The sequence below is a fragment of the Bradyrhizobium sp. UFLA05-89 genome (assembly GCF_059803475.1).
Genome location: NZ_JBANBA010000001.1, coordinates 57,672 through 173,014, shown reverse-complemented (window position 1 = coordinate 173,014; position 115,343 = coordinate 57,672). Strand labels below are relative to the sequence as shown.

Below are 115,343 nucleotides of genomic sequence, written 5' to 3'. Positions count from 1 at the left end.
CGAGCGCGAGCCGCTGCGCGGCTGGTCGCTGGCGATTTTGGGCGCGCTCGAGCCAGTCATCTCGCCGGAAGCTTTTGCACGCGGCAATCAAGCGGTGAAGGATTTCCTTGCCTATCTCACAACGCTTGTCGCGCGCCGGCGCCAAAAACCCGGCAATCCCGAGCGCGACGTGCTGACGCGCCTGATCCAGGGAGAAGATAGCGGCGAGGACAATGGCGAACGGCTGACCGAGACCGAGCTGCTGCACAATTGCATCTTCCTGCTCAATGCCGGCCATGAGACCACCACCAACCTCATCGGCAACGGCCTCGTGGCACTCGACCGCCATCCCGACCAGAAGCAGCGGCTGATCCAGAACCCCGAACTGATCAAGACGGCGGTCGAGGAGATGCTGCGCTACGAGAGCTCAAACCAGCTCGGCAACCGCATGACCACCGAGCCGGTCGAGCTCGGCGGCGTGGCGTTGGAGGCCGGCACCTCGATTACGCTGTGCATTGGCGCTGCGAACCGCGATCCCGCGCAATTTCCTGATCCCGAAGTCTTCGACATCGCGCGCGCACCTAACCGCCATCTCGCCTTCGCCACCGGCGCGCATCAATGCGCCGGCATGGCGCTGGCGCGGCTGGAAGGCGCCATCGCGATTTCGCACTTCCTGGCGCGCTTCCCGAACTATGCCTTGAGCGGGAAGCCCGTGCGTGGCGGCCGCGTCCGGTTCCGCGGCTTCCTCAGCGTGCCGTGCTCGATCGGCTGATGGGTGGCGAGGAAACACATGAGCATCGAGAGCTTGCGTAAGCGCTGGGCCGATCCGCTCTTGACGGCGCTGACCGGACTCCTCGTCGTCATGATGTTCGTCGTTGCGCCGCTCCAGGCCCTCGGAATCTTCGCCTTCCAGGTATCCGAGCTCGTACTCGCGCTGCTGCTCGTTTGCGGCATCTTCATCATCTCGGGGAGTCCGATCGCGGTCGCGGCGATGCTGCTCGCACTCGTCATGATCGTCATCGGCGCCGTCCTGCGCTTCCACTCGCCCTCGCTGCTCGACCTCAACCTCTTCGCCGGCTCATGGTTCATCCTCGGCGTCGCGATGGCGTGGGCTGTGGCGCGCGCGACCTTTGCACCCGGGCGCATCAATTTTCATCGCGTCATCGGCGCCGTCCTGCTCTACTTCACCGTCGCCGTGATCTTCGCAGCTCTTTTCACCTTCGTCGGATCGCTCGTGCCGGAAGCCTTTTCCGGCATGAAGGTGCAAGATAGTCCGGCGCTGGCAAGCCAAGTGATCTATTTCAGCTTCGCAACCATGACGACGACCGGCTACGGCGACGTTGCACCCGTGCATCCCATCGTTCGCAGCCTCTGCAATCTCGAAGCCATATTCGGACAGCTCTATCCGGCGACCCTGCTGGCGAGGCTGGTGACGCTGGAGCTCGAGCACCGCGACAAGGAGTGAGTTTCGAAACGTGTCTCGCATTTTCGGCCAAGGCCCGAATGCCTACGGCAGACAAGCTGGAGTGACGGCTGCCTGCGTCGGAAGATCCCAAGGCCGGTGGCCATCAACAACGAACGATTTCGCCAATCGGGTGCAGCCGGCGTTGGACGAGTTCTATGCGACGCTGAGCAGCGAGCAGAAGGCGCTTCAACGCGCTGCCCCGGACGGCAAGCCAGTGATTGCAAGCCAGTGATTTTCGCATCGCTGCCTGAGTACCGATCCTACACCACGCTCCGGTGCCGTTCGATGCAGGTGCGCAACACCTCATCCATCGGCTCGTCCCACCAGTCATTGGAGAAGATCTCGATCTCGGAATAGCCGGCATAGCCTTGGGCCTCGACCGCGGAGCGCACCGATTTGATATCGATCACCCCGTCGCCCATCATGCCGCGGTCGTTGAGGATGTCCTTCGTCGGCACCAGCCAGTCGCAGACATGGAACGCCAGCAGGCGATCCTGGCCCGCGCGCGCGATCTGGCTCATCAGCTCCGGATCCCACCAGATGTGATAGACGTCGAGCGCGACGCCCAACGTACCGCTGCGACCGGGATCGAGCCGGTCGCAGATATCGAGCGCCTGCTTCGTCGTGTTCACGCAGGCGCGGTCCGCGGCATAAGCCGGATGCAACGGCTCGATCGCAAGCGGCAGTCTTGCTTGACTGGCGTAGTCGAGCATTTCACCGAGAGCATCCTCGACCTGCGCACGCGCTGAGACGATATCTTTCGAGGCGCCACTGCCCGGCCGCGAATATTGCGGCAGGCCGCCGACGACCAGCACGATGCAGGAGGCGCCGAGCGCCTTGGCTTCGTCCACGCAGCGGCGATTGTCGTCGCGCACCTCCGTGCGGCGCGCAGCGTCGGACGTGAACATGCCGCCACGGCAATAGCCCGAGAGCTCCAGCCCGGCGTCGCGCACCGCGCGCACGGCACGGTCGAGCCCCACATTGGCGACCTGATCGCGCCAGGGATCGATGGCGCGAATGCCGTGGCGCGCGCAGGCGTCGATGATGGCGACGAGGTCGCCCTGCCTGCGGACCGTCGCCGTGTTCAGCGACAGCCAGCGATGATCGGAAGAGAAGTCGCGCATCAGGCTTCGATTCCGCGTGAGGCCATCACGGTCTTCATCCGCTGTGTCGCGGCTTCCGGATTGGCGAGCAGCCCGGCCTGATCAGCGAGCCGGAACAGCTCGGCCAGATGGAGCGTCGAGCGCGCGCTCTCCTGTCCGCCCACCATGGTGAAGTGATCCTGGTGGCCGTTCAGATAGGCCATGAACACAACGCCGGTCTTGTAGAACCGCGTCGGCGCCTTGAAGACGTGACGCGACAGCGGCACGGTCGGCCCCAGCACGTCGTGGAAGCCGGCCTCGTCGCCGGCCGCGAGCCGCGACAGCGCATAGGAGGCCGCCGGCGCGATCGCGTCGAAAATACCGAGCAATGCGTGCGAAAAGCCCTCTTCGTCGCCGGCGATCAGCTCCGCATAGTTGAAGTCATCGCCGGTGTACATCTTGATGCGCTGGTCGAGGCGACGGCGCATGTCGATCTCGCGCTGCTTGTCGAGCAGCGAGACTTTGACGCCATCGACTTTGGCGGCATTGCCGTTGATGATGGCGACGGCGGTATCCATCGCCTTGTCCAGATCCGTGGTGCCCCAATAGCCCGTCAGGGCCGGATCGAACATGTCTCCGAGCCAGTGGATGATCACGGGCTCGCGGACTTGCGACAACACACGGTCATAGACCTTGGCGTAGTCGTCGGCATTGCGGCCGAGTCTTGCCAGCGCCCGCGACGCCATCAGGATGATGCGGCCGCCGACCTTCTCGACCGCCGCAATCTGCTCCTCATAGGCGCGGATCACGTCGTCGAGGCCTTTGGCATCCTCGACCGCGAGGTGATCGGTACCCGCCCCCGAGAACACCAGCGCGTTGCGCCGCTTTGCGGCTGCGACCGATCGCGTGATCAATTCCAGCGAGGTCGGCCAGTCCAGCCCCATGCCGCGCTGCGCGGTGTCCATGGCTTCGGCAACACCAAGACCGAGATCCCAGACATGCTCGCGGAAGGCAATGGTCTTGTCCCAGTCGATAGCGGCGGAGAGCCAGGGATCGTTGTCGGCGAGCGGATCAGCCACCATGTGCGCGGCCGAGAACGCAACGCGGTTCAGCGTGCCCTCGAGCTTTGCAGGGAAGCTGCGCGAGGCAGCAAGCCGATAGATCTCGATCGAACGATCCGCCTTCGGCAGTTTCAGCGACAAGGACGATGTCGGCATGACCGGCTTGTTCATGGCTTCCTCCTCAGACCTTGATCGGGGCAACGTCGATCCAGCGCCGCTCCTTCCAGCTCTTCAGCGCACATTCGGCGAGCTGTACTCCCTTGGCGCCTTCGAGCAGCGTGAACTTGTACGGCGCATCCTCGCAGACGTGCCGGATGTACATCTCCCACTGCTCCTTGAAGCCGTTGTCGTAGGAGACATTGTCCGGCAACTTCTGCCAGTCGCCGTAGAAATCATGCAGCCGCTTCTCGTCGGGATTCCACACCGGCCGGGGCGTCGCCTGGCGCGCCTGGATCATGCAGTCGGAGAGGCCCGCCACGGCCGAGCCGAGCGTACCGTCGACCTGGAAGGTGACGAGATCATCGCGATAGACGCGCGTGACCCAGGACATGTTGATATGGGCGATGATGCCGCCCTTGAGCTGGAAGGTGGCGTAGGCGGAGTCATCGGCCGTCGCCTTGTACGTCTGGCCCTGCTCGTCATAGCGTTCGGGAATGTCGGTGTTGCCGATGCAGACCACGCTCTCGACGTCGCCAAAGAGATTGTCGAGCACGTATCGCCAGTGGCAGACCATGTCCAGGATGATGCCGCCGCCATCCTCATTGCGATAGTTCCAGGATGGCCGCTGCGCCTCCTGCCAGCCGCCTTCGAATACCCAATAGCCGAACTCGCCGCGCACCGAGAGGATGCGGCCGAAGAATCCGGAATCGCGCAGGAACGCGAGCTTCTTCAATCCCGGAAGGAACAGCTTGTCCTGCACCGTGCCGTGCTTGACGCCCTTCGCGTTGGCGAGCCGCACCACTTCGACAGCTTCCTCGAAATTGGTCGCAATCGGCTTCTCGCAATAGACGTGCTTGCCGGCGTTGATCGCGCGGGTCAGCAGGTTCGGTCGCGCCTGCGTGGTCGCGGCGTCGAAGAACACGCTATCGTTCTCGTCGGCCAGCGCCGCATCGAGATCGGTGGTCCAGCGCGTGATGTTGAACTGCTTTGCCAGCCGCTCGATCTTGTCGGCGCTGCGGCCGACCAGGATCGGATCGGGCATCACGCGGTCGCCGTTCTTCAGCTTGACGCCGCCCTGGTCGCGGATCGCGACGATCGAGCGGATCAGATGCTGGTTGAGCCCCATGCGGCCGGTGACGCCGTTCATGATGAGGCCGAGGCGTTGCGTGGTCATGCCGATTGCTCCTGGAGTGATCTTGGCTGCTCGAGCGGCGCCAGTGCCGACCAGTCCGGATGGACCGACGTCGCAAAGCCCGGTATGGCGAGCGATCCCGTCAGGAGATCGCCGTCGTGAATGGAAAGGCGGATGCCCCGGCCGGTATCGGCATAGAGATCGGGGTGCGCGACCGCGAACGCCCTTGCTTCGCCTGCGGGCGCATCGCCAAAGCCGTCGGCATAGTGGTGGCCGTTGCGCTCGGCGTGGGTGATGCCGATGAGGGCGCCGAGCGCGAGATCCTGCTGGACTGCAAGGCCGGCCTGGCAGGTCAGGTCCTCGCTGGTGACGAAGAACTTTTCGCCGCCGGCACTCCATTTCGCGGCGCGGGTAGCGTTGATGATCGACTTGTAAAGGCCCTTGCAGGATTTCGACGAAATGCCGCGATAACCGAGCGCCCGCGCTGCCGGGAAGGCATCATAGGAATCGTCGGCCTCGTCGATGATGAAGCTGCGTGCCGCGAGCGAGCCAAGCGGCGTCTGCCGGGTAATATCGCGGGGCATCGGCTGCTCGATGTAGAGCAGTCGCGTCGCGATCGACCGTAGCGCCGCGTCCCGGTCAAGCCGATCGATCAGCGCGTGCAGCGCGGCGAGATCGGCGTATTGTTCGTTGGCGTCGAGCGAAACCTTGTAGCCATGTCCGAGCGTCCCAAGCTCGGTGCCGATGCGCGCCAGCCGCTTCGCATCATCTTGCGGATTGCCGGAAAGCTTGAGCTTGAAATAACGCGCCCCGCGGTTTTCCTGCGCATCAGCGACGCCGCCCTTCCCTTCGATGTTGTCGTCGAGACCAACCGTGTGCCTGACCGCGACCCGCAGCAGCGGCTTACGGTCGCCCAGGAATTTTGCGATGTCGGCGCGGACCAGATCGGGCGCAAGCCGGGCATCGACACCGGCGATGTTCTCGGTCATGCCATCGAAGAAACTTGTCCCGGCTGCCCGCAGCAGCGCATCCAGGACGGCCTTGTCGATCTCGGCGGGGCCGTAGGCAGCCGTGAGCGCTGGGATGTCCCTTTTTGCGCAGGCGGCAACATGCGCGCCGGTACAGACGGCGTGCAGGCCGAATGCGGTATGGAATCCCGATTGCGCCAGATAGAGCTCGCGCGCGATCTCGAGCGAGCGGCGCAACTCATCGACCGTCTGCTCCGGCGAGAGCTCTGGCCGCTTGTCGAACCATTTTGGCACCAGCAGCTCGGCGCTGGCGCCGACTGCGGTTCCCCTACCCGTCCCCTTGCCCTCGACCTCGATCTCGACCCGCACGAAGATCTGGGGCGTTGCGCTGATGGTGACAGCGCCGAAACGGAACGGCCGCGTGAAGCGCACGGGCCGTTCGAAAAATGCGATGTCTCGCAGCTTCAGGCGCGGGGACATGTTACGGCCTGACGAGGTTGGTGAGCGAGGTTTGGCCGCGGCCGCGGTGCAGCTCTCCCGCTTGCGGGAGAGCTCGGCACGAAGTGCCGGGTGAGGGTTTTCTCCTCTGGAGGGTTTTCGCGAGCGGAAACACCCTCTCCCCAACCCTCCCCCGCAGGCGGGGGAGGAAGCGCACCGTCTTCTTGGCTACGGCCAGAACCAATCGCATTGCCTTAATCCAATGCACCTTGCGTGAAGAAGTGCGTGCGGATGCGTTGCACGAGCTCGGTGAAGACGGGGTCGGCCATCACGTCGAGCGAACGCGGACGCGGCAGCGGCACGTCGTAGATCGCCGCGATCGCGCCCGGCCGCTCGGTCATGACCAGGACTCGGTCAGCGAGGAACACGGCTTCTGAAATGGAATGCGTGATCAGCAGCACCGTCTTGCCGGTCTCGCGCTGGATTCGCATCAGCTCCACGTTCATGCGCTCGCGCGTCAGCGCATCGAGCGCGCCGAACGGCTCGTCCATCAGCATGATCTTGGGATCGTGCACCAGCGCACGGCAGATCGAGGCGCGCTGCTGCATGCCTCCGGAAAGCTGCCAGGGCAGCTTCTTCTCGAACCCTTCGAGGCCGACCAGCTTCAGCAATTGCTTCGCGCGTTCGAGATATTTCGCCCGCGGCAGCCGTTTCATGTCGATCGGCAGCATCACGTTGGTCAAGATGTTGCGCCACGGTAGCAGCAGCGCGTTCTGGAAGACGATGCCGACATTGCCGTGCGGCTTCGTCACCTTCTCGCCGTCGACCAGGATTTCACCGCTCGACGGCGGCAAGAGCCCGGAGATCAGTTTCAGCAACGTGGACTTGCCGCAGCCGGAGGGGCCGACCACGACAAAGAACTCGCCCTCATTGATGTGGAAGTCGAGCGGCCGCAGCGACGGCACGCCGCCGTCGCGCGAACGATAGGTTTTCGACACGCCGGACAGCTTGATGCCCGACGTGTCGCTGCCGGCCCGGTCGCTCACCAGTCGAAGATGAGCGGCCGGCTGCACGTCGCTTGGTTTGGCCGCCGATTTCACGAGTCGCCCTTCGGCAGATAGTCGTTGGTGTAGAACGCCTTCGGGTTCTCCTTGGCCTTGGCATCGAGACCGCCATATTCGACCAAGAGGTTGACCGTATCGGTCATGTTCTGGTCGGTGACCTGGAACGGCCGCTTGTTCTTGGTCTCGGCGGTCCGGTAGAGCGGAATGGTCAGCTCAAAGCCCTGCGTCAGCGTGTCGATCTTGCCGCCCTTCGGATTGGCGTCGAGGATCGACTGCGCGGCGGCCGTCGGGTCCTTCTCAGCGGCTTCCACCGCCTTGGTCGTCGCCGACATGAAGCGGCGGACGAGATCGGCATTGGCCTTCACGTAGTCCGCGTTGGCGATGATGCCCGAGGAGACCATGTTGATGCCGTAGTCGGCAAACTTGATCGGATAAACATCCTTGCCGGTCGCATCCTTGATCTTCATCGACTGGTCCATGACATAGCCGAGGAGGAGGTCGGCCTGGCCGTTGATGACCGCGTTGAGCTTGGTCTGGCCGTCACCGGCAACGGTCTGGAAGTCGCTCTCCTTCAGGCCAGTCTTCTTCAGGAACAACGGCCAGATCTGCGTCATCGAGTCCGCGGGGGTGATCGCTACCGTCTTGCCCTTGATGTCCTCGGGCTTCCTGATGTTCTTGTCGACAAAACCCATCGCCGACATCGGGCTGGTCTGGAGCAGCACGCCGGTCGCGATCACGGGCGCACCCTTGATTGCGGCGCGCATCATGGTGGGAACGTCGACATAGCCGAAGTCGGCGGTCTTGGCCGCAACGGCCTGCGTCGTTGCCGCCGAGCCGCGGCCTTCCTGGATCTCGAGGTCGATGCCTTCAGCGGCGTAAATGCCCTTGGCCTTGCCGTAATAGAACGGCGCGTGCTCGCCATAGACATACCAGTTGAGCATCAGCACGACCTTGTCGGCGGCCTGTGCCGGCGCGACGAAGAGCGCCATCAGCGTCACCGAGACAACTCCTATCCACCGCCTCATCACGTCTCTCCCTTGTCGTTTTGTTTCGGCCGTTGCTGGCCATTCGTTGTTTTAGCTTTTGTTTGAGCATCGGAAAACCGCTGCACACTTTTCCGGATCATGCTCTAAGAGGCAAAAATGACGTCCTCGCGCTGGCTGACATGCCAGGGAATGACGAGGCGCTCGATCCGGTCGACGATCCAGAACAGCACCACGCCGAGCAGCGCCAGGATCACCAGCGCCGCGAACATCGTCGGCAGGTCGAAGGTTCCGATCGAGCGCTGCATGACGTAGCCGATACCGGAATTGGAACCGACGAACTCGCCGACAACTGCGCCAACGACGGCGAGCGTCACGGAGACTTTCAGGCCGGAGAAGATCGCCGGTAGCGCATGCGGCAGGTTCACCGCGCGGAACACCTGGAAGCGACTGCCCTGCATAGCGCGAGCGAGATCGACCATATCAGGATCGACCGACTTGAAGCCCTGCACGGCGGAAACCACCACGGGGAAGAATCCGAGCAGGAATGCGGAAATCACTTTTGGAATGATGCCGAAGCCGAACCAGACCACGAACAGTGGCGCGATCGCGATCTTCGGCACGGACTGCGAGAACACCAGAAGCGGATAGACGTAGCTCTCGACCGTCTTCGAGCCTGCGATCAGCATCGCCACGGGAATGCCGAACAGCGCGGACAGGAGGAAACCGCAGACCGTTGCATAGGTCGTCGGCCAGCACTGTCGCAACAGTTCCGGCCAGTCGGTGCGCAGCACCGCGACGACGTCGGCCGGCGCCGGAATCTGGTAGGCGGGAATCCTGAACAGCCGGATCGCGAGATCCCAGGCAATGACGACGAATACCAGGAACAGGAACGGCCGCACCCAGACCGCGTTCAGCATTTTCGACAGCGCACTCTGCGGTTTGGCCTCCGCCACATCTCACTCCCGGTCTTCTTTTTGGTTCTTGGGTTCGATCTTGGGAGAAATTAACTCGTTGGATAAATACTGTCCAGTGCTTTCCCTGTGGCGTTTTGCGGCTGTTCCCGTTTCTTCGTTTAGATAGCGGAACAGTCGCGCCACGCTTCCAGCGTCATTCCCCGCGAAAGCGGGGAATCCAGTACGCCGCAGCTTCTACGTATCCTCGCACTGCTCTGGAATACTGGATCGCCCGCTTTCGGCTTTCGCGGGCGATGACAGCTGGGGCTATCGAAGCAGTGCGCAGGATGGGTCGAACGGCATGCCGATGACGGCCTCGCGCCGCTGATTTACCCGACGCGTCAAAGGCTTCGCGGAATGCGCAAGGCATCAGACCGGCGGCTACCGGCTACTTTGCATGGGGTTGTTTTCGAGATTTTGGTTTGCCGTCGGCCCCGGCTAGACCGGCTGGTGCTGCGCCACGCGCGGCTTCGGCGCCTTGACCATGTCGAACAATTCCGCCGAGCGCCCGGTCAGTGCCGCCAGCACGAGGCCGACCATGTGCGCGAGCCGCTCCTCCTTGGCGTCTTTCGCGAGCAGGTCGCGGCCGAAAATCACGCTCAGCGTGGCGCTGTTGGAGAGATAGAAGAAGGTGAGCGCCGCGATCGAGATGTAGAGCTGCACCGGATCGACCGCGACCTGGAAGTCGCCGCTCTCGACGCCACGGCGGACCACGGCACGGATCATCTCGACGAAGGGCGAGTGCATCGACTTGACCTTGGTCGAGCGTTTCAGATGTCTTGCGCGCGCGAGGTTCTCGGTCTGGAGCAGCGACAGGAATTCGGGGTTTCGCAGAAAGTAATTCCAGGTGAACTCGATCAGCCGCTTGATGGCCTCGGGCGGATCGAGATGCTCCAGATCGAGCCCCCGCTCCTCGTTGCGTATCTTCTCATAGGCGCCCTCCAGCACCGCGAGATAAAGCTCGTCCTTCTTGCCGACGTGGTAGTAGAGCATGCGCTTGTTGGCGCCGGCCTTGGCCGCGATGCGATCGACGCGGGCACCCGCAAGGCCATGGGCCGAAAACTCCTGCTTGGCGGCTTCGAGGATGCGAAGCCGCATCCCTTCCGGGTCGCGCTGCCATTTGAGAGTTCGTTTTGCCTTCGCCAAACCGCTTGCCCGCCAATACTTGTCCCGATTGCATGTATCACGCGCGCGTGGGTTTGAGAATGCGAGCGATCACGCTGCCGGCTTTGGTGCGCGCTCGAGGAGGATCGTCTGGATGCCGCAGGTGCCGGTGCGCACCGTCATCACCCTCGTGCCCGGCTTTCGGCCGTTGCGCACCTCGCTGACGTCGACGCCCGCGGCGATCAGGCGGGCGCGGGTCGCTTCGATGTCGGCGACGCGCCAGCTCAGGCCCCAGAGCCGGTCATGGGTGAGGTCACCGCCCGCAACCGGCCGCCGCACCACCTCGACGATGAGATCGCCGCAGCGGAAGAACATGAGCTGGCCCCAGTCGTGATGCGAGCGGTCGAGCGCCAGGTCGAGCCCGAGCCGGGCGCCATAGAGCGCCGCGGCACGCTCGGAATCCTCGGTCGCGACCACGACGTGGTCGAGCCCTTCGATCGGGCCGACGTCGGTTGCCGCCGAGATCGGGCGCTGCTCGGCGAGCTCGAGAAAGAACATGCGCACGCCGCGCGTGAGCTCGGTGGGCGTGCGGGTGCGCCTCCAGTGCAGCACCGCGCCGCTCTCGTCGTCGCGACTCTCGACCTCGGTGACCGGCTCCGGCTTCAGCGCCACCCGGTCGAGCCGCCGGTGCACCTTGCCAATGTCTGCAACGCGGAAGCACAGGCTTGCGAGCATGCCCTCGTGGTCGTCCAGCAGCGCGCGCATCCGGTCGGCGGTGACGCTGAAGCCGCTCGGCGCCATCAATTCCAGCGTCATGTTGTCGAGGGTGAACAGTACGCGGTTGGCACCGTCGCCGGAGTTTTGCCAGGCCGGTGCCCGTGCCAGCAGGGTCTGATAGGCAGCCCTGGCGGCGGCGATATCGCTGACCAGGGCGACCACGTGATCGAGGCCGGTGATCATGTTCCCCCCTTAGTTGATCGACCCGGAACAACGGCTCGAAATACGGCATTTGTCCGGGCTTGGCATTGCCCAGTGATGGTCGTATTCCGGCCCTATGCTCACCTCAAGCGCTGAGGGCGGTGCCTTTGCGAATAATTTCCGCGTTCCATCCGCGGAAGCGGTGCTAATGTAATGCCGCCGGCCGGGACCACCCAGCGCATCACGGACAACCAATGCAGGCTCTCTTTATCGGACAGACCTATATCGACGTCACCTTCATTACCGACCACATGCCGACCGGCGACGAGAAGCACGTGGCGGACGCCTACGCGGTCTCCTTCGGTGGCAATGCGGTCACGGCGGCTTTCTGCTGCGCCAAACTGGGAATCGTGCCCGACCTGATCGCGACCGTCGCGAACGACTGGCTTGGCCGCATGTTCCAGGACATGTGCGCCAAATACGCGATCTCGCTGCACAACCGGAAGGTCAACCAGTCCTCGCTGTCCTTCATCATGCCCAAGGACGGCAAGCGGGCGATCGTCCGCTGCCGCGACGATCACCACATCCATCCCTTCCCGATCCTCAATCTCGGCAGTTGTCGCGCGCTGCATATCGACGGCCACCAGCCGGATGCTGCGATCCACTACGCGAAGGTGTGCCGCGAGGCCGGCATTCTGACCTCGCTCGACGGCGGCGGCCTGCGCACCAACACGCATGAGCTCCTTGAATTCATCGATGTTGCAATCGTCGCGGAGCGGCTGTGCGAGCAGATGGATCTGACGCCGGACAAGATGCTCGATTATCTCAAGAGCCGCGGCTGCAAGATCGGCGGCGTCACCATGGGCGAGAAGGGCCTGCTCTGGTACAACGAGACCGGAGCGGTTGACATCATGCCCGCGATGCCGATCCCGCGCGAGCGCGTGATCGACACCAACGGCGCCGGCGACGTGTTCCACGGCGCTTACATCTATTCCTACCTCGCCCATCCCGGTAAAAGCTGGCGCGAGCATTTCGACTTCGCCCGCGCCGCCTCGACCCACAAGATCCAGCGCCTCGGTAACGAGGCCGGACTGCCGACCCTTGTCGACATCGCCAAAGTCAGGCAGGAATTCGAGGTGAGGGTCTAGGCTTCGCTGGGGTTTCACATGGGGCGTGTCTTCGTGGCCGGTAGCATCAACATGGATGTGGTGGCGACCGCCAATCGCCATCCCAGGGTCGGCGAGACCGTCGCCGGCAAAGAGGTGCTGTATTTCCCGGGCGGTAAGGGTGCGAACCAGGCGGTCGCGGCTTCAAGGCTTGGCGCGGGGACGACACTGATCGGCCGGCTCGGCAAGGACTCCTTCGGCACAGAGCTGAAGGCGTTCCTCGAAGGTCAAGGCATCGATCTTGGCTATGTCCAGGAGACGGCGGAGGCCCACACCGGCACCGCCATCATCACGGTCGCCGAGGCCGACAACACCATCGTCGTCATTCCCGGCACCAATGCGCTGGTCAGCGCCGAGGACGTCGGCGTTGTACCCCTGGTGATGGGCGATGTCGCCGTCAGCCAGTTCGAGATTCCGCTGCCCACGATTGCTGCCTTTTTCCGGCGTGCCCGCGCCGCGCAGGCGAAGACGATGCTCAATCCGGCTCCGGCACAGATATTCGGCCGCGACCTGCTCGAACTGGTCGACGTGCTGGTGCTGAACGAGACCGAGCTTGGCCTGCTCGCCGACGTGGCGTTGTCCGACAGCGACGACGTTGCGCGGATCCTAGATGCAGCGCGGCGGCTTCAGGCGAGCCCGGATCAGACCATCTGCGTCACGCTCGGCAAGCGCGGCGTCGTCGCGCTCGCGGGCCGCGAGGAGCTGATCGTGCCGGGCCGCGTTGTGAAGGCCGTCGACACCACCGGCGCCGGCGATTGCTTCGTCGGCGCGCTGGCCGCTCAGCTTGCAGGTGGCGCGGCCCTGCGCGACGCGCTCGCCTTTGCCAACGCCGCCGCCTCGATCTCCGTGCAGCGTATGGGTGCCGGCCCTTCGATGCCGACGGCGGAAGAAGTTTCGGCTGTCCTCAACGAACGCTGATCAAGCCAGCGCGCTCTTCAGATCGAAGGTCTCGTCCGCGGCGTTCTCGGGAGCGAGCGAGCGGTCCATGCCGAGCAGCCGACGGCCGAACATGTGATCGCCGGCGCGATTGATGGATTCGATGCCGAGCAGCTTGTCGCCCTTGTAGCAGAAAGCCGAGAACGCCTTCTTCGTGGGACCGCCGCGCAGCACGACGCGGTCGTAGCCTGTCGTCAGCCCCGCAATCTGCAGCTTGTCATCGCCCTGGTCGCTCCAGAACCAGGGCTGGCCGTCATAGACCTTTTTGTCACCGGTCAGCCGCGCCGCCACGCAGCGGGCGTGGTCGGTCGCGTTCTGCACCGACTCCAGCCGCAGCGAGCCTCCGAAGCGCGGGCTCGCGAACAGCGCACAATCGCCGACTGCCGAGATGTTCGGATCGGCCGTCAGGAGATATTCGTCGACGATGATGCCCGAGGCGACCGGCAGCCCCGCCTCTGCCGCGAGCTCGATATTGGGCAACACACCGACGCCGACCACGACAAGATCCGCCGGCAGATGCCGGCCGTCGCTCAAGGAGACACCGGTGACCTCGCCGCCCTCGGCCTCGATGCTGGTCGCCTGCACGCCGAGATGGATGCGGATGCCTGCCTCGCGATGGCGCTCCTGGAAATACTCCGAGACCTCCGCCGTCACCGCCCGCGCCATCACGCGCGGTGCGAGCTCGAGCACGTCAACCTCCAGCCCTTTGATCCGGGCGGTAGATGCGAATTCGAGGCCGATGAAGCCGGCACCGATCACCACGACCCGTGTCTTTGACGGGATGATCTTCCGCAACGCCTCGCTTTCATCGAGGATACGCAGGTATTTGACGTCAGGCAGATTGGCGTTGGGCAGATCAAGCAACCGGTTGCGCGCTCCCGTCGCCAGCACGAGGTGGCCGTAGTCGAACGTCTCGCCGGAGGCGAGATGAACCTTGCCCGCGGCGCGGTCGATCGAGGTCGCGCGTCCCGCAATCAGCTCGATCTTCTGGTCGGTATAAAATTTCTCCGGCCGGAACATCAGGCTTTCAGGGCCAGCCGAGCCCTTGATATAGGCCTTGGACAAAGGCGGCCGCTGATAGGGTGGATGCGCCTCGTCATTGATCAGGCAGATGCGACCGGCAAAGCCGGACTGACGGAGCGACGCGGCAACCTGGTAGCCGCCATGGCCCGCGCCGACGATGATCACCGAACCGTCCGTCATCGGAACGGCCCAACTTTCTGGACACGAGCGTTACCCATGTCGTCTCCTCTCTCTCGCTGATTTTGGCTTGCTGGCCTTGTCGGTCGAGGAGCCGGCGCTCGTGTCCGTCCCTAAACGATGGCACCGCCATTTGACCCTATCGTTCCCGGTAACGCAAGAGCGACTGACGGTAGGGATTGTCTCCCCTCGCCTTCTGCGATTTAGTTGCGGCAAAGACCTCTTGCCGGGGATTTGCCATGTCCGCGTCCACCGCCTCCCACCCCGACGATGCCGCCCTGCTGCGCATCGACGGCCCCGTCGCCACCATCACGCTCCACCGCCCCGCAGCGTTCAACTCGATCAATCTCGCGATCGCGCAGAGGCTCGAGCAGCTCGCCGTCGAGATCGAGGCCTCCGATGCGATCAGGGTCATCGTCATCGAAGGCGAAGGCCGCGCCTTTTGCGCCGGCGGCGATCTGCAGACCATCGGTGCTGCGGCCGAAGCTAACACGGTGACACCGGTCGTCGGCGAGCTTTTGAAGCATTATCACGCGTTCATCGAGACGCTCAGGCGCATGCCAAAATTGTCGCTCTCGAGCGTGCACGGCTCGGCCGCCGGTGCCGGCATGGGACTGGCCTTCGTCACCGATCTCTGCATCGCCGCGGAAGATGCCAAGTTCACGCCGGCCTATGCCAAGATCGGCGTCTCGCCCGACGGCGGCAGCACGGTCGGGATTGTAGGAACCGTCGGCACAAGGCGCGCGCTGCAGATCTTCCTTGCGGAGGACAGCTTTACCGCGCAGCAGGCCCACGAATGGGGTCTCGTCGCCAAGGTCGTTCCCGCGGCTGAGCTCAAGGCGGCCACACGGCAGCTCGCAGAGCGCCTCGCGCAAACCCCGCCAGCGGCGATTGCGGGAACAAAGTCGCTCGTCTATCAGGCCACGACGACGCCGGTGAGGCAGCAGCTCGACGCAGAAGAGCACAAGATCATTATGGCGATGCACACGGACGATTTTCGGGTGGCCGTGAAGAAATTCACCAGCAAGGGCAAATAGCCGCCAACCTACTGAGGGCAGAGATAGCCTGTGCCCGCCGGCGATTTGAAGCAACCGACCGACTCGGGAAGCACGTGCCGCGGCAGCCACAAAACCACGCTCGGGAAATAGATCGCAAACGCGATGGTGGCGAAGAACACGACGTAGATCGGCAACGCGGCGCGCAGCGCCTTCGCAAAGCTGATGCCGACGAATTTCGATGCCATCAGCAGCACGAGGCCATAGGGCGGCGTGATCAGGCCGAAGGCGAGCGTTGCGATCAGCACCACGCCCATATGCACGCCGTTGATGTCGCCCGCCTCCGTCAGCGCGTTGACCAGAGGCATGAAAATGATGATGGTCGGCACCGGCTCGATGAAGTCGCCGACGACGGTGAACAGCAGCACCATCAGGAGCATGATCAGGTGCGGATCGTTACCGGCGATGGAGGTGATCCATTCCGCGATGTAGTTCGCGCCGCGCAAATAGGCGAGCATCCAGCCGAACGCGTTGGCGGCGCCGATCGTGATCAGCGGCAGCGCGAAGATCAGCCCGGCAAGGCAGAAATCGTACGGAATCTTCTTGAAGTGGCCGCGGTTCAGTGCGGGGATCACGACCAGGATGATCCAGGCCACGGCGACGACGCCGGCTTCCGTCGGCGTGAACCAGCCGGTCAAGATGCCGCCGAGCAGGATCACCGGGATCATCAGCGGCAAGGCCGCATCGCCGGCAGCGAACACCACCTGCCGCAGCGGCGCGCGCGGCTTGCGCAGGCCCGAGGGGCCAAAGAAATAGCAGTAGATCATCAGGCCGAAGCCGATCATCAGGCCCGGCACCACGCCCGCCATGAACAGGCCGGCGATCGAGACGTTGCCGACGGCGCCATAGACCACCGCGGTGATGCTCGGCGGCACCAGCGCCGCAATGGTCGAGGCCGACGCAATGATCGCAGCGATGAATGCGGGCTCGTAGCCTTCGCGCTTCATCGGGCCTCCCAGCGCACGGCTCATCACGGCGACGTCGGCCGTGGTCGAGCCTGACATTTCCGAGAAGAACATGCTGAAGACGACGACGACCTGGGACAGCCCTCCCCTGATATGCCCGACCAGCGATACCGAGAGGTTCGCGATACGCACCACCACGTTCGCCGAGCTCATGAGTTCGCCGACCAGCAGGAAGAACGGGATCGCCAGCAGTGCCTCGGAATCGACGCCGTCAAAGATCTTCTGAATGATGGCGGCGAGCGAGACGTCGGACAGGATTGCGCCAATGAAGACGCCCGCCATCAGCGAGAACGGCACGGGCACACCGAGATAGCCGAAGAAAAGGAAGCAGAACGACATCAACGCCAGGACGACGGGTGCGCTCACGGCTGCACCCTTCTCTCGCCGGCCGCGGGAGGCGCAGCAACTTCGTCTGGCGGCTCGGGATGATCAAAACCGTTGCGCAGGCCGTTGACGAGCTGCTCGATGGTGAACAGGCCGATCAGGACGCCCGACACCGGAATGATGGCATAGAGCGAGGCGATCGGCGTGCCCGACGGGAGACGAAAACTGCCGAAGCCACGGAGATAGTTGAGATAGCCGTACCAGATCAGGCAGGCGGCGACGCCGAGCACAACGATGCGGATGACGACCTCGACGATCAGCCGCGGCGTGCCATGCATCGCCTCGGAGATCGCGGTGAGATAGAGATGGTCGTTGCGCCGCGTCGCGGCCGCCGTGCCAATGAAGATCGCGTAGATGAACAGCGTCGAGGTGACCTCCTGCAGCCACAGCCAGGGATGACCGATGGTGCGCGTGACGATGTCGGCGGTCACCGAGAGCGAGAAACCGAAGCACAGCACGCCACAAAGCATCATCAGCGCAAGCTCGAGCCAGTCGAGCGAGCGCCATTTCAGATGACGCTGGCGTTGCAATACGAGCTTGTCGGCGATCGCCATTTTGGTCCCCGTCGTCCCGGCGAAAGCCGGGACCCATAGCCCCGAAAGGGAGTTGTTGCGCGAGCTGGCGACTCCAAGTCTTCGCCAAACTCAATCCTGTGGTTTATGGGTCCCGGCCTTCGCCGGGACGACGCAGAGAAAAGCCTGCACGCGGCCTAGTTGATCGACCGGATCAGGTTCTTGATCTTCTCGGCGTGCGGGCCGAGATCCTTGGCGAGCTTGTCGAGATAGGGATCGGCGATCGCCGTAAAGCTCTTCTTGTCGACGTTGTCTACGATCTTGACGCCCATCTTCTTCAGCTTCTCGGCCGCGCTGCGCTCGAGATCGAACGCCTTCTGTGGCTCCTTCGAGCTGATCTCGTTCGCCGCAGTCTGCACCCACTGCTTCTGCTCGGCCGAGAGGCTTTGCCAGAGCTTGTCGGAGACGAACACCAGCGCGTTGTTGGCTTCGTGCTCGGTGATGTTGAGCACCGGTGCCACCTCGTAATGCTTGTTGACGAGATAGACGTTGATGCTGTTTTCGGCGACGTCGACCACGCCGGTTTGCAGCGAAGTGTAGACGCTGCCGAAGGGCATGTGCACGGTCTGGGCGCCATAGGCCGGGAACATTGTGTCCTCCGTCGCAGTCGCCTGCACGCGGACCTTCAGCCCCTTGATGTCACCGACGTTGTGAATCTCCCGCTTGGAGTACATGTGGCGCACGCCCTGCGAGCCCGTCGCAATGACGTGCAGGCCCTGCGTGGTCTCGTCGATCAACGTCTTGAGCGCCTCGAACACTTTCGGGTCGGCCAATCCCTTGATCACGTGATTTTCGTCGCGGAACAGAAAGTGCAGCGACATCACGCCGGCCTGCGGCGAGATCGTCGCGGTGTTGGCGGAGGAGATGATTGCGAATTCGACGTCGCCCGCCTTCACGAGCTGGAGCACCTGCGGCTCCTGGCCGAGCTGCGCGCCGGGATATTGATCGATGATCATGGTGCCCTTGCTCAATTCCTTGAGCTTGTCGGCAAAGAGATCGCCGGCGATCGAATAGCCGGTGTTGCGCGGCTGGTCGTAGGCGAAGCGATAGTGCTTTACCTCCTGTGCGGATGCGCTAGTTGCGAACAGGATCGCGGCCGTTGCCGCCAGCCCAAGCATGGATCGTGCAATCATCGTCTCCCCCTGTTTTATGGTTCGCCGCTTTTGCGGCTGAACGGTTTTGCGGGTGGTCGCTCACCCCTTCTCGGTCTTTTGCTCGGTCTTTGGTCCGGTCCTCTGCATGAAATCGAAGTCACAGCCTTCGTCGGCCTGCAAGATGGTCTCGTTGAACAGCCAAGCATAGCCACGTCTGCTATTGTCCGGCGCGGCCGCTGGCTTCAACGCCGCCCGCCGTCGCGCTAGCTCCGCATCGTCAACCAGAAGCTCGATGCTGCGCTTGGCAACGTCCAGCCGGATCATGTCGCCATTCTTCACCAGAGCAAGCGGCCCGCCGACGGCGGATTCCGGCGTGATGTGGAGCACGATGGTGCCGAAGGCCGTGCCGCTCATGCGCGCGTCGGAGATGCGCACCATGTCCTTGGTGCCACCACGCGCGAGCTTCTTCGGGATCGGCAGGTAACCCGCTTCCGGCATGCCGGGCGCCCCCTTCGGTCCCGCATTGCGCAGCACCAGCACGTCATCGGCGGTGACGTCGAGATCGGGATCGTCGACCCGCAGGGTCATGTCCTCGACGGATTCGAACACCACGGCACGCCCGGTGTGCTGCAACAGCTTGGGGCTTGCCGCGGATTGCTTGATGACCGCGCCGCGCGGCGCGAGATTGCCGTGCAGGACGGCAAGCCCGCCCTCGGGCTTGATCGGATTGTCGCGCGGACGGATAGCTTCCTGTCCGGGCACGTCTTCTGCATCGGCAACCACATCGCGCAGCGTCTGTCCAGAAATCGTCTTGGTGTCGAGATCGATGAGATCGCCAAGCTGCGCGAGCAGCTTCGGCACGCCGCCGGCGTGGTGGAAATGCTCCATATAGTGCTCGCCGGACGGTTTGAGATCGACCAGCACCGGCACTTCACGGCCGAGCTTGTCGAAGGCGTCGAGATCGAGCCGGTGCGGCGAGCGATGCGCCATCGCGGTCAGATGGATCAGGCCGTTGGTCGAGCCGCCGATCGCTTGCAGCACGACCTGGGCATTCCTGAAGGATGCCGGCGTCAGCAGTTCGCTCGGCTTCGGTCCCTTGGTCTTGGCCATCTCCGCGGCGACCTTGCCGCTCGCCTCCGCCAGGCGGAAGCGCTCGGCGTGCGGCGCCGGGATCGTCGCGCTCATCGGCAGTGAAAGCCCCAGCGCCTCGATCATGCAGGCCATGGTCGAGGCCGTACCCATCACCATGCAGGTGCCGACCGAAGGCGCGAGCCGGCCGTTGACCGCCTCGATCTCGACGTCATCGATATCGCCCGCGCGATATTTCCCCCACAGCCGCCGACAGTCCGTGCAGGCGCCCAGCACCTCGCCCTTGTGGTGGCCGACGACCATTGGCCCCACGGGAATGACGACGGTCGGCAGGTCGGCGCTGATCGCCGCCATCACTTGCGCGGGCAGAGTCTTGTCGCAGCCACCGATTACGATCACCGCGTCCATCGGCTGGGCGCGGATCATCTCCTCGGTGTCCATCGCCATCAGATTGCGTAGGTACATCGATGTCGGATGCGCAAAACTCTCCGCGATCGAGATGGTCGGGAACACGAAGGGCATCGCGCCCGACAGCATCACGCCGCGCTTGGCGGCCTCGATGATCTGAGGCACGTTGCCGTGGCACGGATTGTAATCACTGTAGGTGTTGGTGATGCCGACGATCGGGCGCTCGAGCGCGTCGTCGGAATAGCCCATGGCCTTGATGAAGGCCTTGCGCAGGAACAGCGAGAAGCCGGCATCGCCGTAGCTCGTCAGCCCCTTGCGCAAGCCACTCGTCATGACGCCACTCCGTTCGCCTCGCCATTGCCCCATTGTCGTACAGGCCGGCCCCCGATTGTCAACAACAGAGCACAAGTCGGATTATCTGAACCGGATCGCGGACGAGGAGACCAAGCGCTAAAGCGCGCGCTCTGCGCGTTCCACGAGCCGATCCAGAGCGTCGGCAGGCATGACCCACCGCCGCCACTCAGGATCCTCAGTTGCACCGAGACCGCGATAAAATGACCGCGCCAGCACGTTGTCGTTCAGCACGAACCAGCAGAAGCGCTTGTGTCCTGTCGCACGGGCATGCAGCGCCATTTGCCGCATGAGTCTTTGGCCGACACGCCCGCCTCGGCACTCCGGATCAACATAGAGCCATTTCAGCATCAAGAGTGGCCGCAGCGTATGCATAAAAGGGATTTCGTAATGAACGGCCATTCCGGCAAGCGACCCAGGACCTGCATCTGCGACGTAAGCGCCAAACTCGGGCCGCTCACCGAAGCCACGACGTAGCAGCTCCGCTTCATTAAGGCTGAAATTCTGACCACGCTCAAAGCTGACAATCGCACGCATGAGCCGAAGCAGTTCCGGTACGTCGCTCTCATGCATTGGCCGTATTGTGATTGCGGTGGTCGTTCCAGGGCGAGATGTTGCCGATTTCTCCATGTAACGCGCCTTTTTGGCGTCTCCTAGCGCTTGGTCCAGTCGATGATCCGGCTCTTGTCCGCATCGAATTCGATGCTGCAGAACGCGCCGCCCTGGTAGTAGTCGCCGACCGGATCCGGCTTGAGCTTGGCCTGCTCGGCCATTGCGTGCTGCACATGATCCTCGGCGCGGCCGGTCGGACGATAGCCGAATTCGTAGGCCCGATGGTTGTCCCACCAGGCGCGTTCGTTGAGCGAGGCGCCGTAGAAGATCTCGAAATGGATGTCGGGATGCTCGAGGCCAATGCGGCAGAGCTGCACGAGGTCCTCAGGCTTCAGCCAGATCGCGAGCCGGCGCTGGTCGAGCGGCTTCTCGCCGAAATTGCCGATGCGCAGGCAGGTGACCTTCAGGCCATGCTTGTCGGCATAGAGCGCGCCGACCGCTTCACCGAATACCTTGCTGACGCCGTAACGGCTGTCGGGACGCGGGGTGACGTCGGTGCCGATCTTGTGATGGCGGGGGTAGAAGCCGACCGCATGGTTGGATGACGCGAAGACCACGCGCTTGACGCCCTTCTTCCGCGCCGCCTCGAACAGGTTGTAGCCGCCGATGATATTGGCCTGGAGGATATCGTCCCAGGATCCCTCGACCGAATAGCCGCCGAAATGCAGGATGCCATCGACGCCATCGCAGATCGCCTCGCATTGCGCGAGATCGGCAAGGTCCGCCGCCTTGAACGTCTCGTTGGCGCCGAGATCGGCAGGCGGCTTGATGTCGGAGAGCAGGAGATCCGGATAGATCGGCGGCAGCAATTTGCGCATTGCGCTGCCGATTCCACCCGAAGCTCCCGTCATCAAAATACGCGGCATTTCTTCCCTCGTTGGTAGCGACCGGTTTGCGGTCTTGGGTCACTGATGATAGCAGACTTGGCCTGAGGGGACGCAACAACGAGAACTGCAAATGTCCGATGCATCGGTGCAATCCCAAGGTTGGCGGCCGGCGACCTATTACCCCGACCCGGCGATAACTGCACTAGACCCAAGGTTTGAGAAATACTGGCTGAAACCCGCGGCCGTGGAACGCCTCGCCACCGGCCTGCGCTGGGCCGAGGGACCGGTGTGGTTCGGCGACGGGCGATATCTCTTATGCAGCGACATCCCCAACCAGCGCATCATCAAATGGGAGGAGGAAACCGGAGCGGTCTCCATTTTCCGAAAACCCTCCAATTTCGCGAACGGCAATACGCGCGATCGGCAGGGTCGGCTGATCACCTGCGAGCACGGTGGGCGCCGGGTGGTGCGCACCGAATATGACGGCTCGATCACGGTGCTGATGGATTCGTTTGGCGGCAAGCGGCTGAACTCGCCAAACGACGTCGTCGTGAAGTCCGACGGCGCGATCTGGTTCACCGATCCGGTGTTCGGCCTGCTCGGCAATTACGAGGGCCACAAGGCGGAGTCGGAGATCGAGCCGAACGTCTACCGGCTCGATCCCGTGAGCGGCAAGGCAACAATCGTGGCCGAGGGCGTGCTCGGCCCGAACGGGCTGTGCTTCTCGCCGGATGAGAAGATCCTCTACGTGGTGGAATCGCGCGGGCAACCGAACCGCAAAATCCTCGCCTATGACGTCTCGCCCGATGGCACCACGATTTCCAAGAAGCGCGTGCTCATCGATGCAGGGCCGGGCACGCCGGACGGAATGCGCTGCGACATCGACGGCAATCTCTGGTGCGGCTGGGGCATGGGCGATCCCGAGCTCGACGGCGTCGTGGTGTTCGCGCCCGACGGCGTGATGATCGGTCGCATCGCCCTGCCCGAACGCTGCGCCAATCTCTGCTTCGGCGGCGTCAAGCGCAACCGACTGTTCATGGCGGCGAGCCAGTCGATCTACGCGCTGTACGTGAACACGCAGGGGGCACTGGGGGGATAGTCTCTCCGCCGTTGCCGGAATCGTAGGGTGGGCAAAGTGACTTGTCCGCCGTAGCGCGAAGAGCGAAGGCGGAAGCGTGCCCACCACTTCTCGTTCATTACGCGACGGTGGGCACGTCGCTACGCTCCTTTGCCCACCCTAAGAATTCTCTCGTTGTCGAAACACCGTCAGCAAAACGAAAAACGCCGGAGCGGTGTCCCGCTCCGGCGTCATGTTTGTTCAGACTACGAGGCTTACGCCGCGTTGAAGCCGGCGACAGCCTTCACCTCGAGGAAGTCTTCGAGACCGTACTTGCCCCACTCGCGGCCGTTGCCCGACTGCTTGTAGCCGCCGAACGGCGCGGAGCGATCGTTGGGCACGCCCTGGAGGTTGACGTTGCCGGCGCGGATCTGGCGGGCAACGCGCTTCGCGCTCTCGACCGTATCGGCCGAGACGTAGCCCGCAAGGCCATAGGGCGTGTCGTTGGCGATCTGCACGGCCTCGGCTTCGTCCTTGGCGCCGATGATGGTCAGCACCGGTCCAAAAATCTCCTCCTTCGCGATCGTCATATCGCTGGTGACGTCGGCGAAGATGGTCGGGCGAACGTAGAAGCCCTTGTTGACGCCCTCGGGCAGGCCCGGGCCACCGGCGACGAGCGTTGCGCCCTCGTCGATGCCCTTCTTGATCAGCGCCTGGATCTTGTCCCACTGGCCGCGGTTGACGACGGGGCCGATGGTGGTGCCTTCGCCGCGCGGATCGCCAGCCTTGGTCTTGTCGGCGACCGCCTTCGCGATCGCGGCCACTTCCTTCATCTTGGACAGCGGCACGATCATGCGCGAGGGCGCGTTGCAGGACTGGCCGGAGTTGTTGAACATGTGCATCACGCCGCCGGTCACCGCCTTCGTGAGGTCGGCGCCCTCGAGGATGACGTTCGGCGACTTGCCGCCGAGTTCCTGGCTGACGCGCTTCACGGTCGGAGCTGCGCGCTTGGCCACATCGATGCCGGCGCGGGTCGAACCGGTGAACGAGATCATGTCGATATCGGGATGCTCGCTCATGGCGGCGCCGACCTCGGGGCCGAGGCCGTTGACGAGGTTGAACACGCCCTTCGGCACGCCGGCTTCATGGAGGATTTCCGCGAAGATCAGCGCCGAGGTCGGCGTAAACTCCGACGGCTTCAGGATCATGGTGCAGCCGGCGGCGAGCGCGGGCGCCACCTTGCAGGCGATCTGGTTGAGCGGCCAGTTCCAGGGCGTGATCATGCCGACCACGCCGACCGGCTCACGCAGCACCATGGCGGTGCCAACCGGCTCCTCGAAATGATAGTTCTTGAGCACGTCGAGCGTGGTCATGAGATGGCCAAGGCCCGCGCCGGCCTGGAGTTTTTCCGCCATCGGCAGCGGCGCGCCCATCTCGTCGGACACGGCGGCGCCAATCTCCTTGAGACGGCCCTTGTAGATCTCGATGACCTTGGAGAGCAGCGCGACGCGCTCCTCGCGGCTGGTCTGGGAATAGGTGACGAAGGCGCGCTTGGCGGCAGCGACAGCCTTGTCCACGTCGGCCTTGGAGCCGAGCGCAACCTCATACATCGCCTCTTCCGTCGCCGGATTGACGACCGGAGTGGACTTCTTGACGGCGGGATCGACCCAGGCGCCATCGATGTAGAATTGCAAGCGATTGACCATTGTGAACCTCTTCTTGGGGAGCATTGGAGGGGCGTTTCGGCAGCTATCCTTGCACGAAAACCCGGGTTGTTGAACCCGCCCTCAGCTTGACCTGCGTTGCGGCGGACGCGCGGGAATATGATCGCGCGACCGGGAACTGGCAAGGTCTCGGTTGAATGTCGTCCTGGCGAAAGCCAGGATCCCCGCGCGAGCGCCCGCGCTCGTCGCGATTACCCCAGGGAGCAGTTTGGCGAAGGCTCGTTGCCGTGGGACGACCACCATCGGCGATCGATGGACCTCGCGGTATGGGCCCTGGCTTTCGCCAGGGCGAGGACACACTTCACACCGCCATCTTCCGATGCAGCACCGGCGCGCCGGTGGTGAGGCTTTCGGCCGCATCGATGATGGCGTTCGCGTCCAGGCCATAATGGCGGTAGAGGTCGGCGATGGTGCCGGTCTGGCCGAACTGTTCGACGCCGAGCGCCTCGACGCGATGGCCGCGGACGCTGCCGAGCCAGCCGAGCGTGGCCGGGTGGCCGTCGATCACGGTCACGAGACCGCAATCGCGCGGCAATGGCGCAAGCAGCTTTTCGATATGGCTCAAATGCTGCACGCCGCGGCGGTCGCGCCGCAATTTCCGCGCGGCGGTCCAGCCAGCGTGAAGACGGTCGGCCGAGGTGATCGCAAGCAGGCCTATGTCGCGCCGGCTTTCGCCGACGAAGCCGGTCGCCTCGATCGCCTCCGGCGCCACCGTGCCGGTGTAGGCGATTACGATTTCGGCATTGGGGCCCGGCTTGCGCAACCAATAGGCGCCGTCGGTGATGCCCTGAGCGAGCTCCGGAGTCATGATTCGCTGCGCTTGCTCGATGGTGCGCGTCGACAGACGCAAGTAGACCGAGCCACCCTCGCCCGCCTCGCGCTGCATGTGGTCAAAACCCCAGCCCATGATCACGGCGAGCTCGTCGACGAAGGCCGGCTCGAACGATGCGAGCCCATCCTGCGCCATGCCGATCAGCGGCGTTGCGATCGACTGATGCGCGCCGCCTTCGGGTGCGAGCGTGACACCGGAGGGCGTTGCCGCCACCATGAAGCGAGCATCCTGATAGCAGGCGTAGTTCAGCGCATCGAGGCCGCGCTCGATGAAGGGATCGTAGAGCGTGCCGACCGGCAGCAAGCGCTCGCCATTGATCTGGTGCGAGAGCCCCAGGGCCGACATCATGATGAACAGGTTCATCTCTGCGATGCCAAGCTCGAGATGCTGCCCCTTGGGCGATGCGTCCCAGTTGAACGTGGATGGAATTTTCTCGCTGCGGAATAAATCCGCCTTCTCGGCGCGCGCAAACAGGCCGCGCCGGTTCACCCAGGGACCGAGATTGGTCGAGACAGTGACGTCGGGCGACGTCGTGACGATGCGCTTCGCAAGCTCGCTGTCGGTGCGCGCGATCTCGTTCAGCACAAGCCCAAAACCCTGCTGGGTCGACATCTGCGCCGACGGCTTGAAGGTGAGCTGAGAGGGCACTTCGACGGCGGGCGCGGTCAGCCGGCGGCCATCCTGGTTGAAGGGCACGCGCGCGAGGAAGGCTTCGAGCCCGGCAGCGCCCTGCGCCATGCCCTCGAACTTGTCCCACTCGTGACCGGGGCGAATGTTCTGGCTCTCGCGAAACTTCTCCATCTGCGCAACCGTCATCAGGCCGGCATGGTTGTCCTTGTGGCCCTGGAACGGCAGACCGACGCCCTTGATGGTGTAGGCAATGAAGCAGACCGGGCGATCGTGATCGATCTTTTCGAACGCCTCCAGCATGCTCGCCATGTCGTGTCCGCCAAGGTTCGACATCAACGCCAGCAGTTCATCATCGCTGCGCCGGTCGATCAGCTTGGTGATCGGCCCCTGGTCACCGATCTCGTCATGCAGGTGCTTGCGGAAGGCCGCGCCGCCCTGGAAGCACAGCGCCGCGTAGAGCGCGTTCGGGCAGTTGTCGATCCACGCTTTAAGCGCTTCGCCACCGGGCTCGGCAAAAGCCTCGCGCATCAGCCGGCCGTATTTCACGATGACCACGTCCCAGCCGAAATTGCGGAACATGGTCTCGAACTTTTCCCAGAGCCCCTCGCGCACGACGGCGTCGAGCGACTGCCTGTTGTAATCGACCACCCACCAGGTGTTGCGCAGGCCGTGCTTCCACCCCTCGGCGAGCGCCTCGAAAATGTTGCCCTCGTCCATCTCGGCGTCGCCGACCAGCGCGATCATCCGCCCTTCGCGGCGATCCTTCATCCAGCCATGCGCCTTGACGTAGTCCTGCACCAGCGACGAGAACAGCGTCTGCGCGACACCGAGACCCACCGAGCCGGTCGAGAAATCGACGTCGTCGATGTCCTTGGTGCGCGAGGGATAGGACTGCGCGCCCTTGAAGCCGCGGAAATTCTCCAGCTTCTCGCGGGTCTGCCGGCCGAACAGATACTGGATGGCGTGGAACACCGGGCTCGCATGCGGCTTCACCGCGACGCGATCCTCAGGTCTGAGCACGTGGAAATACAGCGCCGACATGATGGTCGCGAGCGAGGCGGACGAGGCCTGATGGCCGCCGACCTTCAGGCCATCCGCATTGGCGCGGATGTGGTTTGCATGATGGATGGTCCATGACGACAGCCACAGCACCTTGCGGGCGAGCGCGGACAATGTGTCGAGGCCGGCGGAATCGACGGGCATGGCGATGCTCCGGAAAATGATGGACTATGATACGCCTGCGGCAGCCGGCAAAATTCTCAATTTTTTGCGCCATACCAACTATAATTGGGATACTTTACCAATAAATAGCCACTCCGCACAGGTTTTATCCCAATGCCCGACCTCGACACCATCGACCGCAGGATCCTCGCCCTGCTCCAGACCGACAGCCGGCTGACCATGCAGGAGCTCGCCGACAAGGTCGGGCTGTCGGTCTCGCCCTGCCATCGCCGGGTCAAGCTCCTGGAGGAGCGCGGCGTCATCTCGCGCTACATCGCGACCGTCGACCAGAAGGCGCTGGGGCTGCACGTCAGCGTCTTCATCTCGATCAAGCTCGCTCGGCAGAAGGAGGAGGACCTCAATCGCTTTGCGCGCGCGATCTCGAAATGGGACGAGGTTTTGGAATGCTACCTGATGACCGGCAACCGCGACTACCTGTTGCGCGTCGTCGCCGCCGACCTGTCGTCCTATGAGGCGTTCCTGAAGAACAAGCTGACCCGGCTCGACGGCATCGCCTCGATCGAGTCGAGCTTTGCGCTAAGCCAGGTGAAATATTCGATCGCACTACCCGTGTGACGGCAGCCTCGCTGACCCAATCCGCCCGGGGCAAACGCCTGCCCGATCCCCGGTGTCACATTGGCGCAACAAAGCCCGCCGATGGTCAGCCCCTGGCACTCTAGCCGAGAGTAAGGATCCATGACTGCAGCCGACCGCACCTCCGAAGCCGCCAAGCGCGACCGCATTATCCAGGAAATGGCCGACGACCTCGACGAGGAGCTTGAACTCGAGCTTGACGACAGCCGCCTCGACAAGCTCCTGAGCGAGACCGATACCCCCGGTCCGACCATGGACCGCAGGGCTTATTTCAGGGAGCTGCTCCGCCTCCAGGGCGAGCTCATCAAGCTGCAGGACTGGGTGCAGAGCGAGAAGAAGAAGGTCGTCATTCTGTTCGAGGGCCGCGACTCCGCCGGCAAGGGCGGCGTCATCAAGCGCATCACCCAGCGCCTCAATCCTCGCGTCTGCCGGGTCGCCGCGCTTCCAGCCCCCAGTGAGCGCGAGCGCACGCAATGGTACTTCCAGCGCTACGTGTCGCATTTGCCCGCAGGCGGAGAGATCGTACTGTTCGACCGGAGCTGGTACAACCGCGCGGGCGTGGAGCGCGTGATGGGCTTCTGCAGCGAGGAACAGTACGAGGAGTTCTTCCAGTCGGTACCGGAATTCGAGCGGCTGCTAATCCGCTCCGGCATCATCCTGCTCAAATACTGGTTCTCCATCACCGACGACGAGCAGCAGTTCCGCTTCTCCATGCGCATCCAGGATCCGCTGAAGCAGTGGAAGCTGAGCCCGATGGACGTCGAGGCACGCAGCCGCTGGGAGCTGTACACCAAGGCCAAGGAGACGATGCTGGAGCGCACCCACCTGCCGGATTCGCCATGGTGGATCGTCGACGCCGTGGACAAGAAGCGCGCGCGGCTCAACTGCATCTCGCATCTGCTGAGCCAGATCCCCTACCAGGATGTCGCGCGCGTGCCGGTGACGCTGCCGCCGCGCGTCCGCAACCCCGACTATCACCGCGGGCCAATTCCGGACGAGATGTACGTGCCCGCGAAATATTGACGGCGCCGGCAGCAGCCACCGGCAACCGGCCTTCGGGATGAGGACCACGAGATGCCCGTGCCGAGCGATTTGAGCGTGACTAGTGAGACCTTGCTTCGTCGCCGCAATCGCTCCGGCCCGTGGCTGCTGCTCGCGAGCATCCTTTCGGCGGTGACGGTGGTTCTCGCCGTTGCCTATTGGGCTTGGCAGCCGGCGAGCTTGCGCATCGCCGTCGGGCCGCCCGGCAGCGACGACCAGACGGTGATACAGGCACTCGCGAGGGCCTTCGATGCGAAGGGTGGCGCCGTGCGGCTGGCGCCGATCGAGACGGACGGCGCGTTGCAAAGCCTCAACCTGCTTGGCGGCGGCAAGAGCGATCTTGCGGTAGCGCGCGGCGACCTCGACATGCCGCCCGACACCAACTCGGTGGCGATCCTGCGCCGAAACTTCGTGGTGCTGTGGGCGCCGACGGGCCGCAAGGGCGCGGCGAAATCAAAGGTGACCGAGATCGCAGGCCTTAGCGGTCGTCGCATCGGTGTCGTGGGCCTCGGCGATGCCAACATCATCCTGCTGCGCGTGATCCTGGCAGAATCCGGCGTCAATCCGCAGAAGGTGACGGTGGTACAGTTCGGTACCGACCACATCTCCGAAATGACGCAGGACACCACGCTCGACGCATTCATGATGGTCGGCGCGCTCGATGCGAAAGTGATCGCGGACACGATCGCCGCAACGGCGCGGGCGCGCGGCGAGCCAAAATTCCTCGGCGTCGACGTTTCCGACGCGATCGCCGAACGGCATCCGCTCTATGAATCCGAGGAAATACCGGCTGGCGCGTTCGCTTCGTCACCGCAACGGCCCGACGACAAGATTGACACCATCGCCGTCAACCACCTGATCGTGGCGCCGAGCTCGCTCTCCGAGGACACCGTTGCAACCTTCACCCGCGAGCTGTTCACGATCCGGCCGTCGCTCGCGAAGGAGTTGCCCAGCGTCAGCCACATCCAGAAGCCGGACACCGATAAGGACGCCGCGCTGCCAGCCCATCCCGGTGCAGCCGCCTATATCGACGGCAACGAGCGCAGCTTCATGGACAAGTACAGCGACTACATCTGGGGCGCGGTGCTGATCCTCTCCGGCCTCGGCTCGGTGGCCGCGTGGCTGCGTCATTACCTGCGGCGCGATGAGCGCAAGCTGAACACGCTGCACCGTGACCGCTTGCTCGGCGCGATCGTGAGCGTGCGCGAGGCTTCGTCCCTCGATGAACTTGCGGCCATGCAACGCGCCGCGGACGACATTCTGCGCGAGACGCTGATCTGCCACGAGGACGGCGCCATTGAAGACGGCGATCTCGCCGCCTTCGGGCTCGTGCTGGCGCAATTCCATCAGGCGATCATCGATCGCCGAGCCCTAATCAGCGATAGGGCCGAGGGACCTGCAAAGCTCGATGGCCCCGCGCTTCAGCTCGCCGCTACCTCCACGGCTCCACGATGATCTTGGTTTGCGCCTCGGGATTGGCGAGATCGGCGAAGGCTTTGGCCACGCCGTCGATGCCGACCTTGGCCGTCACCATCGCGGCCGCCTCCACCTCGCCCTCCGCGATCAGGCGTAGCGAATAGGCGAACTCCTCTGGCGTGTAGCCGAGGACTTATTGGACGTTGAGCTCTCTCATGATGCCGAGCATCGGCTCGCTCTTGTCGCTCTCCATGCAGCCCGTACCCGGCTCCTCCCATTCTTGTCGGAGCCGTTGATAGCACAAAGCCAGCCCTTCAGATTGCGTCAGGCGTTCGGCGAACGCTCCTCGCGCATCAAGAGCTGGGCCCGGCGGACACGCTCGCGATGGGCGATATAGAGGCCGCTCGCGACGATGAACGCCGCGCCCGTGATGGTCCAGACGTCCGGCAACTCGCCGAAGATGAAGAAGCCCAAAATGCTGACCCACAGCAATTGCGTGTAGGAGAACGGCGCCAGCACCGAAGCATCGCCATAGCGATAGGCGAGCACGATGATCCACTGGCCAACCGTGGAGGCGATGCCGATGAAGATACCGAGCCCGATGGCAGTCCAGCTCGGCGTGACCCAGACGAACGGCACCATCGCGGTCAGGAGGGCAACGCCCGTGAGCGCGGAATAGGCCATCGTGGTGAGGACAGCTTCCCGCCCGCTGATCATGCGCGTCAGGATCAGCGCAGCCGCCCAGCAAAACGCCGAGACGATCGGGAAGAACGCGGCGACGTGAAATGCGCTTGAGCCGGGCCGCAAAATGATCGTAACGCCGACGAGGCCGAGCGCAGTTGCGAGCCAGCGGCGCAGGCCGACCTTCTCACTCAGGAAGATGATCGAGAGCGCCGTGACGAACAGTGGCGAGACGAAGCCGGTGGCGGAGGCCTCCGCGATCGGGAGGAAACGCAGGCCGGTAATGAAGAACAGTGACGAGCCGAGCAGCGCCGCACCGCGCATCAACTGAAGGCCGAGCCGCTCGGTACGCATCGCATAGAGCGGCGAGGCCGGCAGCATCACCGGCGTGAACATCAGTGCGAAGGTCAGGAAGCGGATCCAGGTGATCTCGATCGACGGCAGGCTCGTCGAAAGATATTTCGCGGTGACGTCTGAGCAGCCGAGAAATACGGTCGACAACAGGACCAGCGCAATGCCCTTGAAGGGATGGTCGACGCGCGCGGGTGCGCGGCGTGCGGCCTGCTTCCTTTCTGGCACAGGCACGGAAATACTGTCGAGCCTTGCGGCTGCGGCTGGCGGCGGGGTCACGGCTGGAACTCGGGAAATGCGAATCGTATGAACCTATAAAAACGCCAATTGCGCGTGGTTCACAACGCCCGAAAACAGGATGCCGATATGCACTGGTGGGCACGTGCGTAAACGCTCCATTAACAAGGGGCGCTTTCTTGCATTACAGCATCGGCAGGCTGCGTGGCTTGCTGCCGCGCGGAAACGCCGCATCCAGCGCGGTAACATCGTCCATGGTCAACACGAGATCGCCGCTCGCCGCATTTTCGCCAGCATGCTCGGCGGATGACGCCTTCGGGATCGCGAACACCGTAGTTGCACGGGTGAGAAAGCTGAGCGCCACCTGACGCGGCGTCGCGCTGTGCGCCTCTGCGATGCGCGCGAGCACCGCACCTCCCTTGCTCGTCGCTGCGGGAAAATCGTCATGGCCGAACGGCGAATAGGCCACCACCGCAACACCGTGCCGCTCGCACCACGGGATCACCGCGTGCTCGATTGCACGCTCCTTGAGATGGTACAGCACCTGATTGCAGGCGATCTTGCCTTCGCCGGCAACGTCGAGGATGTCGTCGAGATCGTCAGCGTCGAAATTGGACACGCCCCAGGATTTGATCTTGCCAGCCTTCACCAGCTCCTCGAAGGCAGCAACAGTGTCCTCCAGCGCATAGGAGCCACGCCAGTGCAGCAAATAGCAGTCGAGCCGGTCCGTCTTCAGCCGCTTGAGCGAGCGCTCGCAAGCGGTGATGGTGCCGCGGCGCGAGGCGTTGCTCGGCAACACCTTCGAGACCAGGAAAACCTCGTCCCTGCGGCCAGCGATCGCATCGGCAATCACGAGTTCCGCCTCGCCGTACATCTCGGCGGTGTCGATATGCGTCATCCCTAGATCAAGCCCGCGCTGAAGCGCGGCAATCGCGCGCTTGCGGTCGCCATGATCGAGATACCAGGTGCCCTGTCCGATGACGGAGACGCTGGCGCCGGTGTGGCCGAAGGGTTTTGTGTTCATGTATTTCTCCACGGGCGAGATCTGAGTGCTTTCTCTCGCCGCGTGACAGCATAGGCGACAATGTTCGAAGCGTCGATTGGCCCGCGCCTCCGTCGGAGACGAGCATAGCTCACCGGTCGCGCAGCACGCGCAGCGCATTCAGGATCACGGCGACGTCGATCACCTCCTGCAGGATCGCGCCCTCGACTGGCGTCAGGTAGCCGAAGGCAGCCGCGATCATGCCGAGCGTCGACAGGCCGATGCCGGCAATAACGCTCTGAAGCGCGATGAAACGTGCGCGGCGCGCGATCTCGATCGCGGGCACGATGCGGTCGAGCGTGTCGACCAGCAGCACGGCGTCGGCTGCTTCCGCCGACGCGGCGGCACCCGTCGCACCCATGGCGACGCCGACATCGGCGGCCGCGAGTGCCGGGGCGTCGTTGACGCCATCGCCCACCATCATCACCGGACCGGCTTTGCGCTCTGACAGCACCACCATGACTTTTTGGTCCGGCGTCAACTCGGCGCGAACCGCATCGAGGCCGAGACCGGCCGTGATGGCCTCGGCTACGTCGCGGCGGTCGCCGGTCGCGAGCACGATGCGTTCAACGCCGAGGCGCCGCACCTTGGCAAGGAGCTCGTCGATGCCGGCGCGCAGCTCGTCGGCGAGCACGATCCGTCCGGCAAGCCGGCCGTCAAGCGCCAGCCACACGGCGACCGCTCCCGGCGCTGTCAACGCGGGCTCAGTCGTGCCCTGGATCGGATCCGGCAGTTGCGATCGCACATAGCGACGACCGCCGGCGGCGACGAAGCTGCCCTGCACGCGTCCCTCGACGCCTTCGCCGGGCGTCTCCGCGACATCGGCCGGAATCGACAGTGGAAGCCCGCGGCGCTGCGCCTCGGCCACCAGCGCCTGCGCGATGACATGCTTGGAGGCTTGATCGAGCGATGCGGCGATCCGCAGCACGTCATCCTCACGAAATGCTTCCGCGGCATGGACTGCAACCACCCTCGCCTTGCCATCGGTGAGCGTGCCGGTCTTGTCGACCACGAGGACGCGGATGCGAGCCATCGCCTCGAGCGCCTTGCCGCCCTTGATCAAGATGCCGTAATGGGCCGCGCGCGACAGGCCAGCGACGATGGCAACCGGCACCGCGAGGATCAGCGGGCAGGGCGTCGCCACCACCAGCACCGCCACCATGCGGATCGGATCCTGCGTCCAGGCCCAGGCCGCACCCGCGATCGTGAGCGTTGCGACCAAAAACACGATCGCATAGCGATCGGCGAGCCTCGCCATCGGCGCCCTGGCGCGCTGCGCCGCCTCGACCAGGCGGACGATACCCGCATAGGTGCTTTGCGCCGCCGGACGGGTGGCGATGATGTCGAAGGCTTCGCCGGCATTGGTGGCTCCGCTCATCACCGCTTCGCCGTCCCTGCACTGGACCGGCAGCGATTCCCCCGTCAGCGCAGACTGGTCGAGCACGGCGAGCGGGCTTGCGAGCGTGCCGTCGACCGGCACGATCTCGCCCTGGCGGATCAGCAGACGGTCGCCTGTCGCGACGAGCTCGACGTCGATCTCCTCGAGCCGATGGTCGCGATGACGCATCGCCTTGCGCGGGGCGCGCGCGAGCAGCGCCGTCATCTCGCGCCGCGCTTGGCCCTCGGCAAAGTCCTCGAGGTGTTGCCCGCCGGCATACATCAGCGCGACCACGGCGGCCGCAAGCTCCTCACCGACCACCAGCGCCGACGTCATCGAAAGTGCAGCCACGATATCGAGCCCGACATCGCCGCGCCACAGGCTCCGCACGATCTCGACCAGGAGCGCAAGCAATACCGGCAGCGTCGCAATCGCCCAGACCAGATCAACCCACGCCGAAGCCCCGGATGCGCGCAGCACAAAGCCGAGCACGAGTCCCGCGGCGGGAAAGCCGATCAGGAAGGGCCGAATGGGAACGTCGGACACGGAAAAAACGCCGGGCGAGTTGCGCGGCAGTGATGATGACAGCGAGTGCGCGAAGAGGCGATGATTTAGATCAACCCGACACTGTCGTGCCCCGCGCAGGTGGGGGCATCAACTATGCCGCGGCCTGTCGATTTGTCTCGGACGTCTTGGAGTGCTGGATCGCCGGTCCCGTCTCCGCCAAGGCTTCGACGAGGCTCGCGGCCTCGGCTCGCCGAAGCTTCAGCGAAGGCGGCAAGCCGGGGGATGACGCAGGAAGTGTGGCGCTAGCCCGCCGCGCCGGCGAACTTTGCCTCCTTCGCAGCCCCGCCCGTCTCCGCAATCAGCCGCTTGAGCTCGGGAATGCAGGAGCCGCAATTGGTGCCGGCCTTGAGTTTTGCGCCGATCTCGCCCGCGCTGCGCGCGCCGGCGGCGATGGTGTCACAGATGGTGGCGCGGCCGACGCCGAAGCAGGCGCAGACCACGGGACCGGTCGAGGCGACACCTTCGGTCGATTTGCCCGAGAGCAACAGGCGGCGCTGTTCGTCGCTGACACTGCCTGCCGCGAACAGGCTCTTCACCACCTCCCAATCGCCGGCATCATGGGCAGGGCCAATGAACAGGCAGGCCTCGATGCGATCGCCGACGAAAGACGCCGCGCGGTAGACGCCGCCGCCGAAATCGCGGTACTCGGCAATATCCTCGCCTCCAATATCGTGCAGCCAGGTCGGCCAGCGGGACAGATCCGCATTGTCGGCGAAGAGATAGCCGTAGCCACCGCCGATCGCGACACGCGCCCACCACAGATGCGGCGGCAGCGCGAGTGCTTTTCGCGACAGAACAAAGCCGCGGAAGACGTATTCGTACGGCGCTATCGCGGCCGGGGTTGCCTTGGCTTCCGGCTGCCCCGAGAACGGATCGTTGAACGACTGCACCAGCGCGCCGATGCGGCCATGCGAGGCGTTCATCGCGCTCCAGTGGATCGGCGCGAACAGCGTGCCGCGCTGCTGGCGCTCGCTGACCACGACTTTGAGGATGCACTGCCCGTAATCGGTGGTGACGCGGGCAAAGCTGTCGTCGGTGACGCCGTATTTGCCGGCATCATCAGGATGAATCTCGACGAACGGCTCTGGCAGATGCGCCCCGAGCCGCTGGCTGAGGCCGGTACGGGTCATGGTGTGCCACTGGTCGCGGATGCGACCCGTGTTCAGCCGCAGCGGTCGCGCCGCATTGGTCTCGCTGCGCAGCGCCGGTACCTCCGGCGCAACGAAACGGCCCTTGCCGTCATTGGTGAAGAAGCCGCCGCCCGCAAAGAAGCGCGCGCCAGGTCCCTCCTGCCCCTCGCGCGCCGGCCATTGCAGCGGCACCAGCGCATCATAGGCCTCGTCGGATACCGATTGCAGCGCGCCGATGTCGAAATCCCGGCTGCCATTGTTCTCGAACGCCGAGAGCGCGGCATGCTCGCGGAAGATCTCGGCGGCCGATTTGTAGTTGAAGCCCGCACTGAAGCCGAGGCGCTTTGCGACCTCGCTCAGAATCCACCAGTCAGGCCGCGCCTCGCCCGGCGCCGGCAGGAACGAACGCTGCCGCGAGATACGGCGCTCGGAATTTGTCACCGTGCCCGACTTCTCGCCCCATGCGAGCGCGGGCAACAGCACATGCGGCCCCGCCTCCACCGTGTCGTTGGAAAGCACGTTCTCCGAGACCACGAACAGCTCGAGCTTCTTCAGCGCATCGCGCACGAGATCGGCATCCGGCAGCGACACCGCCGGATTGGTGCCCATCACCCACAGCGCCTTGACCTCGCCGCGGTTGATCGCCTCGAACAACTGCACCGCCTTGAGCCCCTCGTGGGTGGCGATGCGCGGCGCCTTCCAGAACCGCCGCACGCGGTCGATCTCGGGCGGAGTGAACATCATGTGCGCGGCGAGCTGGTTGGCGAGCCCACCGACCTCGCGGCCACCCATCGCATTGGGTTGTCCCGTGAGCGAGAACGGCGAAGCCCCTGGCTTGCCGATGCGGCCCGTGGCGAGATGGCAATTGAGGATGGCATTGACCTTGTCGGTGCCCTGCGCCGACTGGTTGACGCCCTGCGAGTACAGCGTGACGACGCGCTCGGTCTCACGGAACATCGCAAAGAACGCCGCGACGTCCTGCTCCGACAGTCCGGTCGCGAGCGCCGTCGCGGTCACGCTGCCGGCGATGCTCCGCGCACGCGCGAGCGCATCGTCGAAGCCCGACGTGTTGTTCGCGATGTAGCCCTTGTCGAGAGCGCCGTTGTCTGCGAGATGGACGAACAGGCCGGAGAACAGCGCGGTGTCGGTGCCCGGCTTCACGCCCAGGAACAGGTCTATGTCGCTTGCAGTATCGGTGCGGCGCGGATCGATCACGATGATGCGGGCGCCGCGCTCATCCTTGTTCTTGCGCATGCGCTGGAACAGGATCGGATGGCACCAGGCCGCGTTGGAGCCGACCAGCACGAGCAAGTCGGCCTGGTCGAGATCCTCGTAGCAGCCGGGCACGGTGTCGGCGCCGAAGGCGCGGCGATGACCGGCGACCGACGACGACATGCAGAGCCGCGAATTGGTGTCGACATTCGCCGTGCCGACGAACCCCTTCATCAGCTTGTTGGCGACGTAGTAGTCCTCCGTCAGCAACTGGCCTGAGAGATAGAAAGCGACAGCATCCGCGCCGTCACGCGCCACGATATGCTGCATGCGATGGGCGACATGGTCGAGCGCGTCGCTCCAGGCGACACGCTCCATCACGCCTTTGCAGCGGATCATCGGATAGAGCAGACGTCCCTCGAGTCCGACGGTCTCGCCGAGCGCCGAGCCCTTGGAGCAGAGCCGGCCGAAATTGGCGGGATGCTCGGGGTCGCCGGCGATCGCAGCGCCACCATTGCCGTCGGGCGTCGCCAGCACGCCGCAGCCGACGCCGCAATAGGGACAGGTCGTTCTGGTGGCGCGGAGCGTCGGATCGATCGCAGTCATTCAGGCGACATCCATCAAGCGGCTTTGGGCGGAAGCGCGAGTGCGCGGCCGAACATCATGTCGGTACGGATCGCGGCGACCTTCTCGCGATTGCGGATCAGTTCGAGATACCAGAGCGCGTCCACGGTATCGCCGATCAGCACGGCGCCGGTGAGTCTGCCGTCGGCGATGACCAGCTTCTTGTAGGTGCCGCGCCTGCGATCGGAGAGCACGAGGCTCTCGCTGCCCTCGCCGCCGACGAAATCGCCGGCCGAGAACACGCTGACGCCTGATACTTTCAGATTGGTCGAGACCACGCTGCCCTGATAGGTGGCACTCTTGCCGGCAAGATGCCGCGCCAGCACGCGTGCCTGCTCATAGGCCGGCTCGACCAGCCCGTAAGCCGTGCCGCGATGCTCGGCGCATTCACCGAGCGCGAAGATGTCGGACTCGCTGGTCTGGAGGCAATCGTTCACGACGATGCCGCGGTTGACGGCAAGCCCTGCCTCCTTCGCGATCGCGACGTTCGGCCGGATGCCCGCCGCAAAGATCACGGCATCGGCTTCGATGCGGCTGCCGTCGGCAAGCTCGACGGCCTCGACGTGGCCGTCGCCATGAATGCATTTGGTGCGCGCATTCAGAACGACATTGATGCCCTTGCGCTCGACCAGCGTCTTGAGCAACTCGGCCGCAGGCAGATCGAGCTGGCGCTCCATCAGGCGATCCATGAGATGCAGCAGCGTCACCGGCGCGCCGGCTTTCGCAAGACCATAGGCAGCTTCCAGTCCGAGCAAGCCGCCACCGACCACGACGACGCGCTTCTTGGCTGCTGCGAGCGTCAAGAGCAGATCGACGTCGCGGCTGTCGCGAAAAGTGTGGACGCCCGTGAGGTCGGCGCCCGGCACGTTCAACCGCAGCGGCGTCGAGCCGGTGGCGAGGACGAGCTTGGAATATTCCATGCTCTCCTCGCCCGCGATCTTCAGCTCGCGACGACCGACATCGATCTCGGTGACGCGATAGCCGTAGCGGACGGTCACGCCGCGCTGGCGCCACCAGTCGGCGGGCCTGAGCTCGATCTCGTGGGAGCCGGTCTCGCCCGCAAGCACGGACGAGAGCAGCACGCGGTTGTAGGCGAGCCGCGGCTCTTCGCCGATCACAGCGACTGCGTAACGGCCGAGCGCGGTCTTGGCGAGTTCATCGACCAGACGCGCGGCGGCCATACCGTTACCGACGATGACGAGTGGCTCACTCACTTTGCTCTCCTATTCTGCGGCCTGCGGCCGCGCGCCATAGGCCTCGGAAATCATGAAGTTCGACAACACGCCGTAGGCCGCGGTCCAGGCGGCGGCGACATCTGGCGTCCAGGCGTCGCCCAGCCCCTTCTCCAGCGTCCACAACAGGGTCGAGCCCACGACCGGGTAATGTTCGGGCTTCGCGCCGTAAGCGACGTGACGTTGCGCCAGCGCGGATGCGGCCGGCAGGATCGAGTCGAGATTGGTCAGACCGTTCACGACGACGGCAAGCGTCGCCATCAGCTTCTTGCGCTGTTCGGTCATGTCAGCAGGAAACATCGCCTTCACCGATGGCGCGACCTCGAACAGGCGGTCGTAGAACAGCATCGCAGCCGCGTCCGAAATCGGAGCGACCTTGGCGAAGCTCTGCTGGACGAGGTTGATCTGTTCGGGCGTCATCGTTGGTCTCCTTGCTGGTTTGAAGTCTGCCTTTGTCCGCGCCATTGCGGATAAGGTTCATGGGTCACACTCTCCGGCAAAGCTTCTCCCCGCGTACGGGGAGAAGCGAGATTCGTACCAAGTCTCTATCTCTTGAGCATGATCTTCGCGGAAAAACCGCTGCACACTTTGCGCTAACGCGGCCCTCCGGGTCCGGATCATGCTCTACACGCGCGCTTCGGCGAGGCTCGCCGCGCCTTCGGCCTGCGGGCCGCGACGCAGGTAGAACCACCAGGTCAGCCCGAGGCAGGAGGCGTAGAAGACAAGGTAGATCGCCAGCGCGAGCTGCGGCCCGCCAGTCAGCGCGATCGACTTGCCAAAACCGGTCGGGATCAGATAGCCGCCGACAGCGCCGATCGCGCCGATGAAGCCAACCGCCGCGCCGCTCTCGATGCTTGCCGTCTTCAGCGCCAGCGCGCGCGCTGCATCGCCCTTGCCGCGCACCTTGAACAGATTTTCCTCACGGAAGATCGAGGGGATCATCCGGTAGGTCGAGCCGTTGCCGATGCCCGTCGTGACGAACAGGATCAGGAACATCGCCAGGAAACCGATGAAGTCCTTCTGGCCAACGAAATAGAGGACGCCGATCGTGGCGGCCGCCATCGCGATGAAGTTCCAGAAGGTGATGATGGAGCCGCCGACCTTGTCGGCAAGCCACCCGCCGAGAGGCCGCGACAGCGAGCCGACCAACGGACCCAGGAAGGCGATCGCGATCGTGATTTGCGGGAACTGGGTCTTGATCAGCAGCGGAAACGCTGCCGAGTAGCCGATGAAGGAGCCGAAGGTCCCGATATAGAGGTAGGCCATGATCCAGGTGTGCTTGCGCTTGACGATCGCGAGCTGGTTCTTCACCGACGACTTGGCCGAGGCCAGGTTGTTCATGAAGAACACAGCGCCGAATACGGCGATCGCGATCGGCAGCACCCACATCAACCCGGCGTTCTGCAGGAAGATGCCGTCGACGGGCGTCGCCTGGAACAGGTTGATGACACCGAGCGTCATCAGGATGGGCGTCAGGAGCTGCACGCTGGAGACGCCGATATTGCCGCCGGCAGCGTTGAGACCGAGCGCGGATCCCTTCATCCGGTCTGGGAAGAAGAAAGAGATGTTGGTCATGCTGGAGGCGAAATTGCCGCCGCCGAGGCCTGCGGTCGACGCAACGAGCAGCATCAGCCAGAACGGCGTGTCGGGCTGGCTCACGAAATAAGCGAGCGACAGCGTCGGGATGAATAGGATCGCCGCGCTGAAGATGGTCCAGTTGCGGCCGCCAAAGGTCGTGACCGCAAAGGTGTAGGGGAAGCGCATCAAGGCGCCGATCAGGCCCGGCACGGCGACAAGCTGGAAGAGCTGGTCGGTCGTGAAGTGGAAGCCTGCCTGCGGCAGCTTGGTGGTGACGATGCTCCAGATCAGCCAGACCGAGAAGCCGATATGCTCGGCCACGATCGACCAGATCAGGTTGCGTCGCGCGATAGTCTTGCCAGTCGCATTCCAGAACGCCTCGTCCTCGGGGCGCCAGTCTGAAATCCAGGTCGGACTTGAAGCCGGATTTCCATTCGGATTCGTCGTCATTGATAATCCCTTCTAGGCTCACCGCTGCGTCGTTGCAGGCTTAGCCTCCAGGCATGGAGGCACGCTCCGAGGCTTCTCCCCGGTGGCGAGTTCACGATGCTGATTGATGATGTTGAGGGACGTCGTCGTTGGCGTCGCAAAATGACATTTCAAATTCCATGCCAACTGCGCGCGACCGGGAAGTACAGGGATTTCAGTGACTTATTTGAACGGTCCGAAATTTTCGTAGGACTTTTTCGCACGCATATTTTGCGATTCGCTCAATCCTTGTGCGGCGCACAAGGATTGAGCGGGGTGTCGATTATTTAGGCGCGGCACATCCTCGCGTTAACCACCCGTCTACGCGGCTTCGACGAAGCGATGACGCTCGTAGAGGAATTCGAGCACGCGCTGGCGGCACTTCAAGTAAGCGGCATTCGACGCAAGCTCGAGCCGCTTGCGGGGACGGGAGAGCGGCACATCCAGCACTTCGCCGATGCGCGCACTCGGCCCGTTGGTCATCATCACGATGCGGTCGGACAACAGCACGGCCTCGTCGACGTCGTGGGTGATCATCAGAATGGTGTTGCCGAGCTTCTGGTGCAGCGCCATCACCGAGTCCTGCAAATGCGCCCGGGTCAGCGCGTCGAGCGCGCCGAAGGGTTCGTCGAGCAGAAGCACCTTCGGCTCCATCGCGAGCGCGCGGGCAATGCCGACGCGCTGCTTCATGCCACCTGAGATTTCCGACGGACGCTTGTCCTTGGCATGGGCCATCTGCACGAGGTTGAGATTGTGCATCACCCAGGCCTCGCGCTCGGCCCGCGTCTTGGTTCTGGCAAATACCTTGTCGACGCCAAGCTTGACGTTCTCGAACACGGTCAGCCAGGGCAGCAGACTGTGGTTCTGGAACACCACGGCGCGATCGGGGCCGGGCGAGTTGACCTCGCGGTTCTCAAGCAGCACGCCGCCCGTCGAGGCGCCCGTCAGACCTGCTACGATATTGAGCAGGGTCGACTTGCCGCAGCCGGAGTGGCCGATGATCGAGACGTATTCGCCCTTCTCGATGGTGAGGTTGATGTCCTTCAGCACCTCGGTCGTGGCCGCACCGCGGGTAAAGATCTTGTCGATGTGATCGAGCTTCAGATAGGCGGTCATGTGCCCCTCTCCTTCAGTTCTGCGCGGTGCCGTGGGTGACGAACCTGCCGAGGCCCGCGATCAGGCGATCGAGCACGAAGCCGATGATGCCGACATAGAACAGCGCCAGGATGATCTCGCTGATATGCGAGGAGTTCCAGGCGTCCCAGATGAAGAAGCCGACGCCGACGCCGCCGATCAGCATCTCGGCCGCGACGATGGCGAGCCAGGAGAGACCGATGCCGATGCGCAGGCCGGTGAAGATGTAGGGCGCGGCCGCCGGGATCATGATCTTGCCGAAGAACTCCAGCGGATTGAGCTGCACGACGGCCGCGACGTTGCGGTAGTCCTGCGGAATGTTGCGGATGCCGACAGCGGTGTTGATGATGATCGGCCATACCGAGGTGATGAAGATGACGAAGATCGCCGAAGGCTGGCCGTCGCGGAAGGCGGCGAGCGAAAGCGGCAGCCAAGCCAGCGGCGGGATGGTGCGAAGGACCTGGAACAGCGGGTCGAGCCCGCGCATCGCCCAGACCGATTGCCCGACGAGCGTGCCGAGCGCGATTCCGACGATGGCCGCGATCAAATAGCCATAGGCGACGCGCTGGAGACTGGCGGAGAGATGCCAGAACAGGCCCTTGTCGATGCCGCCATGATCGAAGAACGGATCGAGGATCAGCTCCTTCGTATCCTTGAACACTCTTGACGGTGGTGGCAGCGTCGAGCCGGCGCGGCGGCAGATGAGCTCCCAGACAAGCATCAACAGCGCCAGCACGACGAGCGGCGGGATGACGCGGACCGCAGTCTCCTTTGCCATCCGCGCATACGTCTCGGCCAGCGGCGGTCGCTTCGGTGTCATCGCGACGACCGGCGCGGTGGCGCCAGCGGAAGGCGCAACACCTTCAGCGCCGATCTTCTTCACAGGCATGTTCATCGAAATTCTTCTCCGGCTGCAATGACAATGCGGCCGCCCATGGGCGGCCGCGGGACCTATCAGACTTCGACGCGCTTGATCGCGAGCGACTTCAGATAGGCAGCCGGGTTTTCGGGATCGAACACCTTGCCGTCGAAGAAGGTCTCCTTACCGCGCGAGGTGGAAGCCGGGATGTCGGAACTGGCCACGCCGAGCGTCTTGGCCGCGTCTTTCCAGAGGTCCTCGCGGTTGACCTTGGCGATCAGCGCCTTGGTGTCGAAGCCAGGCTCGTACTTGCCCCAGCGGATATCCTCGGTAAGGAACCACAGATCGTGACTCTGGAACGGATAGGAGGCATTGTCCTTCCAGAAGCGCATCTGCTGCGGCGAGTTCTCGACGATGCGGCCGGTGCCGTAGTCGAACTTGCCCTTCATGCGGTCGGTGACGTCCTCGACCGGGCAATTGATCCATTGGCGCTTGGCGCAGATCGTCGCTGCTTCCTCGCGGTTCTCGGCCTTTTCCGCCCATTGCTGGGCTTCCATCACCGCCATCAGCAGCGCTTTCGTCGCTCTCGGATATTTGTCGACGAAGGCCGCGCGCATGCCGAACGACTTTTCGGGATGCTTGTCCCAGAGTTCGCCGGTGGTGATCGCGGTGTAGCCGATCTCCTGATGGATGAGCTGGAGATTCCAGGGCTCGCAAACGCAGAAGCAATCCATGGTACCGACCTTCATGTTGGCGACCATCTGCGGGGGCGGCACGACGATGGTTTCGATGTCCTTGTCGGGATCGATGCCGCCGGCGGCGAGCCAATAGCGGATCCAGAGGTCATGCGTGCCGCCGGGGAAGGTCATCGCGGCCTTCACGGCCTTGCCCGAGGCCTTCTTCTTATCCAGCGCGACCTTGAACGGCGCAGTGTCGATTCCAACCTTGATGTCGGCATATTCCTTGGCGACCGAGATGCACTGACCATTCAGATTGAGCCGTGCCAGGATGTACATCGGCGTCGGCTGATTGTTCTGCGTCACCTTGCCGGCGGAGATCAGATACGGCATCGGAGTGAGAATGTGCGCGCCGTCGATGCCGTTGCCTTCGGAGCCGAGCACCAGGTTGTCACGCGTCGTGCCCCAGGAGGCCTGCTTCTGCACCTCGACGTCGGGCATGCCGTATTTGGCGAAGATGCCTTTCTCCTTGGCAACGAACAGCGGGGTCGCATCAGTCAGCGCGATGAAGCCGAGCTTGGCGCCTTTGACCTCGGGACCTACATCTTGCGCGAACGCACCGGCAGGGAAATTCAGCTTGGCGGCGGCGAGAAGTGCGGCGGTGCTGCCGGTCGCCTTCAACAATTGACGGCGGCTGAGGCCGCTGTCGGAGGGGCGGCGGATGCGCTTGGTCATAGGTCGTGTCGTCCTTTGCGTCGTTGCAGAAGTGGTGCGTCAGTGCACACGAGCCCGTCGTCCGGTGGCGCCGCCATTGACGCATGCGAACGCATGGCGGGAGGGACCCCCGTCTGGTGGCGTCAGCAAATTCGGATGAATAGTCTCGCGGGACGGCATCAATGGCGTCGGCACTAACTATTCAAGCTTTATGCCAAGCCAGATGCGGCGAATCTTATTTATAAATCAGCATGTTAAAGGGCCGGAACAGATTGTCGCAGCCCGCTGTTCCGCACGCGGAATTTGCGACCTGCCCGGTTTTTGCGCGCCGCATATAAACTAGGCAGGCTCTGGATGAGGCCGTTCTCAAGCGTGCTCCGCGGCCTTCACCCCGAGCGGCTTGGGAGCCAGACCGTCGCCCGGCTTGAGGTGGAATTCATAAGTCATCAGGTGCCAGGGCCCGGCCGCCTTACCGCCATCGGGCATGGCCGGATCGGTGCGCTTCTCGACCTTGGCGATCAACTCGTCCTTGACCCCAAACACCACGTCGGAGTCGAGATATTTGTCGCCACCAATGAAGACGTGAGTGATCAGGGGCTCATAGCCCTTCGCATTAACGAGGAAGTGGACGTGCGCGGGACGCATCGGGTGGCGGTTGGTCTGCACGATCATCTCGCCCACCGGGCCGTCGGTCGGGATCGGATAACTGCAGGGCAGAATGGTGCGGAAGAAGAAGCGGCCGTCGGAATCGGTGATGAAGCGCGCCCGCGCCGAGGCGCCGATCTCATCGTAGTTCGGCTTCTGGGAATCGTAGAAGCCGTCGTCGTCGGCGTGCCAGACGTCGACCGGAACGTTTGCAAGCGGCTTGCCGCTGAGATCCGTGACACGGCTCCGCACGAACATCTTCTCGCCGGTCAGGTTATGCGGCGAGATGTCGGTGCCGTGCGCGGCCACCTTGTGTTCGCCGACATAGAAGGGACCGAGCACGGTCGTCTCTGTGGCGCCGTCGCGGTCGCGGTGGTTCACCGCATCGACCAGCATGGAGACACCGAGCACGTCGGAAAGCAGGATGAACTCCTGGCGGGTATCTGTGCACTTCTGGCCGGTGCGGGTCAGGAAGTCGATCGCATAGTCCCATTCCTCGAAGGTGAGGCCGGTCTTGCTCACGTAATCGTGCAGCGACTTCACCAATTCCTGGAGCAGGAACCTTGCACGCGGATTGGGCGTGTTGTCGAAGCTCTTGATGACGGCCTCGGTAAGCTCGGTCTCGTTGAACTGGGTCATTTCTCTTTCCCGCTGTCCGATTTTCTCGTTGTTTGGCCTGACGGCGTTCCGCTGCGAAGCCTACACCAGCCGGGCATGCGGCGTTAAGCGCGACCGGCTTGGAATGGGGTCCTCATTTCGGCTATCACCTCCTCACAAGAACACTCCGGAGGAACATTCCCGATGCTCGCCCCTACCCCTGCCTCGCCCGAATCCGTCGGCATGTCCCAGGCCGCGCTCGACCGCGTCGATGCGCATCTGAAGAACCGGTATATCGATGCCGGCCGCTTCCCGGGAACGCAGCTCCTGGTCTATCGCCGCGGCAAGATCGCCCACCGCTCGGTGCTGGGCCTCGCCGACATCGAGCGCGAAGTGCCGGTCAAGGACGACACCATCTACCGCATCTATTCCATGACCAAGCCGCTCACCAGCGTCGCCTTCATGATGCTGGTCGAGGAAGGCCTCGTCGCGATCGACGAACCCGTCGCCAAATTCATTCCGGAGTGGAAGGACCTCGGCGTGTTCGTCGCCGGCACGAACCCTGCGTTCCTGACCCGGCCGCCGTCACGACCAATGCAGATCGTCGACCTCCTGCGGCACACCTCGGGCCTGACCTACGGCTTCCAGCAGCGCTCCAATGTCGATGCGGCCTATCGCGAGCAGAAGATCGGCGAGGTCGAGAAGGCCGGCACGCTGCAGACCATGATCGAGGGGCTGACCAAGATCCCGCTGGAGTTCTCGCCTGGAGACGCCTGGAACTACTCCGTCTCCACCGACGTGATCGGCTATCTCATTGGCAAGATCTCTGGTGTTCCCTTCGAGCAATTCCTGAAACAGCGCATCCTCGACCCGCTCGGCATGACCGACACCGATTTCCACGTGCCCGCCTCCAAAGCGCATCGCTTCGCAGCCTGCTATTCCGCCGATCCGCAGGGCGGCATGACCTTCCATGCCGGCCAGCGCCGCCAGGGCCTGACGCTCCAGGACGACCCGATGACGAGCTCGTTCCTGGCGCCGCCAGATTTCATCTCCGGCGGCGGCGGTCTGTGCTCAACCGTTGCCGACTATCTCACGTTCTGCCGCGCGCTGCTCAATGGCGGCGAACTCGGCGGTGTCAGATTGATCGGGCCGAAGACGCTTGCGCTCATGACGACCAACCACATTCCGGGCGGCCGCACTCTACCCGACGTTTCCCGCTCGCTGTTCTCTGAGGCGACCTACAATGGCATCGGCTTCGGCCTCGGCTTCGCCGTGACCATGCGGCCGGCAGAGACGCTGATCGCCGGCAGTTCCGGCGAGTACAATTGGGGCGGCGCTGCGACGACCTCGTTCTGGATCGATCCGGCCGAGGAGCTGATCACGATCTTCATGACGCAGGTGCTGCCGTCGAGCGCCTACCCGATCCGGCGTGAGCTGCGTAGCATGGTCTATGCCGCGATCACCGAGAGCAATCTATAAGCCCACCACGGGACGGGCCTCGACGCTTCAACGCGGAGGCCCGTTCGTGCCAACCTCGGCCTGGTCCTCCCAGTCGTCCCACGCCACATCATTGATCTCGAGATAACGAGAAACGGCAACTCCGATCGTTGGAAAGAAGTATTTCTCGCCTAGCTGCGCGAACAAGCCAAATCGCTTCAGCTTGTCCTTCACGGGGTCCTTGAGCTCGGCAAAGCACAGCTCAATCCCCTGCGCGTGCAGCGCTTCATCGAGTTCAGCGACCACATCACAGGCCGTGACGTCGACGCTCGTGACCGGCTCTGCCGCAACCACCAGCCAGCGCACGGGCGTCGGCGATGTTGCTACGGCATCCCGAATGCGTTCCTTGAAGAATTCGGCGTTGGCAAAGAACAGAGGCGCGTCCCACCGAAACAGGACCAGCCCTGGGATTCGGCGTGCATCCGGATATCTTGTGATGTCGTGATAGCCTTTGACGCCGTGGGCGCGACCCAATACGGCGGAATGCGGGCGCCAACCGTCCCAGAGGAACTCGGCGATGGCGATGGCGATTGCCAGCCCTATTCCTGGAATCACTCCGAGCACTGCAACACCGACAAAGCAGACGATCGCCAACCAGAACTCCCACCGCTGAATGCGATAGATTCGTTTCAGGTCGGCGACCTCGATCAAGCCGATCGCCGAGGTGATGACCACGGCAGCCAATGCAGCGCTCGGCAAATGCTGAAGAAGGTTTGGCGCCGCTAGCAAGAGCGCAACGATGGCAAGCGCGCCAACGACGCTGGTGAGTTGGGTGCGCGCGCCGGCCGCTTCCGCAACGGGTGTACGCGAACTGCTGCTGCTGATCGAGAATCCCTGAAAAAAGCCGGTCGCCAGATTGGCGACGCCGAGGCCGACCAACTCCTGGTTGGGATCGACCCGCGTCCCCAATCGTGCGGCATAGGCCCGTGAAAGCACGCTGGTATCCGCGAATGATATCAGCGCTATCGCACACCCGCCGACCAGCACGGGGACCATGTCGCCGTAGCTGATCCAGGGAACGACAAATCCAGGCAGCCCCTGAGGAAGGGGACCCAGGACCTTCACGTCATAAGGCGCCGCGAGGCCCAGCGCGCCGACGACAACCGTCGCGCCAAGGACCGCTATCAGAATGCCTGGGAGCCGCTTGTTGTTCTTGAGAAGCAGGATCACGATCAAGGTGCCGAGCCCGATCCCGAACGCGACCCAGTTTGTCCGCCCATCGCGGATTGCGCCGACGATCGCGAGCAAGCTTCTAAGGGGTCCTTCGCTCTCAATCGAGAAGCCCATGAGCTTCGGCAGCTGGCTGATCAATACGGTCAACGCGATTCCATTCATGTAACCGTAGCGTATTGGCTTGGAGAGAAGCTCGGTCACAAAGCCCAGGCGCGCGACACCCGCCAGAATGCACACCACCCCCGAAACGATCGCCATCATGCCGGCGAGCGTCGCGGCCCGCAGCGGATCACCACCGGACAACGGAGCGACAACGCCGAGGATGACCCCTGCCAGAGCAGAGTCCGGACCGAGGACGAGAATACGGCTTGGGCCGAACAACGCATAGACCAACAGCGGCACGATCGTTGCGTACAGACCATAGATGCCAGGCAACCCCGATGCCGCCGCGTAGGCAATTCCGACCGGGACCAGCATTGTCGCCAGGACGATCCCGGCGAAGATATCGTGCGGAAGCCACGCAGCCTCATATCGACGAAGAGTGTCGAGCCCCGGCAACCAGTGGATCCAATGCTTCATCGACGATCACCCCCAAGCCCGAGCAGGGCTCGTTGACCGCGCTTGATGCGCTGGCCGAGATCGGCGCGGCTGGAATCCAGCGTAGGCTAATACGCCCTTGGCAAGCTGAACAGTGGCGCAGTGTCACGCGAGCGAGGCAGAATGCAGTGCAAAACCGACGCGCCATCCACCGCGCCGCCAATGCCGAGAGCAACGTGCAGAATTGCACGGTCACACGAAACGGGCCTCGGCGAATTCTCGCCGCGGCCCTGACGTGGCGGCCTCAGTGCATGTGACCAATCAGATAAATGCCGCCACCGATCACGAGAACAGCGGGCACGGCCCAGAGAATGAAGACTGGTGGCATGATGACCTCCCTCAGTTCGACGTGCAGACCTTGACGGTCTTCATGCCAGCCTCGGCCTCGGTGCGCGACTTGTAGATGGTGCCGGCCGGGCCGACGACGGTCATCGACGATTCCGTCGGCTTCCTGTCGACGACGGTGCATTTCTTCGTCTTGACGTCCTGGACGACGTAGAACTCGTCGACAGCGAACGCTGGCGTGGCGAAGGCGGCGATCATCACCGCCGCGGTTGCGATTCTCAGTTTCATTGTTCCTCTCCTCCAATTGTCGAACCTGCTGGTTTCGGCAATTCGACAACGGGAAAAAATGGCAGATCGTTCCTTCGCCGATGTTCCCGAGGGATCATTGCTCGCAGCGAGCGACAGCAGCGGCGCGAAACTCACCCCGATGCGGACACGGAATGCAGCGCAAAATCGCTCGACCGGGATTTTCCGACAAACCGGAAAACCCGTGGCGCAACGCGGAGGCTGCCCGTATGCTCTTGCTTGATCCGGCGGCGTCGCGCCGGAACCAGGGCGCCCGCGTTGTCAAAGTTCACTCTGCCCGTACGGCTCGCGCTCCTCGTCATGGGGACGATGCTGCCCTTGATCGTCTTCGCCGTCGGCATCGTTTTTTATAACTACGCTCAGGACCGTAGCGACGCGAACCGCCGCGTGCTGGAAACGGTACGCAGCATCCGCCTGGTGCTCGATGCCGAGGTGCAGCGGATGACCGGGGGCTTGCAGGTGCTGGCGCTGACCAACGCGCTGCGCGGCGGTGACTTCCTGAGCTTTCGCCGCATCGTCTCGGGTTTTCTCGAGCAGTACGGCAAGGACGGCGTCGTGCTGGTCTCCGACCGCAAGGGGCATCTGTTGTTCTCGTCGGTGACGGAGGACACGGCCGGCCTGCCGCCCCGCAACAACACCGAGATCGTGGAGAAGGTCTTCGCAACCAAGCTGCCGCAATATTCCGACCTGTTCCTCGGCGCGATCAAGCAGCGCCAGGTCGTGACCGTCGAGGTCCCCGTGTTGCGCGATGGCGAAGTGATCTACGCCCTCACCTTCAGCCCACCGCTCGATATCTTCCAGACGCTGGTCGAAAAGCAACGGCCCGATGAGCACTGGACGGTATCGCTGCTGGACAGCAAGGGCATCGTATTCGCACGCGCGCCCAACCCGGGCGACACGTTCGGCAAGCGCGCCACGTCCTCGCTCTATGACGAGATGTTCCGCAAGGGCGAGGCGTCCTTGTCGGCGGTCTCGCTCGACAATATTCCGCTCAGTGCTGCCTATACGCGGTCGCGGCTGACAGGCTGGACGGTTGCTGCCGGCGTCGCCGAGAGCTCGCTGGTCGCGCCGCTCTGGCGCAACATCGCGATCACGAGCCTGATCGGCGGCGTGCTCCTCCTGACCGGGCTTGCCTTCGCCTTGCGGATGGCCGCCACCATCGCGCGCGGCGAGATGCTGCACGATCTGCTGATCGAAGAGCTCAACCATCGCGTCAAGAATACCCTCGCCTTGATGCAGGCGATCGCTGTGCAGTCGTTCCGCAGCGCAAGCCGCGACGAGCGCACCAAGTTCGAGGGGCGCCTCGGCGCGCTCGCGGAAGCGCACAATCTGCTCAGCCAGGAGAAGTGGCAGGGCTCGGACCTGAAGGACGTCGTTGCCCGCGCACTGGACCCGTTCCTGCTGAGCAATCCAGACCGGATCCGGATGAACGGACCAGCGGTGCCGCTGTCGCCGCGCCTCGCCGTCGTGCTGTCGATGATCGTGCACGAGATGGCAACCAACGCCGCCAAATACGGCGCGCTATCCAACGAGACCGGGATGGTGACACTGGACTGGGAGGTCACCGCGGCTGCGCCCAAGCCGCGGCTGCGGCTGATCTGGGCCGAGAGCGGCGGACCGCCGGTGACCGCGCCTGTGCAACGTGGCTTCGGCTCCCGCCTGATCGAGCGCAGCGCGCGCGATCAGCTCGGCGGCGAAGCGACCGTGGATTTCCTGCCACCCGGCGTCGTCTACACAATCAGCTGCGCGCTGGACGAGCCGCGGTAGCGAATGGGCCTGCTTTGCATCCGATATTCTTGTTGTCCGGCCTCAGGCCTTGACCGGTCCTAACCGATCGACTGGAGCACCGGAAAGGTCTCGAGCAGCCAGATGCTGATGTTGCTGATCGCGCCCGTGAGAAAGAAAATGCCGGTGATCACCATGAGCACGCCCATGGCCCGCTCGACATTGACGAGGTGGCCCTTCATGCGCGCGAACAGCGCCGAGAACTGCTCGATCAGTAGCGCTGCAATCAGGAACGGAATGCCGAGCCCGGCGGAATAGACCGCGAGCAGGCCAGCCCCCTTGGTCACCGTGGCCTCCGCCGCGGCGATCGAGAGGATGGCCGCAAGGATCGGCCCGATGCACGGCGTCCAGCCGAAAGCGAAGGCAAGCCCCATGATATAGGCGCCCCACAGACCGACCGGCTTGGGGATCGGCAGCCGCCCTTCCCGCATCAACAGGTTGATGCGCGTCAAACCGAGGAAGTGTAGGCCCATCACGATGATGACGACGCCGGCGAGAATCGAGAGCTCGGCCGACCAGGCGCGGATCACGCTGCCGATCAGCGAGGCGCTGGCACCCAACGCAATGAAGATGGTCGAGAAGCCAAGCACGAACAGCAGCGCCGACATCATGACCGCGCGCCTGGAGGTAGACGGCTGCTCGTCGCTCTCGACGTGCTCGATCGTGGCACCGGTCAGATAGATCAGATAGGGCGGAACCAGGGGCAGGACGCAGGGCGAGAGGAAGCTGACGAGGCCGGCAAGCAGCGCCGCCGTGATAGAAACATTTTGCATGATGCAGTCGGGGCCATCTCAAGGCCCGCACCGCGCGCACGGGGAGCGCGCCGGAATTTGGGCCTAACTGGCCCTTGGTGTAGCCGATGCAGGGCAATGCGCAACAGAGGCGCTGGAAACCAAGGCTCCTCCCGATGCCGCCTGTGATCACAGATGCGGCATCGGGACGCTCACAAATCTCGCGGATGCGAGAGAGGGCGGCGCGGTTATTTCACCACGCGGAGCAGCGGACGCCGGGGCTGGTCCTGCGTCTGCTTGGAACGGGAGGCGGATTCGCTGGCAGCGCCCCGCAGCATTTCGTCGCACAACGCCCGAAGCTCGGCATTGTCGACGCCTTTGAGTTTCATGCGCAGATCGAGGATGGCGATCGAGAGCAACTCGACCGTCTCGCGGACCTGGTTCTCACCGAGAACCCGACGGCACTCCTCGAGCGTTTCGAGCACCGACTGCAATTGTTCATCTGAATGCGACACCGGAGTTCTTTCGTTAGGTCAACCTGTGAGAATGAATGGCAACGATCCCCGCGGCCCGTAGTTGCGCGCGAAGATAGCACGACGAATCCAAGCCTTCGAACACGATTTCAGCGCGTCCAGGCTCGAAAATCGCAGTTCCATTGCAAGAAAAGCGTTGCGTGATCGCCCGAGCACGGCGCGTCAGCATGATTGAATTTGTCGGCAATGATGATTCCGCAGTAGCCAGCCGGAAGATGGGCGCGAAGCCGGACCTGCGACCCGCGCCCTCCGATTTCGGAGAGCCCGATATCCGCGCAGTGCTCTCAAGGCTCGCAACTGAACGCACGCGATACCCCTCATCCGGACGATCGACCGTCCGATTCCCAGTCCCTGGCGCACTCTAATACCACCCACGACGCGGTAAGTATGGCCTCAAAACTAGCCACCCCCGCAACCCGCCGTGGTTGTGGTTTGCCCAAGATTCTGCCAGTTTAGCCAGCTGAAAGGACTTGTATGCACCTCACGGCGGAAAGGGGCGTTCCTCTGGAAGAACGCCAAAAAGCACTCCTCGGCGGCCTCTCGGATTGGGACGCGGCCAGGATATTCCTTGAGGTCGTGCGCTGTGGCAGCTTCCGCTCCGCTGCTGAGCGCCTTTCGCTCTCCATTAATGCCGTCCGTCGGAAGATCGACGATTTCGAGCGCCAGATCGGCGCCACCCTGTTCACCCGGGACGTGCATGGCACCCGGTTGACGGATGAAGGAGCGATGGTGGTCTCGGCCGTGGAGCGGATGGAGGCCGCGACCTTCGACGTGCTGCGCGCCAGCGATACGCTCGCCGGCACGTCCGGCGAGGTGCGGGTCGCCGTCACCGAGGGACTCGGCACTTTCTGGCTGGCGCCGCGGCTGGTCGAATTCCAGCAGAGCTATCCGAAAATCCTTGTCGACCTGCACTGCGCGATGCGCTCTGCCGATGTCTCCCGGCACGAGGCCGACGTCGCCATCCATCTGTCGCGTCCCTCAGCGCTCGACATCAAGCTGGTGCGGCTCGGCCGCATGCATCTGATGTTCTGGGCGGCCGAAAGATACATTGAGAAACATGGCGCGCCGCTTACGGCTCACGAATTGGTCAAGCACCGCCTGGTGCTGCAATTCGCCGACCAGATCGCCGCCAAGGAAACGTTCGAGAGCTTCTTCCCGGGCGTTGCGGAGCGTGACCTTCTGGTCATGAAGACCAACGTCTCAAGCGCCAACTACTGGGCTGTCGCGAACGGCGCCGGAATCGGCGTATTCCCGAGCTATGCCATCGCGCTTGGCGGGAAGTTGATGCCACTGGAGGTCGCGTTGAACCGACCGCTGGATATCTGGTTGTCCTACCATCCCGGTAGCGGCCGGATTCCAAGGGTGCGGCACATGATTGACTGGCTGATCGAAGCCTTCAATCCGGCTCGCTTCCCGTGGTTCAAGGATGAATTCGTGCATCCGCGCGAATTCAAGGAAGTGTACATGGGCGAACCCCTGACCCAACTCTTCGGGGGATTTTCAACCGAAGAACGGTGAGAAAAAGTATGAAAACAGCGGCGAAGAGAATGAAGCAGCGCAGTGCCGGCAAGCCGGACATTGAGCTTGGCAAACGGATCAGATTGCGGCGGGTCGAGATGAAAATCTCGCAGGCTGAGCTTGGCGAGAAGCTGGGCGTCAGCTTCCAGCAGGTCCAGAAGTACGAAAAGGGCGTCAATCGTGTCGGCGCGGCCCGTCTGCAGCAGATCGCTTCGGCGCTCGACGTGCCCGTGACCTTCTTCTACGACGGCGACAACAAGGCTCGCGAAGTCGAGAGCCTGCTTTTCCTCGACAGCGCCTTCAGCCTCCGGCTGCTGCGCGCCTACAGCAAGATCAAGGACCAGACAGTACAGCGTCAGCTCGTTTCGCTGATGGAATCGATCGCGGCCAACGAAAGCTGAGCGATCGACGGCCGGACAGTCGGCCGTCCATCGGATTCGATGTTCGATCCGCCGCGTCGCGGGGGCGCGGCTGGATTGGACGGGACTTCGCCGCGCGCCTGACGCGCGGCTTTTGCTTTTTTGGGCCTCCCTCGACGGGCCCTACGGCTCTTCGTCACTTTCCGTCACTTTTCACGAACCGATCCGGGCCGTCGAACGACCAAATCGAGGGCGGATGGGCCGGGACGCCTGCGTTTAATCCGACAGCAAGGCCCATGCCCTAGCCTGCCGCCGCCTCGCGAATCGCCGAAAGCCGCGCCCGCGGCACTGCTGCAAGAAGACCATCATGCGAGCGCCCGCCCGGGCCTCGTTTTTCCAAGGGAAGATCAGAAACATGTTGAAGCGCCAAGCCATCGTCGTTGCGGTTGGCCTGCTCGCGAGCGCCTCGGCCCTTGCGCAAACCGAAACCACCGGCCAGCCCGGCCCCGCCAAGCCTGCCACCGCAGCGCCGGCCGGCACGACGCCCGCGACGGCCAATCCGGCCCACACGGCAACGTCGAAGCCAGCTACAACACCTGCCTCGACGGCGGAGTCACGCTCGGCCGCCGCGCTTGCGCTGTCGCATGAGCCGACCTTCGACGAAGGCTCGGCCCAGCGGATCAAGGACGCCGCACTGAGCTACTCCGACCTCGCCGTGCGCGGCGGCTGGCCCACACTCCCTGCGGACGCGAAATTCGCGGCTGGCACGCAGGGACCCAATGACGAGTTGCTGCGCAAGCGCCTGATCGCCTCCGGCGATCTCGCCGGCGACAAGGCAAGCGGCGCCTTCGACGAGACGCTGGCCGAAGCCGTCAAGCGCTTCCAGGCACGCCATGGTCTCGCCCCGACTGGAACGGTGACGCCGCGCACGATCGCTGCAATGAACGTCCCGGTGCAAAAGCGCATCCGGCAGCTCGAGGCCTCGCTGGAGCGGCTCCAGAACACCAACTTCGGCTTCGGGCAACGCTACGTCGTGGTCAACATCCCCGCGGCCTTTGCCGAGGCCGTCGAGAACGACGTCGTGGTGCGGCGCTATCGCGTGATCGTCGGAAAGACAGAGAAGCCGTCGCCGACACTGACGGCCGAGATCACCGGCGTCGTGCTCAACCCGACCTGGACCGTGCCATCCTCGATCGCCAAGACCGAAATCTCCGCGCATATGCGCAAGGATCCGACCTATTTGTCGCGCATGCACATGGAAGTGCTCGACGGCCACGACAATCCGATCGATCCGCATTCGGTCGACTGGTCGGGCACGCACACGCCGAACTTCACCGTGCGCCAGCAGAACGGCACGTTCAATGCGCTAGGCGCGGTCAAGATCGACATGCCGAACTCCTATTCGGTCTACATGCACGACACCAACCAGCGCAATCTGTTCAGTGACGACTACCGCTTCGATTCCCACGGCTGCTCGCGCGTCGACAATGTCCGCGATCTCGCGGCCTGGCTGCTGAAGGACCAGCCGAAGTGGAATCGCGCCGCGATCGACGCGGAAATTGCCACCGGACAGCATCTCGAGGTCGCCATGGCGAAGAAATTCCCGGTGGCCTGGATCTATCTGACGGCGTGGATGACCAAGGACCAGACCATCCAGTTCCGCAACGACGTCTACAACCAGGACGAACAGCTCCTGGAGGCCACGGCCGAGGAGACCGCGTTCTTCAGCAATGCCGCCAATCATCCGCTGACCGCGCATATGGCGCAGTAGGCGCCGCACGGCCGCTCAACCAAAATCCGCAAAACAACCCCATGCAAAGTAGCGAGACGGTCGACGATTGACTACTGATTTAGCGAAATTCGCTTGACGCGTCGGGCAAATCAGGGGTAATAGTCGATCATCGCGCAACCTGCAAAAAGACAACCGTGGTCCGCTCAGGAATGGGCGCGGCACGGTTGACCTCGCCGCAGCGCCTGCCGCACATTGCCATCCCCAACGCGAGCAGGTGCGCGATGCCAGACGTCTTCCAGACGGACACTTCCTTCGCCGACGGCAAGATCCTCAAATCGTCCGCCGACGGCGTCGGCGTGGTCACCTTCAACAATCCCGACAAGCGCAATGCGATGTCGCTGGAGATGTGGGAGGGATTTGGCCAGGCGCTGACGAGCTTGCGCGACGACGAGGCGGTGCGCATGGTGATCCTGCGCGGCGCCGGCGGCAAGGCTTTCGTATCGGGAGCCGATATCAGCCAGTTCGAGGAGCAGCGCCACAACGCGGCCGCCTCCGAGGACTACGCCAAGCGCAGCGCCGCGCAGCGGGCGTTGCTCGCCGGCTACCCCAAGCCGACGATCGCCTGCATCCAGGGATTCTGCCTCGGCGGCGGCATGCAGGTCGCAATGCTCGCCGATATCCGCATCGCCGCGGCAAGCAGCCAGTTCGGAATCCCCGCGGCAAGGCTCGGCATCGCCTATGGCTATGACGGCTTGCGCCACCTCGTCTCGCTGGTCGGTCCGTCCTGGGCGCGACTGCTGATGTACGCGGGCATGCGGATCGACGCGGCGGAAGCGCTGCGGATCGGGCTCGTGGAGCGCGTGATCCCCGACGATGAGCTCTGGGGCGAGACCATGGCGACCGCCAAGACGATTTCCGAGAATGCGCCACTCGCAATCAAGGCCGCCAAGATCACTATCGCAGAGGTGCTGAAGGACGAAAGCCAGCGCGACATGGACGCGATCAAGCAGGTCGGTACCGCCTGCATGGACAGCGAAGATTTTCGCGAGGGCCGCCGGGCCTTCATGGAAAAGCGCAAGCCGCAGTTCCGGGGGCGGTGACGACTGCCTCTTTGATCGGATTGAGCCGCCGCTAGCGCCGGGCGAATTGGACTCGCGCTCGCTCTACAACCTCCGTCGTTGCGAGCACAGCGAAGCATCCAGTCTGATTTCGCGGGAGGATTCTGGATTGCTTCGCTGCGCTCGCAACAGCAATGACGACGTGGATACCAGTGAGCGTCACAATCACGGCGTCATCGCCCGACTCGATCGGGCGATCCAGTACGCCGCAGCAGATGTGATGAATCTCGACGTCGCTGGAATACTCGATTCCCCGCATTCGCGGGGAATGACCGCGCGCGTATGAGACGTAGGGCTAAGTCTAGCCGCAATTTGGAACCGCTCGCACATCAGAGTGAACCGATATTCAGGAAGATTAAATTCCTGTCGAGCCCGCTCGCATATTGCAACCAACTGATGGCACGACGGTTCTCTCGGCACCAACGAGGGAGATTGTGATGAAACTCAGGTTTGCTGTACTTGGCCTGGCGGCCATGGGCGGTGTCGCGCTCGCGTCAGGGCAGGCTCTGGCGGCAATGCCAAATGGCATTCCGCAGGCCGATCGTATCGCCAGCGGCCCGGCCGCCAATGTCGATCAGGTGCGCATGGTGTGTAATGCCTGGGGTCGCTGTTGGTGGCGCCCGAACTATTATCACGCCTACGGCTTTTATGGTCCGCGCCGCTTCGGACCTCGCCCATGGGGCTGGGGTCACCGTCACTGGCGCCGCTGGTGAATGATGAAGGGGCCAATGGGCCCCTTTTTCTTGTCAAAGCGCCCTGACTAGGACGCGACTCATTAGGGCGAAGCCTGCCCAATTGAAGCGAGTTGGACGGAGGCCAGGTCGACAACCTCCTGAAAGCTCACATCAGTTCATCTTCTTGCGGAGCCTTTCCGCGATCTGACGTTGCGATTCAGCGTATTCTTCCACGATCTTCCGCGCCACCTCCGTGAGCTCTGTATTCTCTTGCTCGCTCGGCGGCTTCTTGTCGTCATCATCCATTGGCACTCCTCCTCGCCGCCGTAACGGCACAGGAAGAAAGTCGTTCCTATTGGGCACGAGAGGGATCAGATGCCGCCGTCATGAACGTTCTCCATGTTGCCCGGGGGGCCGACGCAGGAAGACGGTTGCGTTTGATCCAACTCTTGAAATTAAACGCAGGCGACGCGGCGCCTGTGCGCCCGCAGCAGTCGAGCGGCCTTTCCGAACCGCGCATTTGACTATGTCGCCCCGGGCCAGTGCTCTCCTGCCAATCGGGATGTGCTATGATCCGGTGAGGGCCTAGATGACCCGTCGGCATCCTGCCTCGTTATTGTGTGCAACCGGCATGCTCAACAATCCCATCATCGTGCAGAAATTCGGCGGCGTTTGTCTTGAAACACCGGCAAAGATCCGTGCGGTTGCAGGTAGCTTGGCCGATTTGCGCAGCCGTGGTTATCGCGTCGTGGCGATCGTTTCAGCGATGGGTAAGGCCACCGACGACTTGATAAGGATGGCTTATCAGGTAAGCCCGCATCCCAACCGCCGTGAACTGGATATGTTGCTAACGACCGGCGAGCGCATCAGCATGTCCTTAATGAGCATGGCACTGTCCGACCTCGGTGTGCCGGCCATTAGCTTCACCGGCAGTCAGGCCGGAGTGATGACCGACGAATCCCATTCCTCCGCGCGCATTTTAGATGTGCGGCCCAATCGCGTGCTCGAGGAACTCGGTCGCGGACGTATCGTGGTTCTGGCGGGCTTTCAGGGCGTGAATCCGGTGACAAAAGAGATCACCACGCTAGGTCGCGGCGGCAGTGACACCACTGCGGTCGCCATGGCCGCGGCGCTAAAGGCCGAGTGCTGCGAAATTATCAAGGAGGTCGATGGAGTTTGCTCGGCCGATCCACGCATCGTGCCGAATGCAGCGCCATTGCGTCAGCTGGATTTCGGGTGTCTATCCGAAATGTGCTTTTGGGGCGCCAAAGTTCTGCATTTTCGTAGCGTAGAGCTGGCACAAAGCCAAAACGTGGTATTGAGTCTGAAAAAATGGGGCGGCGCCGAATACAGCACGCAAGTGATCAAAGAGGTTGTCGGAATGGAAACGGGAAAAGCCCTGGCAGTCAACTCGATGGCACGCATCGAACATGTAGAGATCGACTCGATGGATCTCAATCAGGGCTTTGAGAAATTCGCCCAGCATCTCAAAGAACACGACTTGTCTTGGCCACAACTCCTCGCCTCGGCTTTCGCCGCCGGAAAAACGCGCATTATGCTGTCTAGCGATTCGGAATCGCTCGACACTTTGCTGCGCACGCTCGAGCAGAGCAACGACTTACGTAAACATCGTGAGACCTTAAGCTCGGTGAGCCTCACTTGCTTCGGCGCCGTTTCTTCAGCTTTGCCATTCAAGGCGATTCAGATTCTGCAACAGCACGGAATCATCGTCGACAAGTATGTTCTTTCCCCCCATTCGGTAAATTTGTTCGTTCCTGTGGAGAGCCGGGAGGCCGCAGTCAAGGCTTTGCATTCGCTGATCTAAACAAGCGTCCGCGATGCCACCACTGAGACAGCCCTACGCACATCGCCGAAGGAGGCTTCCCTACGAAGGTGCCCACATCACCGGGCCCCACGGCTGAGCGTCCGCCCAGGCCTTCGCGTCGTCAAGAGTGAGACCTTCTCCGCCGCCCGGTCGGCAACTATAGACGCAGCCATCCGAAGTTTTCGGGATGGGGGCATTCTCGTCCAATCGATCGTCTTCATCGTATCGCGAAGATGCAAAGCGGGCTGGCTTGGCAACAATTTCTATTCGTCGCGGGACTGCCCCATCATAGAGCCAAGTCCCTGTCGCGACTACTTTGTACGCCTCATCGACCATGTTACGCTCGGAGGAGAACTAGGACATGGACACAATAGAACTTGATGCTCAATTAGGACACATGAAACTTGCGGCCCATCCTTCGAGACGCCCGCTTCGCGGGCTCCTCAGGATGAGGTCTTGTTTCGCGGCGAGTTTAGACCCTCATGGTGAGGAGCCCGCCAAAGCGGGCGTCTCGAACCATGAAGGCCGAGCACTCACAACGCCGCAAGCACCGCTTTCGCGATGGCGGCGGTACCGTTATTGCCGCCGAACTCGATCGGCTTGATGCCGCTCGCATAGACCTTGTCGACCGCGCGCTCGATCTGTTCGCCGGCCTCCGTGGCGCTTTCCAAACCGTGCTTGTCGGCGAGCCAGTCGAGCATCATCGCCGCCGACAGGATCATGCCCGTGGGATTGGCCTTGCCCTGCCCCATGATGTCCGGCGCTGTGCCGTGGCAGGGCTGGAATACGGCATACTTGTCGCCGATGTCGGCCGACGGCGCCATTCCCATGCCGCCGATCAGGCCGGCGGTGAGGTCGGAGAGGATGTCGCCGAACATGTTCTCCATCACCATGACGTCGAAATCCCAGGGTCGCTTCACCAGCATCGCCGAGCAGGCATCGACATAGAGGCGGTCCGCCTTCACTGCGGGGTGGCGCTTGGCCGCCTCGTCGAACATGTCGCGGAAGAAGGCAAACGCCTTGAACACGTTCGCCTTGTCGACGCACGTCAGCTCGCCCGGCTTGCCCCGCGCCTTGCGTCGTTCGGCGAGCCGGAAGGAGAATTCGAACAGACGCTCTGACGTCTTGCGCGTGATGACCAGCGTCTCGCGTGCGTCCTCATGCGTGACGATGCCCTTTCCCATCGACGCAAACAGACCCTCGGTGGACTCACGGATGACGACGAGATCGATGCCGCGCGCATCTGCGCCGACAATCGGGCTCGGCACGCCCGGGATCAGGCGCGCCGGCCGCACGCCGGCATAGAGATCGAAGTGAAAGCGCAACTCGACCTGCGGCATGATCTCGGTGTTATCGGGATAGCGCACCGACGGCAGGCCGCAGGCCCCGAGCAGGATGGCGTCCGCCTCCTCGCACAGCCGGACCGTCGAATCCGGCATCGACTTGCCGGTGGCGAGATAATTGTTGGCGCCGGCCGGCGCCTCGGTGAAGCGGAAGCCGAGCCCTGCCTTCTCGCCGACCTTGCGCAGCACCTCCAGGGCCGGCGCCATGACTTCGGGACCGATGCCGTCACCGGCGAGCACGGCAATGTGGAAGGCGTTGTTTGCGGACATGGGACGTTCCTACTCTCTCATCGTCATGCCCGGGCTTGTCCCGGGCATCCACGTTTCTATGCCGTTTCCTTGGCCGGACGTGGATGGCCAGGTCAAGCCCGGCCATGACGAGCAACAAACAGCGGGCGTCAAGGCGTCAGCACCGTGCGTCCAACCACCGCACCCTGCTGCAATTGCACGAGCGCGTCGTTGGCCTTGTCGAGCGGCAATGGCGTCACCGGGATCGGCGGCACTTTCCTTGACCGAACAAGGTCGAGCAATTCCTGCGTCTCGCGCAAATTGCCGACATAGCTGCCCTGGATCGTCACCGCCTTGATCGGGATCAGCGGCAGCGCCCAGGTGGCGCCGCCGCCGAACAGGCCGACGATGACGAGCCTGCCGCCCTTGGTCAGGCAGTCGAAGCCGAGCTGCGTAGTGGCGGCGTTGCCGACGAGATCGATCACCGCCCGGATCGGGCCGCCAGCCTTCCTGGCGAGCTGCTCCAACGCGTCCGGCGCCTTGGGATCGACGGTGGCGAGCGCGCCGACCTTCTCGGCCGCCTCGCGCTTCTTCGCATCGATATCGACCATGATCGCGCCCTTGCCGCCCATCGCCTTGAGCAGCGACAGCGCCATCAGGCCGAGGCCGCCGGCGCCGAACATCACGATCGGCGTGTCGAAATACTGCTCGACCTTCTTCAGCGCGCTGTAGGTGGTAACGCCCGAGCAGGCGTAGGGCGCGGTGGTCGCTGGATCGAGTCCCCTGAGATCGAGAAGGTAACGCGGATGCGGAACCAGCATGTGATCGGCATAGCCGCCGTCGCAATAGACGCCGATCGAGCGCGGCGTCAGGCACATGTTCTCGTCACCGGAAAGACACGTCGCGCATTTGCCGCAGCCGATCCAGGGATAGACGAGACCAACATCGCCCTTGTTCAGGTCCCCCTGATCTGACGGCTTCACGTCGGGACCAAAGGCCAGGATCTCTCCGACGGTCTCATGGCCCATCGTCAAGGGCAACGCGATGCCGCGGTCCTTCAACGACAACGGCTTGCGGCCATGACCGAGATCATAGCCGCCTTCCCAGATGTGCAGGTCGCTATGGCAGACGCCGGCCGCCTTTACCTTGATCAGCACCTGCGTGCCCGAGGGCTGCGGCGTCGGCTCATCGAATTCCTTCAACGGCGCTTTGAAATCGGCGACCTTGAAGCTCTTCATGGCGTATCTCCCGCCCACTTCTTGTTTCGAGCGTCACCATGCCATGTCCGGCGTTGCAAAACAAACGGCGCCGTCGCGAGGTTACGTCAACGGATGATGGCAAGCCGCGAGCTGGCCCGGCGCGACCTCGCGCAGCTCCGGCATCTCCGCTGCGCATCGCTGATCCGCGCGCGGACAGCGGGTGCGGAAGCGGCAACCGGACGGCGGCGCGATCGGCGATGGCGGCTCACCCGCGGCGACGCTTTCCGCTGGCCGCACGTCGGGATCGGGAACCGGAATGGCCGCAAGCAGCAGTGCTGTGTAGGGATGCGCGGGCTTTGCGAACAATTGCTCTGATGGTCCGACCTCGCAGAGGCGTCCGAGATACATCACGGCGACCCGGTCGCTGACGGCTTTGACCACCGCCAGATCGTGCGCGATGAACAGCAGCGTGAGGCCGAACCGCGCCTTCATCTCCTCCAGCAGATTGAGGATCTGCGCGCGGATCGAGACGTCGAGCGCCGAGACAGGTTCGTCGCAAACGATGAATTCGGGATTGAGCACCAGCGACCGCGCAATCGAGATGCGCTGGCACTGCCCGCCGGAGAATTCATGCGGCAGGCGGCCGACCACGAGATCGGGATCGAGGCCGACCGCGGCCAGGACCTCGTGGACGAGCTGCCTGCGCTTCTCCGCATCCTTGATGCCGGCTATGATCAGCGGCTCTGCGACGATGTCGCCGATGCGCCGGCGCGGATTGAGCGAGGCGATCGGATCCTGGAAGATAAGCTGGACGCGACGCCGCATCTTGCGCAGCGGCTCGCCCTGCATGGCCGTCAGGTCCTCGCCGTCGAACAGCACGCGGCCGGACGTTGCGCGGCGCAGTTGCAGCACCGCGCGCCCAAGCGTCGACTTGCCGCAGCCGGATTCGCCGACCAGCCCCACCGTCTCGCCGCGCGCGACCTCGAGGCTGACGCCGGAGACCGCATGCACGGTCTTGTTGCCGAGGCCATATTCGACGACCAGATTGTCCACTTTCAGCAGCGGCTCGTCGGACTGCGCGCGGTTGGCGACCTGCATCATGCGTCAAGACCTTCGGCCATCTGGATCGGATGGAAGCAGGCGTAGAAGTGTCCAGGCATTTCGGCGCCTGTCAGTTCCGGCTTCGCCTGGTGGCAGCGGCCGGCGGCATAGCGGCAGCGCGGCGCGAAGGAGCAGCCCGGCAACGGCCGGGTCGGATCGGGCGGGCGGCCGGAGATCGCCGGCAGCGGCGTATGCGGCGCGGTTTCGAGCTTCGGGATCGCGGCCAGCAGCGCCTCGGTATAGGGCATGTGCATCCGCTTGAAGAGCGCAGGCGTCGGCGCGCGCTCGACAACCCTGCCCGCATACATCACTGCAACCTCGTCGGCACGGCCTGCGACGACACCGAGATCATGGGTGATCAGAATCATCGCCATGTGGCGGCGGCGCTGCTCGCGCGCCAGGAGATCGAGGATCTGCGCCTGGATGGTCACGTCCAGCGCCGTCGTCGGCTCGTCAGCGATCAGGAGTTTTGGCTCGCAGGACAGCGCGATGGCAATCGCGATGCGCTGGCGCATGCCACCGGAGCATTGATGCGGATATTGCGCGAGCCGCTGCTCCGGCGCCGGGATGCCGACGGCCGCGAGCAACTCGATGCTGCGCTTTCGCGCGGCCGGCGAATCAAGCTCGAGGTGCTCCTGGATCGTCTCCATCAGTTGCGTGCCGATGGTCAGCACAGGGTTGAGCGAGGTCATCGGATCCTGGAACACGACCGCGACGTCGCGCCCGCGCAGCCGCCGCAAGCTCTCCGCATCGAGCCGCACCAGATCCTGGCCGTCGAACATGACGCGCCCGGTGAGCTTCGCCTTCTTCGGCAGGAGCTGGAGGATGGCGCGCGACAGCATGGTCTTGCCGCAACCGGACTCGCCGACAATACCAAGCGTGCGGCCCGCCTCCAGCGCAAGATTGACATGATCCACCGCACGCAAATTGCCGCGTGGTGTCGGCAGCTCGACCGCAACGTCCTCGATCGACAATAACGGCACGCTCACAGCGCCCCCTGACGCGGGTCCGTGAGTGCCCGCAGGGTGTCGCCGACCAGGTTGAAGGCCAGCACGGTGAGGAACAGCGCGGTTGCCGGCAGGAAGGCGAGCCGCGGCGCGATATCGAGACTTTCGCGCCCCTCCCCGATCATGCTGCCCCAGCTCGCCATTGGCGGCGGCACGCCTAATCCCAGGAACGACAGCGCGCCCTCGACCACGATGGTCACGGCGACGGCGAGCAGGAAGAACGCGAGCAGTGGCAGGATGACGTTGGGCAACAGCTCCCGCAGCAGGATGCGCGCATGCGTGGCGCCGAGCGCCTCGGCGGCGATCACGAATTCGCGGCGCGCCAGCGTTAGCGTGGAGGCACGCGCCACCCGCATGAAGGCGGGAATGCCGAGCACACCCAGGATGAAGGTGAGATTGGGGATCGACTGGCCGAGATAGGCGGTCACCGCGAGCGCAAAGACCAGCGGCGGAAAGGCGAGCAGCACGTCCATGCTGCCGACCACCAGCGTCTCGAAGCGGCCGCGGAAGTAACCGGCGAGCAGGCCGAGCGCGCCGCCGACGGTGAGGCCGATCATCGGCGCAAACAGCCCGACCGTCAGCGAGACGCGTGCGCCGAAGACCAGACGCGCGAGCTCGTCGCGGCCGAGGCCGTCGGTTCCGAGCCAGTGCTCGGCCGAGAACGCGGCTCTGCGTTCCAGCATGTCCATGTCCACGGGGCTTTGCAGCGGCAACAGCGGCGCCAGGATCGCGAGCGCAAAGACCAGGGCAAGCCAAGCGATCGCCAGCCAGAACAACAGGCCGAGTCGTCGCTTGGGGCGCACCGGCTCGGACGCTGCCTCATCCCGGAGCGAGAGCTCAAGCGTAGCCATGGCGGATCCTTGGATCGAGGACGGCGTAGAGCATGTCGACGATGAAGTTCACGATGACGAAGCCGGATGCGACCAGCAGCACCACGCCCTGGAGGATGATGAGGTCCCGGGTATAGATCGCGCCGACCAGGAGCCGACCCAAGCCCGGCAGCGCAAAGATCGATTCCACGATCAGCGTGCCGCCGATCAGGCGGCCGATATTGATGCCGGTCACGGTCACCAGCGTCAGCGACGAGGGCTTTAGCGCATGCACGAACAGGATACGCGACGGCTTCAGGCCTTTGGCCTTGGCGAGCGCGATGTAGTCCTCCTGCAATGTGGCGATCATGTCTGAGCGCAGCACGCGCATGATGCCCGGCCATTCGGCGAGCGCCAGCGTCAGCGCCGGCAGAACGAAGAAACGCAGATTGGCGAGCGGGTCCTCGGTGAACGGCACGTAGCCGGTCGCCGGCAGCCAGTGCAGCTCCACCGCGAACAGGTAGATCAGGAGGATCGCCAACAGGAACGACGGTAACGACAGCATGGCGAACGCGCCGCCGGTCATGAAACGGTCGAACGGGCCGCCGGCGCGCGCGGCGCAGACGATCGCAAGCGGCACACCGATCAACAGTCCCAGAAATTCGGCGAGCAGCATCAGCTCGATCGAGACCGGCACCCGCTCGGCGACCGCCTGGAGCACCGTCTGCCCGGTGCGGAAGGAGCGGCCAAGATCGCCCTGAAGCACGTGGCCGAGCCAGCTCAGATATCGCCACCACAGCGGCTGATCGAGCCCCATGTCATGGCGAAGCGCTGCGACCTTCTCCGGCGTCGCCTGGTCACCAAGGATGACGTAAGCGAGATCGCCAGGCAGAAGCGAGGCGATCAGGAAAGTGAGCAGCGAGACGGCAGCCAGGACCGGCAGGAGATGAACGAGGCGCCGAATGACGAAGGCGAGCATTTGCGCTCAGTCCAGCCAGGTGTCCGAAACGTCGATCACGCCATTATAGATTTTTGGAAAGCCTTTCAGCTTTGCGCTCGAGAGCGCGTAATAGGTGTTCTGGAAGGTCCAGAACCAGATCGCCTCCTTGTTGATCAGACGGCTGATCGCGCAATAGTCCTCGATGCGCTTATCGGTATCTGCGGTGACGCGCGCATGGTCGAGCAGCCGGTCCAGCTCCGGATCGGAAAAATTGGCGAGCGCGAGCGGGCTGCCGCTGTGGAAGTTTGCGTACATCTGCGGATCGGGATCGGCGAGGTCGACGATGCGCCACGGCGTCAACTGGAATTGACGCATGAAGGCGCGCGGTGGGATGGTCGCCTGGTCGACCTGTTCGATCTCCATATTGGCGCCGACCCGTTTCCAGAATTGCTGGAGCACCTGGCCGATCATGCGGCCGCGCGGCGTCGCAGTGGCCAACATCTTGAACTCGACGGGCTTACCGTAGTCCTTGAGCAGCGCCTTGGCCTTCTCGACGTCGAAAGGCAGCGCGCCGTCATCCTTGCATTTCACCCAGGAGCCGTCGCCGTAAGGGTTACTCGCCGGCCGGCTCAGGCCGTTGCTGATCGCCTGCGACATCTTCGGCCGGTCGATCGCCATCACCAGCGCCTGCCGCACGCGGACGTCGTCGAAGGGAGCGGCCTTGGTATTGAAGGCGGAGACCTGCGCGCCCGACCCCTTGTAGGTGTGCACGGTCAGCTTGGGGTCCTTCTGCGCCTTCATGATGTTGTCGGCGTCGTACTCGTCGTCCCAGATGATGTCGGCTTCGCCCGATTGCAGCGAGGCGAACCGCGACTGCGCATCCGGCAGCGGCTTCAGGATGATGCGATCGAGATAGGGATGGCCCTTGTTCCAGTAGTCCGGGTTCTTCTCCAGCACCATGCGATCGCCCGCAGTCCATGATTTCAGGATGTAGGGACCGGTGCCGACGGGATTGCGGTTATAGTCGTCGCCCTTGGTTTTCCACGCGGTCGGCGAATGCACGACGTTGTTCTGACTCTGGATGCTGATCACCGCCGGCAGATTCACGGAAGGATCGGTGAGGTTATAGACGATGGTGTATTCGTCAGGCGCCAGCACCTCCTTGACGTTGGTGATGTAGAAGGCGCAGCGGCACTTGTTGGCGGGATCCTTCTGCCGGTCGAAGTTTTCCTTGAAGGCCTGCGCGTTGAACGGCGTGCCGTCGTGGAACTTCACGCCCTGGCGCAGCTTGAAGGTCCAGCTCTTGTAGTCTTCGGAATGGGTCCAGGACACAGCGAGCTTTGGCGCGGCCTCGCCCTTGTCGTCGAGCGTTGTCAGCGTGTCGAAGATCGCCGCCGCTGCGGTGAAGGTCGAGGTGTCGTAGACGCCGACCTTGAGCGGATCGAAGCCTGGAATATCCAGCTCCTGGCCCATCGTGATGCTACCGCCGGATTTTTGCGCGAGCGCGGGCTGCACCAGCGGAACAATGGCGAATGCCGTGACAAGGAAAATCGGCGCGAGGCTGCGCGCCGCGGCAACTGCGTACGTCATTGTTCCCTCCCGAGATCTTCGTCCGATGTTTCGGATCGCTCGTGACGTCAGGCGAGATTGGCGAGAATCGCTGCCCTCGGCAAGAGGAACGCGTGCAAGCTGCTACGACGCAGACTTCACTTGACGATGCGAAAGTGCGCGGCCTTCGCTCACGTTTTGCCTGACGGAATTAACTCTTCGCGCGAGCGATTGCCTCCAGCAGAGCGTCCGTGTGCTCGCCCAGCGCTGCGATGCGCTTGCCAGGCGTCGTGTCCGCGCCCGACATCCGGAACGGCAGATTGAGCACCTGGAAGGAGCCACCCTCGTCTTCCACGTCCGACAGCGCCTGGCGATGCATGAGCTGCGGATCGCACAACGCCTCGGCGACGGTGCGATAGGCCGAGGCCGGCACGCCCTCGGCGCCGAGCTCTGTGAGACATTGCTCCGTCGTGATCTGCCGCGACCAGGCTTCGACGCCGTCCATCAGGTCAGCCCAGTTGTCGCGCCGCACGCCATAGGTGCAGAAGCGGGAATCGGAAATCCAGTCCCGCCGGCCGATCACCTTCATCAAAGACTGAAAGGTCTTCTCGCTCGCGATGGTGATCATGACGTAGCCATCGGCCGTCTCGGTCGGACCGAACATCGGACGCGGCGGCGGCTTCACCTCGAATTGCGAGCTCTGCAGCTCTATCACCGTGAGCGTCAGCATCGACTCCAGCATCGAGACGTCGATGTGCTGGCCAACGCCCGTGAGGATGCGCTGGTATAGCGCCGACGCAATCGCGCCGAAGCCATAGGTTCCGGTGACGACGTCGGCATGATAGATGCCGCAATAATCGGGGCGGTTGCGGCCGGGCTGGTAGGCGAGATGCGCCATGTCGTAGCCGGATGCTGCGTGGATCACCGGCGCATAGGCTGGCAACTCCGCCGACGGGCCGGTCTGCCCGTAGCCCGAGATGGAGCAGTAGATCAGCCTCGGATTGAACGGGCGGAGCGTATCGTAATCGAGCCTCAGGCGGCGCATCACGCCGGGTCGGAAATTCTCGACCAGGATGTCGGCGGTGGCGACGAGGCGCCGCACCGCCTCTTTGCCCTCCTCCGACTTCAGGTCGAGCACCACACTTTTCTTGCCGACATTGAGCTGGCCGAACACGGTGCTACAGCCGTTGCGCACCGGCGGGCGCGTCCGCATCGTCTCGCCGCCGTCGGGCTCGATCTTGATGACTTCGGCGCCCATGTCGGCGAGCATCCGCGCGCAATGGGGACCGGCGATGGTGGTCGAAAAATCCAGCACCCGCAGGCCGGCAAAGGCCTTTGTCGTCGTCCCCTCATGCTTGTCTGCTAGCTGCATCCCCGGAGTCCCCCTTTAGGAACCACGCGCGTTCTTGCCTGTTGATGCGCCGACCCTAGATGGCAGCGGCCCGGTAGGAAAGTCTTTACCCGAACGGCAGCTTCCAGGGGCGGGCTTGGAATTCCGAGGGCAACTGGACCCGATCTTGCATAGCAGCAAACGGGCTCGGAAGAGGGCAGCTGTTCTTGAGGGTCTTATTCGTCACGACAGAGATGGACGATTTTGTCCGCGTCGGCGGACTCGGCGCCGTTTCTGCTGCACTCCCGAGAGCGCTGCGCCCCTTCGCCGATATCCGGATCATGCTGCCCGGCTATCGCGACATCATCGAACAACTCACGCATATTCAGATCGTTGGCCGCTGTCCGGCGTTGGCGGAGATGCCGGCCTGCACGCTGGGCCGGGCCGCGACGCGCGACGGCCTACCGGTCTATGTGCTGCTCTGCTCGCAGCTCTACGACCGTCCCGGCAATCCCTATGGCGACGAAACCGGGCGCGACTGGCCCGACAACGACATCCGTTTTGCGCGCTTGGCGTCGGCAGCCGCTGAACTTGCGACGGGCAACCTGGACAAGAATTGGGCAGCAGACCTGATCCATGCCAATGACTGGCAGGCTTCGCTCGTGCCGGCCTATCTGGCCTGGCGCGGCTCGAAGCTGCCGTCGATCCTGACCATCCACAATCTCGCTTATCAGGGACTCTTTCCGAAAGACGCGCTGCGGCGGATCGGCGCACCCGAGAGCTCCTTCCACATTGACGGCATCGAGTTCTACGATCAATTGTCCTTCCTGAAGGCGGGCCTCGTCTACGCCTCGCACCTGACGACCGTGAGCGCGACCTATGCGCGCGAGATCACCACGTCGGAATTCGGCTGTGGCCTGGAAGGCCTGTTGCGCATCCGCGCCGAGGCAGCCGAGCTCACCGGCATCCTGAACGGAATAGATGAGAGCTGGGACCCCCGTTACTGCGCGCAGCTCGCCCAGCAATTCGGTGCCGGCGACTGGGCCGGCAAACGGGCCAACGCGGACTATGTGCGCAAGCAATTCGGCCTCGCGGTGTCGCGCGGGCCGATGTTCGGCATCGTGGCGCGGCTCGTCCATCAGAAGGGCATCGATCTCGTGCTATCCGCGGCCGACGAGATCATCGATGCCGGCGGGCAGATCGTCGTCACCGGTTCCGGCGAGCCGGCGCTCGAGCAAGCCCTGATCAACGCCCATCGCAGGCGGCCAGATGCGATCGGCGTCGCGATCGGCTTCAACGACGCGCAGGCGCGGCGCATCTTTGCCGGCAGCGATTTCACGCTGATGCCATCGCGGTTCGAGCCCTGCGGGCTCAGCCAGATGTACGCCCAGCGCTTCGGCTCGCTGCCGATCGGCCATCAGACCGGAGGGCTTGCCGAAACCATCACCGACGGCGAGACCGGCTTCCTGTTCGCGCAGCCCTCTTACGAATCCTTCCTCGGCGGCGTTCGTCGGGCTTTCTCGACCTTCATGGCCCAGGAGCGTCTCGACTCCATGCGCCGCACCGCCATTCGTTTAGCTGGAACATCTCGGCTGCATGTTACAGCGCGCTGTATCGCAAGATCGCGTCGGCCTGAGGCGGCTTCATCCGATCGAAGACCGTCCGATCCAGGCCCTGTTGAGGCATCGCGTCATCCAACCGGGTTTTGGCCTCCCGCGCAGCCGCGCTTGGGCTTCCTGATACGGACCGACATAGCGCAGGCGGGCCGGCAGCCGGGGGTAGATGTGTCGTATCCACTTGAGCGCGCGGTCCGCCGCCCTGTCGTCGGCTTCGTCACAAGCCAACCCAAAACCCGCGACCAGTTGTTCGGGCAACATCCGGACTGTCAGTGCCCGGTACCATTTGGGTGGCCGTAGCCAGGATCGTCCGACGCCCCCGAGAATTTGACCGGCCACCTCGCGCGCCGCGGTGCCGACGGTCAAAACCTCCGAGCGGGTCATGGCTTCAATGTAGGCGCGAAAGGATTGCCAATCCGCCGGCAGGTCGCTCGGGGTCAGCCCGAACATCGCTGCGAACAGCCGGCATTCGGCCCAGTATCGCTCGCGCTCGTCGGCCGAGAACGGCGGGAAGACAAGATCGTGCGCCATGACCGCGCTCTCGACGAGCGTGGCGTGAACCCAGCGCAGCGCCGCGACTTCATTGGCACAGTAGTGCGAATTCGCTTCAAACGACCCGATGGCATCCGGCAAGCGGCCGACGATCATGGCGTGACGGCGATGCAGCTTGCGGGAAGCCGTCAGCGCCTGATCGAGCGAGCCGAATACCATCGTAAACATGACATCGAAGGTTCGATGGAAGCGACCGATCGGATCGGCGAGCGTCCTGGAGTGCTCGGCAATGGCGGCAGCGACCCATGGATGGGCCAGTTGAAGCAGCAGCGCACGGCCGGCTCCGAGAAAGATCACGGCCTCTCGGTCAATTCGCCAGGTCAGTGAGGCCGGTCCAAAAATACCCGCCGTCGATCCAGCTGCCTTGCTCCTGATATGATCGAGCGCAGACTCCAGGTCGTTCTCGGAAATCACTTTGCAACATCCGCTTGGGGCCAATTGCGAAGGTCACGCGGATGAGCTGAATGGACTGCCCCGCGCTACTCCGCTGCGACCGGCAGGATATCAGGATTATCGTGCAACACCACTGCGCACGATGCCGCCGCGCGATCTGCGATCCTGACGTTTGCGCTCCGAAGCGATGCCTAGCGCTTCACTTCTGCCAAATCAGGCTGCGTCTCCTGCGGCGGTTCGTCATCTGCGATGGCGCGCCAGGCTGCGCCGTCGAGATCATCATACTGGCCGCTCTTGAGCGACCAGAGAAAGGCGACGAGGCCGGCAAGTCCGAGCCCCAGCGCCAGAGGGACGAGGATGATCAGGACTTCCATGATGCAATCCCCCGTGAGGCGCTGCGCGCGCGCAGCGCGTTCAGCATGACCAGGATGGACGATCCGCTCATCGCGGCCGCCGCGATCAACGGCGTCACGACGCCGCTGATGGCAATCGGCACCGCCAGGATGTTGTAGCCGATCGCGAGCCAGAGATTCTGCCGCATCAGATGCAGCGCCTTTCGCGCGTGGTCGACGGCGGTCACGACCGGCGCGAGCGGCTTGCCGAGGAAGACGAGGTCCGCGGTCGCCTGGCTGAGATGCGCGGCCGAGATCGGCGACATCGAGACATGGGCCGCCGCGAGCGAGGGCGCATCGTTCATGCCGTCGCCGACCATCAGCACGCGGGTGCCGCGCCGCTTCAGCTCCTCGATCCGCGCGATCTTGTCGGCCGGCGTGACACCGGCGCGCCACTCGGGAATCCCGAGCGCATCTGCCGCCGCCTTCACCGCCCGCTCACGGTCGCCAGAGAGGATCTCGACGCCGAGATTGCTGGCCTTCAGCGCCCCAATCACCGTGACCGCATCCGGACGCAGGGCCTGCCGCACCATGAAGATGAACTTTTCCGCCCCCCTGCTGAAGGCGACGATGGACGCTTCCGGGTCGAGATCGGCGCCGCTCTTCACGTGTTCCTCGGCACCGCAAAAAGACGGCCGCCCAAGGCGGATCTCGATGCCGTCGATGCTCGCGCGCACCCCCTGCCCGGCCTCCTCGACCGCGCCGACGATCGGCGATTTGGCGCGGGCAGCCTGCACCACCGCGGCCGCGACGGGATGATGGCTCGACAGCGCGAGCTGCCCGGCGAGCGCCAGGATATCGGCAGGGATCGCCGCCGCATTGACCACGTCGAGATCCGGCAATGTCAGGGTGCCGGTCTTGTCGAAGATGATGTGATCGGCCTCCGCCAGCCGCTCGATCGCGTCACCTGCGTTGAGCAGCACACCGGATTTGAACATCGCGCCCGAGGCCACCGTCTGCACCGTCGGGATCGCAAGTCCGAGCGCGCAAGGGCAGGTGATGATCAGCACGGCGACGCCGGTGACGATCGCGTCGTGCCAGCCTGCACCGGCCAGCACCCAGCCGAGGATGGTCAGGAGCGCGGTCGCATGCACCACGGGCGCATAGAGGCGCGAGGCACGGTCGGCGAGCCGCCGATAGCGCGAGCGCGCCTGGAGCGCGTTGTCGAGCAGGCGCGTGATCTCCGCGAGCAACGTCGCTTCCGACGCGGCCGAAACCCGCACCCGCAAGGCGCCGGAGACATTCATCGAGCCGGCATAGACCGGCGTGCCTCTGTCAGCCGTGACGTAAAGCGTCTCGCCGGTGATCAGACTCTGGTCGATCTCCGAACGACCCTCGATTACGGTGCCGTCGACGGCGCAGCGTTCGCCGGGTCGCAGCAGCACGATGTCGCCTGGATTGATCGCGGCGACCGGCACCTGCGAGATCTCGTCAGGGCCGACGAACTTTGCCGCAGTCTCGGCCTTCAGCGCCGCCAGATTGCCGGCGACCGCACGCGTCCGCCGGCGCATGTTCTGGTCGAGAAAGCGGCCGACCAGGAGAAAAGTCAGCAGCATGATCGCAGCGTCGAAATAGGCGTGCTCGGCATGATGGATGGTCTCGACCACGGACATGCCGAGTGCGAGGATCACCCCGATCGAGATCGGGACGTCCATGTTGGTGGTCTTCGCCGACACCGCGCGCCAGGCCGAGCGGAAGAACGGCTGGCCGGCATAGGCCGCGGCCGGCAGCGCGATCAGTGCCGACAGCCAGTGGAAGAAATCGCGCTGCTCGGGCAGCATGTCGCTGACATTGCCGGACCACACCGGGATCGACAGCATCATCACGTTCATGGTCGCGAACGCTGCAACGCCGAGGCAACGAAGCAGGAAGCGCGACTCCGCGACCTCGGTCGCCTCCGCGCTTGCCGTCTCGTAAGGATAGGCCCTGTAGCCGAGCTCTTCGAGCCGATCGATGAAGCGCGCAGGATCGAGCGTGCCCTCCTTCCATTCCAGCGCGACGCGGCGGTCGGTGAGGTTCACCCGCGCCAGCGTCACGTCGGGAATGGCGGAGAGACCGCGCTCGATCTTCGCCATGCAGCCGGCGCAGTGCACGCCCTCGACCGCGAGATCGATGTGCTGGAGCCCGTCACCCGCAGCACGAACATAATGGGAGAAATCGCGCGAGAGCTGCATGAGAAATTCCTTCAGTTCAGGATCACGCGATTGCGCGACGTGAACATGCGCTCGCCGCGCGCATCGCCCTCGAGCACGAGATCCCACTGGCCGGGTGCGACGGCGGTCGCGTTGCCGCCATAGACTCCGATGCCGATCTCGGCGAGCTCCACGGACAGGTCGGCGCGCTTGTCGGTCGGCCGCTCCAGTCGCCCTGAGAATTTCAGACCGGTGACCGGGCGGCCGGTGGCATCCCGGGCCTCGATCCGCACCGTCGCGCCGCCATCGGCACTGCGCTGGATCTTCGCGTCGACCTGCCATTTCCGCTCCGCCTGGCCCCGCGCCGCCGCGATCTCCCTCTCGTAGGTGAGACCGGCAGCATAGGGACTGTCGACGTCGGTGCCGGGAAGCGTCGCGATCGCAAGCTTCATCATGGTGGCGTTGACGCCGATTACGACGCCGAAAAACGCAACCAGGATGATGAGGACCGCGGTCCCGGTCAGTGGCTTCGGTGCGGCGGATGCCATGGCGAACTCCAAACGATGTTCTCAGGGCGCGACGAAATTGTCGGTGGCGGAGGCGACCTCGCCGAGCCCGATATCGGTGACGTGGAAATGGACCGGGATCGATTTCTCCGGATTGCTCTCGGCCGGCGCCGTCACCAGCAGCCGCAATTCCGCGGTCTGGTCGCGACCGATCACGACCATCGGCCGGTCCGGCGTGACGGAATCGACGCCGACGACATGGACCTTCGCATTCACCGGCCCGTCGACGTCAATCGCGATGACGCGGTCGAAGCCGCGCTTGTTGAGCAGCCGGACCGTGTAGGCGTTGCGAATCGAGCCGTCGCTCAGCTTGACGGCAATCGGGTTGCGGTCGTGCAGTACGTTGACGTCGAGCAGGCTGCGGGTCAGCAGCGCATAGAGCATGATGCCGCCGATGACCGCGATGATCGCGCTGTAGACGGTGGTGCGGGGCCGCACGATGCGATAGATCGGTGGCTTGCCTTCCTGGCGGCGCTGGATGTTGATGTCGTTGTCATAGGCGATCAGTCGGGTTGGCCGGCCGATCTTGGTCATCACGGTATCGCAGGCATCGATGCACAGGCCGCACTGGATGCATTCCATCTGCGGCCCGTTGCGGATGTCGATGCCGGTCGGGCAAACCGCGACGCACTGGTAGCAATCGACGCAGTCGCCGACTTGCTCGCCGAGCGCACGCAGCTCGGCGGCCTTCTTGACCGACGTGCGCTTCTCGCCGCGGTCGTAGCGGTAGGTGACGTTGAGCGCCCATTCATCGGTGAGCGCGGCCTGGATGCGCGGCCAGGGGCACATATAGGTGCAGACCTGCTCGCGCATGTAGCCGGCGAGCAGATAAGTCGTCGCGGTGAGGATGCAGATCCAGATATAGGCGATCATCGGCGCCTGAAACGTGACGAGCTGCTTCACCAGCGTTGGCGCATCGTTGAAATAGAGCACCCAGGCGCCGCCGGTCCACCAGGCGATCAGCAGCCAGATCGAATGCTTGAGCACGATCTCTGAGATGCGCTCGAGCTTCATCGGATCGGACGAGGCGTCCTTCTTCATGCGCTCGCGCCGATCGCCCTCGATCAGCCGCTCGACGGCGTAAAACAGGTCGGTCCAGACGGTCTGCGGACATAGGTAGCCGCACCAGATGCGGCCGCCGATGGAGTTCATCAGGAACAGCGCCACCGCGGCGACGATCAGCAGGCCGGTAAAGTAGTAGACTTCCTGCGGCCACAGCTCGATGAAGAAGAAGTAGAAGCGGCTGTTGGGCAGATCGATCAGCACGGCCTGGCTCGGGGCGCCCAGGCCGCGGTTCCAGCGCACGAACGGCAGGAAATAGTAGACGCCGAGGCAGAATGCCATCAGCCCCCATTTGGTCCGGCGGAACGTGCCCGAGACGCTTTGGGGGTAGACTTTCTTGCGGGAGGCGTAGAGCGGCCCGTAATCATCTTCCTGTGCGAGCTCGTTCGGGTTCACGGCCATGCTCATCGCTGAATCCGTTTGCAGGTACGATTGAACCTAGATCGAACTCCGACCGTGCAGTTGATCCAGCTCAAACGGGGGCGGGTTTCCCCGCCCCGTCTTTGCCTTCGCCGCGACGTTACTTGCCGCCGCCGAGCGAGTGGACGTAGACCGCCATCGCCTTGAGGGTGGCGGGATCGAGCCGTCCGTCCCACGCCGGCATGACACCGGAGCGGCCCTGGCTGATGGTCTCGATCAGGGTCGCCTCGTCCGAGCCGTAGAGCCAGATCTTGTCGGTCAGGTTGGGCGCGCCCATCTCCTGATTGCCCTTGCCGCCGTCGCCATGACAGGCGACGCAATTCTCAGTGAAGATCTTTTCGCCCTTGGCGGCGTCATAGCCCGGCCGGGTCGACAGGCCCGACAGCGAGCGGACGTAGTTGGCGACCGTGACGATCTCGTCGGGCTTCAGCACGCCATCCTTGCCGAAGGCGAGCATCTGGCCCTCATGGGTCTTGGCGTGACCGGACCGCGCGCCGAACTGGATGGTCTGCATGATCTGGTCGAGCGTGCCGCCCCACAGCCAGTCGTCGTCGTTGAGATTCGGGAAGCCCTTTGCGCCGGCTGCGCCGCTGCCGTGGCATGGCGCGCAATTGTCGCCGAATACGACCCTGCCCTTGGCACGCGCCAGTGCCAGCAGCGCCGGATCCTTCTCGATGTCAGCGAGGGGAGCGGCCGCCAGCGCCGCCATCTTCTCGCCGCGGGCGGCCTCGAGATTGGCGAGCTCCACCGCGAGGCTGGCGCGCGTCGAATAGCCGAGCAGGCCGGTGGTATTGCTCGAAATCAATGGCCAGGCCGGATAGACGATCCAGTAGCCGATCGCCCAGACGATGGTGAGGTAGAACGTCACCAGCCACCAGCGCGGCAGCGGCGTGTTCAGCTCCTTGATGCCATCCCATTGGTGTCCGGTCGTGGTCTTGCCGGAGACGCTGTCGAATTCACCGTGGTCGGTCATGATCCCTCACTCCTCGCGCAACGGCAGTCGCGCCGCCTCGTCGAAGGCGGCCTTGTTGCGCGGCCAGAATGCGTAGGCGACGATCGCGAGGAAGATCGCGACGAAGGCCGGCGTCCAGATCGTCGTCACGAGATCGGATGCAAAGTTATGGACTGTCAGAATTGCTTTCATCGTTCATGCCTTCTCAGCGGAGATTGGCTTTCTCGTTGTAGAGCTTGAAGTCGACGAGCGTGCCGAGCATCTGCAGGTAGGCGATCAGCGCGTCCATCTCGGTCGGGGTGCCCGGCTTGCCGTCGAAGTTGCGCACCACCGCCTTGGCGTAGCGCTTGGTGAAGGCATCGCTGCCGGCATTATCCGGATCGGCCTGCGCCTTCAGGTCGTTGGCCGCATTGGCGATCTGGTCGTCGCTGTAGGGCACGCCGACGGCCTTGAGCGTTCGCATGTGATCGGCAATCGTGGCGAGATCGACTTCGTTCTCGGCCAGGAACGGATAACCCGGCATCACCGACTGCGGCACGATGGCGCGCGGGTTGGTCAGATGGGTCACGTGCCAGTCGTCGGAATATTTGGCGCCGACGCGGGCAAGATCCGGTCCTGTGCGCTTGGAGCCCCACTGGAACGGGTGGTCGTACATGCTCTCGGCGGCGAGCGAGAAGTGACCGTAGCGCTCGACCTCGTCGCGCAAGGGACGGATCATCTGCGAGTGGCAGAGATAGCAGCCCTCGCGGACGTAGATGTTGCGGCCGGCGAGCTCGAGCGGCGTATAGGGCCGCACGCCGTCGACCACCTCGATCGTGCTCTTGAGGTAGAACAGCGGCGCGATCTCGACGAGACCGCCGATCGAGATCACCAGCAGGATGCCGACGACCAGGACGATCGAGTTCTTTTCGAAGATTTGGTGGCGTGTCCAGAATGACATTGCTGAGCTCCTCATTCCGCCGGCTGAAGAGCGACGGGCATCTGCACTTCCGCCTCGCCGACGCGCACGGTCATCCAGAGATTGTAGGCCATGATCAGCGCGCCGATCAGGAACAACCCTCCGCCGGCCGCGCGGATGATGTAGAAGGGATGCATCGCTTCCACGGTTTCGATGAAGGAATATTCGAGGAAGCCGAGCGAGGTGTAGGCGCGCCACATCAGGCCCTGGAGGATGCCGGACACCCACATCGCCGAGATGTAGAGGACGATGCCAAGCGTCGCGATCCAGAAGTGCCAGTTGACGAGCTTGAGGCTGTAGAGACCCTTACGATTCCAGGCCCACGGCACCAGGCAATACAGCGCGCCGAAGGAGACGAAACCGACCCAGCCGAGCGCACCGGAATGCACGTGGCCGATGGTCCAGTCGGTGTAGTGGCTGAGCGAGTTGACGACCTTGATTGACATCATCGGGCCTTCGAAGGTCGACATGCCGTAGAAGGCGACGGAGACCACGAGCATGCGCAGCACGGGGTCGGTGCGCAGCTTGTCCCAGGCGCCAGACAGCGTCATCAGGCCGTTGATCATGCCGCCCCAGGACGGCATCCACAGCATCACCGAGAAGGTCATGCCGAGCGTCTGCGTCCAGTCCGGCAGCGCGGTGTAGTGCAGATGGTGCGGGCCGGCCCAGATGTAGAGGAAGATCAGCGACCAGAAGTGGATGATCGACAGCCGGTAGGAATAGATCGGCCGCTCCGCGCGCTTCGGGATGAAGTAGTACATGATGGCGAGGAAGCCGGCGGTCAGGAAGAAGCCGACCGCGTTGTGGCCGTACCACCACTGGAACATCGCGTCCTGAACGCCGGCCCAGGCGACGTAGGATTTGGAGCCGAACACCGACACCGGCAGCGCGGGATTGTTGCCGAGATGCAGGGCGGCGATCGTCACGACGAAGGCGAGATAGAACCAGTTCGCGACGAAGATGTGCGGTTCCTTGCGCTTGATCACCGTGACGAGGAAGACCAGCAGATAGGTCACCCAGACGATGGTCAGCCAGAGGTCCGCATACCATTCCGGCTCCGCATATTCCTTGGACTGCGTAACGCCGAGCAGATAGCCGGTGCCGGCGACGAGGATGAAGAAGTTGTAGCCGACGACGACGAACCAGGGCGCGAGATCGCCGGCAAGCCGGACACGGCAAGACTTCTGCACGACGTAGAACGAGGATGCGATCAGCACGTTGCCGCCGAACGCGAATATCACGGCCGAGGTGTGCAGCGGACGCAGGCGGCCAAAGCTCGTCCAGGGCAGGTCGAAGTTGAGCGCGGGCCAGGCGAGCTGCGAGGCGATGATCAGGCCGACCAGGAAGCCGGCGATGCCCCAGAACATCGACATGAAGGCGGAGAACTTGATCGGCCCCATATTGTAGTTGGGCCGGCCGTTGATCTCCGCGGGCGGCAGCGCCGCCGGGCGCTCGAAGTAGCGGTTGAGAATGACGAAGACCGCCGCGATGCTCGCCGCAGCGCTCAGCGAGGCATGGAAGGCGAAGGGCGCATCGAGCGCCTTGGCTGCCGCGACCACACAGAGGAAGGCGGTGACTGCGAACACTGCCGCCAGGCCGCTTTCACCGATGGTCATGGATTTGGAAATGGAGGGCTGGCTCATGCGGATTCTCTCTGAAAGAACACGCAGCCAGAAACCATATCCATGCTCGCGGGGAATTGATTGAAATCAAGATAGTCGGATTTCCGGCGGCCCCGACCCAGGGGACATCGGGAAGCAATATCAGCCGCTTACGTACGGTTCCGCGCGCGTGACTGGACCCGGCCTCCGGCAAATTCACGGAGCCCGGATGTCGCAGAAATGAGCCAGCCGACAGGCTAGTCGCGCGCGGTCGCCTTGAGCGCGGTGATGACGTCCTCCCGCGCGATGATGCCGACGAGCTTCTGCGTTCCGTCGAGCACGATGATGCTCCGAATCCGGTGCTCGACCATGAGCTGGAGCACGCGGGTCAACCGCGTATCTGGATGAACGTAGATGAATTCCGGCGTCATGACGTCGCCGACCTTGCGATTCATCAGGTCGAGATAGCGCGGCACCATCTGGCTTGGCGTGAACGCAAAGCATTTCAGGATATCGAACTTGGTGACGATACCGACGACCTGCCCATCCTCCTCGACCGGATAGCCGTTGAAGTCGTCGCGCTCGAACATCTCGCTGAGCTCGAGCACGTTGAGATCGCGCACCACGGTCTTGACGTTGCGCGTCATGTAGCCGTCGGTGGTCTGTTCAAGGAATCTGTACACGGCGCGTCCTCTGATTGTCTTTCGGTCAAGGAGTCAGTGCGACAGCAGCACGCAGCGAGCTGACTGGGTGAGCAGATATTGCGTGACGCCGCCGAGGACCAATTCGCGGAACCGCGAATGGCCGTAGGCGCCGGCAACGATCAGGCCGGCTCCGACGTCGGCAGCCAACTTACCCAAATGGTCAGCCACGCTTTCGTTCCGGCCCGCTTCCGACACCCTGGCAGTGGCCGTGACGCCATGGCGGGCGAGCCAGGAAACGACGTCGGTGACGGAGGCCAGCACCGCCGGACGATCGTCATCCGGCTCCGGAATCGCAACGATCGTGATCTCCCTCGCCTTGCGCAGCAGCGGCAGTGAATCGACGAGCGCACGCCGCGCCTCCGGCGTATCCTTCCAGGCCGCCAGCACGCTGCGTAGATCGAGCCAGTTGAAGCTGTCAGGCACGACCAGCAGCGGACGGCCGGCCTGCATCACCAGATCCTTGGGGCTCGCAAGCGAGAAGGCATCCGCGAAAGCCGGGCTCTGCCCGCCGCTGACGATGATGTCGGCGCAACGCGCCTGCTGCAGCGCGTAACGCGCCGGGAAATCGACCGCGCCGCGCCACTCGACGCGCCCGCCGCGATTCCTGGTTGCAGCACGGAATTGTCCCTCCAGATCGGCAAGGCGCTGCCGGACCGAGGCCTCGCCCTGGTCGATCAGACGCTGCGCCTCGGCGCCGTCAGTGAAATAGAGTGGCGGCGCGAATTGCGCCGCGGCAACTCCGACGATCGCCGCCTCGAATCGCTCCGCGAGCTCGCCCGCGGCCTGAAGCCTCGCCTCATTGGGCTGACCAAGCGCCAGGCTGACCATGACGGTCGCGTATGTCATTCCAAGTCTCCCGAGCTTGCAGATCGCAGCCATGCTAGGCGCACCGCGGCGGGCGCGGGATGAGATAGATCAAGCCGGCAAACGGTTCGGGCCGCCGCTGGACTGGTCAACCGGTCGCGAGGTAACCGATCGCCGAACTTGCCTCCGGGGCGGCCATGCGCGAAATTGCGGTCGCGGAACCGCGCCCCGGACCACAACGCAAGGATGGAAGCAAATTGAGCCCGACCCGCGTAACTCATCCGGCAGATGACGGTCGGGGCGAACATTTCCGGGTGCGGATCGAGGGATTCGGCGTCGGCACCTGGGACCTCGACCTCAAGACGCAGGAATTCGAGTGGTCGGATGCGGCCGGGGCGATGTTCGGCGTCGCCCGCAACCAGCCGATTACCTATGAGCTTTTCCTGTCACGCCTCGAGCCGAGAGACCGCGAGCGCGTCGAAGCCGCGATCGGGCGCGTCGCCGAGCGCGGCGGCGGATTCGACGTGTCTTTCCGGATCGCCGATTCCGGGAGAGGACAATGGATCAGGGCCCGCGCCGGCCTGATCCGGGACGAGGCCGGTAGCGCGCGGCATCTGAGTGGGATCTTTCTCGACATCGACGAGGAGAAGCAGGTCGAGGAAGCGCTGCGCACCCGCGAGACCCATCTCCGCTCGATCCTGCACACGATCCCCGATGCCATGATCGTCATCGACGGCCATGGCATCATCCAGCTGTTCAGCACGGCCGCCGAGCGCCTGTTCGGCTATTTGGAGCATGAGGCGATCGGCCAGAACGTCAACATCCTGATGCCCGATCCCGACCGCTCCCGCCACGACAGCTATATCGCCCGCTACCGCACCACGCGCGATCCCCACATCATCGGCATCGGCCGCATCGTCACCGGCAAGCGGCGCGACGGCACGACGTTTCCGATGCACCTGTCGATCGGCGAGATGCAATCCGGCGGCGAGCCTTATTTCACCGGCTTCGTCCGCGACATGACCGAGCACCAGCACACCCAGGCGCGGCTCCAGGAGCTGCAGTCCGAGCTCGTCCATGTCTCGCGCCTGAGCGCCATGGGGGAGATGGCCTCGGCGCTCGCTCACGAGCTCAACCAGCCGCTGGCGGCCATCAGCAACTATATGAAGGGCTCGCGCCGGCTGCTGGCAGGCAGCAGGGATCCGAATATCGAAAAGATCGAGAGCGCGATGGACCGCGCCGCCGAGCAGGCGCTGCGCGCCGGCCAGATCATCCGCCGCCTGCGCGACTTCGTCTCGCGCGGCGAATCCGAGAAGCGGGTCGAGAGCCTCTCCAAGCTGATCGAGGAAGCCGGCGCCCTCGGCCTTGCCGGCGCGCGCGAGCAGAACGTTCAGCTCCGCTTCAATCTTGATCCAGAGGCCGACCTGGTGCTGGCCGACCGCGTCCAGATCCAGCAGGTGCTGGTCAACCTGTTCCGCAACGCGCTGGAGGCCATGGCGCAATCGCCACGGCGCGAGCTCGTCGTGACCAACACCGAGGGGGTCGACGACATGATCGAAGTGGAAGTCGCTGACACCGGATCCGGCTTCCACGACGACGTGATACCGAACCTGTTCCAGACCTTCTTCACGACGAAGGAGACCGGCATGGGCGTGGGACTTTCCATCAGCCGCTCGATCATCGAGGCTCACGGCGGCCGCATGTGGGCCGAGAGCAACGCATCGGGCGGCGCGACGTTTCGCTTCACCTTGCCGGCAGCCGACGAGAACTGATCAATGACCACCAAAGGACATGTCTACGTCATCGACGACGACGAGGCGATGCGGGATTCGCTGAAGTTCCTGCTGGATTCGTCCGGCTTCAGTGTCCGATTGTTCGAGGCGGCGCAAGGCTTTCTCGATGCGCTGCCGGGTCTCCCCTTCGGCTGCGTGGTGTCCGACGTGCGCATGCCCGGGCTTGACGGGATCGAGCTCCTGAAGCGCATGAAGGCCACGCAAAGCCCATTCCCGATCCTGATCATGACCGGTCATGGCGACGTTCCACTGGCGGTCGAAGCCATGAAGCTTGGCGCCGTCGACTTCCTCGAAAAGCCGTTCGATGACGATCGCCTGATCGCGATGATCGAAACCGCGATCCACCGGGCCGAGCCTGCTGCCAAGAGCGAGGCAATCACGCAGAACGTCGCCGCGCGTCTGGCCTCGCTCAGCCCGCGCGAGCGCCAGGTCATGGAGGGGTTGATCGCGGGCCTCTCCAACAAGCTGATTGCCCGCGAATACGACATCAGCCCGCGCACCATCGAAGTCTACCGGGCGAACGTCATGACCAAGATGCAGGCTGGCAGCCTGTCGGAGCTGGTGCGGCTGGCGATGCGCGCCGGCATGCTCAAGGATTGAGCCGGCTTCGACTTGAGGCATGTCAAGTCCGTCTCCCCGTCGCGTGTTAGCAAAGTCGCATGACTGAGATCAGCTTACACCATAGGCGGGATCCAATGTCGTCCCCCCTCAAGCCCACCGTCTACGTGGTCGACGACGACGATGCCGTCCTGGGATCACTGCGATTCCTGCTCGAAACGGACGGCTTCGCCGTGCGGACCTTCAGGAATGCCACGGCATTGCTGAATACCCCGCACTCCCCTGGCGCGGACTGCTACGTGATCGATTACAAGATGCCCGATATCAACGGCGTCGAGCTCGCCAGGCGCCTGCGCAAGTCGGAGGGCGACACGCCCGTGATCCTGATCACGGGCTATCCGGACGAGAATATTTCGACCCGCGCCGCCGCGGTCGGGATCAAGGACGTGATCTTGAAGCCGCTTCTCGACGAGAATCTCATCAAGCGCATCCGCGGCGCCATCCAGCGCAAGCCCAACGGCTGACCTCGAGGACCGACCTACGGGAATCTACGTAGGTACACCCCCTTAAGATATCGCTCGAAATTTTCACGCCCCGAAACCCGCGGTAACCATCTGCCATCTGAAATGGAGATGGCCAAGATGCTCACCCAGTTGCTCAATACCCAGATTCACGGCAGCAAGATCGCCCCCGCCGCTCATCCAGTCTCCGATCAGTTCGGCGCCATCACCGGCCATGTCGGTCTTGTCGCCACCGAGTTCTCCTACCGCAAGGACGAGGAGATCTACGGCGAGGACGAGCCTGCTGAATACGTCTACCAGGTCGTCTCCGGCGCGGTGCGCAGCTACAAGCTCCTTTCCGACGGCCGCCGCCAGATCGGCGCCTTCCACCTTCCCGGCGACGTGTTCGGTCTCGAATCCGGCGCCACCCATCGCCTCGCCGCCGAGGCCATCATCGACACCACCGTGCGCCTCGTGAAGCGCTCCAGCCTCGAGAAAGCCGCCGGCACCGACGTGCAGGTTGCCCGCAAGCTCTGGGCGATGACCGCGGGCGAACTGCGCCACGCCGAGGACCACATGCTGCTGCTCGGCCGCAAGACCGCCATGGAGCGCGTTGCGACCTTCCTGCTCGAAATGGACCGCCGGCTCGCCGTCGCCGGCATGATGGCGCTGCCGATGTGCCGTCGCGACATCGGCGACTATCTCGGCCTGACGCTGGAAACGGTGTCGCGCGCGCTGTCGCAGCTTCATTCCCAGGGCATCCTGGGCTTTTCCGGCGCCCGTCAGATCGTGCTGCGCAACCGCCAGCGCCTGCACAATCTCGACGCCTGATTTCTTCCTCCCTGCCATCTTCCCAACTGGCCGGCCGAATCCGTTTCGGCCGGCCATTTTCTCATTCTCAACCTGCGCTGCGCCGCGTCTCCGGCATGACCAGGAGAATCAGGACGAGCCCAGCCGCGGCGACACAGGCTAGGCCGACGAAGGCGGTGCTGCTGCCGAACCTGTCGCTGATGAAGCCGCCGAGCACGGTGCTCAGCGACGCGCCGATGCCGGTCGCGGTTCCCACGACTCCCTGCGCAAGATTGAAATGGCCGCTGCCAAAGGCGACGTCGGCGACGATTAGTGGAATCATCACCGCGAACACCGCAGCCGTGATGCCGTCGAACACCTGCACCAGCACCAAGAGATAGGGGTCGCGGACGGTTGCGAACAAAAGCCCGCGAATCGCAAGCGCGCCGAACCCTAGCAGCAGCAGCGGCCGCCGGCCCCAGGCCTGCGCCTTGCGCCCGACCGACGGCGACATCAGCGCAACGATCGCCTGCGGCACGATGATACAGCCCGCGATCAGGACAGTCGCCCACTGGCTGGACCGCGTCGTCACCACGCTCGCCATCAAGGGCAGCATCGCCGCGTTCGCAAGCTGCAACAGCATCACACTGCAGGCGAAGATCAACAGCGGCCGCTGCCTCAGCAGATGCCACACATTCGTGTCCGCGCCTTCGGCGGCTTCGCGCGGCATTTCGCCATGCGCGCGCGCCACGTCGACCTCCTCCTCGCGGATCCGCGACAGGGCGATCAGGGTCGGGATAGCGAGCAGGAAGGTGACCAGGAACACCGAGCGGCTCGACAGCAGATAGCCGGCGGTGCCCATCACCGCGGCGGCGACGCCGTTGCCAAGCGATGCGAAGCGCGCGTTGCGGCCGAGCCGTTCGCCGATCGCGAACGGCCCGACAAGGCCGAGGCTGATCGCGGCGATCGCCGGCCCCAGCACGCAGCTCGCGGCCGCATGCAGGGTCGCCGCCGTCACCACGACCGGAAAGATCGGCATCGCCGCATACGCAAGCGCGCAGCAGCCGATGGTCGCGATGGCCAGCCCCGCGACCAGCCGCTCGGATTTCGCGGCGTCGATGATCGCGCCACCCGGCATCTGACCGATCAGGGCGACGATGCCGCCGATCGACAGCACGAGGCCGATCTCGACCTGCGTCCATTTCTGCGTCGTCAGATACACCGCGATGAACGGGCCAAAGCCGGTCTGCACGTCGGCCAGAAAGAAGATGAACCAGTCCAGCGCCCGCAGGCTTTGCTTTGACGGCACAGGTTGCGGAAGCGCAGGGACAGCGTTGCGGCTCTCAGGTGGGCCACGTTGATCGTTGCTCGGATGGCTCGGCTTCCTGGACAAGCGCACCGACAGTCTGCCCTCCCCTTTCCTTACGGAATGAACTGCAGCGGTTGCAGGGTGCCGGACGCACCCAGCACGACGATCGGTGTGTCCTCCTTGTACTCCGGCGCAGCCGCGACCTGGGCCTTGGTCAGCTCCAGGCTGATGCTGTCCTTCTTGTTGGCGATCTTGCCGAAGTGCAGCGCGTTCCAGTCGACCACGATCTTGCGGCTGCCGACGCCGAGGAAGCCGCCGAAATCGATCACCGCCGCGCGCACCTTGCCGGTGCGATCGACGACGACGTCGACGATGCGCCCCATGTCCTCATCGGCGGCGCTGCGCACGTCGCGCCCGAGCACGCCGTGCGCGTCGCTGGCACCGATGATGGTAACCGACGGCGGCGGCGGCGCATCCTTCGGCACCACAGGCGCGGCCGGGGCCGGCGATGGCGGAGCGTTCGGCTCGGTTTGCACCGCAGGCGGCTCCTCCGCCGCGTACGACATCGCAGGCGCGATGCTTCCCAGGATCACTGCGACCAGCATCAACCGCGTCATGGCGGGCATGCGACCTCCTCCGGCTGGCGATGCTAAAGCGCGATGAGATTGTGACGAATCGTCATCGCGCTTTAGGTTGTTGTTTGAGCATGATCTTTTCGGAAAACCGCTCCACACTTTTCCGGATCATGCCACTAGTGCGCCAGCACGATCGATACCTGGATCTGTCCGCGCGTGCGCAGCACCTCGAGCGCGACATCGGTGCCGTGGCGGCGGATCCGCAAATCGACGCTGGACGGGCCCAGTTGCAGGTCGTGCAGCACCACCTCGTTCAAAAACGCCGGCAGATGCGGATTGCGCAGGCGGATCTCGCTGCGCGCGACGTCGAACTCGATGCCGAGCGCAGCTTCCAGCAGCGTGAACGGCGTCGCGCTGGCCCAGGCCTGCGGCGCGCAGGCGACCGGATAGAGCGTCGGGCCGCGGCGCTTCTCGCGCCGGAAGCCGCAGAACAATTCCGGCAGCCGCCGGAGGTCCATATAGGTCGCGGCCTCGAACAGGCCCTTGAAGACGTGCGCCACCGAATGCTTCAGGCCGTAGCGCGCGAGCCCGAGCGCGATCAGCGCATTGTCGTGTGGCCAGACCGAACCGTCATGATAGGACATCGGATTGTATCTGATTTCGCCGAGCGCCACGGTGCGAATGCCCCAGCCGGAGAAGAAATACGGCCGCATCAGGTCGGCAGCGACCTTGCGCGCGCGGTCCTCCCTGATCATGCCGCTGAACAGGAGCTGGCCGGCATTCGACGTCCGCACCTTGCAGGGCCGCTTGGCGCCGTCGAGCGCGAGCGCATAGGTGCCGAGCTCCTCGCACCAGAACGCGTCCTCAAAGCGTGCGGCGAGCGCCTTTGCCTCGGCCTCCAGCTTCCTCACCTTGTCCGGCTTGCCCAGCCGCAGGGCGCAGCGCGCGGCGAGCTGCTTGGCGGCAAACACATAGCCCTGCACTTCGGCGAGAGCGATGTAGCCTTCGGCGAGCGTGCCGTCGGCATGGAAGATCGCATCATAGGAGTCTTTCCAGCCCTGGTTGGCAAGGCCCTGCTCCGAGGCACGCTGATATTCGACGAAGCCGTCCTGGTCGGGATCGCCGGGTCCGTCGATCCAGGCCAGCGCGGCTTCGATCGCAGGCCACAATTCCAGCAGCGTCTCAACATCGCCGGTGCGCTCGAAATAGTGGCCGGCGAGCAGCACGAACAGCGCGGTCGAATCGACGCTGCCGTAATATTGCGCGAACGGCACCTCGCGCAGCGCCGCCATCTCGCCGCCGCGCATCTCGTGCAGGATCTTGCCGGGCTCGGCGTCGGCGAGCGGGTCAGTGGCCTTTGCCTGGAAGTGCGCGAGTCGCCGCAGCACGCCCCTGGCGACCCGCGGATCGATCCACAGCATCTGCAAGGCCGTGATCAGGCCGTCGCGACCGAAGGTCGTCGAGTACCAGGGAATGCCGGCATAGGGATAGCGGCCCTGCGGCGTATCCGTCATCAGCATGTTGAGGTCGGCCATCGCCTGGCACAACACCTCGTTGAAGATGTTGTTGGAGGTCTCGATGCTGGTTGCCCCCGCCGTACAGGAGCGCATTTCGCGGCGATGCGCCAGCATGGCCGGAAAGAACCGCACTGGCTTGAGTGTTTGCGGCCGGTTGCAGGACACCGCCACGAACAACGACTTCGTATGATGCGGCTCGAGCTCGAGCTGCCAGGTGGCGGCATTGACCGAGAGCCGGGTTGGCCTTGGATCGAAATGCAGCCCCGTCGTGCGCTGCGCGTCATCGAGGCCCCGATATTCGAACAGGACGTCGGTCGGGCCAACCAATTTGCTCGCGCCGGTCCCCCGACGCAGCCGCTTCTCGCCGCGCACCTCGAACAGATCCGCGAAATCGCTGTCGAACAGCAGCGTCAGCTCGAAGCTCGCCGGCCGGTCGCCATGGTTCTGCAGGCCGATGCGCTGATAGGCCGTGCCGCGCCACAGGAACACCGTGCGCACGATGTGCAGCAGGTCCTTCTGGAGGACGATGCGGCCATTGCGGTAGATATCGGGATTGGTGAGATCGACGGTCAGAGCCGAGTTGTCGTCACGCAGGTTCGAGCCGAGCAGCAACGGCTGAAGATCGTCGAGCACGAGCTCGAGCCGCGCGAGATAGCGCGTGTCGCAGTTGAACAGGCCGTCCGGACCACCGGCGGACGCGCCGATATCGCCATGGCTGTCGAGCACGATGAAGGTGTCGTCGTGCTTGAGCGACCGCCGCGGCCGCGCCGCAGGTCCCGTCATGGGAATGTAGAACGGCTGCTCCTCCACCACTTCCACGGTTCGCGATGCCGCGACGAACTGGGTGACGACTTCGGCTGACATGCGCTATTCCCCTGCGCCGTTATCCAAAACGCAATCGACCTGAACGCGACTAGCGACTTACGCGGCGAACTTCGAGAGCCTGTTCATCTCCTGTGTGACCAGCTCGCGGTAAGGCCCGTGGTTCTGCATCAGGCGGTCGGGCGATCCGTCCTCTATGATCTTGCCAGCCTTCAGCACCACCACCCGGTCGAAATTGCGCAGGGTTGCCAACCGGTGCGCGATCGCAATCACGGTGCGGCCGCGCATCAGGCGCGACAACGCCTCGCGGATCGCCTCCTCCGCCTCGCTGTCGAGCGCTGCGGTCGCCTCGTCGAGCAGCAGGATCGGCGCGTCCTTCAGGAAGGCGCGCGCGATTGCGATGCGCTGACGCTGGCCACCGGAGAGTTTCACGCCGCGGTCCCCGACCATGGTGTCGAGCCCCTCGGGCATACTCTCGACGAAATCGCAGCGCGCCGCGATCGCCGCGCGCAACACCTCGTCGTCGGTCGCGTTGGGCCGGCCGTAACGGATGTTCTCGCGGACCGAGCGATGAAACAACGAAATGTCCTGCGGCACCACGGAGATTGCCTCACGCAAGCTCTGCTGCGTCACCCGCGCGATGTCCTGGCCATCGACGGTGACGCTGCCGTCATCGACGTCATAGAACCGCTGCAACAGCGTAAACAGCGTCGATTTTCCGCCGCCGGACTGCCCGACCAGGCCGACGCGCTGACCGGGCTGCAGCCGCAGGCTGAAGCGCTCGAAGATCTTCGAAGCTCCGGGATAGCCGAATGTCACGTTGTTGAAGGCAATCGCGGCGCCGCGCTTGACCAGCGGCTCGGCTTCGGGGTGGTCACGCAATTCGTGCGGAACCAGGAGCGTTGCGATCGCCTCCGTCAGCCGCGCAACATGCTGGGTGACGTCGACCAGCGCGACCGCAAGATCGCGGGTGGCGTTGAGGATCGAGAGCCCGAGCGTGCAGACCAGCACGACCTCGCCAGTCGTCGCTTCGCCCTTCTGCCAGAGCGTGATGGCCCAGGCGAGCAGCGCGAGCGTCAGGACGACGGTGACCGCGGCGTGGGTCAGGCGCAGCTTTTCCAGGTAACGAAGACTGCGGCCGCGCGCCGTCAGTTCCCGGTTCACGGTGGCGTCGAAGCGCTGATGCTCGTGGGTGATGCCGCAGAATGCCCGCACCAGTGGCATGTTGCTGATGACGTCGATCATCTCGCCGTCGACGACGGCGGCCTTGTCGGCGAAATCGTCATGCAGCGGCTTGCCGGCTGCGGCAAGGTGGAACATCGCGATTACCATGCCACCGGCGATTACGATCAAACCCGCCGCCATATAAAGACTCACGGTTCCAATCAGCAGGATTGCCGCAATTGTGGCAATGCACGGCGGCAGGACATTCCAAACAAACATGTTCTCCACGGTGAACACGGCGTTGGAGGTGGCGGTGATACGACTGGTAAGCATGCCCGGCATGCGATCCGAGAAGTAGCTCGGCGCGTGACCGGTCAGATGCCGGAAGATGTCGCGACGCAGATCCCCGGTCACGCCGACAAAGGTGAAACTCGCTGTCCAACTTGCAATACGCCACAGGAAGTTATCGGCAGTGATCAGCGACATGAGGAAAGCGAATGACAGCCATACGCTTCCGCCATGAGAAGCGCCGGCAGACAGGCTGTCGACCAGCGATTTGACGCCATATTGCGTTCCCACGGAGCAGGCGACAGCCGCGACCACAGCGGTCAGGATCACCAGATGCGACGCCAGCCGCCGGCGAAGATAGCGCAAAACAAAGGCAAACGGCCGCCTCGCGTAACCCGATAGTTGATCCATATGGCTGCCACCCCGTCATCTAAGCAATTGTCAGTCGTGCCTCGCGCGGCACTGGCTGAGTGAACATCGACCGGTTCGTTCCGGTTCCCTTGCAATGCGATCACGACATGACGATGCGGACGATCTGAGAAACAGTCGTGACATCATCAAGACCAGATTGCGGACGAGTCACGCCGCATTGCGGACGTGTCCAATAAGTAACCTTTGAAGTGTGGAACTTCGCAGATGCGGGAACGTTCCCATGGCTGGCATGCCGGTGCCGAAGTGAGCTGGGGTTCAACTTTCATGATCGCGACAAGGAGGATGGTGAGATGCGCATCGCGCAGGTAGCTCCGTTGACGGAGGCTGTTCCACCCAAGCTTTATGGCGGCACCGAACGGGTGGTGCATTGGTTGACGGAGGAACTGGTGGCGCTGGGACACGATGTAACCCTGTTCGCCAGCGGCGACTCGCATACCTCGGCCAAGCTCGACGCGACATGGCCCAAGGCGCTGCGCCTGGACGGCTCGGTGCGCGATCCCAACGCGCTGCACATGGTGATGCTGGAGCGGGTGCGGCAGAAATGCGACGAGGAGGAGTTCGACTTTCTCCACTTTCACCTCGATTACTATCCCTGGTCGCTATTCTATCGCCAGCCGACGCCATTCCTGACGACGCTGCACGGCCGGCTCGACCTGCCCGAGCATCAGCCGGTGTTCAATACGTTCTCTGAAATCCCGGTCATCTCGATCTCGAACGCGCAGCGGCGGCCGGTGCCGCAGGCCAATTGGGTGCGCACAATTCATCATGGCCTGCCGGAAAATCTGCTGACGCCGGCGCCTGCGAAGCAGGATTATCTCGCGGTGCTCGGCCGCATCGCGCCGGAAAAGGGCGTCGATCGGGCCATCAACATCGCGACGCGCTGCGGCATCCCGCTGAAGATCGCGGCCAAGGTCGATCGCGCCGACCAGGATTATTACGACGAGCTGATCCGACCGCTGATCGAGAACAATCCGCTGGTCGAATTCATCGGCGAGATCAGCGACCACGAGAAATCGGAGTTTTTGAGCGGCGCGCTCAGTCTTCTGCTGCCGATCGACTGGCCCGAGCCGTTCGGACTGGTGATGATCGAAGCCATGGCCTGCGGCACGCCGGTGATCGCCTTCAATCGCGGCTCGGCGCCGGAGATCATCGACGAGGGCCTGACCGGCTTCGTCGTCGAGGACGAGATCAGCGCGGTCGCGGCCGTCGGTCGCCTGCCGCAACTGAGCCGCAGCGCAATCCGCAAGCAGTTCGAAACGCGCTTCACCGCAAGGCGTATGGCGCTCGACTATCTCGCCGCCTACCGCGGCCTGATGGAGGCGACCGCGCCGAGGATCAAGCTGGTGAGCAGCGCGGAGTAGCGCCGCGCTTCCACGTTCTCCGCTGTCACTCCCCGCGAAAGCGGGGAATCCAGTATGCGGCCGCCTCCCCATATTCCTCGCTGTCTCTGGAATACTGGATCGCCCGCCCCAGTGCGCAATTGCGCACAAGGCGGGCGATGACACCGAGATCGGCGATAACAGAGAACGTGTGGCGCGTGCCGCCTACGTCACCACCACGCGCTTTGGCTCGACAATCTCGAACATGCGCGGAAATTCGTCCATCAGGGCCATCAGCTCGGCGAGGCGAAGCGCGTTGCCCGACAGCTTGATCTCGCCGGCGGCAACTGCCTCCGGAAATGTCGTGAGCTTGGCAATCACCTCGTCGAGCGTGGAACGGGAGAGCGTGAAGCTGGCGTCGGCTTTTTCCGACTGCGTGTCTTCGGTGTAAGTGAGCGCGGAATTCTCGAGATTGAGCGCGAAGGTCTCGCCGGTGTCGGAAAAGCTCCAGTTCAGCACGATGTGCTTGCCCTCCGCTTTCGGCCCGTTGAGACGAATGCCGAGCACGTCCCAGAGCTGGGAAGTGCGAAGTGCGGCCAGCGTCTCGCGCGGCATCGGCGGGCGTGGCGGGGTCTTCGGCATGCCCTGGCGCAGCTCCTGCGCGCCGAACAGATAGGCGTTGCGCCAGGTCGCGCTTTCCGCGGCATAGCCGAGCTGCTCCAGCGTGTCGGCGAGTAGGCTACGTGCCGCCACATGATCCGGCTCGGCGAAGACGAGGTGGCTCAGCGCCTGCGCCACGAAGCGAAACTCACCCCTGTCGAAGTCCTTCCTGGCTCGTGCGAGGATCGCGTCCGCACCACCCATATACTCGACATACTTCCTGCCGGATTCGACCGGCGGCAGCGGATCGAGATTGACGGGGTTCGCATCGTACCAGCCGAGGTATTTCTGGTAGATCGCCTTCACATTGTGACGGATGTGGCCGTAATAACCGCGGCCGTGCCAGGCGCCTTCCAGACTTTGCGGCAGCTTGATCGTCTCGGCGATCTCGGCTGCGGTCAAGCCGTGATTCATCAGGCGGATGGTCTGGTCATGCGCGAACTTGTAGAGGTCGCGCTGCTGGCGGATCATGGTGTCGATGCGCTCGCGCCCCCACACCGGCCAGTGATGCTGGCCACACATCGCCTCCGCCTTGCCGCCCCACAGAGAAAGCGCCTCATTCAGGTATTTCGACCAGGCCAGCGCATCGCGCACGTCGGCGCCGCGGAACGGCAACAGATTGTGGAAGTTATGCGTGCAGTTCTCAGCTAAGTTCAAAACATTGTAGCGCGGGATGAAGAAGTGCATCTCGGCCGGTGCCTCGCTGTTCGGCGCCATCTGGAACTCGAATTCGACGCCGTCAATCACCCGCGTGTCGCCGGTCGCCATGATCAGGTCGGTCGGACGCAGCAGCGCCACTGAACCAGCCGCCATCGACTTGCCAAGACCGCAATCGACCTGCCCGCGCGGCCCCTTGGTGAGGAACGGCCCGAACTGATATTGCGCCCGGCGCAGCATCGCGGGGCCAGCGATGATGTTCTCGGAGACCGCGTGCTCCATGAACATGTTCGGCGCGATGATCGGCACGCGGCCCGTGGCGAGCGCGTCCTCCTCCAGAACGCCGCGCGCGCCGCCCCAGTGATCGGTATGGGTATGGGTGAAGATGACCGCTGCGACAGGCCGTAGGCCGCGATGCCTGAAATAGAGATCGAGCGCGGCGCGGGCGCCTTCGATCGAGGTCAGGGTATCGACCACGATGACGCCGCTGTCGCCTTCGATCAGCGTCATGTTGGCGATGTCGAGCCCGCGCACCTGATAGACGCCGGGCACCACCTCGAACAGGCCGTGGTGCATGTTGAGGCGCGACTGGCGCCACAGGCTCGGATTGACCGTCGGCGGCGCCGGCTCGGCCGACAGGAAGCTGTAGGGCTCGAAGCTCCAGACCGTCCGGCCTTGCGGGTTGGTGATCTTCGCATTCTCGATGGTGCCTAGAAAGCCGCGTGTAGCGTCTTCGAAATCCCGCGTGTCGGAAAACGGCAGCGCGCTCAGCATCGCCTCGTGCTGCGCGATGACGGGCGACGTTGCATCTTTCGGCTCGCTGCTCGCGATCTCGGTCATCGGGCCGGCTCCCTCCTGATTTGGTCGGGCGCCATCTAAGCGCATTCGCGCGCTGGTTCCAACAGCCCGCGACCGGCAATGCCGGTCGCTACGTCTGCGACGCCTGATCCTAGTGCATCCCGAGCACTCTCGGCAGGAACAGCGTCAGCTCGGGCCAGTAGGTCACGACGACCAGGAAGGCGAGCATCGTGAGCAGCCACGGCATGACGGCCACCGCGAGCTCGGTGATGCGCATTCGCGCGATCATCGACGCCACGTAGAGATTTAACCCGACAGGCGGGTGGCAAAGGCCGACCTCCATGTTGACGTCGATGACGATGCCGAAATGAACGAGATCGATGCCGAGCTTCTTCGCCGCCGGCGCGAGGATCGGCGCCATGATCAGGATGATCGAGTTCGGCTCCATGAAATTGCCGGCGAGCAGCAACAGCACGTTGACGACCAGGAGGAAGCCGACCCAGCCGAGATTCTGTGCCGCGATCCAATCGGCGAGCGTTGCCGGCAGGTTCTCGTTGGACAGCACGAAGGAGAACAGCACCGCATTGGTGACGATGTAGAGCAGCATCGCGCTGGTGTTGGCGGCACGGAGCAGCACGCGCGGCACGTCCTTCATCCCGATCGCCTTGTAGACGAAGACCGAGATGAAGAAGGAATAGACCGCCGCCATCGCGGCCGCCTCGGTCGCGGTGAACAGGCCGCTATAGATGCCGCCGATGATGATGACGACCAGCATCAATCCCCAGATGCTCTCACGGAAGGTGCGTACCGTCTCACCCCAGCTCGCCTTCGGGAGGCGCGGATAGTCGCGCTTGCGCGCAAGCCACCAGGTCACGATGCACAGCATCGTGGTCAGCATCATGCCGGGCAGCAGGCCGGCGACGAACAGCGCGCCGATCGAGGTGTTGGTCGAGACCGCGTAGACGATCTTCGGGATCGAGGGCAGCATCAGGATGCCGAGCGAGCCGGCGACCGTGATGATACCGGCGCCGAAGCGCATGGGATAGCCGTGGCGGACCATCTCGGGCAGCACGATGGCGCCGATCGCAGCCACCGTGGCGACGCTCGAGCCGCACACCAGCGCGAACATCGCGCAGGCGACGATGCCGGCAAGGCCGAGACCGCCATGCCAGTGGCCGATCAGCGAGGTCGCGAAATTGATCATGCGCCGCGCCACGCCGCCATGGGTCAAAAAGTTGCCGGCGAGGATGAAGAACGGGATCGCCATGATCTCAAAGCTCTCGATGCCGGTGAAGAGCTTCATCGAGACGGCCTCGATCGGCACCGCCGTCAACGTGAACAGGAACGTCATCACGGTGAGGCCGAGCGCGATCGAGACCGGGATGCCCGTCAGCATCAGCGCGATCAGCAGTGCAAACACGGTGGCGGCGCGCATCCAATGCGGAAGCACGATGACGCCGGACTTTTCGGCAAGGCACAGCGCGAAGATCAGGATCGGCGCCAGAATCAGGATCACGCCGAGCGGCGAGATTTTTCGCGAAGCCGCTTTCGTCGCAGCGCCGGCGGGCTGCGGATGCAGCGCCGGGGAGCCGTCGGCCTGCACGCCCTCGACATGGGTCTCGTCGTGATGCGGCAGCTCGCCGGTCCAGAAATAGAACCAAGCGACCTGGAGGAAGCGGAAGCACATCAGGCCGGAGCCGAGCGGGATCGCCAGATAGACGATCCACATCGGCGCTTCCAGGTCGTTCGACTGCTGTCCGGTGTGGAACATCTCGCCGACGAAGGAGGCGCCGAAGGCCGCGATCATGCCGGTGAAGATCGCGCCGCAGAGCAGCGCGAACAGGATCACGTGCTTGCGGGAATGTTCGGGCAGGCGGTTGACGAGCAGGTCGACGCCGACATGGATGCCGGTGCGCACGCCATAGGCTGCGCCAAACTTCGCCATCCAGATGAACATGTAGATGCAGAGCTCCTGCGCCCAGGACAGGTCGAGCTCTGAGAGGAAGGTGAACAGGCCCTGCGCCATGGCGGCGAGCCAGGTAAGCCCGTGCGCAGTCGCCCATCTGGCGAGAGCGATCGATTCGCCGGCACCGTAGCGATGCAGCACGGCAATGAAGATCAGGCCCGTTGCAGCCGCAATGAGCGTCGCGATCAGCCACTCTTCGAGATAATTGAGCGCACGATTGAGCACGCGAAGCAAATCAAGTCCCCCTATCAGACCGAAACGGCCGGGAGTGCGTTCACTCCCGACCGTTCTTGTTGTTGTTCTACGCCAGGCCGCGTCAGTTCATCTTGACGTCGAGTTCCTTGGCGACGAGATCGAGCACCTCCTGCCCGACCCGGCCCTTGGCCCATTTATATGTCGGCTGCATCGCCTCCTGCCACGCCTTGCGGTCGGCATCGGAGAGATAATGCAGCGTGGTCTTGCCCGACTTCTTGATCTCGGCGAGCGCGTCCTCGTTCTCCTGGCGCGCGATCGAGTTGGTGTAGTCGGTGGCCTCCGCCATCGCCTTCTCGAGCTGGGTGCGGATGTCCGGCGGCAGGCCGGACCAGAATTTCGAATTGACGATCACTGCGTATTGCAGATGCGCGTGATAGGACACAGTGATGTCCTTCTGCACCTCGTAGAACTTCTGCGTCAGGTAGTTCGAGGCCGTGTTCTCGCAGCCGTCGACAACGCCGGTCTGCAAGGCCTGATAGACTTCGGAGAACGCCATGATCTGCGGGATCGAGCCGACGAGACGGAAATACTGGTCGGCGATTTTGGAGCCGGAGATGCGGAACTTCAGCCCCTGGAAGTCGGCGGGCTTCATCAGCGGACGGCTTGAGGACACCATGTGGAAGCCGTTGTCCCAATAGGCCAGACCAGTGATGCCTTTTGCCTCCAGTTTCTGGAACAGCCACTTGCCAACGGTGCCCTTCATGGCGGCGGCGTAGGTCTCGTCGTCCTTGAACAGCCAGGGAAGGTCGAGCGCCTCGAACTCCTTCACCCCGAGCGGCGCGAATTTCGCGGTCGAGGGCGCGAGCATCTGCACCGAACCGAGCTGGAGCGCCTCGATTTCCTCCTTGTCCTTGTAGAGCGAGGAGTTCGGATAGACCTCGATCTTGACCTTGCCGTCGGTGTATTTCTCGGCGAGCTCCTTGAACTTGAGCGCGCCCTTGCCCTTGGGCGTATCGTTGGCGACGACGTGGCTGAACTTGATGACGATCGGGCTCTGGGCCTGCACCGCAGCAGGGGCCAATATGAACGTCGAGACGAGCGCAGCCGTGGCGGCCGCAAGCAGCAGTTTGCGCATTAGGTACCTCCCAACAACCTTTAGGACCGGTTCTTTTTGGTTTTTCCAGTCCCTTTAGTGGCAGCAAACCACCAGGCGAACAACTAGACCTAAGCCCAATTTGCCGCAGCCAAATCACCTTGACGGCTTTTGTATACGCAAGTTTGCGCCCGCTCCAGCCCCGACGGGCGAGCGCTTATGTCGCATCGGCGAACGAAGTTAACCCTTGCGCTGGGCGACCATGAACAGCCGCCGGAACGGAAACAGCGTCTGCCCCGCCGCATTCTTCGGGTAGGCCTTCGCGACGCGCGTTCCATAGTCGGCCTCGAAGGCTGCCTTCTCTTCGCCCTGCAGGACGTCGAGATAGCGCGTCAGCCAGGTGCCCTTGGTCCATTCCTTGACGGGATTTTCGCCTTCCAGGACCTGGAGATATTCGGTCTCCCAGATGTCGATATTGGCCGACATCGGAGCGAGAAGATCGTGATAGAAGGCCGGTCCCTCGACCGGCGGCGGGGTGACGAGATGCTCGACCTTGGCCCGCCACGGACCGTTCAGCGCGGTCTCGCCGATCAGCACATGCGAGGGCGCGGTGAAGTTGCGCGGCATCTGCACCGCAAGCATGCCGCCGGGGGTGACCTTCTGCATCAGCGAAGGAAAGAGTGCCGCATGATTGGGCAGCCAGTGCAATGCGGCATTGGAATAGATCAGGTCGTATTGCTTCGGCGGGCGCCAATGGCCGAGATCCTCATGTGACCATTCCACCTCCGGCGCCGCCATGCGGCCGGCGGCGACCATCTCGGCCGAACCCTCGACGCCGGTGACGGCAGCATTCGGCCAGCGCTCCTTGATCAGTTTCGTGACGTTGCCGGCACCGGCACCGAGATCGGCAATATCAGAGACGGCAAAATCCGGGATGCGCATCAAGAGATCGACCGCCGGCCTCAAGCGGTGGCCGGAGAATTTCAGATATTGCTGCGGATCCCACACCATCTTCGCGAACCTGTTTTTCGTGTTTCCTTCGCCTTGGCTCTTCGTTACCACTGCTCGTCCCGGTCGGGCAAATCGCTTCCGGGACAGGTTGGAAACGAACCGTAAGCACAACAAAAGCAAACAAGAGAGCGTATGACCATGGACCTCGGGCTCAAGTCGAAAACCGCAGTCGTCACCGGGGCGAGCATCGGCATCGGCCGCGCCATTGCCAAGGGCCTTGCCACTGAGGGCGTGCGCGTGGTGGCGGCGGCGCGGCGCAAGGACCTGCTCGACCAGCTCGTGCAGGAGACAGGCGCGGGACTGGTCACGCCGTTCGAGCAGGATGTGATGGCCAAGGACGCCGCCGAACGGCTCGCCGCCTTCGCGCTCAGGGAGCTCGGCCATGTCGACATCCTCGTCAACAATGCCGGCGGCAGCCGTCCGCTGCCGGTCGATGCGCCCGACAGCAAATGGGACGAAGCGATCGCGCTGAATTTCACCAGCTACCGCCGCATCGCGCATGCGCTATTGCCGCAGATGATGGAGCGCAACTGGGGCCGCATCATCAACATCACCGGCAAGTCCGAACCGGAAGGGCTGAACGCCGCCTTCGCCGCCAAGGCCGCCGTGCATGCCTGGGCCAAGGGCCTGTCGCGCGAGATCGGCAAGCACGGCATCACCATCAACTGCATCCCGCCCGGCCGCATCATGAGCGAGCAGATCCGCCGCAACTATCCGGCTGATTATCGCGAGCGCTTTGCGGAGGAGGAGATCCCGGTCGGCTATTGGGGCGAGCCGGAGGACCTCGCGGCGCTCGCGGTGTTTCTCGCATCACCCGTGGCGCGGTACATCACGGGCACGGTGATCCCGGTGGATGGGGGGCTGCGGAGGTATCAGTTCTGATCTGATCGCCGAGAGCGCACCCGCCGCCGCGGCGGCGGTGCGACCTCCGGTAAAAAACCGAAAAACAACCCCATGCAAAGTAGAAACGCGGTGGCCGGATGACGCGTTGCCCCTCCGCGCTACATTTGACACGTCGAGCAAATCACCAGCAATCTGCGATCATCGCACCATTCCGGAGCGAGCAGCTCCACGATCAACCCGGAAGCTTCCCTCACCCCGCCCGCAAGATCTCCGCGATCGCGGCACCCGCCGCGATCGTGCCGAGCTTGCCACCGACGTCGCGCGTCGCCTTCCCCTGCTCAATCGCTTTTTCTACCGCCGCCTCGATTGCGTTGGCGGCCTCCTCATAGCGAGCCGCACCGCTCCTCTCGCCGTGCCAGGCCAGTAGCAGTGCGGTCGACAGGATCAGCGACACCGGATTGGCGATATCCTTTCCTGCGATATCGGGCGCTGAGCCGTGCGCGGCCTGCGCCATGGCATGGCGGTCGCCGACATTGAGGGAGCCGCCGAGGCCGAGGCTGCCGGACAACTCCGCGGTGAGATCGGACAGGATATCGCCGAACATGTTGGTGGCGACGATCACATCGAAGCTGCCGGGGTTGCGCACGACATGCGCCATCATGGCGTCGACCAGGACGTCGTCGACCTCGAGGCCAGGATAGTCCCTCGCCGCCTCGCGGCAGATGTTCAGAAACATGCCATCGCCGATCTTGAGCACATTGGCCTTGTGCACGATGGTGAGATGCTTGCGCCGCTTCATCGCGAGCCGGCAAGCAGCGTGCGCGATGCGCTTGCAGCACAACCGCGTGATCCGGCGGAGCGAGATCACGACATCTGATGTGACCAGCAGTTCGCCATTGCCCTCTTCCATGTTGCGGTCGGCATAAAAGCCTTCGGTGTTCTCGCGCACAACGACGAGATCGAAATCGCCGAGCCTGCCGGGCCGCCCCTGATAGGTGCGCGCGGGGCGAATGTTGGCGAACAGATCGAGGTTCTTGCGGAAGTAACGCGACGGATTGATCTCACCGCGCGCCTCGTCCTTGAAATCGAAGGTCGCGGTCGGCCCGAGAATCAAGCCATCCGCAACTCGCACCACGTCCAGGAGCTCGGGCCGCACCGTCGTGCCGAACTGCGCAAGGCTGGCGTGGCCGATGGCATGCTCCTCGAGCCTGAGATTGAGCTGGAAGCGTTCGGACGCCACCCGCAGCACGCCCGTGGTCGCGGCCGTGATCTCCGGCCCGATGCCGTCACCCGGCAGAACCACAATTTGCATCGGTCATTCCTCTCAAGCCAGCTCGGTCCGATCATACGCCATGGCGCGCAATCATCGCCCGATCTTCGCGCATAGCCGTATGCAAGCATATGCCTGTGGCACGCAGCGCGGCCGTAGTACATGCCGGAAGCAACACTCAACCCACGCTTTGCGGAGACAGCGCAGGCAATGACAATCACGTTACCTGCGCTCACGAAGGAGCCCGAACGTCCCATCGCCGACGGCCTGCCGGCCGAACGCCGGCGCTGGGCGGTCGCCGCGATCTTCACAGCGCTTGCGATGGCCTCGCTCGATACCGCGATCGCCAATATCGCCCTGCCCGCCATCGCGGCCGATCTTCATGTCAGTCCCGAGCAGGTGGTCTGGGTGGTCAACGTCTACCAGATCGCGCTGGTCGCGACGCTGTTGCCACTGGGAGCGCTCGGCGAGATCGTCGGCCATCAGCGCATCTATCTCGGCGGGCTTCTCCTGTTCACGATCGCATCGCTGCTCTGTGCGGTGGCCTGGTCGCTGCCGAGCCTGCTGGTGGCGCGCACGCTGCAGGGCCTCGGCGCCAGCGGCATCATGAGCGTCAACACGGCTCTCGTGCGCTTCGTCTATCCCGGGCGGATGCAGGGCCGCGGCTTCGGCCACAACGCGCTGGTGGTCGCGACCGCCTTCACAATCGGGCCGTCGATCGCGTCCGCGATCCTCGCCCTCGGGCCGTGGCCCTGGCTGTTCGCGGTCAACATTCCCTTTGGCCTCGTCGCCATGGGCATCGGCTTTGCGATGCTGCCGAAGACGCCGCGCGCCGATCATGGCTTTGATTTCCTCGGCGCCGTGCTGGCGGCGATCTGCCTCGGCCTTTTCATCACCGGCATCGGCAGCGCGGCGCATAATCTCTCCCCTCGCCTCGTCGCGGTCGAGCTGGTCACGGCGCTCGTGATCGGCTTCATCCTGACGCGCCGGCATGCCGACCATCCCGCGCCGATGCTGCCGATCGACCTGTTCAGCCGTCCGATGTTCGCGCTGTCGGCCGCGACCGCGGTCTGCTCGTTCGCCGTGCAGGGCCTCGCCTTCGTCTCGCTGCCGTTCTATTTCGAGGACGTGCTGGGGCGCTCCCAGGTCGAGACCGGCTTCTTCATGACGCCGTGGCCGCTGGTGGTCGGCATCATGGCGCCGATCGCAGGACGCCTCTCCGACCGCCACGCGGTCGGACTGTTGGGCGGCATCGGGCTCGTGCTGCTCGGCATCGGCATGGCGCTCTTGGCGACGCTTCCGGCCAATCCTTCCATCCTCAACATCATCTGGCGCATGGTGATCTGCGGCATGGGGTTCGGCTTCTTCCAGGCGCCGAACATGAAGGCGGTGATGTCAAGCGCACCGCCGCACAGAAGCGGCAGCGCGAGCGGCATTGTCGCCACCGCGCGCCTGACCGGACAGACGACCGGCGCGGCGCTCGCTGCGCTCTGCTTTGCGCTTGCGGGGCATGACGGCGCGACCGTCGCCCTGGCGCTCGGCGCCGGTTTCGCCGCGCTCGGCAGCGTGATGAGCTTCCTCAGGCTGGCGGTGAAATAGGCTGCGACGCGGACGCGACCGTTGCCGGGATCGGCATTTGCTCGTCCAAAGCAGCCAGGCGCGCATCGATGGCGTCGATGACCCGCCGCGAGAACGGCCCGAGATGCGCATAGGCCGCGATCATCGCGACCGCGACCCGGGCCGACGACGTGTCGCGCTTGGCGCAACTCAGGAAGGTTTTCCAGAGCGGGCCGTGCGCTTCGGGAATGGCTGACGTCACGCGATGCACGGTTTCCAGTGCACGTACCTTGTTGCGAATGTCGCCCTCGGGAAGCTCCGGCCGCTGCCGCGAGCGGTCGAGCAGCGTCATCAACCGGTCGATACGACTCGCATAGGCAGCCGGTTCATAGATCTTCTCCAGGACTTGCCTGTAGTCCGTCAGGATGTCGCGCAGCGGGCGGACCGGGTCGAAATTGATCCCGGCGGTGCACTGATCGCCGCCGCTCATGGTCGACGCCGCCGAATCGTGGTTCGGCCGCAGCCGGCCTTCGCGGGCGAGACGTCGCGTCAGCTGCGTATTGGGCAAGGCAAAGAGTAGCCCGACCATGCAGACCGGAATGGCGGCCTCCTCGATGAACTCGATCATGGCCTCGGCCATCGAGACCTTCTCGCTGTCGAAGCCCACGATGAAGCCTGCGGTGACAAGCATCCCTGCCCCGTAGATCTTATGAATGCTCTCGGCGATATTGCGCCGCGTGTTCTGCTTCTTGCGCATCGCGACGAGGGTCGCCGGGTCTGGGCTTTCGATGCCGACGAAGATGCCGAAGAAATTGGCCTTGGCCATCATGTCCAGGAGTTCCGGATCATCGGCGAGGTTGACCGAGGCTTCGGTCGAGAATTCGAAGGGATAGTCGTGCGCGCGCTGCCATGCGGCGAGCTCGGGAAGGAACAGCTTGAGCGACTTCTTGTTGCCGATGAAATTGTCGTCGACGAAATCGAGATGGCCGCGGTAGCCCATCCGGTACAGCGTCTCGAGCTCGGTGAACATCTGCTGTGTCGTCTTGGTGCGCGGGACGCGTCCGTAGAGCTCGATGATGTCGCAGAACTCGCAGGTGAAAGGGCAACCGCGCGAATACTGCACGCCGAGATAGAGGTAGTCCTCGAATTTCAGGAGGTCGAAACGCGGCACGGGCGTCCTGGTCACGTCGGCCTGGAATTTCGGCGCGGTGAAGACGCCCGATCGCGCGCCGCTCTCCCAGGCGGCGACGAACTCGCCGATAACGCTCTCGGCCTCGCCCAGCACCTGAAAGTCGGCTCGCGCGTAGAGATGGGGGCTCGATGTCGGATCGGGGCCGCCGACGACGACGGGCTTCGTTTTCGCGCGGCAAAGCTCGATCAGCCGCAGCGTATCGGTTTGTTGCGGCAACATCCCGCCGGTGAAGACGACGTCCGCCCAGTCGAGATCGTCATCGCCAAGCGGCGTGGTGTTGCAGTCGATGAGACGTATCGTCCAACTCTCGGGTAACATCGCCGCGACGGTGATCAGCCCCAGGGGAGCTGCGGGTCGCCGGACGCCCATCAATTTGCAGGACTCGCCAAAACTCCAGAACGACTCCGCGGTGAACAGCGGATAGAGCATGAGCACGTTGCAAGGCCGCGGCACGTTCATGGACCCCCCTAAGGCTTTGTGCGGAGTGTATCAAAACACGCCCGTCTTGCACCCCTACAAGCGGAACTAACTCTCACTTTCTGTTCCAGTGAGAGTCAAACGCTGGAATTGTCATCAGCCGGGCGTCGTGACAGGCCGCTTTGCCGACGTTTCGGGACGAAGCGAACGACTCACCGGCGCCGGCATCCTCGGGGAACTCATCCGCGACCAAAGTCTATTCCGCCGGCGCTCGTTCAGGGGGAACCGAGCGGCGGCAATAGGCTTTTCCTGAGGGTATCCTCACGCGCAGGAGGTGTGTCATGAGCAAGTGGCAAGAGCGCGAAACGGTCCCCGATCTCTACAACCTGTTTCTCGCCGCCGTATTGTTCTTATCGCCGTGGCTGTTCAGGCTCACCAACGAGCAAGGCAAGGTTGACCTCTGGGTCACGGGCATCATCATCGGTTTGGTCTCGCTGGCGGCCGTCATCACCTATCGGGATTGGGAGGAATGGCTCAACGTCCTCATGGGAGCCTGGCTCATCGTTTCGCCCTGGCTCCTCGGATTCCCGCATACGCGGGCCATGCACATCAGCATCGGAATAGGTGTGGTCGTCGTGCTTCTGGCCCTGCTCGATCTCTTCCTCCACTACGAGAAGAGGCACCCGGAGGAATTTGCTTCGCCCGGCGGACAGGAAGGACCTCACCAATAGAGTGCGACGCAGCGCGACACGGCCCGGGACGTCATGAGTTGTACACGCATTTCCAGTGCGCATCCCGCATAGCCGTTCGCGTGGCCGCAACACCGCGCAAGCGGCAATCTTCCTGCCGACCAGCAAAATTCTTCGGCCCAACCCCAGATTGTTGATTTGAAACGGTTCCGTTTGCCGGACAAATTGCGCGCCTTGGGCCTCATCGGTGGATGGGCCAATCAGGGGACTGCGATGGCAAACCTTACGATCAACGGAAAATCAATCACTGTCGACGTCGAGCCGGATACGCCGCTGCTCTGGGCGATCCGCGAGAACGTCGGCCTGACCGGCACCAAATATGGCTGCGGCATCGCGCAATGCGGCGCCTGCACCGTTCACATCGACGGAGTCGCGATCCGCTCCTGCGGCGTCGCGGTCAGCGAGGCCATGGGCAAGCAGATCACCACGATCGAGGGGCTGGCGAGCGGCGGCACGCTGCACAAGGTGCAGCAGGCGTGGATTGCCCATGACGTACCGCAATGCGGCTATTGCCAGAGCGGCATGATCATGGCGGTCGCGGCGCTGCTCAAGGAGAAGCCGAAGCCGACCGACGTCGATATCGACGAGGCCATCACCAATATCTGCCGCTGCGGCACTTTCCAGCAGGTGCGCGAAGCGATCCACACGATCGTGAACGCTTGAGGAGGCGGCCATGAACGAGCACGTTTCACCCGCGATGAATCGCCGTGCCTTCGTCATCGGCACCGCCGCGATCGGCACCGGCCTCGCACTCGGCCTCGACATTCCCTTCGGCGGTCCTGCCGTGGTCCGCGCCGCCGACGGCTCGCCCGAAGTGAACGCCTGGGTCGTGGTGCGGCCCGACGACACCGTGGTGATCCGCATCGCCCGCTCAGAGATGGGCCAGGGCTCGCTGACCGGCCTTGCGCAGCTCGTGGCCGAGGAACTGGAATGCGACTGGTCGAAGGTCACGACCGAATATCCAACACCCGGCCAGAGTGTCGCCCGCAAGCGCGCCTGGGGCGATTTCTCGACCGGTGGCAGCCGCGGCATCCGCAGCTCGCAGGACTACGTGCGCAAGGGGGGCGCCACGGCGCGCGTGATGCTGATCCGGGCCGCGGCCAATGAGTGGAAAGTGCCGGCGTCCGAATGCACCGTCAGCAAGAGCGTCATCACCCACACGCCGTCGGGCCGGACCACTACCTACGGCAAGGTCGCCGAAGCCGCGGCGAAGCTGACGCCGCCGACCGAGGTCAAGCTGAAAGATCCAAAGGACTGGACAATCGCAGGCAAAGGCTTGCAGCGGCTCGACACCGCCGACAAGACCACCGGCACGATGACTTACGGCATCGACGTCAAGCTACCGGGCATGCTGAATGCCGCGATCAAGGACTGTCCGGTGTTCGGCGGCAAGGTGAAGAGCTTTGACGAAGCCAAGATCGCCGGCATGAAAGGCGTCAAGAAGGTCGTCAAGGTCAGCGACAGTGCGGTCGCGGTCGTTGCCGATACCTGGTGGCACGCCAAGACTGCCCTGGAAGCGCTGCCGATCGTATGGGACGAGGGCGACAACGCAAAGGTCTCCAGCGAGTCGATCGCGAAGTGGCTGGCCGAGGGCCTCGACAACGAGCAGCCGGCCTATGTCGGCAACAAGAACGGCGACGCCAAGACGGCGATTGCAGGCGCCGCCAAGAAGGTCGAGGCCGTCTACAACTATCCCTACCAGAACCACGCCACCATGGAGCCGATGAACGCCACTGCGCTCTACACGGCGGACAAATGCGAGGTCTGGTGCGGCACGCAGAACGGCGAGGCCGCCTTCGCGGCGGTGCTGGAGGCCTCTGGCCTGCCGGCAGAGAAGTGCGACGTGCACAAGCTGATGCTTGGCGGCGGCTTCGGCCGGCGCGGCCAGACCGACTATGTCCGCCAGGCGGTCGCGATCGCGAAGCAGATGCCGGGCACGCCGGTCAAGCTGTTGTGGTCGCGCGAAGAGGACATGGCGCACGGCAGGTATCATCCGATCACCCAGTGCAAGATGACCGGCGCGTTCGATGCCGACAACAATCTGGTCGCGCTGCACTACCGCCTCTCCGGGCAGTCGATCCTGTTCTCGCTCCGACCCGAGGCGCTGCAGAACGGCATGGATCCGGCCGCGTTCCAAGGCGTCGCCCAATCCGGCGAAGCCGCGTTCGGCTATTCGGTGCCGAACCTCCTGATCGAGCATGCGATGCGCAATCCGCACGTCCCACCCGGCTTCTGGCGCGGCGTCAACGTCAATCACAACGCGATCTACATGGAATGCTTCATGGACGAGCTGGCCCACGCCGCAGGCCAGGACCCGCTCGAATTCCGCCGCAAGCTGATGGGCAATCATCCCAAGCATCTGGCGGTGCTCAATGCCGTGGCGGAGAAGATCGGCTGGAGCAAGCCGGCTCCGCAGGGAGTCTATCGCGGCATCGCGCAGATCATGGGCTACGGCAGCTATGTTGCCGGCGCCGCCGAAATCTCGGTGACCGATGGCAGCAAGATCAAGGTGCATCGCATCGTCGCCTCCACCGATCCCGGATACATCGTCAATCCGGCACAGGTGGAACGCCAGATCGCGGGCTCCTTCGTCTTTGGCCTGAGCGCGCTGTTCTATGGCGGCTGCACCGTCAAGGACGGCCGCATCGAGCAAACCAACTTCGACACCTACAACTCGATGCGCATCAACGAGATGCCGAAGGTGGAAGCGGCAATGGTGCCGAGCGGCGGGTTCTGGGGCGGCGTCGGCGAGCCGACCATCGGGGTCGCGGCACCCGCGGTGCTCAACGCCTATTTCGCGGCGACGGGAAAACGCATCCGCTCGGCGCCGCTGCGCGACCAGAACATCACCTTCGCTTGAGAAGGCGCGGCTGTGGCGGCCCAAGGGCCGCCGCAGCATTTTCCGGATGACGCGCATGACGACCTACCCGGTGACACGGCGGAAAGCCGTCTTCGGCATCGCGGCCGCATCGCTGGCCCTGCCGGGGATTGCGCGCGCGCAAGGCATGGCGCGCCTCGTCGTGATCGGCGGCGGCTTCGGCGGGGCCGCCTGTGCCCGCGCGCTGAAGCGGAGCGAAACTGATTTGCAGGTCACACTGGTCGAGCCGAACAGCACCTTCACGGCCTGCCCGTTCAGCAACGCGGTGATCGCAGGCCTGCGCGAGATCGAGGCGCAGCAGTTCGGCTATGAGAAGATCGCCGCTGATGGTGTAACTGTCATCGCGCAAGCCGCGACCGCGGTCGATCCGCAAGCGCGGCGCGTTACGCTGGGCGATGGCTCATCCCTTCCCTATGACCGTCTCGTGCTTTCGCCCGGTGTCGACTTCCATTTCGCGGCCCTGCCCGGCTATGACGAAGCCGCAAGCCAAAAGATGCCGCACGCCTGGAAGGCCGGCGAGCAAACCATGCTGCTGCGCAGGCAATTGGAGGCGATGGAGGATGGCGGACTCGTCGCAATCGCGGTGCCCGCCAATCCCTCGCGCTGCCCGCCTGCTCCTTACGAGCGCGCCAGCCTGATCGCGCATTATCTCAAGACGCGGAAGCCCCGCTCGAAAGTCTTGATCCTGGACGCCAAGGACAATTTCACGCAACAGAAGCTATTCGAGAAGGCATGGGTGGAGCTTTACGGCGGCATGATCGAGCGCGTATCGCTGTCGCAGGGCGGCCGCGTCACCTCCGTCGATCCAGCGAGCAACACTGTCATCACCGAATTCGGCAATTACACCCCGCAAGTCGCCAACGTCATTCCGCCGCAGCGCGCCGGGCGCATCGCGGCGATTGCCGGGGTAGCGGATACGACCGGCTGGTGCCCGATCGATCCCATGACGTTCGAATCCAGGCTCCTGCCGAACGTCCATGTCATCGGCGATGCCTGCCTCGGCGGCGGCATTCCGAAATCGGCCTCAGCCGCGAGCGCGCAAGGACGGAGCTGCGCGAAGGCGATCATCGATCTCTTGGCTGGCCGAGCGCCACAGACACCGCGGCTGACCGGCGTCTGCTACAACACTGTCGCGCCCGCTTACGGCTTTTCGCTCGCCGGCAACTATCAGCCGAAGGGTGACATCTTTGCAGAAGTCGAGGGCGGCGCCACCAGCCCCCTCGACGCACCGCCCGAACGACGCGCCCGCGAGGCTGCGGACGCCGAGCGCTGGTTTCAATCCATCACGGCGGCGACCTTTGGCTAGAGCGATGCTCCATATCGCCGCGCTGATCGTGGCAAGCTTTGCGCTTTCCGCCGGCGCGAAGGCGCAGGCGCCGGTGTCCTATACCATCGTTGGCGACGGCATTCCGGAGTCGCTCACTGGTTCGCCCGGCGATGCGGCGCGCGGGCGCGCCTTGGTGCTCGATCGCAGCACGACCTGCATCCTCTGCCATTCCGGGCCGTTTCCGGAAACCCGGTTCCAGGGCGATCTGGCGCCTGATCTTGCAGGCGCGGGGAACCGCTGGTCGACAAGTCAGTTGCGGCTGCGATTGGTGGACGCATCGCAGTTCAACCGAAAGACCATCATGCCGTCCTACTATCGCACTGACGGGCTCGTTCGCGTCGGCCGCAATCTTGGCGGCAAGCCGATCCTGAATCCGGGCCAGATCGAGGACATCGTGGCCTATCTTGCAACGCTTCGGGACTAGGACAGGGAATGCCAAGCACACGTCGGCAATTATTGCACCTCACGGTCGCCGCCGCGACGATCCCCATCGTCACGGTCCGCCGGCTCGAGGCGACACCTGCGATGCTCAGCACGGCGATCCGCAACGTCGTTGGCGAAGCACAACTGCGCAGCGGCAAGATCAGGCTCGACATTCCGCCGCTGGTCGAGAACGGCAACACCGTGCCGATGACGGTCAGCGTGGCAAGCCCGATGACGGCAACCGACTACGTCAAGAGCATCCACGTCTTCAACGAGAAGAACCCGCAGCCAAACGTCGGCAATTTCCATCTCGGCCCATGGGCCGGGCGCGCGCAGGTCTCGACCCGGATCCGGCTCGCCGACAGCCAGAAGGTGGTCGCGATCGCGCGCCTGTCCGACGATTCCTTCTGGCAAGTTGCGGCCGATGTCGTCGTGACGCTTGCCGCCTGCACCGAGGAGGTGAACTGATGGCCTCGGCCCTGATCAACGTTCCCCCGAAAGCCAGGCGCGGCGATGTGATCGAGATCAGGACGCTGACCTCGCACATCATGGAGACCGGTTTTCGCCGCACGGCGGCCGGCGACCTCGTGCCGCGAGACATCATCACGACCTTTACCTGCCGCTACAACGGCACCGAGATCTTTCGCGCCGACCTCTTCCCGGCGATCGCAGCAAACCCGTATCTGTCGTTCTTCACGGTCGCCAGGGAGAGCGGCAGGTTCGAGTTCGAATGGATCGGCGACAACGGCTTTGTATCGACCGCGTCGGCGTCGATCACGGTCGAATGAGTCTTGCACGCACGATAGTCGCTACGATGATGCTGCTCGTCGCCGCACCTGCGCTGCTCGCCGGCGAAATCCCGCAGGATGAGCGCCGCTCCGGCTATTCCTTCATGGGACCCGACACGCGCGCGATGCAGGACGACGATACGTCCAATCCAGGCATGCTGTTCGTGATGGACGGCGAAACACTGTGGAAGACGAAAGGCGGCAGCGCCGGCAAGGCGTGCGCCGATTGCCATGGCGATGCGCGCGAGACGATGAAGGGCGTCGCCGCGCGCTATCCCGCCTTCGACAAGACGCTCGGTCGCCCCGTCACGCTCGGCCAGCGTATCAATCTCTGCCGCGCCAACCATCAACAGGCAACGTCGCTGCCTTACGAGAGCCGAGACCTGCTCGCGCTCGAAGCCTTCGTCGCGCACCAGTCGCGCGGGGTCGCGATCACGGCCGGCGACGATCCCGAGCTCCAACCGTTCGTAGACCAGGGCCGCGCGCTCTTCATGCAGCGACAGGGACAGCTCAACCTCGCATGCGCTAATTGTCATGACGACAACTACGACAAGCATCTGGCGGGCGCACCGGCCACGCAGGGGCAGCCGACCGGCTACCCGCTCTATCGCCTGGAATGGCAGACGCTGGGATCACTGGAGCGGCGTTTGCGAAGCTGCATGACCGGGGTCCGTGCCCAAGCCTATGACTACGGCGCGCCGGAGCTGGTCGCGCTCGAGCTCTATCTGATGGCGCGGGCGCGCGGCATGCCCATGGAGAGCCCGGCCGTGCGGCCTTGATCCGCAGAGGAATATTAGGACTAGGCAGGCGCGACGCGGACGCTAGTATCCCCTCCCAAGAAACGAGTCACAGGGAGGACAGACGTGGCTGACCATCGTATTTCGCGCCGCACGCTTTTGCAGGGGACCGCTGCGGCTGGCGCGCTCAGCCTGACCGGATTCCCGGCTCATGCCGAGGTCAATTGGAAGAAATATGCCGGGACCAAGCTGGAGGTGATGCTCATCAAGGGCCCGCGCGGTGACAACCTGCAAAAGAACATCAAGGAGTTTACCGATCTAACCGGCATCCAGGTGGAATCGGAGCAGATTCCCGAGCAGCAGCAGCGCCAGAAGGTCGTCATCGAGCTCACCTCGGGCAGGCCGAGCTTCGACGTCGTGCATCTCAGCTATCACGTGCAGAAGCGGCAGTTTGAAAAGGCCGGCTGGCTTGCCGACATCACGCCCTTCATGAAGGATCCGACGCTGACCGCGCCCGATCTCGTCGAGAGCGATTTCTCGGCCGCAGGCCTTCAATACGCCAAGAACGACAAGGGCCAGATGCTGTCGCTGCCCTGGTCGGTCGACTATTTCATCCTCTACTACAACAAGGAGTTGTTCCAGAAGAAGGGCGTCGCAGTGCCCAAGACGCTGGACGAGATGGTCGCGGCCGCCGAGAAGCTTACCGATGCCAAGGACGGCATCTACGGCTTCGTCGGGCGCGGCCTGCGCAACGCCAACATGACGTTGTGGACCAACTTCTTCCTCGACTATGGCGGCGAATTCCTCGACGCCAAGGGCAACATCCTGACTGACGGCCCCGAAGCCGTCGCGGCGACGAAGCTTTACCAGACGCTGCTGACGAAAGTCGCGCCGCCCGGCGTCGCCGGATTCAACTGGATGGAGTCGATGGCCTCGTTCACGCAAGGACGTTCGGCGATGTGGATCGACGGCGTCGGCTGGGCGCCGCCGCTGGAGGATCCCGCCGCCTCGCGCGTCGTCGGCAAGGTCGGCTACACCGTCGTGCCTGCCGGGCCGAAAGGACAGTACTCGGCGACTTACGGCGACGGCATCGGCATTCCGGCGGCGAGCAAGAACAAGGAAGCGGCCTATCTGCTCTGCCAGTGGGCGGTTTCGAAGGCGCAAGGCGCGCGGCTGTTGCAGGCCGGCGGTGGCGTGCCGTTCCGCAACTCGATCCTGAACGATGCCGAGGTGCAGAAGGGCGTCAAGATGCCGGCGGAGTGGCTGCAATCGGTGATCGATTCCGCCAAGATCAGCAAGCTCGGCCTGCCCGTGGTGATCCCGGTCGCCGAATTCCGTGATCTCGTCGGTGCCGCGATCACCGCGACCCTGGCCGGCGCCGATCCCGCGACCGAGCTGAAGAAGGCCCATGAACAGTACCGACCGATCCTGGAGCGTAGCGAGAAAGCGTGAGTGCGTTGACACAAACTAATCCGGCCGCGGCACAATCGGATGCCGCGCCGGAGAAGGAGTTGCGGCCACCGTCCTACTGGCCGTTCGTGGTGCCGGCGCTCGTCGTCGTGCTCGCCATCATCATCTTCCCGTGGCTGTTCACGATCTGGATGAGCCTGAACGAGTGGAAGGTCGGCTCGCCGACCACCTTCGTCGGGCCTTCAAATTATCTGCGGCTGACGAGCGATCCGCGCTTCCTCGAGTCGGTGGGCCACACCATCGTCTACACCGTGCTGTCGGTGGTGCTGCCGCTGGTCCTCGGCACGCTCTCGGCCGTGGTGTTTCACCAGAAATTCCCGGGGCGCGGCTTCCTGCGCGGCGTCTTCATCATGCCGATGATGGCAACGCCCGTGGCGATCGCGCTGGTCTGGACGATGATGTTTCATCCGCAGCTCGGCGTGCTGAATTACCTGTTGTCGCTGGTCGGCCTGCCGGCGCAGCTCTGGGTGTTTCATCCCGCAACCGTCATTCCCTCACTGGTGCTGGTCGAGACCTGGCAGTGGACGCCGCTGGTCATGCTGATCGTGCTCGGCGGTCTCGCCGCGATCCCGACCGAACCTTACGAAAGCGCGCAGATCGACGGCGCCAATCTCTGGCAGGTGTTCCGCTTCATCACCCTGCCGCTGATCATGCCGTTCCTGTTCATCGCCGGCATGATCCGGATGATCGACGCGGTGAAAAGCTTCGACATCATCTTCGCCATCACGCAGGGTGGACCGGGCTCGGCGTCGGAAACCATCAACCTCTACCTCTATAGCGTCGCCTTCACCTACTACGACCTCGGCTACGGTTCGGCGATCGCGGTGGTGTTCTTCCTGCTCATCGTCGCACTCGCTGCCCTGATGCTTTACATGCGCCAGCGCATGCTATGGACCGAAATCGCGAGGGGCGCATGACCCCACGTCAGATCCTTGGCCAAATCGGCCTCTGGTTTTCGGTCCTCGTCATCGTGTCGCCGGCGATCCTGTTCTTCCTGTGGATGGCCTCATTGTCGCTCAAGTTCGAGGTCGACAATGCCGCCTACCCGCCGGTGTTCATCCCCGAGCATATCGCCTGGAAGAACTATGTCGACGTGCTCGCCTCCAACCGCTTCCTGACTTATTTCTTCAACAGCCTGATCGTGACCGGCAGCGCGACCGCGCTGGCGCTGATCGTCGGCGTTCCCGCCGGCTACGGCATCGCGCGGATGGCCGCGCACAAATCCGCGATCGTGATCCTGATCGCCCGCATCACGCCCGGCCTGTCCTACCTGATCCCACTGTTTATCCTGTTCCAGTGGCTCGGATTGCTCGGCACGCTGGTGCCACAGATCATCATCCATCTCGTCGTGACGGTGCCGATCGTGATCTGGATCATGATCGGCTATTTCGAGACCACACCGATGGAATTGGAAGAGGCAGCGCTGATCGACGGCGCGACACGCTGGCAGGTGTTCAGCCACGTCGCTCTTCCGATCGCGAAACCCGGCATCGCCGTCGCCTTCATCCTGGCCGTGATCTTCTCCTGGAACAACTTCGTCTTTGGCATCGTGCTGGCTGGACGCGAGACGCGCACCCTGCCCGTCGCCGTCTACAACATGATCTCGTTCGACCAGTTGAGCTGGGGCCCGCTCGCCGCCGCAGCGCTGATCGTCACCTTCCCGGTGCTGCTGCTGACGGTGCTCGCGCAGCGGCAGATCGTCGCCGGACTCACTGCGGGAGCAGTGAAAGGCGGATAAGCACCTTTCATCGCCACCTGACCAAGCCGAACGAGCGATGAGGCGATCCGCCGCGCACGCAGCAATCATCCCGAGGAAGAAAAGATCCGGACCATGGGACCAAACACAGGCGACGCCGACCACGCCAAGCGCAGCCACGCGATGTCCTGCGCGTCGAAAGCCGCAGCCAGCCTGGCCCTCTGCGCGATCGTGTTGTCCGTGAGCGGCGGATCATCGACAGCGGACGAGGCGCTTCAAGGCCCCTGCGCGAGTCTTTCTGGACGAACGATCCCGGCTCGACTGATCGGGCTTCCCAGCGGGGACGCCACTGTCACGTCGGCCAGCTTCACGCCGGCGGCGGCGGCAAAGGCGGCCGCTCCCGCGACGCCGGACTTCTGCAAGGTGACGGGCACCATTGCGCCGATCGACCCGGCTGCACAACTGATCAACTTCCAGCTCAACCTGCCGGCCGCGTGGAATGGCAAGCTCTTGCAATATGGCGGCGGTGGTTACAACGGCACTCTGGTGAGCGGCCTTGCCCCCTTGCGCGATGCGGCCCCCGACGATGCGCTGCCGCTGACGCGCGGCTATGCCACGCTCGGCACCGATTCCGGGCATCAGGCCGCGAGCTTTGCGCCCGACCGCATCGGCCAGTTCGGCCTCAACGACGAGATGCTGACCAACTACGGCTATGCTTCCTACAAGAAGGTGCGCGATGTCGCCGTCGCGCTCATCGGCGCGCTCTATTCGAAACGCCCGGCCAGGATCTACTATTTTGGCGGTTCGGAGGGCGGCCGCGAGGGGCTCACGATGGCCCAGCGTTTTCCGGCCGATTATGACGGGATCGTCAGCGTAGTACCCGTTGTGCAGCTCTCGATGCTGTTCCAGTCCTACATCCCGAACAATCTGCCGCAATTCAGGGGTGGCTGGCTCAACCCGGCCAAGAGCGAGACGCTCGCGAAGTTCGTCGCGAATGCCTGTGACGAGCTCGACGGCTTGCGTGACGGCATCGTCAGCAACTATCTGGCCTGCCAGCCAAAGGTGAACGTGCGGGCGCTGCGTTGCCCGGAAGGGGCGGACGCCGGCGACGGCTGCCTGTCCGACGCGCAGATAGCAGCGGTTCAGACCGT

99 protein-coding genes and 2 pseudogenes (2 of these 101 cut by a window edge) are annotated in these 115,343 nt (G+C 63.8%); 37 read left to right on the top strand and 64 right to left on the bottom strand.

The window, feature by feature from the left end:
- A protein-coding gene (locus SO139_RS00755; protein WP_498539531.1) for a cytochrome P450 crosses the window boundary here: on the top strand, positions 1–751 show its 3' portion. Its footprint begins 482 nt before the window's first position; 751 of the gene's 1,233 nt are visible here — the last part of the coding sequence; its start codon lies off the left edge, out of view; the stop codon is at positions 749–751.
- A gap of 18 nt (positions 752–769) precedes the next feature.
- Complete coding sequence (locus SO139_RS00750) at positions 770–1,444, top strand: ion channel (protein ID WP_449379465.1); 675 nt, start codon at positions 770–772, stop codon at positions 1,442–1,444.
- 260 nt (positions 1,445–1,704) lie between these two features.
- On the opposite strand, the gene SO139_RS00745 is transcribed toward SO139_RS00750, so the two are convergent.
- From SO139_RS00745 to SO139_RS00705, 9 genes are all read right to left on the bottom strand, one after another.
- Positions 1,705–2,568, bottom strand: a complete 864-nt coding sequence (locus tag SO139_RS00745) for a sugar phosphate isomerase/epimerase family protein (protein WP_498539530.1) — start codon at positions 2,566–2,568, stop codon at positions 1,705–1,707.
- Positions 2,568–3,758, bottom strand: a complete 1,191-nt coding sequence (locus SO139_RS00740; RefSeq protein WP_498539529.1) for a dihydrodipicolinate synthase family protein — start codon at positions 3,756–3,758, stop codon at positions 2,568–2,570. Before SO139_RS00740 ends, SO139_RS00745 begins: the two co-directional genes overlap by 1 nt.
- 10 nt (positions 3,759–3,768) lie before the next feature.
- The gene (locus SO139_RS00735; RefSeq protein ID WP_449379468.1) at positions 3,769–4,920 is read right to left on the bottom strand and encodes a Gfo/Idh/MocA family protein; all 1,152 of its coding nucleotides are present in this window, start codon (positions 4,918–4,920) and stop codon (positions 3,769–3,771) included.
- The gene (locus tag SO139_RS00730; protein WP_498539528.1) at positions 4,917–6,326 is read right to left on the bottom strand and encodes a hypothetical protein; all 1,410 of its coding nucleotides are present in this window, start codon (positions 6,324–6,326) and stop codon (positions 4,917–4,919) included. The genes SO139_RS00735 and SO139_RS00730 overlap by 4 nt, the downstream gene beginning before the upstream one ends.
- A gap of 212 nt (positions 6,327–6,538) precedes the next feature.
- A complete protein-coding gene (locus SO139_RS00725; RefSeq protein WP_498539527.1) occupies positions 6,539–7,384 on the bottom strand; it encodes an ABC transporter ATP-binding protein in 846 nt (281 codons plus the stop codon).
- Positions 7,381–8,373, bottom strand: a complete 993-nt coding sequence (locus SO139_RS00720) for an ABC transporter substrate-binding protein (protein ID WP_498539526.1) — start codon at positions 8,371–8,373, stop codon at positions 7,381–7,383. Before SO139_RS00720 ends, SO139_RS00725 begins: the two co-directional genes overlap by 4 nt.
- Positions 8,374–8,477: 104 nt before the next feature.
- Positions 8,478–9,287 carry an ABC transporter permease gene (locus tag SO139_RS00715; RefSeq protein ID WP_449379472.1) on the bottom strand — a complete coding sequence of 270 codons (810 nt, stop codon included), beginning with the start codon at positions 9,285–9,287 and terminating at the stop codon, positions 8,478–8,480.
- Between the two features lie 438 nt (positions 9,288–9,725).
- Complete coding sequence (locus SO139_RS00710; RefSeq protein WP_449379473.1) at positions 9,726–10,433, bottom strand: TetR/AcrR family transcriptional regulator; 708 nt, start codon at positions 10,431–10,433, stop codon at positions 9,726–9,728.
- 69 nt (positions 10,434–10,502) lie between these two features.
- Complete coding sequence (locus tag SO139_RS00705; protein ID WP_498539525.1) at positions 10,503–11,351, bottom strand: VOC family protein; 849 nt, start codon at positions 11,349–11,351, stop codon at positions 10,503–10,505.
- Positions 11,352–11,563: 212 nt separating this feature from the next.
- Here SO139_RS00705 and SO139_RS00700 point away from each other — a divergent pair, with 212 nt between their 5' ends.
- Together SO139_RS00700 and SO139_RS00695 are read left to right on the top strand one after the other, a co-directional pair.
- Entirely contained in the window at positions 11,564–12,457 is an 894-nt protein-coding gene (locus tag SO139_RS00700) for a sugar kinase (protein ID WP_449379475.1), read from the top strand.
- Positions 12,458–12,475: 18 nt separating this feature from the next.
- Positions 12,476–13,393, top strand: a complete 918-nt coding sequence (locus tag SO139_RS00695) for a ribokinase (protein ID WP_498539524.1) — start codon at positions 12,476–12,478, stop codon at positions 13,391–13,393.
- Here the strand turns inward: SO139_RS00695 and SO139_RS00690 are convergent, their stop codons facing one another.
- Entirely contained in the window at positions 13,394–14,614 is a 1,221-nt protein-coding gene (locus tag SO139_RS00690; RefSeq protein WP_449379477.1) for an NAD(P)/FAD-dependent oxidoreductase, read from the bottom strand.
- Positions 14,615–14,850: 236 nt separating this feature from the next.
- On the opposite strand from SO139_RS00690, the gene SO139_RS00685 reads away from it, so the two are divergent.
- Complete coding sequence (locus SO139_RS00685; protein WP_449379478.1) at positions 14,851–15,648, top strand: enoyl-CoA hydratase/isomerase family protein; 798 nt, start codon at positions 14,851–14,853, stop codon at positions 15,646–15,648.
- An 8-nt stretch (positions 15,649–15,656) separates the two neighbouring features.
- Here the strand turns inward: SO139_RS00685 and SO139_RS00680 are convergent, their stop codons facing one another.
- The 6 genes from SO139_RS00680 to SO139_RS00655 form a co-directional block, all read right to left on the bottom strand.
- Positions 15,657–16,997, bottom strand: a complete 1,341-nt coding sequence (locus tag SO139_RS00680; RefSeq protein ID WP_449379479.1) for a TRAP transporter large permease — start codon at positions 16,995–16,997, stop codon at positions 15,657–15,659.
- A complete protein-coding gene (locus SO139_RS00675; protein WP_449379480.1) occupies positions 16,994–17,569 on the bottom strand; it encodes a TRAP transporter small permease in 576 nt (191 codons plus the stop codon). Before SO139_RS00675 ends, SO139_RS00680 begins: the two co-directional genes overlap by 4 nt.
- 155 nt (positions 17,570–17,724) lie before the next feature.
- The gene (locus SO139_RS00670) at positions 17,725–18,720 is read right to left on the bottom strand and encodes a TRAP transporter substrate-binding protein (RefSeq protein ID WP_449379481.1); all 996 of its coding nucleotides are present in this window, start codon (positions 18,718–18,720) and stop codon (positions 17,725–17,727) included.
- Positions 18,721–18,780: 60 nt separating this feature from the next.
- On the bottom strand, positions 18,781–20,511 hold the full coding sequence (locus SO139_RS00665) for an IlvD/Edd family dehydratase (RefSeq protein WP_498539523.1): 1,731 nt from the start codon (positions 20,509–20,511) through the stop codon (positions 18,781–18,783).
- A gap of 117 nt (positions 20,512–20,628) precedes the next feature.
- The gene (locus tag SO139_RS00660) at positions 20,629–21,066 is read right to left on the bottom strand and encodes a GNAT family N-acetyltransferase (protein ID WP_498539522.1); all 438 of its coding nucleotides are present in this window, start codon (positions 21,064–21,066) and stop codon (positions 20,629–20,631) included.
- Positions 21,067–21,182: 116 nt separating this feature from the next.
- Positions 21,183–22,007 carry an NAD-dependent epimerase/dehydratase family protein gene (locus tag SO139_RS00655; protein ID WP_449379484.1) on the bottom strand — a complete coding sequence of 275 codons (825 nt, stop codon included), beginning with the start codon at positions 22,005–22,007 and terminating at the stop codon, positions 21,183–21,185.
- A 91-nt stretch (positions 22,008–22,098) separates the two neighbouring features.
- Here SO139_RS00655 and SO139_RS00650 point away from each other — a divergent pair, with 91 nt between their 5' ends.
- Positions 22,099–23,067 carry an SMP-30/gluconolactonase/LRE family protein gene (locus tag SO139_RS00650; RefSeq protein ID WP_498539521.1) on the top strand — a complete coding sequence of 323 codons (969 nt, stop codon included), beginning with the start codon at positions 22,099–22,101 and terminating at the stop codon, positions 23,065–23,067.
- Between the two features lie 233 nt (positions 23,068–23,300).
- Here SO139_RS00650 and SO139_RS00645 read toward each other — a convergent pair whose 3' ends face one another.
- Together SO139_RS00645 and SO139_RS00640 are read right to left on the bottom strand one after the other, a co-directional pair.
- Positions 23,301–24,731, bottom strand: coding sequence for an aldehyde dehydrogenase family protein (locus SO139_RS00645; RefSeq protein WP_449379486.1), 1,431 nt, complete (start codon positions 24,729–24,731; stop codon positions 23,301–23,303).
- Between the two features lie 319 nt (positions 24,732–25,050).
- On the bottom strand, positions 25,051–27,414 hold the full coding sequence (locus SO139_RS00640) for a thiamine pyrophosphate-binding protein (RefSeq protein ID WP_498539520.1): 2,364 nt from the start codon (positions 27,412–27,414) through the stop codon (positions 25,051–25,053).
- Between the two features lie 132 nt (positions 27,415–27,546).
- On the opposite strand from SO139_RS00640, the gene SO139_RS00635 reads away from it, so the two are divergent.
- From SO139_RS00635 to SO139_RS00625, 3 genes are all read left to right on the top strand, one after another.
- Positions 27,547–28,008, top strand: a complete 462-nt coding sequence (locus SO139_RS00635) for an Lrp/AsnC family transcriptional regulator (protein WP_498539519.1) — start codon at positions 27,547–27,549, stop codon at positions 28,006–28,008.
- Positions 28,009–28,128: 120 nt separating this feature from the next.
- Positions 28,129–29,049 (top strand): polyphosphate kinase 2, encoded by a 921-nt coding sequence (ppk2, locus tag SO139_RS00630; protein ID WP_498539518.1) that lies wholly within the window; start codon positions 28,129–28,131, stop codon positions 29,047–29,049.
- A gap of 75 nt (positions 29,050–29,124) precedes the next feature.
- Entirely contained in the window at positions 29,125–30,522 is a 1,398-nt protein-coding gene (locus tag SO139_RS00625; protein ID WP_498539517.1) for a TAXI family TRAP transporter solute-binding subunit, read from the top strand.
- A 285-nt stretch (positions 30,523–30,807) separates the two neighbouring features.
- Here the strand turns inward: SO139_RS00625 and SO139_RS00620 are convergent, their stop codons facing one another.
- The 11 genes from SO139_RS00620 to SO139_RS00570 form a co-directional block, all read right to left on the bottom strand.
- Positions 30,808–31,749 carry a DMT family transporter gene (locus SO139_RS00620; protein WP_498539573.1) on the bottom strand — a complete coding sequence of 314 codons (942 nt, stop codon included), beginning with the start codon at positions 31,747–31,749 and terminating at the stop codon, positions 30,808–30,810.
- A 187-nt stretch (positions 31,750–31,936) separates the two neighbouring features.
- Positions 31,937–32,776 carry an aldo/keto reductase gene (locus SO139_RS00615; RefSeq protein ID WP_449379491.1) on the bottom strand — a complete coding sequence of 280 codons (840 nt, stop codon included), beginning with the start codon at positions 32,774–32,776 and terminating at the stop codon, positions 31,937–31,939.
- 109 nt (positions 32,777–32,885) lie between these two features.
- On the bottom strand, positions 32,886–34,718 hold the full coding sequence (locus tag SO139_RS00610) for a heavy metal translocating P-type ATPase (RefSeq protein WP_498539516.1): 1,833 nt from the start codon (positions 34,716–34,718) through the stop codon (positions 32,886–32,888).
- Positions 34,719–34,981: 263 nt separating this feature from the next.
- Positions 34,982–37,687, bottom strand: coding sequence for a nitrate reductase (locus SO139_RS00605; protein WP_498539515.1), 2,706 nt, complete (start codon positions 37,685–37,687; stop codon positions 34,982–34,984).
- A 14-nt stretch (positions 37,688–37,701) separates the two neighbouring features.
- Positions 37,702–38,919, bottom strand: a complete 1,218-nt coding sequence (locus tag SO139_RS00600) for an NAD(P)/FAD-dependent oxidoreductase (RefSeq protein ID WP_498539514.1) — start codon at positions 38,917–38,919, stop codon at positions 37,702–37,704.
- Between the two features lie 9 nt (positions 38,920–38,928).
- A complete protein-coding gene (locus SO139_RS00595; RefSeq protein WP_498539513.1) occupies positions 38,929–39,357 on the bottom strand; it encodes a globin family protein in 429 nt (142 codons plus the stop codon).
- A gap of 204 nt (positions 39,358–39,561) precedes the next feature.
- Positions 39,562–40,965 carry an MFS transporter gene (locus SO139_RS00590; protein ID WP_449379496.1) on the bottom strand — a complete coding sequence of 468 codons (1,404 nt, stop codon included), beginning with the start codon at positions 40,963–40,965 and terminating at the stop codon, positions 39,562–39,564.
- Between the two features lie 339 nt (positions 40,966–41,304).
- Positions 41,305–42,099, bottom strand: coding sequence for an ABC transporter ATP-binding protein (locus SO139_RS00585; RefSeq protein ID WP_449379497.1), 795 nt, complete (start codon positions 42,097–42,099; stop codon positions 41,305–41,307).
- 13 nt (positions 42,100–42,112) lie between these two features.
- On the bottom strand, positions 42,113–43,012 hold the full coding sequence (ntrB, locus tag SO139_RS00580; protein WP_498539512.1) for a nitrate ABC transporter permease: 900 nt from the start codon (positions 43,010–43,012) through the stop codon (positions 42,113–42,115).
- 59 nt (positions 43,013–43,071) lie between these two features.
- Complete coding sequence (locus SO139_RS00575; protein ID WP_498539511.1) at positions 43,072–44,388, bottom strand: CmpA/NrtA family ABC transporter substrate-binding protein; 1,317 nt, start codon at positions 44,386–44,388, stop codon at positions 43,072–43,074.
- A gap of 345 nt (positions 44,389–44,733) precedes the next feature.
- On the bottom strand, positions 44,734–45,651 hold the full coding sequence (locus tag SO139_RS00570; protein ID WP_498539510.1) for an intradiol ring-cleavage dioxygenase: 918 nt from the start codon (positions 45,649–45,651) through the stop codon (positions 44,734–44,736).
- A 162-nt stretch (positions 45,652–45,813) separates the two neighbouring features.
- On the opposite strand from SO139_RS00570, the gene SO139_RS00565 reads away from it, so the two are divergent.
- Positions 45,814–47,088 carry a serine hydrolase domain-containing protein gene (locus SO139_RS00565; RefSeq protein WP_449379501.1) on the top strand — a complete coding sequence of 425 codons (1,275 nt, stop codon included), beginning with the start codon at positions 45,814–45,816 and terminating at the stop codon, positions 47,086–47,088.
- Between the two features lie 27 nt (positions 47,089–47,115).
- On the opposite strand, the gene SO139_RS00560 is transcribed toward SO139_RS00565, so the two are convergent.
- Both SO139_RS00560 and SO139_RS00555 read right to left on the bottom strand, forming a co-directional pair.
- Complete coding sequence (locus tag SO139_RS00560) at positions 47,116–48,858, bottom strand: SulP family inorganic anion transporter (protein ID WP_498539509.1); 1,743 nt, start codon at positions 48,856–48,858, stop codon at positions 47,116–47,118.
- A gap of 357 nt (positions 48,859–49,215) precedes the next feature.
- On the bottom strand, positions 49,216–49,449 hold the full coding sequence (locus SO139_RS00555; RefSeq protein ID WP_449379503.1) for a hypothetical protein: 234 nt from the start codon (positions 49,447–49,449) through the stop codon (positions 49,216–49,218).
- 327 nt (positions 49,450–49,776) lie between these two features.
- On the opposite strand from SO139_RS00555, the gene SO139_RS00550 reads away from it, so the two are divergent.
- Positions 49,777–51,234: a sensor histidine kinase gene (locus SO139_RS00550; protein WP_498539572.1), complete on the top strand. Its 1,458-nt coding sequence runs from the start codon at positions 49,777–49,779 to the stop codon at positions 51,232–51,234.
- Between the two features lie 59 nt (positions 51,235–51,293).
- On the opposite strand, the gene SO139_RS00545 is transcribed toward SO139_RS00550, so the two are convergent.
- Together SO139_RS00545 and SO139_RS00540 are read right to left on the bottom strand one after the other, a co-directional pair.
- Complete coding sequence (locus tag SO139_RS00545; protein ID WP_498539508.1) at positions 51,294–52,025, bottom strand: cytochrome c biogenesis CcdA family protein; 732 nt, start codon at positions 52,023–52,025, stop codon at positions 51,294–51,296.
- A 206-nt stretch (positions 52,026–52,231) separates the two neighbouring features.
- Positions 52,232–52,468, bottom strand: coding sequence for a hypothetical protein (locus SO139_RS00540; RefSeq protein ID WP_449379544.1), 237 nt, complete (start codon positions 52,466–52,468; stop codon positions 52,232–52,234).
- 522 nt (positions 52,469–52,990) lie between these two features.
- Here SO139_RS00540 and SO139_RS00535 point away from each other — a divergent pair.
- The 5 genes from SO139_RS00535 to SO139_RS00515 all read left to right on the top strand — a co-directional run bounded on the left by SO139_RS00535 (position 52,991) and on the right by SO139_RS00515 (position 57,956).
- Complete coding sequence (locus tag SO139_RS00535; protein ID WP_449379505.1) at positions 52,991–54,034, top strand: LysR family transcriptional regulator; 1,044 nt, start codon at positions 52,991–52,993, stop codon at positions 54,032–54,034.
- 29 nt (positions 54,035–54,063) lie between these two features.
- The gene (locus SO139_RS00530) at positions 54,064–54,435 is read left to right on the top strand and encodes a helix-turn-helix domain-containing protein (RefSeq protein WP_020608151.1); all 372 of its coding nucleotides are present in this window, start codon (positions 54,064–54,066) and stop codon (positions 54,433–54,435) included.
- Positions 54,436–54,808: 373 nt separating this feature from the next.
- Positions 54,809–56,164, top strand: coding sequence for a L,D-transpeptidase family protein (locus SO139_RS00525; protein WP_498539507.1), 1,356 nt, complete (start codon positions 54,809–54,811; stop codon positions 56,162–56,164).
- A 242-nt stretch (positions 56,165–56,406) separates the two neighbouring features.
- Entirely contained in the window at positions 56,407–57,225 is an 819-nt protein-coding gene (locus SO139_RS00520) for an enoyl-CoA hydratase (protein WP_498539506.1), read from the top strand.
- A gap of 455 nt (positions 57,226–57,680) precedes the next feature.
- On the top strand, positions 57,681–57,956 hold the full coding sequence (locus SO139_RS00515) for a hypothetical protein (RefSeq protein WP_449379508.1): 276 nt from the start codon (positions 57,681–57,683) through the stop codon (positions 57,954–57,956).
- 132 nt (positions 57,957–58,088) lie between these two features.
- On the opposite strand, the gene SO139_RS00510 is transcribed toward SO139_RS00515, so the two are convergent.
- Complete coding sequence (locus SO139_RS00510) at positions 58,089–58,223, bottom strand: hypothetical protein (protein WP_449379509.1); 135 nt, start codon at positions 58,221–58,223, stop codon at positions 58,089–58,091.
- 283 nt (positions 58,224–58,506) lie between these two features.
- Here SO139_RS00510 and SO139_RS00505 point away from each other — a divergent pair, with 283 nt between their 5' ends.
- Positions 58,507–59,742 carry an aspartate kinase gene (locus SO139_RS00505; RefSeq protein ID WP_498539505.1) on the top strand — a complete coding sequence of 412 codons (1,236 nt, stop codon included), beginning with the start codon at positions 58,507–58,509 and terminating at the stop codon, positions 59,740–59,742.
- Between the two features lie 533 nt (positions 59,743–60,275).
- Here SO139_RS00505 and SO139_RS00500 read toward each other — a convergent pair.
- From SO139_RS00500 to SO139_RS00465, 8 genes are all read right to left on the bottom strand, one after another.
- A complete protein-coding gene (locus tag SO139_RS00500) occupies positions 60,276–61,355 on the bottom strand; it encodes an isocitrate/isopropylmalate dehydrogenase family protein (protein ID WP_498539504.1) in 1,080 nt (359 codons plus the stop codon).
- A gap of 128 nt (positions 61,356–61,483) precedes the next feature.
- Positions 61,484–62,551 carry an alcohol dehydrogenase gene (locus SO139_RS00495; RefSeq protein ID WP_498539503.1) on the bottom strand — a complete coding sequence of 356 codons (1,068 nt, stop codon included), beginning with the start codon at positions 62,549–62,551 and terminating at the stop codon, positions 61,484–61,486.
- An 81-nt stretch (positions 62,552–62,632) separates the two neighbouring features.
- A complete protein-coding gene (locus SO139_RS00490) occupies positions 62,633–63,613 on the bottom strand; it encodes an ABC transporter ATP-binding protein (protein WP_498539502.1) in 981 nt (326 codons plus the stop codon).
- Positions 63,610–64,602: an ABC transporter ATP-binding protein gene (locus tag SO139_RS00485; RefSeq protein ID WP_498539501.1), complete on the bottom strand. Its 993-nt coding sequence runs from the start codon at positions 64,600–64,602 to the stop codon at positions 63,610–63,612. Before SO139_RS00485 ends, SO139_RS00490 begins: the two co-directional genes overlap by 4 nt.
- Complete coding sequence (locus SO139_RS00480; protein ID WP_498539500.1) at positions 64,599–65,471, bottom strand: ABC transporter permease; 873 nt, start codon at positions 65,469–65,471, stop codon at positions 64,599–64,601. The genes SO139_RS00485 and SO139_RS00480 overlap by 4 nt, the downstream gene beginning before the upstream one ends.
- Complete coding sequence (locus SO139_RS00475) at positions 65,458–66,408, bottom strand: ABC transporter permease (protein ID WP_498539499.1); 951 nt, start codon at positions 66,406–66,408, stop codon at positions 65,458–65,460. The genes SO139_RS00480 and SO139_RS00475 overlap by 14 nt, the downstream gene beginning before the upstream one ends.
- Before the next feature lie 6 nt (positions 66,409–66,414).
- Positions 66,415–67,959, bottom strand: coding sequence for an ABC transporter substrate-binding protein (locus SO139_RS00470; protein WP_498539498.1), 1,545 nt, complete (start codon positions 67,957–67,959; stop codon positions 66,415–66,417).
- A gap of 169 nt (positions 67,960–68,128) precedes the next feature.
- Complete coding sequence (locus tag SO139_RS00465; protein WP_498539497.1) at positions 68,129–69,289, bottom strand: CaiB/BaiF CoA transferase family protein; 1,161 nt, start codon at positions 69,287–69,289, stop codon at positions 68,129–68,131.
- A gap of 185 nt (positions 69,290–69,474) precedes the next feature.
- Here SO139_RS00465 and glgA point away from each other — a divergent pair.
- A pseudogene (glgA, locus tag SO139_RS00460) lies at positions 69,475–70,883 on the top strand (glycogen synthase GlgA).
- A 7-nt stretch (positions 70,884–70,890) separates the two neighbouring features.
- Here glgA and SO139_RS00455 read toward each other — a convergent pair.
- The 11 genes from SO139_RS00455 to SO139_RS00405 all read right to left on the bottom strand — a co-directional run bounded on the left by SO139_RS00455 (position 70,891) and on the right by SO139_RS00405 (position 81,441).
- Positions 70,891–71,829, bottom strand: a complete 939-nt coding sequence (locus SO139_RS00455) for an oxygenase MpaB family protein (RefSeq protein WP_449379520.1) — start codon at positions 71,827–71,829, stop codon at positions 70,891–70,893.
- Between the two features lie 170 nt (positions 71,830–71,999).
- Positions 72,000–72,182 (bottom strand): cbb3-type cytochrome oxidase assembly protein CcoS, encoded by a 183-nt coding sequence (gene ccoS / locus SO139_RS00450; RefSeq protein ID WP_449379521.1) that lies wholly within the window; start codon positions 72,180–72,182, stop codon positions 72,000–72,002.
- The gene (locus SO139_RS00445) at positions 72,170–74,374 is read right to left on the bottom strand and encodes a cation-translocating P-type ATPase (protein ID WP_498539496.1); all 2,205 of its coding nucleotides are present in this window, start codon (positions 74,372–74,374) and stop codon (positions 72,170–72,172) included. Before SO139_RS00445 ends, ccoS begins: the two co-directional genes overlap by 13 nt.
- A gap of 11 nt (positions 74,375–74,385) precedes the next feature.
- Positions 74,386–74,880, bottom strand: coding sequence for a FixH family protein (locus tag SO139_RS00440; RefSeq protein ID WP_498539495.1), 495 nt, complete (start codon positions 74,878–74,880; stop codon positions 74,386–74,388).
- 21 nt (positions 74,881–74,901) lie between these two features.
- Positions 74,902–76,368, bottom strand: coding sequence for a cytochrome c oxidase accessory protein CcoG (gene ccoG, locus SO139_RS00435; protein WP_498539494.1), 1,467 nt, complete (start codon positions 76,366–76,368; stop codon positions 74,902–74,904).
- A 112-nt stretch (positions 76,369–76,480) separates the two neighbouring features.
- Positions 76,481–77,353, bottom strand: a complete 873-nt coding sequence (gene ccoP / locus SO139_RS00430) for a cytochrome-c oxidase, cbb3-type subunit III (RefSeq protein WP_449379525.1) — start codon at positions 77,351–77,353, stop codon at positions 76,481–76,483.
- Between the two features lie 6 nt (positions 77,354–77,359).
- Complete coding sequence (locus tag SO139_RS00425) at positions 77,360–77,524, bottom strand: cbb3-type cytochrome oxidase subunit 3 (RefSeq protein WP_449379526.1); 165 nt, start codon at positions 77,522–77,524, stop codon at positions 77,360–77,362.
- Between the two features lie 13 nt (positions 77,525–77,537).
- Positions 77,538–78,272 carry a cytochrome-c oxidase, cbb3-type subunit II gene (ccoO, locus tag SO139_RS00420; RefSeq protein ID WP_449379527.1) on the bottom strand — a complete coding sequence of 245 codons (735 nt, stop codon included), beginning with the start codon at positions 78,270–78,272 and terminating at the stop codon, positions 77,538–77,540.
- Positions 78,273–78,283: 11 nt separating this feature from the next.
- The gene (gene ccoN / locus SO139_RS00415; protein ID WP_498539493.1) at positions 78,284–79,933 is read right to left on the bottom strand and encodes a cytochrome-c oxidase, cbb3-type subunit I; all 1,650 of its coding nucleotides are present in this window, start codon (positions 79,931–79,933) and stop codon (positions 78,284–78,286) included.
- 215 nt (positions 79,934–80,148) lie between these two features.
- Positions 80,149–80,574, bottom strand: a complete 426-nt coding sequence (locus tag SO139_RS00410; protein ID WP_449379529.1) for a CBS domain-containing protein — start codon at positions 80,572–80,574, stop codon at positions 80,149–80,151.
- 33 nt (positions 80,575–80,607) lie between these two features.
- Positions 80,608–81,441 carry a universal stress protein gene (locus SO139_RS00405; RefSeq protein ID WP_498539492.1) on the bottom strand — a complete coding sequence of 278 codons (834 nt, stop codon included), beginning with the start codon at positions 81,439–81,441 and terminating at the stop codon, positions 80,608–80,610.
- A gap of 215 nt (positions 81,442–81,656) precedes the next feature.
- Here SO139_RS00405 and fixL point away from each other — a divergent pair, with 215 nt between their 5' ends.
- From fixL to SO139_RS00385, 4 genes are all read left to right on the top strand, one after another.
- Positions 81,657–83,171, top strand: a complete 1,515-nt coding sequence (fixL, locus tag SO139_RS00400) for a sensor protein FixL (RefSeq protein ID WP_498539491.1) — start codon at positions 81,657–81,659, stop codon at positions 83,169–83,171.
- Positions 83,172–83,174: 3 nt separating this feature from the next.
- Positions 83,175–83,792 carry a response regulator FixJ gene (gene fixJ / locus SO139_RS00395; RefSeq protein WP_498539490.1) on the top strand — a complete coding sequence of 206 codons (618 nt, stop codon included), beginning with the start codon at positions 83,175–83,177 and terminating at the stop codon, positions 83,790–83,792.
- Between the two features lie 59 nt (positions 83,793–83,851).
- Positions 83,852–84,274, top strand: a complete 423-nt coding sequence (locus SO139_RS00390) for a response regulator (RefSeq protein WP_449379533.1) — start codon at positions 83,852–83,854, stop codon at positions 84,272–84,274.
- A 117-nt stretch (positions 84,275–84,391) separates the two neighbouring features.
- Positions 84,392–85,081 (top strand): helix-turn-helix domain-containing protein, encoded by a 690-nt coding sequence (locus tag SO139_RS00385; protein WP_449379545.1) that lies wholly within the window; start codon positions 84,392–84,394, stop codon positions 85,079–85,081.
- 67 nt (positions 85,082–85,148) lie between these two features.
- On the opposite strand, the gene SO139_RS00380 is transcribed toward SO139_RS00385, so the two are convergent.
- The 4 genes from SO139_RS00380 to SO139_RS00365 form a co-directional block, all read right to left on the bottom strand.
- Positions 85,149–86,438, bottom strand: coding sequence for an MFS transporter (locus SO139_RS00380; protein WP_449379534.1), 1,290 nt, complete (start codon positions 86,436–86,438; stop codon positions 85,149–85,151).
- 23 nt (positions 86,439–86,461) lie between these two features.
- Complete coding sequence (locus SO139_RS00375; protein WP_449379535.1) at positions 86,462–86,974, bottom strand: PRC-barrel domain-containing protein; 513 nt, start codon at positions 86,972–86,974, stop codon at positions 86,462–86,464.
- Between the two features lie 125 nt (positions 86,975–87,099).
- Entirely contained in the window at positions 87,100–89,304 is a 2,205-nt protein-coding gene (locus tag SO139_RS00370) for an amylo-alpha-1,6-glucosidase (RefSeq protein WP_498539489.1), read from the bottom strand.
- 57 nt (positions 89,305–89,361) lie between these two features.
- Positions 89,362–91,125, bottom strand: a complete 1,764-nt coding sequence (locus tag SO139_RS00365) for an ABC transporter ATP-binding protein (protein ID WP_474798171.1) — start codon at positions 91,123–91,125, stop codon at positions 89,362–89,364.
- Positions 91,126–91,436: 311 nt separating this feature from the next.
- Here SO139_RS00365 and SO139_RS00360 point away from each other — a divergent pair, with 311 nt between their 5' ends.
- Complete coding sequence (locus SO139_RS00360; protein ID WP_449379538.1) at positions 91,437–92,507, top strand: glycosyltransferase family 4 protein; 1,071 nt, start codon at positions 91,437–91,439, stop codon at positions 92,505–92,507.
- Positions 92,508–92,690: 183 nt separating this feature from the next.
- Here the strand turns inward: SO139_RS00360 and SO139_RS00355 are convergent, their stop codons facing one another.
- From SO139_RS00355 to SO139_RS00335, 5 genes and pseudogenes are all read right to left on the bottom strand, one after another.
- The gene (locus SO139_RS00355) at positions 92,691–94,622 is read right to left on the bottom strand and encodes an alkyl/aryl-sulfatase (protein WP_498539488.1); all 1,932 of its coding nucleotides are present in this window, start codon (positions 94,620–94,622) and stop codon (positions 92,691–92,693) included.
- A 109-nt stretch (positions 94,623–94,731) separates the two neighbouring features.
- Complete coding sequence (locus SO139_RS00350; RefSeq protein WP_449383796.1) at positions 94,732–96,015, bottom strand: TRAP transporter large permease; 1,284 nt, start codon at positions 96,013–96,015, stop codon at positions 94,732–94,734.
- 237 nt (positions 96,016–96,252) lie between these two features.
- A pseudogene (locus SO139_RS00345) lies at positions 96,253–96,606 on the bottom strand (TRAP transporter small permease); the annotation flags it as partial.
- A gap of 256 nt (positions 96,607–96,862) precedes the next feature.
- Positions 96,863–97,876, bottom strand: a complete 1,014-nt coding sequence (locus tag SO139_RS00340; RefSeq protein WP_449383778.1) for a DctP family TRAP transporter solute-binding subunit — start codon at positions 97,874–97,876, stop codon at positions 96,863–96,865.
- Between the two features lie 198 nt (positions 97,877–98,074).
- Positions 98,075–98,845, bottom strand: a complete 771-nt coding sequence (locus SO139_RS00335; protein ID WP_449383779.1) for a methyltransferase domain-containing protein — start codon at positions 98,843–98,845, stop codon at positions 98,075–98,077.
- A gap of 138 nt (positions 98,846–98,983) precedes the next feature.
- Between SO139_RS00335 and SO139_RS00330 the strand changes: the two genes are divergently transcribed.
- Positions 98,984–99,727, top strand: coding sequence for an SDR family NAD(P)-dependent oxidoreductase (locus SO139_RS00330; RefSeq protein ID WP_498539571.1), 744 nt, complete (start codon positions 98,984–98,986; stop codon positions 99,725–99,727).
- 211 nt (positions 99,728–99,938) lie between these two features.
- Here SO139_RS00330 and SO139_RS00325 read toward each other — a convergent pair whose 3' ends face one another.
- Complete coding sequence (locus SO139_RS00325; RefSeq protein ID WP_498539487.1) at positions 99,939–101,000, bottom strand: isocitrate/isopropylmalate dehydrogenase family protein; 1,062 nt, start codon at positions 100,998–101,000, stop codon at positions 99,939–99,941.
- Between the two features lie 168 nt (positions 101,001–101,168).
- Between SO139_RS00325 and SO139_RS00320 the strand changes: the two genes are divergently transcribed.
- Positions 101,169–102,557 carry an MFS transporter gene (locus SO139_RS00320; RefSeq protein ID WP_498539486.1) on the top strand — a complete coding sequence of 463 codons (1,389 nt, stop codon included), beginning with the start codon at positions 101,169–101,171 and terminating at the stop codon, positions 102,555–102,557.
- Here SO139_RS00320 and SO139_RS00315 read toward each other — a convergent pair.
- Positions 102,538–104,166 (bottom strand): B12-binding domain-containing radical SAM protein, encoded by a 1,629-nt coding sequence (locus SO139_RS00315; protein ID WP_498539485.1) that lies wholly within the window; start codon positions 104,164–104,166, stop codon positions 102,538–102,540. The two genes, SO139_RS00320 and SO139_RS00315, sit on opposite strands and share 20 nt — an antisense overlap.
- A gap of 299 nt (positions 104,167–104,465) precedes the next feature.
- On the opposite strand from SO139_RS00315, the gene SO139_RS00310 reads away from it, so the two are divergent.
- The 12 genes from SO139_RS00310 to SO139_RS00255 all read left to right on the top strand — a co-directional run.
- Entirely contained in the window at positions 104,466–104,855 is a 390-nt protein-coding gene (locus tag SO139_RS00310) for an SPW repeat protein (protein ID WP_449383783.1), read from the top strand.
- Between the two features lie 231 nt (positions 104,856–105,086).
- Positions 105,087–105,536 (top strand): (2Fe-2S)-binding protein, encoded by a 450-nt coding sequence (locus SO139_RS00305; RefSeq protein ID WP_449383784.1) that lies wholly within the window; start codon positions 105,087–105,089, stop codon positions 105,534–105,536.
- A gap of 10 nt (positions 105,537–105,546) precedes the next feature.
- Positions 105,547–107,733, top strand: coding sequence for a xanthine dehydrogenase family protein molybdopterin-binding subunit (locus SO139_RS00300; protein WP_498539484.1), 2,187 nt, complete (start codon positions 105,547–105,549; stop codon positions 107,731–107,733).
- Between the two features lie 46 nt (positions 107,734–107,779).
- A complete protein-coding gene (locus SO139_RS00295; protein WP_449383786.1) occupies positions 107,780–109,057 on the top strand; it encodes an FCSD flavin-binding domain-containing protein in 1,278 nt (425 codons plus the stop codon).
- Entirely contained in the window at positions 109,050–109,502 is a 453-nt protein-coding gene (gene soxX, locus SO139_RS00290) for a sulfur oxidation c-type cytochrome SoxX (protein ID WP_449383787.1), read from the top strand. Before SO139_RS00295 ends, soxX begins: the two co-directional genes overlap by 8 nt.
- An 8-nt stretch (positions 109,503–109,510) precedes the next feature.
- Positions 109,511–109,969: a SoxY-related AACIE arm protein gene (locus SO139_RS00285; protein WP_449383788.1), complete on the top strand. Its 459-nt coding sequence runs from the start codon at positions 109,511–109,513 to the stop codon at positions 109,967–109,969.
- Positions 109,969–110,289, top strand: a complete 321-nt coding sequence (soxZ, locus tag SO139_RS00280; protein ID WP_449383789.1) for a thiosulfate oxidation carrier complex protein SoxZ — start codon at positions 109,969–109,971, stop codon at positions 110,287–110,289. The genes SO139_RS00285 and soxZ overlap by 1 nt, the downstream gene beginning before the upstream one ends.
- Complete coding sequence (gene soxA, locus SO139_RS00275) at positions 110,286–111,068, top strand: sulfur oxidation c-type cytochrome SoxA (RefSeq protein WP_449383790.1); 783 nt, start codon at positions 110,286–110,288, stop codon at positions 111,066–111,068. The genes soxZ and soxA overlap by 4 nt, the downstream gene beginning before the upstream one ends.
- Positions 111,069–111,152: 84 nt before the next feature.
- Positions 111,153–112,478, top strand: coding sequence for an ABC transporter substrate-binding protein (locus tag SO139_RS00270; RefSeq protein ID WP_449383791.1), 1,326 nt, complete (start codon positions 111,153–111,155; stop codon positions 112,476–112,478).
- Positions 112,475–113,413, top strand: a complete 939-nt coding sequence (locus SO139_RS00265) for a carbohydrate ABC transporter permease (RefSeq protein ID WP_449383792.1) — start codon at positions 112,475–112,477, stop codon at positions 113,411–113,413. Before SO139_RS00270 ends, SO139_RS00265 begins: the two co-directional genes overlap by 4 nt.
- Positions 113,410–114,234 carry a carbohydrate ABC transporter permease gene (locus SO139_RS00260; RefSeq protein WP_449383793.1) on the top strand — a complete coding sequence of 275 codons (825 nt, stop codon included), beginning with the start codon at positions 113,410–113,412 and terminating at the stop codon, positions 114,232–114,234. The genes SO139_RS00265 and SO139_RS00260 overlap by 4 nt, the downstream gene beginning before the upstream one ends.
- 93 nt (positions 114,235–114,327) lie before the next feature.
- Positions 114,328–115,343, top strand: partial view of a tannase/feruloyl esterase family alpha/beta hydrolase gene (locus SO139_RS00255; protein WP_474798179.1) — the 5' portion only. 730 nt of this gene lie beyond the right edge of the window; 1,016 of the gene's 1,746 nt are visible here — the first part of the coding sequence; the start codon lies at positions 114,328–114,330; the stop codon falls past the right edge of the window.

What these genes read in the sequence shown, in the direction of transcription:
- SO139_RS00750 (WP_449379465.1), top strand. Translation starts at nt 770, where the DNA reads ATGAGCATCGAGAGCTTGCGTAAGCGCTGGGCCGATCCGCTCTTGACG.
- SO139_RS00745 (WP_498539530.1), bottom strand. Translation starts at nt 2,568, where the DNA reads ATGCGCGACTTCTCTTCCGATCATCGCTGGCTGTCGCTGAACACGGCG.
- SO139_RS00740 (WP_498539529.1), bottom strand. Translation starts at nt 3,758, where the DNA reads ATGAACAAGCCGGTCATGCCGACATCGTCCTTGTCGCTGAAACTGCCG.
- SO139_RS00735 (WP_449379468.1), bottom strand. Translation starts at nt 4,920, where the DNA reads ATGACCACGCAACGCCTCGGCCTCATCATGAACGGCGTCACCGGCCGC.
- SO139_RS00730 (WP_498539528.1), bottom strand. Translation starts at nt 6,326, where the DNA reads ATGTCCCCGCGCCTGAAGCTGCGAGACATCGCATTTTTCGAACGGCCC.
- SO139_RS00720 (WP_498539526.1), bottom strand. Translation starts at nt 8,373, where the DNA reads ATGAGGCGGTGGATAGGAGTTGTCTCGGTGACGCTGATGGCGCTCTTC.
- SO139_RS00705 (WP_498539525.1), bottom strand. Translation starts at nt 11,351, where the DNA reads ATGATCACCGGCCTCGATCACGTGGTCGCCCTGGTCAGCGATATCGCC.
- SO139_RS00700 (WP_449379475.1), top strand. Translation starts at nt 11,564, where the DNA reads ATGCAGGCTCTCTTTATCGGACAGACCTATATCGACGTCACCTTCATT.
- SO139_RS00695 (WP_498539524.1), top strand. Translation starts at nt 12,476, where the DNA reads ATGGGGCGTGTCTTCGTGGCCGGTAGCATCAACATGGATGTGGTGGCG.
- SO139_RS00690 (WP_449379477.1), bottom strand. Translation starts at nt 14,614, where the DNA reads ATGACGGACGGTTCGGTGATCATCGTCGGCGCGGGCCATGGCGGCTAC.
- SO139_RS00685 (WP_449379478.1), top strand. Translation starts at nt 14,851, where the DNA reads ATGTCCGCGTCCACCGCCTCCCACCCCGACGATGCCGCCCTGCTGCGC.
- SO139_RS00675 (WP_449379480.1), bottom strand. Translation starts at nt 17,569, where the DNA reads ATGGCGATCGCCGACAAGCTCGTATTGCAACGCCAGCGTCATCTGAAA.
- SO139_RS00670 (WP_449379481.1), bottom strand. Translation starts at nt 18,720, where the DNA reads ATGATTGCACGATCCATGCTTGGGCTGGCGGCAACGGCCGCGATCCTG.
- SO139_RS00665 (WP_498539523.1), bottom strand. Translation starts at nt 20,511, where the DNA reads ATGACGAGTGGCTTGCGCAAGGGGCTGACGAGCTACGGCGATGCCGGC.
- SO139_RS00660 (WP_498539522.1), bottom strand. Translation starts at nt 21,066, where the DNA reads ATGCGTGCGATTGTCAGCTTTGAGCGTGGTCAGAATTTCAGCCTTAAT.
- SO139_RS00655 (WP_449379484.1), bottom strand. Translation starts at nt 22,007, where the DNA reads ATGCCGCGTATTTTGATGACGGGAGCTTCGGGTGGAATCGGCAGCGCA.
- SO139_RS00650 (WP_498539521.1), top strand. Translation starts at nt 22,099, where the DNA reads ATGTCCGATGCATCGGTGCAATCCCAAGGTTGGCGGCCGGCGACCTAT.
- SO139_RS00645 (WP_449379486.1), bottom strand. Translation starts at nt 24,731, where the DNA reads ATGGTCAATCGCTTGCAATTCTACATCGATGGCGCCTGGGTCGATCCC.
- SO139_RS00640 (WP_498539520.1), bottom strand. Translation starts at nt 27,414, where the DNA reads ATGCCCGTCGATTCCGCCGGCCTCGACACATTGTCCGCGCTCGCCCGC.
- SO139_RS00635 (WP_498539519.1), top strand. Translation starts at nt 27,547, where the DNA reads ATGCCCGACCTCGACACCATCGACCGCAGGATCCTCGCCCTGCTCCAG.
- ppk2 (WP_498539518.1), top strand. Translation starts at nt 28,129, where the DNA reads ATGACTGCAGCCGACCGCACCTCCGAAGCCGCCAAGCGCGACCGCATT.
- SO139_RS00615 (WP_449379491.1), bottom strand. Translation starts at nt 32,776, where the DNA reads ATGAACACAAAACCCTTCGGCCACACCGGCGCCAGCGTCTCCGTCATC.
- SO139_RS00605 (WP_498539515.1), bottom strand. Translation starts at nt 37,687, where the DNA reads ATGACTGCGATCGATCCGACGCTCCGCGCCACCAGAACGACCTGTCCC.
- SO139_RS00595 (WP_498539513.1), bottom strand. Translation starts at nt 39,357, where the DNA reads ATGACGCCCGAACAGATCAACCTCGTCCAGCAGAGCTTCGCCAAGGTC.
- SO139_RS00590 (WP_449379496.1), bottom strand. Translation starts at nt 40,965, where the DNA reads ATGACGACGAATCCGAATGGAAATCCGGCTTCAAGTCCGACCTGGATT.
- SO139_RS00585 (WP_449379497.1), bottom strand. Translation starts at nt 42,099, where the DNA reads ATGACCGCCTATCTGAAGCTCGATCACATCGACAAGATCTTTACCCGC.
- ntrB (WP_498539512.1), bottom strand. Translation starts at nt 43,012, where the DNA reads ATGAACATGCCTGTGAAGAAGATCGGCGCTGAAGGTGTTGCGCCTTCC.
- SO139_RS00575 (WP_498539511.1), bottom strand. Translation starts at nt 44,388, where the DNA reads ATGACCAAGCGCATCCGCCGCCCCTCCGACAGCGGCCTCAGCCGCCGT.
- SO139_RS00570 (WP_498539510.1), bottom strand. Translation starts at nt 45,651, where the DNA reads ATGACCCAGTTCAACGAGACCGAGCTTACCGAGGCCGTCATCAAGAGC.
- SO139_RS00565 (WP_449379501.1), top strand. Translation starts at nt 45,814, where the DNA reads ATGCTCGCCCCTACCCCTGCCTCGCCCGAATCCGTCGGCATGTCCCAG.
- SO139_RS00560 (WP_498539509.1), bottom strand. Translation starts at nt 48,858, where the DNA reads ATGAAGCATTGGATCCACTGGTTGCCGGGGCTCGACACTCTTCGTCGA.
- SO139_RS00555 (WP_449379503.1), bottom strand. Translation starts at nt 49,449, where the DNA reads ATGAAACTGAGAATCGCAACCGCGGCGGTGATGATCGCCGCCTTCGCC.
- SO139_RS00550 (WP_498539572.1), top strand. Translation starts at nt 49,777, where the DNA reads ATGCTGCCCTTGATCGTCTTCGCCGTCGGCATCGTTTTTTATAACTAC.
- SO139_RS00545 (WP_498539508.1), bottom strand. Translation starts at nt 52,025, where the DNA reads ATGCAAAATGTTTCTATCACGGCGGCGCTGCTTGCCGGCCTCGTCAGC.
- SO139_RS00535 (WP_449379505.1), top strand. Translation starts at nt 52,991, where the DNA reads ATGCACCTCACGGCGGAAAGGGGCGTTCCTCTGGAAGAACGCCAAAAA.
- SO139_RS00530 (WP_020608151.1), top strand. Translation starts at nt 54,064, where the DNA reads ATGAAGCAGCGCAGTGCCGGCAAGCCGGACATTGAGCTTGGCAAACGG.
- SO139_RS00525 (WP_498539507.1), top strand. Translation starts at nt 54,809, where the DNA reads ATGTTGAAGCGCCAAGCCATCGTCGTTGCGGTTGGCCTGCTCGCGAGC.
- SO139_RS00520 (WP_498539506.1), top strand. Translation starts at nt 56,407, where the DNA reads ATGCCAGACGTCTTCCAGACGGACACTTCCTTCGCCGACGGCAAGATC.
- SO139_RS00515 (WP_449379508.1), top strand. Translation starts at nt 57,681, where the DNA reads ATGAAACTCAGGTTTGCTGTACTTGGCCTGGCGGCCATGGGCGGTGTC.
- SO139_RS00510 (WP_449379509.1), bottom strand. Translation starts at nt 58,223, where the DNA reads ATGGATGATGACGACAAGAAGCCGCCGAGCGAGCAAGAGAATACAGAG.
- SO139_RS00505 (WP_498539505.1), top strand. Translation starts at nt 58,507, where the DNA reads ATGACCCGTCGGCATCCTGCCTCGTTATTGTGTGCAACCGGCATGCTC.
- SO139_RS00500 (WP_498539504.1), bottom strand. Translation starts at nt 61,355, where the DNA reads ATGTCCGCAAACAACGCCTTCCACATTGCCGTGCTCGCCGGTGACGGC.
- SO139_RS00495 (WP_498539503.1), bottom strand. Translation starts at nt 62,551, where the DNA reads ATGAAGAGCTTCAAGGTCGCCGATTTCAAAGCGCCGTTGAAGGAATTC.
- SO139_RS00490 (WP_498539502.1), bottom strand. Translation starts at nt 63,613, where the DNA reads ATGATGCAGGTCGCCAACCGCGCGCAGTCCGACGAGCCGCTGCTGAAA.
- SO139_RS00480 (WP_498539500.1), bottom strand. Translation starts at nt 65,471, where the DNA reads ATGGCTACGCTTGAGCTCTCGCTCCGGGATGAGGCAGCGTCCGAGCCG.
- SO139_RS00475 (WP_498539499.1), bottom strand. Translation starts at nt 66,408, where the DNA reads ATGCTCGCCTTCGTCATTCGGCGCCTCGTTCATCTCCTGCCGGTCCTG.
- SO139_RS00470 (WP_498539498.1), bottom strand. Translation starts at nt 67,959, where the DNA reads ATGACGTACGCAGTTGCCGCGGCGCGCAGCCTCGCGCCGATTTTCCTT.
- SO139_RS00465 (WP_498539497.1), bottom strand. Translation starts at nt 69,289, where the DNA reads ATGCAGCTAGCAGACAAGCATGAGGGGACGACGACAAAGGCCTTTGCC.
- ccoS (WP_449379521.1), bottom strand. Translation starts at nt 72,182, where the DNA reads ATGGAAGTCCTGATCATCCTCGTCCCTCTGGCGCTGGGGCTCGGACTT.
- SO139_RS00445 (WP_498539496.1), bottom strand. Translation starts at nt 74,374, where the DNA reads ATGCAGCTCTCGCGCGATTTCTCCCATTATGTTCGTGCTGCGGGTGAC.
- SO139_RS00440 (WP_498539495.1), bottom strand. Translation starts at nt 74,880, where the DNA reads ATGGCATCCGCCGCACCGAAGCCACTGACCGGGACCGCGGTCCTCATC.
- ccoG (WP_498539494.1), bottom strand. Translation starts at nt 76,368, where the DNA reads ATGAGCATGGCCGTGAACCCGAACGAGCTCGCACAGGAAGATGATTAC.
- ccoP (WP_449379525.1), bottom strand. Translation starts at nt 77,353, where the DNA reads ATGACCGACCACGGTGAATTCGACAGCGTCTCCGGCAAGACCACGACC.
- SO139_RS00425 (WP_449379526.1), bottom strand. Translation starts at nt 77,524, where the DNA reads ATGAAAGCAATTCTGACAGTCCATAACTTTGCATCCGATCTCGTGACG.
- ccoO (WP_449379527.1), bottom strand. Translation starts at nt 78,272, where the DNA reads ATGTCATTCTGGACACGCCACCAAATCTTCGAAAAGAACTCGATCGTC.
- ccoN (WP_498539493.1), bottom strand. Translation starts at nt 79,933, where the DNA reads ATGAGCCAGCCCTCCATTTCCAAATCCATGACCATCGGTGAAAGCGGC.
- SO139_RS00405 (WP_498539492.1), bottom strand. Translation starts at nt 81,441, where the DNA reads ATGACATACGCGACCGTCATGGTCAGCCTGGCGCTTGGTCAGCCCAAT.
- fixJ (WP_498539490.1), top strand. Translation starts at nt 83,175, where the DNA reads ATGACCACCAAAGGACATGTCTACGTCATCGACGACGACGAGGCGATG.
- SO139_RS00390 (WP_449379533.1), top strand. Translation starts at nt 83,852, where the DNA reads ATGACTGAGATCAGCTTACACCATAGGCGGGATCCAATGTCGTCCCCC.
- SO139_RS00385 (WP_449379545.1), top strand. Translation starts at nt 84,392, where the DNA reads ATGCTCACCCAGTTGCTCAATACCCAGATTCACGGCAGCAAGATCGCC.
- SO139_RS00375 (WP_449379535.1), bottom strand. Translation starts at nt 86,974, where the DNA reads ATGCCCGCCATGACGCGGTTGATGCTGGTCGCAGTGATCCTGGGAAGC.
- SO139_RS00370 (WP_498539489.1), bottom strand. Translation starts at nt 89,304, where the DNA reads ATGTCAGCCGAAGTCGTCACCCAGTTCGTCGCGGCATCGCGAACCGTG.
- SO139_RS00365 (WP_474798171.1), bottom strand. Translation starts at nt 91,125, where the DNA reads ATGGATCAACTATCGGGTTACGCGAGGCGGCCGTTTGCCTTTGTTTTG.
- SO139_RS00360 (WP_449379538.1), top strand. Translation starts at nt 91,437, where the DNA reads ATGCGCATCGCGCAGGTAGCTCCGTTGACGGAGGCTGTTCCACCCAAG.
- SO139_RS00355 (WP_498539488.1), bottom strand. Translation starts at nt 94,622, where the DNA reads ATGACCGAGATCGCGAGCAGCGAGCCGAAAGATGCAACGTCGCCCGTC.
- SO139_RS00350 (WP_449383796.1), bottom strand. Translation starts at nt 96,015, where the DNA reads ATGCGCGCCGCCACCGTGTTTGCACTGCTGATCGCGCTGATGCTGACG.
- SO139_RS00340 (WP_449383778.1), bottom strand. Translation starts at nt 97,876, where the DNA reads ATGCGCAAACTGCTGCTTGCGGCCGCCACGGCTGCGCTCGTCTCGACG.
- SO139_RS00335 (WP_449383779.1), bottom strand. Translation starts at nt 98,845, where the DNA reads ATGGTGTGGGATCCGCAGCAATATCTGAAATTCTCCGGCCACCGCTTG.
- SO139_RS00330 (WP_498539571.1), top strand. Translation starts at nt 98,984, where the DNA reads ATGGACCTCGGGCTCAAGTCGAAAACCGCAGTCGTCACCGGGGCGAGC.
- SO139_RS00325 (WP_498539487.1), bottom strand. Translation starts at nt 101,000, where the DNA reads ATGCAAATTGTGGTTCTGCCGGGTGACGGCATCGGGCCGGAGATCACG.
- SO139_RS00320 (WP_498539486.1), top strand. Translation starts at nt 101,169, where the DNA reads ATGACAATCACGTTACCTGCGCTCACGAAGGAGCCCGAACGTCCCATC.
- SO139_RS00315 (WP_498539485.1), bottom strand. Translation starts at nt 104,166, where the DNA reads ATGAACGTGCCGCGGCCTTGCAACGTGCTCATGCTCTATCCGCTGTTC.
- SO139_RS00310 (WP_449383783.1), top strand. Translation starts at nt 104,466, where the DNA reads ATGAGCAAGTGGCAAGAGCGCGAAACGGTCCCCGATCTCTACAACCTG.
- SO139_RS00305 (WP_449383784.1), top strand. Translation starts at nt 105,087, where the DNA reads ATGGCAAACCTTACGATCAACGGAAAATCAATCACTGTCGACGTCGAG.
- SO139_RS00300 (WP_498539484.1), top strand. Translation starts at nt 105,547, where the DNA reads ATGAACGAGCACGTTTCACCCGCGATGAATCGCCGTGCCTTCGTCATC.
- SO139_RS00295 (WP_449383786.1), top strand. Translation starts at nt 107,780, where the DNA reads ATGACGCGCATGACGACCTACCCGGTGACACGGCGGAAAGCCGTCTTC.
- SO139_RS00285 (WP_449383788.1), top strand. Translation starts at nt 109,511, where the DNA reads ATGCCAAGCACACGTCGGCAATTATTGCACCTCACGGTCGCCGCCGCG.
- soxZ (WP_449383789.1), top strand. Translation starts at nt 109,969, where the DNA reads ATGGCCTCGGCCCTGATCAACGTTCCCCCGAAAGCCAGGCGCGGCGAT.
- soxA (WP_449383790.1), top strand. Translation starts at nt 110,286, where the DNA reads ATGAGTCTTGCACGCACGATAGTCGCTACGATGATGCTGCTCGTCGCC.
- SO139_RS00260 (WP_449383793.1), top strand. Translation starts at nt 113,410, where the DNA reads ATGACCCCACGTCAGATCCTTGGCCAAATCGGCCTCTGGTTTTCGGTC.